Annotated in this window: 89 protein-coding genes, 2 tRNA genes and 1 riboswitch (2 of these 92 cut by a window edge); of the genes, 26 read left to right on the forward strand and 65 right to left on the reverse strand. The window is 58.7% G+C overall.

Annotated features, from left to right (window positions below; genetic code table 11):
* The 6 genes from ACP3RB_RS06265 to ACP3RB_RS06290 all read right to left on the reverse strand — a co-directional run.
* On the reverse strand, positions 1–137 hold the beginning of the coding sequence (locus ACP3RB_RS06265; RefSeq protein ID WP_070600621.1) for an N-acetylneuraminate synthase family protein. It extends 2,107 nt beyond the left edge of the window; only the first 137 of its 2,244 coding nucleotides appear in the window; it begins with the start codon at positions 135–137; its stop codon lies beyond the left edge, outside the window.
* Between the two features lie 90 nt (positions 138–227).
* Complete coding sequence (locus ACP3RB_RS06270) at positions 228–956, reverse strand: acylneuraminate cytidylyltransferase family protein (RefSeq protein ID WP_311445862.1); 729 nt, start codon at positions 954–956, stop codon at positions 228–230.
* Positions 956–2,056 carry an RNA-binding protein gene (locus ACP3RB_RS06275; protein ID WP_424826713.1) on the reverse strand — a complete coding sequence of 367 codons (1,101 nt, stop codon included), beginning with the start codon at positions 2,054–2,056 and terminating at the stop codon, positions 956–958. Before ACP3RB_RS06275 ends, ACP3RB_RS06270 begins: the two co-directional genes overlap by 1 nt.
* Positions 2,047–3,045, reverse strand: a complete 999-nt coding sequence (locus ACP3RB_RS06280; RefSeq protein WP_049327938.1) for a CgeB family protein — start codon at positions 3,043–3,045, stop codon at positions 2,047–2,049. The genes ACP3RB_RS06275 and ACP3RB_RS06280 overlap by 10 nt, the downstream gene beginning before the upstream one ends.
* Before the next feature lie 258 nt (positions 3,046–3,303).
* Complete coding sequence (locus ACP3RB_RS06285; protein WP_426698820.1) at positions 3,304–4,224, reverse strand: glycosyltransferase family 2 protein; 921 nt, start codon at positions 4,222–4,224, stop codon at positions 3,304–3,306.
* Positions 4,225–4,328: 104 nt separating this feature from the next.
* Positions 4,329–6,146 carry an ABC transporter ATP-binding protein gene (locus tag ACP3RB_RS06290; protein WP_426698821.1) on the reverse strand — a complete coding sequence of 606 codons (1,818 nt, stop codon included), beginning with the start codon at positions 6,144–6,146 and terminating at the stop codon, positions 4,329–4,331.
* Between the two features lie 309 nt (positions 6,147–6,455).
* Here ACP3RB_RS06290 and ACP3RB_RS06295 point away from each other — a divergent pair, with 309 nt between their 5' ends.
* Positions 6,456–7,586, forward strand: a complete 1,131-nt coding sequence (locus ACP3RB_RS06295) for a phosphotyrosine protein phosphatase (protein ID WP_315427765.1) — start codon at positions 6,456–6,458, stop codon at positions 7,584–7,586.
* A 136-nt stretch (positions 7,587–7,722) separates the two neighbouring features.
* Here the strand turns inward: ACP3RB_RS06295 and ACP3RB_RS06300 are convergent, their stop codons facing one another.
* The 3 genes from ACP3RB_RS06300 to ACP3RB_RS06310 all read right to left on the reverse strand — a co-directional run bounded on the left by ACP3RB_RS06300 (position 7,723) and on the right by ACP3RB_RS06310 (position 10,337).
* A complete protein-coding gene (locus ACP3RB_RS06300) occupies positions 7,723–8,703 on the reverse strand; it encodes a ribose-phosphate diphosphokinase (RefSeq protein ID WP_303966432.1) in 981 nt (326 codons plus the stop codon).
* Positions 8,704–8,723: 20 nt separating this feature from the next.
* Entirely contained in the window at positions 8,724–10,178 is a 1,455-nt protein-coding gene (gene glmU / locus ACP3RB_RS06305) for a bifunctional UDP-N-acetylglucosamine diphosphorylase/glucosamine-1-phosphate N-acetyltransferase GlmU (RefSeq protein ID WP_060823826.1), read from the reverse strand.
* Positions 10,179–10,266: 88 nt separating this feature from the next.
* Positions 10,267–10,337 (reverse strand) — tRNA-Gln (locus ACP3RB_RS06310).
* A 234-nt stretch (positions 10,338–10,571) separates the two neighbouring features.
* Here ACP3RB_RS06310 and ACP3RB_RS06315 point away from each other — a divergent pair.
* The gene (locus ACP3RB_RS06315) at positions 10,572–12,401 is read left to right on the forward strand and encodes an ABC-F family ATP-binding cassette domain-containing protein (RefSeq protein WP_426698822.1); all 1,830 of its coding nucleotides are present in this window, start codon (positions 10,572–10,574) and stop codon (positions 12,399–12,401) included.
* A gap of 68 nt (positions 12,402–12,469) precedes the next feature.
* Here ACP3RB_RS06315 and ACP3RB_RS06320 read toward each other — a convergent pair whose 3' ends face one another.
* From ACP3RB_RS06320 to rsmI, 6 genes are all read right to left on the reverse strand, one after another.
* Positions 12,470–13,477: a 4-diphosphocytidyl-2C-methyl-D-erythritol kinase gene (locus tag ACP3RB_RS06320; RefSeq protein ID WP_426698823.1), complete on the reverse strand. Its 1,008-nt coding sequence runs from the start codon at positions 13,475–13,477 to the stop codon at positions 12,470–12,472.
* Positions 13,478–13,545: 68 nt separating this feature from the next.
* A complete protein-coding gene (gene rsmA, locus ACP3RB_RS06325; protein WP_049332986.1) occupies positions 13,546–14,418 on the reverse strand; it encodes a 16S rRNA (adenine(1518)-N(6)/adenine(1519)-N(6))-dimethyltransferase RsmA in 873 nt (290 codons plus the stop codon).
* 45 nt (positions 14,419–14,463) lie between these two features.
* On the reverse strand, positions 14,464–15,285 hold the full coding sequence (locus tag ACP3RB_RS06330) for a glycosyltransferase family 25 protein (RefSeq protein WP_311452467.1): 822 nt from the start codon (positions 15,283–15,285) through the stop codon (positions 14,464–14,466).
* Between the two features lie 388 nt (positions 15,286–15,673).
* Positions 15,674–16,492 carry a glycosyltransferase family 25 protein gene (locus ACP3RB_RS06335; RefSeq protein ID WP_426698824.1) on the reverse strand — a complete coding sequence of 273 codons (819 nt, stop codon included), beginning with the start codon at positions 16,490–16,492 and terminating at the stop codon, positions 15,674–15,676.
* Between the two features lie 216 nt (positions 16,493–16,708).
* A complete protein-coding gene (locus ACP3RB_RS06340; RefSeq protein WP_426698825.1) occupies positions 16,709–17,782 on the reverse strand; it encodes a TatD family hydrolase in 1,074 nt (357 codons plus the stop codon).
* Positions 17,783–17,848: 66 nt separating this feature from the next.
* Positions 17,849–18,805, reverse strand: a complete 957-nt coding sequence (rsmI, locus tag ACP3RB_RS06345; protein ID WP_426698826.1) for a 16S rRNA (cytidine(1402)-2'-O)-methyltransferase — start codon at positions 18,803–18,805, stop codon at positions 17,849–17,851.
* A 182-nt stretch (positions 18,806–18,987) separates the two neighbouring features.
* On the opposite strand from rsmI, the gene ACP3RB_RS06350 reads away from it, so the two are divergent.
* Positions 18,988–20,634, forward strand: a complete 1,647-nt coding sequence (locus ACP3RB_RS06350) for a dolichyl-phosphate-mannose--protein mannosyltransferase (RefSeq protein ID WP_426698827.1) — start codon at positions 18,988–18,990, stop codon at positions 20,632–20,634.
* Positions 20,635–20,855: 221 nt separating this feature from the next.
* Here the strand turns inward: ACP3RB_RS06350 and ACP3RB_RS06355 are convergent, their stop codons facing one another.
* The 3 genes from ACP3RB_RS06355 to ACP3RB_RS06365 all read right to left on the reverse strand — a co-directional run bounded on the left by ACP3RB_RS06355 (position 20,856) and on the right by ACP3RB_RS06365 (position 22,996).
* Positions 20,856–22,190 carry a DUF1461 domain-containing protein gene (locus ACP3RB_RS06355; RefSeq protein WP_426698828.1) on the reverse strand — a complete coding sequence of 445 codons (1,335 nt, stop codon included), beginning with the start codon at positions 22,188–22,190 and terminating at the stop codon, positions 20,856–20,858.
* 147 nt (positions 22,191–22,337) lie between these two features.
* Entirely contained in the window at positions 22,338–22,559 is a 222-nt protein-coding gene (locus ACP3RB_RS06360; RefSeq protein WP_049362309.1) for a DUF3499 family protein, read from the reverse strand.
* A 20-nt stretch (positions 22,560–22,579) separates the two neighbouring features.
* The gene (locus ACP3RB_RS06365) at positions 22,580–22,996 is read right to left on the reverse strand and encodes a WhiB family transcriptional regulator (RefSeq protein WP_426698829.1); all 417 of its coding nucleotides are present in this window, start codon (positions 22,994–22,996) and stop codon (positions 22,580–22,582) included.
* Positions 22,997–23,655: 659 nt separating this feature from the next.
* On the opposite strand from ACP3RB_RS06365, the gene ACP3RB_RS06370 reads away from it, so the two are divergent.
* Positions 23,656–24,456 carry a TIGR03089 family protein gene (locus ACP3RB_RS06370; protein WP_426698830.1) on the forward strand — a complete coding sequence of 267 codons (801 nt, stop codon included), beginning with the start codon at positions 23,656–23,658 and terminating at the stop codon, positions 24,454–24,456.
* A 110-nt stretch (positions 24,457–24,566) separates the two neighbouring features.
* On the opposite strand, the gene ACP3RB_RS06375 is transcribed toward ACP3RB_RS06370, so the two are convergent.
* Positions 24,567–25,184: a GtrA family protein gene (locus ACP3RB_RS06375; protein ID WP_426698831.1), complete on the reverse strand. Its 618-nt coding sequence runs from the start codon at positions 25,182–25,184 to the stop codon at positions 24,567–24,569.
* A 355-nt stretch (positions 25,185–25,539) separates the two neighbouring features.
* Here ACP3RB_RS06375 and ACP3RB_RS06380 point away from each other — a divergent pair, with 355 nt between their 5' ends.
* From ACP3RB_RS06380 to ACP3RB_RS06390, 3 genes are all read left to right on the forward strand, one after another.
* Positions 25,540–26,730: a 5-(carboxyamino)imidazole ribonucleotide synthase gene (locus tag ACP3RB_RS06380; RefSeq protein WP_426698832.1), complete on the forward strand. Its 1,191-nt coding sequence runs from the start codon at positions 25,540–25,542 to the stop codon at positions 26,728–26,730.
* A 102-nt stretch (positions 26,731–26,832) separates the two neighbouring features.
* Complete coding sequence (gene purE, locus ACP3RB_RS06385; protein WP_294631619.1) at positions 26,833–27,471, forward strand: 5-(carboxyamino)imidazole ribonucleotide mutase; 639 nt, start codon at positions 26,833–26,835, stop codon at positions 27,469–27,471.
* Between the two features lie 19 nt (positions 27,472–27,490).
* A complete protein-coding gene (locus ACP3RB_RS06390; RefSeq protein WP_426698833.1) occupies positions 27,491–28,492 on the forward strand; it encodes a lipid II:glycine glycyltransferase FemX in 1,002 nt (333 codons plus the stop codon).
* A 164-nt stretch (positions 28,493–28,656) separates the two neighbouring features.
* On the opposite strand, the gene glpX is transcribed toward ACP3RB_RS06390, so the two are convergent.
* Positions 28,657–29,664, reverse strand: a complete 1,008-nt coding sequence (gene glpX / locus ACP3RB_RS06395; protein ID WP_314681268.1) for a class II fructose-bisphosphatase — start codon at positions 29,662–29,664, stop codon at positions 28,657–28,659.
* Between the two features lie 419 nt (positions 29,665–30,083).
* Here glpX and ACP3RB_RS06400 point away from each other — a divergent pair, with 419 nt between their 5' ends.
* Both ACP3RB_RS06400 and ACP3RB_RS06405 read left to right on the forward strand, forming a co-directional pair.
* Entirely contained in the window at positions 30,084–30,803 is a 720-nt protein-coding gene (locus ACP3RB_RS06400; RefSeq protein WP_426698834.1) for a carbonic anhydrase, read from the forward strand.
* Between the two features lie 224 nt (positions 30,804–31,027).
* A complete protein-coding gene (locus tag ACP3RB_RS06405; protein WP_426698835.1) occupies positions 31,028–32,434 on the forward strand; it encodes a class II fumarate hydratase in 1,407 nt (468 codons plus the stop codon).
* Between the two features lie 132 nt (positions 32,435–32,566).
* On the opposite strand, the gene ACP3RB_RS06410 is transcribed toward ACP3RB_RS06405, so the two are convergent.
* From ACP3RB_RS06410 to mca, 5 genes are all read right to left on the reverse strand, one after another.
* Positions 32,567–33,784 carry an MFS transporter gene (locus ACP3RB_RS06410; RefSeq protein ID WP_426698836.1) on the reverse strand — a complete coding sequence of 406 codons (1,218 nt, stop codon included), beginning with the start codon at positions 33,782–33,784 and terminating at the stop codon, positions 32,567–32,569.
* A gap of 470 nt (positions 33,785–34,254) precedes the next feature.
* Positions 34,255–34,761 (reverse strand): NUDIX hydrolase, encoded by a 507-nt coding sequence (locus tag ACP3RB_RS06415; RefSeq protein WP_304192017.1) that lies wholly within the window; start codon positions 34,759–34,761, stop codon positions 34,255–34,257.
* Positions 34,762–34,901: 140 nt separating this feature from the next.
* The gene (locus ACP3RB_RS06420; protein ID WP_311452478.1) at positions 34,902–35,429 is read right to left on the reverse strand and encodes a prepilin peptidase; all 528 of its coding nucleotides are present in this window, start codon (positions 35,427–35,429) and stop codon (positions 34,902–34,904) included.
* Between the two features lie 90 nt (positions 35,430–35,519).
* Positions 35,520–36,329 (reverse strand): polyprenyl diphosphate synthase, encoded by an 810-nt coding sequence (gene uppS, locus ACP3RB_RS06425; RefSeq protein ID WP_426698837.1) that lies wholly within the window; start codon positions 36,327–36,329, stop codon positions 35,520–35,522.
* A 297-nt stretch (positions 36,330–36,626) separates the two neighbouring features.
* The gene (gene mca / locus ACP3RB_RS06430; protein WP_303978850.1) at positions 36,627–37,598 is read right to left on the reverse strand and encodes a mycothiol conjugate amidase Mca; all 972 of its coding nucleotides are present in this window, start codon (positions 37,596–37,598) and stop codon (positions 36,627–36,629) included.
* A 421-nt stretch (positions 37,599–38,019) separates the two neighbouring features.
* On the opposite strand from mca, the gene greA reads away from it, so the two are divergent.
* On the forward strand, positions 38,020–38,517 hold the full coding sequence (gene greA / locus ACP3RB_RS06435; protein WP_070691477.1) for a transcription elongation factor GreA: 498 nt from the start codon (positions 38,020–38,022) through the stop codon (positions 38,515–38,517).
* 146 nt (positions 38,518–38,663) lie between these two features.
* Positions 38,664–38,999: a hypothetical protein gene (locus ACP3RB_RS06440; RefSeq protein ID WP_070687432.1), complete on the forward strand. Its 336-nt coding sequence runs from the start codon at positions 38,664–38,666 to the stop codon at positions 38,997–38,999.
* 104 nt (positions 39,000–39,103) lie between these two features.
* Here ACP3RB_RS06440 and ilvA read toward each other — a convergent pair whose 3' ends face one another.
* The 18 genes from ilvA to sdhC all read right to left on the reverse strand — a co-directional run bounded on the left by ilvA (position 39,104) and on the right by sdhC (position 62,493).
* Positions 39,104–40,357, reverse strand: coding sequence for a threonine ammonia-lyase (gene ilvA / locus ACP3RB_RS06445; RefSeq protein ID WP_426698838.1), 1,254 nt, complete (start codon positions 40,355–40,357; stop codon positions 39,104–39,106).
* Between the two features lie 233 nt (positions 40,358–40,590).
* Positions 40,591–41,868 carry an AI-2E family transporter gene (locus tag ACP3RB_RS06450; RefSeq protein ID WP_426698839.1) on the reverse strand — a complete coding sequence of 426 codons (1,278 nt, stop codon included), beginning with the start codon at positions 41,866–41,868 and terminating at the stop codon, positions 40,591–40,593.
* Between the two features lie 170 nt (positions 41,869–42,038).
* The gene (locus tag ACP3RB_RS06455) at positions 42,039–43,010 is read right to left on the reverse strand and encodes a Bax inhibitor-1/YccA family protein (RefSeq protein ID WP_426699570.1); all 972 of its coding nucleotides are present in this window, start codon (positions 43,008–43,010) and stop codon (positions 42,039–42,041) included.
* Positions 43,011–43,207: 197 nt separating this feature from the next.
* Positions 43,208–44,092, reverse strand: coding sequence for an HAD family hydrolase (locus tag ACP3RB_RS06460; protein ID WP_426698840.1), 885 nt, complete (start codon positions 44,090–44,092; stop codon positions 43,208–43,210).
* Positions 44,093–44,402: 310 nt separating this feature from the next.
* Positions 44,403–44,476 (reverse strand) — tRNA-Leu (locus ACP3RB_RS06465).
* Between the two features lie 289 nt (positions 44,477–44,765).
* Entirely contained in the window at positions 44,766–46,151 is a 1,386-nt protein-coding gene (locus ACP3RB_RS06470) for an NAD(P)/FAD-dependent oxidoreductase (RefSeq protein WP_311648510.1), read from the reverse strand.
* 438 nt (positions 46,152–46,589) lie between these two features.
* Entirely contained in the window at positions 46,590–48,230 is a 1,641-nt protein-coding gene (locus ACP3RB_RS06475) for a S8 family peptidase (RefSeq protein WP_426698841.1), read from the reverse strand.
* Positions 48,231–48,293: 63 nt separating this feature from the next.
* Positions 48,294–49,247, reverse strand: a complete 954-nt coding sequence (locus ACP3RB_RS06480; RefSeq protein ID WP_308561598.1) for an exopolyphosphatase — start codon at positions 49,245–49,247, stop codon at positions 48,294–48,296.
* 152 nt (positions 49,248–49,399) lie between these two features.
* Positions 49,400–49,999 (reverse strand): DUF501 domain-containing protein, encoded by a 600-nt coding sequence (locus ACP3RB_RS06485; RefSeq protein ID WP_049341514.1) that lies wholly within the window; start codon positions 49,997–49,999, stop codon positions 49,400–49,402.
* 120 nt (positions 50,000–50,119) lie between these two features.
* Positions 50,120–50,764, reverse strand: a complete 645-nt coding sequence (locus ACP3RB_RS06490) for a septum formation initiator family protein (protein WP_426698842.1) — start codon at positions 50,762–50,764, stop codon at positions 50,120–50,122.
* A 257-nt stretch (positions 50,765–51,021) separates the two neighbouring features.
* Positions 51,022–52,302 carry a phosphopyruvate hydratase gene (gene eno, locus ACP3RB_RS06495; protein WP_049341512.1) on the reverse strand — a complete coding sequence of 427 codons (1,281 nt, stop codon included), beginning with the start codon at positions 52,300–52,302 and terminating at the stop codon, positions 51,022–51,024.
* Positions 52,303–52,673: 371 nt separating this feature from the next.
* Positions 52,674–53,420 carry a MazG nucleotide pyrophosphohydrolase domain-containing protein gene (locus ACP3RB_RS06500; protein WP_426698843.1) on the reverse strand — a complete coding sequence of 249 codons (747 nt, stop codon included), beginning with the start codon at positions 53,418–53,420 and terminating at the stop codon, positions 52,674–52,676.
* Between the two features lie 88 nt (positions 53,421–53,508).
* A complete protein-coding gene (locus ACP3RB_RS06505; protein ID WP_426698844.1) occupies positions 53,509–57,198 on the reverse strand; it encodes an ornithinee aminotransferase in 3,690 nt (1,229 codons plus the stop codon).
* 248 nt (positions 57,199–57,446) lie between these two features.
* Positions 57,447–58,697 (reverse strand): amidohydrolase, encoded by a 1,251-nt coding sequence (locus ACP3RB_RS06510; protein ID WP_060823865.1) that lies wholly within the window; start codon positions 58,695–58,697, stop codon positions 57,447–57,449.
* 243 nt (positions 58,698–58,940) lie between these two features.
* Complete coding sequence (locus ACP3RB_RS06515) at positions 58,941–59,729, reverse strand: succinate dehydrogenase iron-sulfur subunit (RefSeq protein WP_005506828.1); 789 nt, start codon at positions 59,727–59,729, stop codon at positions 58,941–58,943.
* Between the two features lies 1 nt (position 59,730).
* Entirely contained in the window at positions 59,731–61,494 is a 1,764-nt protein-coding gene (gene sdhA, locus ACP3RB_RS06520; protein WP_426698845.1) for a succinate dehydrogenase flavoprotein subunit, read from the reverse strand.
* A gap of 51 nt (positions 61,495–61,545) precedes the next feature.
* The gene (locus tag ACP3RB_RS06525; RefSeq protein ID WP_049341505.1) at positions 61,546–62,031 is read right to left on the reverse strand and encodes a succinate dehydrogenase hydrophobic membrane anchor subunit; all 486 of its coding nucleotides are present in this window, start codon (positions 62,029–62,031) and stop codon (positions 61,546–61,548) included.
* A gap of 3 nt (positions 62,032–62,034) precedes the next feature.
* Positions 62,035–62,493, reverse strand: coding sequence for a succinate dehydrogenase, cytochrome b556 subunit (gene sdhC, locus ACP3RB_RS06530; protein ID WP_005506819.1), 459 nt, complete (start codon positions 62,491–62,493; stop codon positions 62,035–62,037).
* A gap of 348 nt (positions 62,494–62,841) precedes the next feature.
* Here sdhC and ACP3RB_RS06535 point away from each other — a divergent pair, with 348 nt between their 5' ends.
* Together ACP3RB_RS06535 and ACP3RB_RS06540 are read left to right on the forward strand one after the other, a co-directional pair.
* Positions 62,842–63,951, forward strand: coding sequence for a mannose-1-phosphate guanylyltransferase (locus tag ACP3RB_RS06535; RefSeq protein ID WP_426699571.1), 1,110 nt, complete (start codon positions 62,842–62,844; stop codon positions 63,949–63,951).
* Positions 63,952–64,293: 342 nt separating this feature from the next.
* Entirely contained in the window at positions 64,294–65,706 is a 1,413-nt protein-coding gene (locus tag ACP3RB_RS06540; protein WP_426698846.1) for a hypothetical protein, read from the forward strand.
* A 118-nt stretch (positions 65,707–65,824) separates the two neighbouring features.
* Here ACP3RB_RS06540 and ACP3RB_RS06545 read toward each other — a convergent pair whose 3' ends face one another.
* From ACP3RB_RS06545 to ACP3RB_RS06555, 3 genes are all read right to left on the reverse strand, one after another.
* Positions 65,825–66,403 carry a 2'-5' RNA ligase family protein gene (locus tag ACP3RB_RS06545; RefSeq protein ID WP_426698847.1) on the reverse strand — a complete coding sequence of 193 codons (579 nt, stop codon included), beginning with the start codon at positions 66,401–66,403 and terminating at the stop codon, positions 65,825–65,827.
* Between the two features lie 51 nt (positions 66,404–66,454).
* The gene (gene trpS / locus ACP3RB_RS06550; protein WP_060823870.1) at positions 66,455–67,519 is read right to left on the reverse strand and encodes a tryptophan--tRNA ligase; all 1,065 of its coding nucleotides are present in this window, start codon (positions 67,517–67,519) and stop codon (positions 66,455–66,457) included.
* 87 nt (positions 67,520–67,606) lie between these two features.
* Positions 67,607–68,482, reverse strand: coding sequence for an exodeoxyribonuclease III (locus ACP3RB_RS06555; RefSeq protein ID WP_005506814.1), 876 nt, complete (start codon positions 68,480–68,482; stop codon positions 67,607–67,609).
* 80 nt (positions 68,483–68,562) lie between these two features.
* On the opposite strand from ACP3RB_RS06555, the gene ACP3RB_RS06560 reads away from it, so the two are divergent.
* Positions 68,563–69,396, forward strand: coding sequence for a GntR family transcriptional regulator (locus ACP3RB_RS06560; RefSeq protein ID WP_426698848.1), 834 nt, complete (start codon positions 68,563–68,565; stop codon positions 69,394–69,396).
* Positions 69,397–69,518: 122 nt separating this feature from the next.
* On the opposite strand, the gene ACP3RB_RS06565 is transcribed toward ACP3RB_RS06560, so the two are convergent.
* From ACP3RB_RS06565 to purN, 5 genes are all read right to left on the reverse strand, one after another.
* Entirely contained in the window at positions 69,519–70,397 is an 879-nt protein-coding gene (locus tag ACP3RB_RS06565; protein ID WP_005508973.1) for a bifunctional methylenetetrahydrofolate dehydrogenase/methenyltetrahydrofolate cyclohydrolase, read from the reverse strand.
* A gap of 206 nt (positions 70,398–70,603) precedes the next feature.
* A complete protein-coding gene (gene glyA / locus ACP3RB_RS06570) occupies positions 70,604–71,878 on the reverse strand; it encodes a serine hydroxymethyltransferase (RefSeq protein ID WP_426698849.1) in 1,275 nt (424 codons plus the stop codon).
* Positions 71,879–72,154: 276 nt separating this feature from the next.
* Positions 72,155–72,736 (reverse strand): TetR/AcrR family transcriptional regulator, encoded by a 582-nt coding sequence (locus ACP3RB_RS06575; protein WP_005506809.1) that lies wholly within the window; start codon positions 72,734–72,736, stop codon positions 72,155–72,157.
* Between the two features lie 281 nt (positions 72,737–73,017).
* Positions 73,018–74,628, reverse strand: a complete 1,611-nt coding sequence (gene purH / locus ACP3RB_RS06580; protein ID WP_426698850.1) for a bifunctional phosphoribosylaminoimidazolecarboxamide formyltransferase/IMP cyclohydrolase — start codon at positions 74,626–74,628, stop codon at positions 73,018–73,020.
* Between the two features lie 211 nt (positions 74,629–74,839).
* Entirely contained in the window at positions 74,840–75,421 is a 582-nt protein-coding gene (purN, locus tag ACP3RB_RS06585; RefSeq protein WP_426699572.1) for a phosphoribosylglycinamide formyltransferase, read from the reverse strand.
* 237 nt (positions 75,422–75,658) lie between these two features.
* On the opposite strand from purN, the gene ACP3RB_RS06590 reads away from it, so the two are divergent.
* The gene (locus ACP3RB_RS06590; RefSeq protein WP_426698851.1) at positions 75,659–76,237 is read left to right on the forward strand and encodes a 4-hydroxyphenylpyruvate dioxygenase; all 579 of its coding nucleotides are present in this window, start codon (positions 75,659–75,661) and stop codon (positions 76,235–76,237) included.
* Here the strand turns inward: ACP3RB_RS06590 and ACP3RB_RS06595 are convergent.
* From ACP3RB_RS06595 to ACP3RB_RS06605, 3 genes are all read right to left on the reverse strand, one after another.
* On the reverse strand, positions 76,234–78,717 hold the full coding sequence (locus tag ACP3RB_RS06595; protein WP_426698852.1) for a cell division protein PerM: 2,484 nt from the start codon (positions 78,715–78,717) through the stop codon (positions 76,234–76,236). The two genes, ACP3RB_RS06590 and ACP3RB_RS06595, sit on opposite strands and share 4 nt — an antisense overlap.
* A 129-nt stretch (positions 78,718–78,846) precedes the next feature.
* Positions 78,847–79,281, reverse strand: a complete 435-nt coding sequence (locus ACP3RB_RS06600; protein ID WP_049341485.1) for a plasmid stabilization protein — start codon at positions 79,279–79,281, stop codon at positions 78,847–78,849.
* A gap of 10 nt (positions 79,282–79,291) precedes the next feature.
* Complete coding sequence (locus tag ACP3RB_RS06605; protein ID WP_005506796.1) at positions 79,292–79,519, reverse strand: hypothetical protein; 228 nt, start codon at positions 79,517–79,519, stop codon at positions 79,292–79,294.
* A 35-nt stretch (positions 79,520–79,554) separates the two neighbouring features.
* Positions 79,555–79,689, reverse strand: a riboswitch (SAM riboswitch).
* 254 nt (positions 79,690–79,943) lie between these two features.
* Here ACP3RB_RS06605 and ACP3RB_RS06610 point away from each other — a divergent pair.
* Both ACP3RB_RS06610 and ACP3RB_RS06615 read left to right on the forward strand, forming a co-directional pair.
* The gene (locus tag ACP3RB_RS06610; protein ID WP_426698853.1) at positions 79,944–84,128 is read left to right on the forward strand and encodes an SNF2-related protein; all 4,185 of its coding nucleotides are present in this window, start codon (positions 79,944–79,946) and stop codon (positions 84,126–84,128) included.
* Between the two features lie 176 nt (positions 84,129–84,304).
* On the forward strand, positions 84,305–85,141 hold the full coding sequence (locus tag ACP3RB_RS06615) for an aldo/keto reductase (RefSeq protein ID WP_426698854.1): 837 nt from the start codon (positions 84,305–84,307) through the stop codon (positions 85,139–85,141).
* A gap of 244 nt (positions 85,142–85,385) precedes the next feature.
* Here the strand turns inward: ACP3RB_RS06615 and ACP3RB_RS06620 are convergent, their stop codons facing one another.
* Positions 85,386–87,920 carry a helix-hairpin-helix domain-containing protein gene (locus ACP3RB_RS06620; RefSeq protein ID WP_426698855.1) on the reverse strand — a complete coding sequence of 845 codons (2,535 nt, stop codon included), beginning with the start codon at positions 87,918–87,920 and terminating at the stop codon, positions 85,386–85,388.
* A 413-nt stretch (positions 87,921–88,333) separates the two neighbouring features.
* On the opposite strand from ACP3RB_RS06620, the gene ACP3RB_RS06625 reads away from it, so the two are divergent.
* Positions 88,334–89,917 carry a dehydrogenase gene (locus ACP3RB_RS06625; RefSeq protein ID WP_426698856.1) on the forward strand — a complete coding sequence of 528 codons (1,584 nt, stop codon included), beginning with the start codon at positions 88,334–88,336 and terminating at the stop codon, positions 89,915–89,917.
* A 179-nt stretch (positions 89,918–90,096) separates the two neighbouring features.
* Here ACP3RB_RS06625 and ACP3RB_RS06630 read toward each other — a convergent pair whose 3' ends face one another.
* Together ACP3RB_RS06630 and ACP3RB_RS06635 are read right to left on the reverse strand one after the other, a co-directional pair.
* The gene (locus ACP3RB_RS06630; RefSeq protein WP_426698857.1) at positions 90,097–91,572 is read right to left on the reverse strand and encodes an amino acid permease; all 1,476 of its coding nucleotides are present in this window, start codon (positions 91,570–91,572) and stop codon (positions 90,097–90,099) included.
* Positions 91,573–92,004: 432 nt separating this feature from the next.
* Entirely contained in the window at positions 92,005–93,486 is a 1,482-nt protein-coding gene (locus ACP3RB_RS06635; RefSeq protein WP_311648799.1) for an amino acid permease, read from the reverse strand.
* Between the two features lie 653 nt (positions 93,487–94,139).
* Here ACP3RB_RS06635 and trmB point away from each other — a divergent pair.
* On the forward strand, positions 94,140–94,946 hold the full coding sequence (trmB, locus tag ACP3RB_RS06640; RefSeq protein WP_296703595.1) for a tRNA (guanosine(46)-N7)-methyltransferase TrmB: 807 nt from the start codon (positions 94,140–94,142) through the stop codon (positions 94,944–94,946).
* A 115-nt stretch (positions 94,947–95,061) separates the two neighbouring features.
* Here the strand turns inward: trmB and ACP3RB_RS06645 are convergent, their stop codons facing one another.
* The 7 genes from ACP3RB_RS06645 to dnaK all read right to left on the reverse strand — a co-directional run bounded on the left by ACP3RB_RS06645 (position 95,062) and on the right by dnaK (position 101,901).
* The gene (locus tag ACP3RB_RS06645) at positions 95,062–96,219 is read right to left on the reverse strand and encodes a hypothetical protein (RefSeq protein ID WP_424826754.1); all 1,158 of its coding nucleotides are present in this window, start codon (positions 96,217–96,219) and stop codon (positions 95,062–95,064) included.
* Positions 96,219–96,737 (reverse strand): ImmA/IrrE family metallo-endopeptidase, encoded by a 519-nt coding sequence (locus ACP3RB_RS06650; RefSeq protein ID WP_311452502.1) that lies wholly within the window; start codon positions 96,735–96,737, stop codon positions 96,219–96,221. The genes ACP3RB_RS06645 and ACP3RB_RS06650 overlap by 1 nt, the downstream gene beginning before the upstream one ends.
* A 7-nt stretch (positions 96,738–96,744) precedes the next feature.
* Positions 96,745–97,287 carry a hypothetical protein gene (locus ACP3RB_RS06655; RefSeq protein WP_311452503.1) on the reverse strand — a complete coding sequence of 181 codons (543 nt, stop codon included), beginning with the start codon at positions 97,285–97,287 and terminating at the stop codon, positions 96,745–96,747.
* A gap of 406 nt (positions 97,288–97,693) precedes the next feature.
* Positions 97,694–98,164 carry a heat shock protein transcriptional repressor HspR gene (locus tag ACP3RB_RS06660; protein ID WP_012904111.1) on the reverse strand — a complete coding sequence of 157 codons (471 nt, stop codon included), beginning with the start codon at positions 98,162–98,164 and terminating at the stop codon, positions 97,694–97,696.
* Between the two features lie 3 nt (positions 98,165–98,167).
* Positions 98,168–99,160 (reverse strand): DnaJ domain-containing protein, encoded by a 993-nt coding sequence (locus tag ACP3RB_RS06665; RefSeq protein ID WP_308561795.1) that lies wholly within the window; start codon positions 99,158–99,160, stop codon positions 98,168–98,170.
* 327 nt (positions 99,161–99,487) lie between these two features.
* Complete coding sequence (locus ACP3RB_RS06670; protein ID WP_303964379.1) at positions 99,488–100,066, reverse strand: nucleotide exchange factor GrpE; 579 nt, start codon at positions 100,064–100,066, stop codon at positions 99,488–99,490.
* A gap of 2 nt (positions 100,067–100,068) precedes the next feature.
* Positions 100,069–101,901, reverse strand: a complete 1,833-nt coding sequence (dnaK, locus tag ACP3RB_RS06675) for a molecular chaperone DnaK (protein ID WP_426698858.1) — start codon at positions 101,899–101,901, stop codon at positions 100,069–100,071.
* 734 nt (positions 101,902–102,635) lie between these two features.
* On the opposite strand from dnaK, the gene ACP3RB_RS06680 reads away from it, so the two are divergent.
* The 7 genes from ACP3RB_RS06680 to ACP3RB_RS06710 all read left to right on the forward strand — a co-directional run bounded on the left by ACP3RB_RS06680 (position 102,636) and on the right by ACP3RB_RS06710 (position 114,582).
* Complete coding sequence (locus tag ACP3RB_RS06680; RefSeq protein ID WP_426698859.1) at positions 102,636–104,843, forward strand: pentapeptide repeat-containing protein; 2,208 nt, start codon at positions 102,636–102,638, stop codon at positions 104,841–104,843.
* 219 nt (positions 104,844–105,062) lie between these two features.
* Positions 105,063–107,129: a pentapeptide repeat-containing protein gene (locus ACP3RB_RS06685; protein ID WP_426698860.1), complete on the forward strand. Its 2,067-nt coding sequence runs from the start codon at positions 105,063–105,065 to the stop codon at positions 107,127–107,129.
* A gap of 159 nt (positions 107,130–107,288) precedes the next feature.
* A complete protein-coding gene (locus ACP3RB_RS06690) occupies positions 107,289–109,019 on the forward strand; it encodes a pentapeptide repeat-containing protein (RefSeq protein ID WP_426698861.1) in 1,731 nt (576 codons plus the stop codon).
* 793 nt (positions 109,020–109,812) lie between these two features.
* Positions 109,813–111,402 (forward strand): pentapeptide repeat-containing protein, encoded by a 1,590-nt coding sequence (locus tag ACP3RB_RS06695; protein WP_426698862.1) that lies wholly within the window; start codon positions 109,813–109,815, stop codon positions 111,400–111,402.
* A 207-nt stretch (positions 111,403–111,609) separates the two neighbouring features.
* On the forward strand, positions 111,610–113,301 hold the full coding sequence (locus ACP3RB_RS06700; protein WP_426698863.1) for a pentapeptide repeat-containing protein: 1,692 nt from the start codon (positions 111,610–111,612) through the stop codon (positions 113,299–113,301).
* A gap of 136 nt (positions 113,302–113,437) precedes the next feature.
* Positions 113,438–113,917 (forward strand): low molecular weight protein-tyrosine-phosphatase, encoded by a 480-nt coding sequence (locus ACP3RB_RS06705; protein WP_426698864.1) that lies wholly within the window; start codon positions 113,438–113,440, stop codon positions 113,915–113,917.
* A complete protein-coding gene (locus ACP3RB_RS06710) occupies positions 113,914–114,582 on the forward strand; it encodes a hypothetical protein (protein WP_426698865.1) in 669 nt (222 codons plus the stop codon). Before ACP3RB_RS06705 ends, ACP3RB_RS06710 begins: the two co-directional genes overlap by 4 nt.
* A gap of 723 nt (positions 114,583–115,305) precedes the next feature.
* On the opposite strand, the gene ACP3RB_RS06715 is transcribed toward ACP3RB_RS06710, so the two are convergent.
* Positions 115,306–115,343: the final stretch of a hypothetical protein gene (locus tag ACP3RB_RS06715; RefSeq protein WP_426698866.1), read on the reverse strand. Its footprint extends 901 nt past the window's final position; 38 of the gene's 939 nt are visible here — the last part of the coding sequence; its start codon lies beyond the right edge, outside the window — the gene reads right to left on this strand; its stop codon occupies positions 115,306–115,308.

A 115,343-nucleotide genomic window follows, 5' to 3' on the forward strand; every position in this document is an offset into this window, starting at 1 on the left:
AGCGAACCGCGCAGGATACCGGACTCGTTCACCAGGAAGATGATGCGCTGGCCGTTAGCAGAAATCTTCTGCAGAGCGTTGAGAATCGGGTCTTCAGCGAAGACCACGTAGGGGGCAATATTGCGTTCAATAATCACGATTTTGACCTTTTCGTTTGAGTGTTTAGTTGAATGCCTGAGTGCCGGTCAAGCCGGGAGCGGCAGACGAGGTATTGCCGCTAGTGAAGGTTACTTGCCTTCGGCCAGGATCTGAGTGAGCTGGTGCTCTGCCACGGAGAAGTCAATCGGTGCGTCAATGTCGACGCCCTCGACCTCGTCCAGCATGAACAAGTCAATGGTACCGCCGGGGTAGCCCGCCAGGCGGTTGTGGTGGTCCATGTACACGTGGGTCTTGGTGATGTACATCGAACCGTTCTCACGGTAGCGGAAGGTTTCCTTGGTCAGCTCCTGGCGGCGCGGACGAGCCATAATCTCGAACGCCGCGGTGGGCTCACCGTCAGCGTGCCAGGTCCAGATGAACGGGCCAATCGGAATCACACCGACCATGGAGTCCTTACCGTTCTCAGCGAACTGGCGAACCGCACGAGCCAGGGTGCCGGGCAGACGCACGGGGCTGGTTGCCTGCAGCAGCATGACTGCATCGGGCTCCCAACCGTTTTCGGTGTAAAACTCGATGGCGTGCTCGATGACCGGCTCGGTTGCGGTGGTGTCTTCAGCCAGGTGTGCCGGGCGAATGAACGGCACCTCCGCACCGTACTCGCGCGCGATATCAGCCAGCTCAGCATCATCGGTGGAGACGACAACACGCAACTCGTGCTCGCCGGCTACTTCTTCCTTAGCAGCCAGTGCCTGCTCGATAGTCCATGCAACCAGCGGCTTACCCGCGATGGGGCGCAGGTTCTTACGCGGAATGCCCTTCGAGCCACCGCGCACGGGGATGACGCAGAGAATACGCATTATGCCTCCAAAGTTTCAATCATTAGTTCAGCGATACGCTGTGCCGGTTCCTTCTTCGGCTGAACCGGCGCCGGGGTCGGTTCCTGACCCCACTGGTTCATGCCGTAGCGATCCCAGAATTCCACCAGCCATGCCGGCGGTGCCGGGTGGTAAACCCACGCCGGGATTCCGCGGATTGCAGCCTCCAGAACACCGGTAGAGAAGATGGACACCACCGGGTTCGGCACCTCGTTCAGCGGGGTGCCGGAACGGTCGATGCGGATGCCTTCCTTTTCCCACAGCTGGTGGGTCAGTACTGACAGCTTATCCTTCTCGCTCGGGTGCGGGCGGTAGCTTCCGCCGAACTTCTTCAAGAAAGAGTGGGAAGCGTACGCGAAGGATGCGCGCGGCAGTTCCGCACCGTGCATCTGTCCCAGGAAGATCGGTTCCAGGTCGTTCTGCTTCTGCGCTTCAGCACCGGCAGCCTTCTGCGCGGCAAGGTAGAGCAGCTGCGAACCCACCGCGTGAGTGGTGACGTCGCGGCGACCCGATGCCCAGAACTGGGCGTCAGCTTCGCTGAAAGCCAGCAGGGTGCATCCTACCGGTAGCGGCGGTGCCTGAGGCACCAGCAGACCGTGCTGAACTACCCAGTATTCAGCGCCAATCGCGCGAGAAAACTCGTAGGCTGCCGCACCGCGTGCCAAGTAGTGGCCCAGGGAAAGAACCACGCGTACACCGGGTAGTAGCTCCTGCAGCTGGTTGCCCGTCACTTCCTGTTTGGTCCAGGCATCACGGCCGTAACGCTCGGTGGCATACTGACCGTTGAGGTACTCCGAGGCGTCCTCGGGGACCCACAGGGCCACGCCAACGTTCTCAAGATATTTGAGAGGCTCCAGCAGGGAGTTACGGCTCGTCGGGGAGAAAGAATCGAGCACAATGAGCACACGGGGTACAGCGCCGCGGGTGTAGAGCACGCCACCGACGGGGCCTTCCTGCTCAGCAGTACCTCCGCGCAAACGTCCGATAAGACTGCGTGCCTCGGTCTTAGCCCAGCGCAAGGTGTTCTGACGCTTCTGCCAGGCCGCCCAGGCATCAATATCAATGGGATAGGTCAGGCCCATAGCTGCTCCAAAATCTTTACACGCTGATCGAAAGTGTGCTCAGCCAGAGTACGCTTCTGACCGGCTTCACGGATCTGACGAGCCCACTTCGGCTCACGGAAAATACGGGTACAAATCTCGATGAGCTCATCAATGCTCTCGTAGACCAGAACCTCTTCGCCAGGAATGTAGTAGCGATCCACATCAGCACGGTCAATCACCTGCAGAGCGCCCACGCCGGGAGCCTCAAAGGTACGCATGGTGAAACCATCCTGGTTATTGTGGATGTTCAGCGTTGCCGGGGAGGACGCCATAATGCCGTACGCCTCAGAGCGGTCAATATCGCGGCCCGCGGGCACGCCGGAATCCTTGAACTGCTTAGTGCGCAGAATATCGTAGGGGTGACGCGACCAAGCACGACCGTAGGCACGGACCGGCAGGCCGGCTGCGACCAGCGCCTGCAGGGTCTCCTCACGGTTGGGGTACTTAGCGCCCACAAAGTTGATGGAGTCCTCACGCATAGGAACAACCGGGCAGTGGGTGTCGTAGGCGTTAGGCATGTCGAGCACCTCGAAGCCCTGTTCACGCAGGTGCTGCGCATCCAGCGGGCTGTAGCTTGCCAACGCGCCCAGGTGATGCAGGTCCTCTTCGGTGTAGCTCATGCGGCGCATTTCGTCGTAGAGCCAGGTGCCATAGCGAACACCGGAAGTCTCCAGCAGGTCCCACCATTCGCGGGAAAGCATATCGCCTTTAATGACCAGCACAATATCGGGGCGGAACTCGTTGAAAGCGTCAATCGCCTTACGGGTTGCCTGCGCTGCGAAGCTTTCGGGGCGGTACTTCTCGGGCAGTTCGTGGGCAAGCTTGTTGAGGATGCGCTCGGGCAGAGTACCCGGCGCATCGTAGATGTGGGTGCGCACCTCGTATCCGTGCACTTCCAAGGATGCCTGAATAGCCTTCCAGTACCCGTGGAATGCGGGCGAGAGCAATAGAAGTTTGGGCTGAGTCATATGAGGATTGAATCCTGTCGGCGTTTGTTATAAGAACCCGCAGGGCAAAACCGTGCGGTGCTATGTGTTGGAGTGAAGAGGAACGGAAAGTTTCACCTGTACCTTGAGGTAAAACATACCTACTGAAATTTTACAACGAAAGCAGGAGACGACACACTCGAGTGCACTGTGTCGCCTCCTACGTTCTATGTGAACCTTCTTATGAAGAAAGCAACAAATCTTACGGAACCATCACGGTAAATTCCGGTGGTTTCGTACCTAGTTCTCGTGGCGCTCTGCCTTCGCGATACGTTCCAGCTCAGCGGCAAGGAAACTGCGAGCATCCACGTCCTTATTGCGCAGAGCACGCACGGAGTTCACCAGGAAGTTCGCGTAGCTGGTAGCACGCAGAGCAACAGAAAGCTTCTTCTCCCAGCCCCACTTGTCAGCATAAATAAAACGAGCAGTGGTTAGCCACTGTACTCGGCGCTCAGAGGGCGAAGAACCGCCGCCCTCGTGGGTTACGGTCACCGAAGGAATCAGGTAGCGGTCCACGCCAGCATTCGAGAGGCGGTACTGGAAGTCCACCTCTTCGCTGTTCATGTAGAAACGCTCGTCCATGCCACCGATGCGGTTGAAGGTCGCGCGAGGAACAACCATGCACGCGCCCATAACCCAGTCGACCTTCGCGTCGGAGGTGCCGGTGCACGCTTCAACATCGTGGCCAACGCCGCGGTGCCACCAGTTGGTCGGCTTGAAACGAGCCAGGGGGGTGAACCATTCCCACGCCACATGCGCTGCGGTGGGGAACTTACGAGCCACCCACTGTTGCTTGCCATCGTGGCCGATGATCTGCGGGCTAGCCAGCACCTCGCCGTGACGTTCCACGGCTGCGAGCATGCGAGAGACGAAGGTGTTATCCGGCTCCAGGTCGCTGTTGAGGATGAAAACCCATTCACCGGTCGCGGCAGCAACACCGGAGTTCACAGCCTTACCGAAACCACCATTAACGGGGCGGCGAACCACGGTCACGCCCTCAACCTCGGGGAAGGGGGTGGGAGAAACATCGTCAGAGACAATAATCTCGATATCGGCGGGATCAATACCCTGCTGAGCGCGCAGAGTGTCAATAATGGCAAGAACCGGTTCCGGCTCACCGTAAAAAGGAATAACCGCAGATACGCGGGGAGTATGAGTCACAATATGTCCTTTGAGTGAGGCGCTTGAAAATCACAAGCTATAGAAGGCTAAAGATGGGGGCGACCGTACTCAACTGCTGCATACGATCACCCCCATCATTTCAATTAGTCGGGCAGCTGGCCCAGGCGAACAAGGTTCGCGAATTCTTCGTTGGCCATCTGAACTTCCTTAAAAGTTCCCTTGTTGGCGATACGGCCCTGGGAGAGGTACACCAGCTGATCAACGTTGCGCACCGTAGAAAGACGGTGAGCCACGATAATCACGGTAATCTCCTTGGAGATGCGGTTAATGGTCTGAGTGATCTTGTACTCAGTCTCGTTGTCCAGCGCGCTGGTCGCCTCATCCATAACCAGCAAGCTCGGGTTGCGGTACATCGCACGCGCAATACCCACACGCTGACGCTGACCACCGGAGAGACGGTTACCATTCTCACCAATCGAAGTGTTAATACCATCTTCCAGGGTCTCGACAACGGGCATCAGCTCCGCCAGCTTGAGGCAGTAGAGTACACGATCGTCATCAATGTACTGCTTGGGAATGCCGAAGGCGACTGCCTCACGCAGGGTGCCTTTACCCAGGTAGGGGTCCTGGGGAACATAACCGATCTTCTGGTACCAGGAAGGCAAATCAGTATGGATGTCCTTACCCTGGCTGGAAATCGTACCGCTCGTCGGGGTGAGCAGGCCAAGGATTAGGTCAACCAGGGTAGTCTTGCCCGAACCGGAACCACCCACGAAAGCAACCGAGGTACCAGCCGGCACATCCAGCTGAATGTCCTTGAGAACATCCTTATCACCATCCGGGTAACGGTAGACCAGGTTATCAATCTGAACATCCACGGGCTCAATATCCGAGTTAATGATGGTTGCCGGATCAATTTCATCCTTGAACTCAACCATCTGCAGGCGCTGCTCTTCGGGGCTCATCGAGCGGATAACCTTTGCAACTTCTTCACTAGCGAACTCGTTCGCACGAATACTGCCCAGGTTGGCAATCATACGGGTTGCATTCGGAAGAATGCGGATACATGCGGTTGCGAAAAGCATGAGGGAAGGAAGACCCTCAGCACCCTGAGTCGAGGTCACCAGAGCCAGCAGACCAGCGATACCCACGATGAAAATAACTTCAAGGGAGTACTTGGGGAAGTCAGTCAGGAACGAGAGGTTAACGTCGCTTTTAACGCTTCGTACTGCGGGCTCGCGGTACTGCTCGATAGCAGCCTTGTGCGCATTCGTAATACGAATTTCACGGAAGCCCTTGATGTCATCCAGAAGGAAGCGCAAAGCGTCTCGACCCGCACGTGCCGATACCTCACCATACTTCGCATTACCGCGGCGCAAGAAGAACTGCATGACAGCGATGGTGATGCCAAAGTATGCAAAAGCAAGCAGTGCCGGAACCGGCATGACGCAAAGAATCATGATGAGCAACACGAGGATAGACAGGAAATCGCCCACAAAGTTAATAATCGATCCCACAAAACCGCGGTATGCAAACACCACGTAGGTGCTAATCAGGTACGCGGTTTCTTCAGGCTGAGACTTCTTGTGGTTGAAGTAGCTATCCTTCATGTAATGATTGAGGATTGTCGTCGACGTCGCCAGCTGCTGGTAACCGGTAAATTTCAGGCTCCAGCGCTTAAAAATGAGCGATGCAATACCTTTAAAAACAAAGGCCAACACCAGAACAACGCCCAGATAGAACACCAGCTCAGATCGCTGAGGATTACCAAAAATATCCGAGAGAACAGCCAGGTAACCGGTAAGTTCCGCACCCATCGCAATATTCACAATGGGAAGGATGGCTGCAACACCGACCATTTCCATCAAAGACAGGAGGAACAGACCGATTAGGTTAAAGATAAGCAGCGTAAAGCTTCGTCCCGGGAAAAGCAAGCGAAGCTTAGTATAAATACTCTTCATTGGTCCTCGTTAGTGAGCGTACTCGCTGGCTCCTGAGTGAGAAGAAGACCAGCATTTCACGCCAATTCTAGCATGCGCCCTCTATACATTTTCAGTATCAAGCTTGTACTTTTGGTCATCTTTAGTCGAAAGAAGAACCTCTAATTCATAGCTAAAACATCAGACGTTGAGGGGTATTTGCCACACACAGGAAAAGGAACCATTGAAGGTGTAAGTAACTCGGTATGATAGATACTATTCATTCAACCAACCCGACACTTCCGGCTTCCCTGTTCACTGTTGGGTACGTCAATTAGAAAAGGCTTTTTGATGGGCATCTTCAACATCAAGTCCCTCAAGGACAAGTACGCGTGGGGCTCCTCCGAGGACAAAACCAACTCCGTAGAAACTGCCGAAGCGCAGCCTGCAACCGCGGCTTCTTCCTCCGCAAATATTGCCGACGGAGTCCGCTCCCTCATTAAGAACAACCCCGAACTGGCAGGCAAGAACCGCCGCGGGGTAGCAGGTCGCATCATCACCCCCGACGGTTCGCTCCGCGAAGCCATCGAAGACTACGAAGTCCGCTCCCCCGCCGCAGTAGCTTCCCAGGAAGTCACCCCCGAAGAAGAGCTCAGCGCCGACGGCACCGCTACCGTCTCTGCACAGCCCCTCACCCACACCGATATCAAGGCTACCCCCGGTGACATCCTCGACGTAGACGGCAAGCCCACCGGCCCCAGCATTATCCGCGTGGGCCAGCACAACGCGCCCACCGTTGATGCTGAAGAGCTCGCCGACCCGAAAGAAGCCAACAGCCGGAACGCAGGAAACGCGCAGCCCTCCCCCGCTACTAACACCCGCAGCGAACGCACCCCGCAGTTCAAGCTTTCCCCCAAAACCCTCAACCGTACCGGCAACACTAGCGGTGATGGCCCTTTCGAAGCCGTCTTCGTCTGCACCGGAAACATTGCCCGTAGCGCATCCGGCGAGGTGATTTCCAAGCACCTTGCCGCAGAATACGGTCTGGAAGACAAATGGATTTTCTCCAGCGCAGGCACCGGCGCCCTCGTCGGTCACGGCGTCTACGAACACGTAGCCAACGAGCTCATTGAGCGCGGGTACAACCCGGAGGGCTTCGCATCCCGCCAGCTCAACGAGCAGATTATCGAGAACGCCACCATCATTTTGGTGGCAGAGAAGGTACACGCCGACTGGATTGTGCGCGAGTGGCCCCAACACCACTCCAAGATTAAGCTGCTCAAGCAGGCTGCTCGCATTCGCGAGGATGCACGCCGCGCCGAGCCGCTTTCTTACCTCTACGCCTACGGTGCCCGTCCGCTTGATAGCGACAAGCTGGAAGACCCCTACCGCCGCGGCCCCGCAGCAGCGAAGGTTGCAGTGGAGGAGGTGGAGCAGTCCCTGCGTGTGATTCTGCCCTGGCTCGCACAGGCACACCGCTAAGCATACGACGCTAAATACAGCACTAACCCGGCTGGAACAGGCCTCTGTTCCAGCCGGGTTAGCTTTAGCCTCTATCACAAGAAAGTCCCCCACCGACCACGGTCAGCGGGGGACTTTCTACATGCTCTAAGAAAGCTTAGTGATCGAAAATCTCGGTCACAGAGCCCTCGTCGAAGACCTCACGGATAGCGCGAGCAATCAACGGAGCGATGGAGAGAATAGTCAGGTTATCGAACTGCTTCTCCTCCGGCACGGGCAGGGTGTTAGTCACGACGACCTCCACAGCACCGCACTGAGACAGACGCTCAGCAGCCGGATCGGAGAGAACCGGGTGGGTAGCTGCGATAATAACTTCCTTCGCGCCCTTGTCCATGAGGACCTTCACAGCGCCAGCAATGGTGCCGCCGGTGTCAATCATGTCGTCAATCAGCACACAGGTACGACCCTCGATGTCACCCACAACAGTCTTAGAAACAGCATGGTTGGGGACGTTAATGTCGCGGGTCTTGTGCACGAACGCCAGGGGTGCGCCGTCCAGCAAATCAGCCCAGTGCTCAGCCACGCGGACACGACCGGTATCCGGGGACACAACGGTCACGTTGGACAAGTCTTCCACGCGCTCGCGGATGTGCTTAGCCAGAACCGGAATCGCGAAAAGGTGATCCAGCGGGCCGTCGAAGAAGCCCTGAATCTGCGAAGTGTGCAGATCCACGCACATCAGGCGGTCAGCACCAGCGGTCTTGTACAGGTCCGAAATCAGACGTGCCGAGATGGGCTCGCGGCCCTTGTGCTTCTTGTCCTGACGAGCGTAGGGGTAGAAGGGAGACACCACGGTAATGGAACGAGCGGATGCACGCTTGAGCGCATCAATCATAATGATCTGCTCCATGAGCCACTCGTTGATAGGTGCCGGGTGCGACTGAATCACGAACGCGTCCGCACCGCGCACCGACTCCTCAAAGCGGACGTAGGTCTCGCCATTGGCGAAGGTATATGCGGAGGTGGGCAGCAGGTCGTGATCAAGTGCCTTCGCAATCTCCTCGGCAAGCTGGGGGTGTGCTCGACCGGAGACCACTACAAGCTTGCGCTCACCGGGGTTGGTAATCTCGCTACTCATGGTGTTGTTCTTTCCTCGAATTAGGATTCTGCCGGTTCCTGCGCACCAGCTGCCTTAGCAGCCTCAGCAGGTTCGGTACCGGCACGGTTCTTCAGGACCCAGCCCTCAATAGTGCGCTGGGAAGTCTCAGAGTAGGCGAGGGCGCCCGCAGGAACATCCTTACGGATCAGCGCGCCCGCGCCGGAGTATGCACCGTCACCCACAGTAACGGGTGCAACGTAAATACCCGCGGATCCCATGCGGGCATGCGCGCCAATAACGGAGCGGTTCTTCACCAGGCCGTTATAGTTTGCAAAAATAGAGCCAGCACCAATATTCGCGCCCTCACCGATGGTGGCATCACCAACGTAGGACAGGTGCGGGACCTTAGCGCCATCGCCAATCTGCGAGTTCTTAGCCTCACAGAAGGTGCCGAGCTTAGCGTCCTTGCCCAGGGTGGTACCGGGGCGCAGGTATGCGAAGGGGCCAACAGTTGCGCCTTCGCCAATGACAGCGCCGTGACCGTGCGCGCGGATGACGGTAGCGTCAGCCTCAACGGTCATATCAGTCAGGGTGGTGTCCGGGCCAATGGTGGCGCCGGTAGCGACGGTGGTGGAACCGTGCAGCTGCACACCGGGCAGGAGAGTCACATCGTTCTCAATGGTGACGGTGACGTCAATCCAAGTGTTCTCAGGATCAACGATGGTCACGCCGTTACGCATGTGAGCCTCAAGGATGCGGTTGTTGAGCATACGACCCAGCTGAGCCAGCTGCACGCGGTCGTTAGCGCCCTCGACCTCCCAGCGGTCGTCAATAGCCAGAGCGGAGGTGCGGTAGCCCTTAGAACGAGCAATGGACAGAACGTCAGTAATGTACTTCTCACCCTGTGCGTTGTTGGTGGTCACCTCAAGCAGTGCCTCACGCAGAACAGCGGCGTCAAAGGCGTAAATACCGGAGTTAATCTCGGTAATTTCGAGCTCTTCGGGGGAAGCGTCCTTCGCCTCAACAATGGCGGTCACTTCGCCAGCCTGGTTACGGACAATACGACCGTACGCGCCGGGCTCATCCACGTGAGTGGTTAGAACAGTAACAGAGTTCTTGTCCTCCTCGTGGAAAGCAATCAGCTCACGCAGAGTCTCAGGGCGCAGCAGAGGAACGTCACCGTAGGTCACCAAGACGGTGCCGGAAACGGGAGCCTGCGCATCCAGAGCGTTCAGACCGACCTCAACAGCGCGGCCGGTACCGGGAATCTCATCCTGGTCAACAATGGTTACTTCAGAATCAAAAGCGAGGACGTGCTCAGCAACCTTATCGCGCTGGTGGCGCACCACAACAGCAAGGCGCTCGGGGTTCAGGTCACGTGCCGCGGCAACAGCGTGCTCCACCATGGAACGACCACCAATACCGTGCATAACCTTGGGGGTAGCGGACTTCATGCGCGTACCAGCGCCTGCGGCGAGAACAATCACTGCAGAGGGTGCCAGTTCAGTATTCACTGGGAAGACTCCTTAGACGAGGTTGTAAGAGTGAGGAGTGAGCGCGGACCGCTAACTCTCTAATCAACGGTGCCGTTGAGTGCTTACGCTCCGCCACTAGGACTCGAACCTAGACAAACGGCTCCAAAGGCCGCTGTGCTGCCATTACACCATGGCGGATTATCCATACATTCACATGAGGTCTTGGTTACAGGCTCTCATTGTCATTGACCGCCATTTTGGGCACAGAACAGCGCAATGCAGGAAATGCTTTCCTCAGTTTATCAAATATCTGTGCTGAACTTAGCCGCGTGCCCCGCAATCCCCACAGCTTTTCTCACCGCCATCGAGTACCCTCTCATCAAAGCCTGGAGCGCTACTTGAAGTGAAGACTCACCCTGTACCCTAGAAGGCGTGGCACATCTACTTGGCGGCGAATCGCTGCACCTCGAATTCCCTACCCGAACCATCTTTGAAGGCATCACGGTCGGCCTGAACGAAGGCGACCGCATCGGCATTGTCGGTCGCAATGGCGACGGCAAGTCCACCCTCATGAAGATCCTGGCCGGCCGACTCGAACCGGACTCCGGCCGCGTCACCGTGCGCGGCGGCACCCGCATCGGCTACCTGGATCAGTCCGATGTTCTCGACGACGACCACACCGTCGGCTACGCGATTGTGGGCGACACCCCCGAATACGAATGGGCGTCACAGGCACGCATCCGCGATGTCATCTCCGGCCTGGTCTCTGACCTGCCCTGGGACGCACCCGTCTCTTCGCTCTCCGGCGGTCAGCGCCGACGCGTAGCGCTCGCCTCCCTGCTCGCGCAGGAGTGGGACGTGCTCATGCTCGACGAGCCCACCAACCATCTGGACGTTGAAGCCATCACCTGGCTCGCCAACCACCTGAAGTCCCGCTGGCCCAAGAACGCGGGAGGCCTCATGGTTGTTACCCACGACCGCTGGTTCCTCGACGAAATCTGTACCGACACCTGGGAAGTGCACGACCGCATCGTCGAGCCCTTCGAGGGCGGTTACGCGGCGTATATTCTGCAGCGTGTGGAACGTGACCGTCAGGCAGCCGCAGCGGAGGCGAAGCGTCAGAACCTCATGCGCAAGGAGCTCGCCTGGTTGCGCCGCGGTGCGCCCGCGCGTACCTCCAAGCCGAAGTTCCGCATTGATGCCGCCAACGCCCTCATCGCGGACGTTCCGCCGGTGCGTGACACCGTAGAGCTGAAGAAGATGGCGGTCTCCCGCCTCGGCAAGGATGTGGTGGATCTCGAAAACGTTTCCGTCGTCTACGACGACCCCTCGATGCCCGGCGGCAAGCGCCCAGTGCTGAAGAAGGTCACCTGGCGTATTGCCCCCGGCGAGCGCACCGGCATCCTGGGCGTGAACGGCGCGGGTAAGTCCACTCTGCTTTCACTCGTGACGGGCGATCTGAAGCCGACCGAGGGCCGCGTCAAGCACGGTAAGACCGTGAAGATTGCAACCCTGACCCAGCAGCTCGATGAGCTCAACGAGGTCGCTAACGACCGCGTCTCGGATGTGATTGGCCGCAAGAAGCGCAGCTACATCGCCGATGGTAAGGAGCTGTCCCCCTCGCAGATGCTGGAGCGTCTGGGCTTTATCAGCGCGCAGCTATCTACCCCGGTCAAGGACCTTTCGGGTGGCCAGAAGCGTCGCCTGCAGCTCATGCTGATTCTGCTGGATGAGCCGAACGTGCTGATTCTCGACGAGCCGTCCAACGACCTGGACACCGATATGCTCGCCGCGATGGAGGATCTGCTGGACACCTGGCCGGGTACCCTGCTGGTGGTCAGCCACGACCGTTACCTCATGGAACGTGTCACCGATCAGCAGTACGCCGTGATTGACGGTTCGTTCCGTCATCTACCCGGCGGTGTGGACGAGTATTTGGCGCTCTCTGCGGCCGGTGCTGGCGGTTCTGCCGCCGGTAGCGCGCAGGCGCGTGCCGCCTCCTCGGCGCAGGCTTCTGCTGAGCCGGATACCCCGAAGGTCTCCGGTGCTGAACTGCGTGCGGCGCAGAAAGAGTCCGGTGCGATTGAGCGCCGCCTCGCCAAGCTCGCTGCAGAGCAGGAGAAACTCTCCGAGCAGATGAGCGCGCACGACGCCTCGGATTACGCCGGTTTGGCGGCACTCGGCGAGCAGCAGCAGACGCTTCAGGATGAGATTGACGAGCTAGAAATGCGCTGGCTCGAACTCTCCGAACTGCTCGGCTAAGGCCTATTAACGTAGAGGAATGCCGGTTCTAGATTCAATCTAGAACCGGCATTCTTCATGTATTCAGCTCAATGATACAGAATCACAGTGACCGCGCTCACCGCGTGGTGGCCAGTTGCACGAAGAGAAGCAGCAAGAGCCTCCGCTCGATTCTGCGAAGAAGTCAGCAGAAGCACCGTCGGACCGGAACCGGACACCAGGGAGGCGTACACGCCCTCGCTATCGCGCAGGTTCAGGGTCTGTTCCAGCTGCGGGGCGCAGGACAGCGCGGGAGCCTGCAGGTCGTTACGTAGCAGCGGCGCCAAAGAGGCGAGCGCCGCCTCCGAACCATCGTATGAGTTCAGAGCTTCCAGAAGCTCTGCGGGTTCCACCAGCTCACCGGAGGCGGGGTACAGCCCCGAGGCGAGGCCCGCATCCAACTGCTTGAATACGCTGGGGGTTGAGAGGCCAAACTGCGCGGCAACAATCACCAGGTGCAGAGGCTCTCGAGGTGCCGCAACGTTCTGCAACTCGGTACCGGTCCCCTGCCCCAGGGCGAGGGTCTGCCCGAGCGCGGCGCGCACGCTAAAGGGAATATCGGCGCCCAGTTGCGCGGCGAGACGCTCATAATCTGCCTGGGTCAGCAGCGCACCGGTGCGGCCGGTTATGTGCAGGTAGCGGTCCGTGGCAATGAGGGCGGCAGCCGCGTCCGCTGAGCCGCCAGCCATACCACCTGCCACGGGCACAGCCTTCGCAATATGCAGGTGCAGTGCCGGGGCAGATTCAATACCGTGTTCCGCAAGAATCAGCTCGGCGGCACGGTACACGAGATTCCGCTCGTCCATCGGCATGTCGGCAGGGTCGAACTGCCCCGCCTGCATCTGCTGATCCACCAGGGAGCCGGGCACAATATCCATGCTCAGGCTCAGCCCCGGTGTCTGCCCTTCAGAGACCGTGATGGTCTCCGTTAGAGAGACCGCCGCAAAAAGCGTAGTCAACGGGTGGTAGCCGTCCGGGCGGACGTCCCCCACGGCGAGGTACAGATTGACCTTACCGGGAGCATCAACCGAAATAGCAACCTGGGAGGCGGTACTCATCAGCGCATACACCTTTCGCGCGGGAATTCGCGTGAGAACGTCAGTGAAAAATTTAGAACGAGAAGAAGCTACTCCGCTACAGGCTCAGCCGGGACAGTCAGCGAAGCCTCCGCAATACGGATAAAACCGTGAATATCCAGCTTCTCACCACGTTCCGTCGGAGCGATACCGGCAGCCACCAGAATCTGCTCCGCACGCGCACCCGAACCCGCCCAGGAACTCAACGCAGCACGCAGAGTCTTACGGCGCTGAGCGAAAGCAGCGTCCACAATCGTGAACACCAGGTCACGGTCAACGGTAGAGAGAGGCTCCTCGCGCATGCGGAAACCCACCAGGCCCGAGTTAATCTTCGGTGCAGGCCAGAACACGTTCTTGCCAATCACGCCCGCCTTATACACCTCGGCATACCAATTAGCCTTCACCGAGGGCACACCATAGATCTTCGAGCCCGGGGTCGCCGAAAGACGGTCGGCAACCTCGTCCTGAACCATCACCAGGGCGTGACGGATACTCGGGAACTGCGCAAACAGGTGCAGAAGCACCGGAACCGCCACGTTATAGGGCAGGTTCGCCACCAGAGCATCCGGAGTGCGGGGCAGCTCGGTGACCTTCAGGGCGTCCATGAGTACCACGTCAATATCGCCCGCCTTCTCGGGGCGGAACTTCTCAATCGTGTGCGGAAGCTGCTGAGCCAGCGGCGGATCAATCTCAACCGCAACCATGTCCTTCGCCGCGTCCAGAATACCCAGGGTCAGCGAACCCAGGCCCGGGCCGACCTCCAGCACCGTCTCCTCCGGTGAAATCTCTGCCGCGTTGACAATACGACGAATCGTATTGGGGTCAATCACAAAGTTCTGCCCAAGAGTCTTCGTCGGACGAATACCAAGCATCTCGGCAAGCTCGCGAATCTCAGCAGGGCCGAGCAGGGGCAGATCGTTCACAGCGTTCCTTCACATAGGTGGATGGTGGGGAGGTTACAGTTTAGGTTACCGCGAGAAACGCTGCTTTACCTCATCAAGGGTGGCTTCCAGAGCGTTCTTAGCATTTGTAATACGCTTCTTCGGCGCCAAAGCAATACGCACTCGGTCCAGGGGGCCAGTACCGTGCTGGAGGCTATTCACCTTATCCAGATGACGCTTACCGGACTCCAGGATGACGCTGCTGCCCTCCCATCCGCAGAGGCCAGGCTGCACAAAACGCACATCCACACCCCACTGCTGGTACAGCCTATAATCATCAGCCACAGTACCCGGAGCCTTACCCTCAAACTGCTTGAGTAGAAGCTCAGCACCCGAACGGGAAATCAGGTACAGACCGGTGCAAACCAGGGGCCAGGTACCGTACGGCTTACCCATACGGTACTTACCGTGCACAAAAGGAGATAGCAGAGACAGGCGGATGTATTCCACCTGCGGGTTCAGCTTGCCCGCATCGTTCGCAAAAGAATCGCAGAGGTTCACCAGCTGCACCTGCGGGTACTTCGTGATGATTGCGTTCACCACCGCCTCAGCGTCCGAAGAAATAAGAGCGTCGTCCTCGGCAATCAGCGCCCAATCGGCGTCACTCGCAATAAAGTCACGCCACATCTTCACGTGACTGAGCATGCAACCCTTCTCCGCTGGGCTCGGGTCGCGATGCAAGCGGCTACGGAAAAACTCAACATCAAATTCGTCATCAGTGACGTGATTATCACGGTTATCCACCGCAGGATAACGAACAAAATCCTTTGCGGGTGCACCCACCGAATAGAACGAGTCGAAACGGTTCGCGCCCTCCAGACCCAGAACATACTTCAGAATCTTTGCCATGTTTTTCCCTTCAACGGCTCATCCAGAAACTCTAAGCAATAGAAGATCGCAAAGGTTCAACGATGAGTTTTCAGAACATCAGGCCACCTGCACAACAGAAGGGTCCGTCGATCTTAAAAATCAGTGCGTACATGGCAGGGAGTCTGAATATTGAGCGTGTGATAAATACGCACACTGCTGTGCAGTGTAGAAAGAATTCTATCATTCACCGTGCGCCAATCTCAGATGCCCGCAGGTTAAGGCGCGATATGGCACGCGCCGTACTGGTGTACAGCAAAAACAATCCCCTCCCTACCGCAGATACACGGTAGGGAAGGGATAAAAGACAGGCAGAAGACCCACGTATTTACATTTTTATGTGATAGCAGTAGCCCAACCCGTCTCTGGGCTACCGTCCCAGACGCTGCTTCACATCCTCAAAAGTTGCCTCCAGGACATTCTTTGCGTTCGCAATACGCTTCTTCGGCGCCAGGGCGATACGCAACCGATCGAGAAAACCAGTGCCATGCTGCGTGCTCTTGAGACTTTCCAAGTGACGAACACCAGAAGTTATAAGGCTACTACCTTCCCAACCGCAGAGGCCCGGCTGCACCAAATATACATCCACACCCCATTCTCGGTAGAGAGAATAATCATCAGCAACGTTGCCGGGAACCGTCCCACTATAACGCTCTACGAGTCGTTCAGCCCCAGAACGCGAAAGAAGATACAGGGCAGCACCATACAGAGGCTTTGAACTATAGGCACTACCCATACGGTACTTGCCGTACACAAAAGGAGAAAGCAACGAAAGGCGGGGATAATCCATCTGAGGGTTCAACTTGCCGGCTTCAGAAGCGTAGATATCGCCCAGGTTAACCATCTGCACGTGAGGATACTTTTCGATAATCCTCTCCACTACAGGCTGCAAGTCAGGAGAAATAAGGATATCGTCCTCTGCCAACAAAGCCCAGTCGGCATCTGAAGCGAGGAAGTCCTTCCACATGTGATAGTGGCTCAGCATGCAGCCCTTCTCCGCGGGCTTAGGGTCGCGATGCCAGCGCTTACGGAACACCTCAACATCAAATTCTTCATCAGTGATGTGATCATCACGGTTATCCACCGCAGAATAAGGCACAAAATCCTTCGCGGGCGCGCCCACCGAATAGAACGATTCAAAACGGTTCGCGCCATCCAGGCCCAGAACATACTTCAGAATCTTTGCCACAGTATCCTCCTAAAACACCAGCCATGGGGTGCTATACATAAACTCTTGTCGGGATGTTCGCAGCACCAATTATTGAGGCACCATACGCACCTAAATACTGCAAACCAAATCATGGCATAGCTGTTTGAGTGAGTTATTTGTAGTCGCTACAGTCTAGCACGCAGCCACGCACCGCGAAACTGCCCAGAGTAACTATCCGCTACAAACTGTACGCGCCTACCACTGACCGTAAACCCGCTCCGAATTCTCACGAATACGGCGGCAGAGCGCCTCCAGCTCCTCACCGCGGTGAGCAGCCATGAACCGCACCGTGTAATTCGTCATGTAGGACGCATTCGGGCGGCCACGGAACGGATGCGGGGTCAAGAATGGCGCATCCGTCTCAGCCAGAATCAGCTCCGGACGAGCCATCGCCAACGACTCCTGAATACCCTTTGAATTCTTGAAAGTCACGGTACCGGCAAAGCTCATATACCAGCCGCGCTCATTGCAGATCTCGGCGAGCTCCGGGCCGCCCGAGTAGCAGTGGAACACGGTACGTTCCGGCGCGCCCTCTTCAACCAGGATGCGCACAACATCCTCGTGCGCATCACGGTCGTGGATCTGCAGCGCCAGGTTGTGCTTCTTCGCAATGCGGATATGCTCGCGGAAGCTGTAGTGCTGCGCCTCCTTGCCTTCTTCACCGGTGCGGAAATAGTCCAGTCCGGTCTCACCAATAGCGCGCACGCGGTCGGCGGTGGCGAGCTCGTCGAGGGTGGCGAGCGCCGCCTCCAGCTGACCGGCTGCAGCCAGCTCGGGGGCGGTATTGGGGTGAATCGCAATGGCGGCGAGGACACGCTCATCAGCCTGCGCGGCGGCGACCGCGTACAGGGAGGAGGGGATATCGCATCCGACCTGCACGATAGCGGCGATGCCGAGCTTTTCACCGGCGTCGAGTGCGTCGCGGGCGCTAATTTCTACTTCACCGTCGAGCAGGTCCATGTGGGTGTGGTTATCCACGATGGGGTACGGCAGCGGCTCGGGAGCGGGCGGGAAGACCAGATTACGGCTGCGGCCATTCTCGCCGGTGGTGGAGCGGCGGCGGGTTCCTTCTCCGCCTTCGGCGTCACTGATGCCGGTGTAGAGTTCCGCCTGATAGGGTGCGGGTACTTCACCGGGGACCGGTTCCCAGCCGTTAGGCAGGGCGGTTGCCTGAAGTGCCGCGGGGGTGGGCAGGGTGTAGTTCGCCAGGGCGGCAAGGGAGTTCAGGTACTCCTGGGTGATTTCAGGACCGGGATGGCTCTGACACATGGATAAATCCTCTGGATAAAACTGCGGGGTAAAACTGGGGGGGTAAAGATACGGGGTGGTTCTGGGTTATTCAGAACGGGCAGCCAGCGCCGCCTCGTACAGGTCACGTTTGGAGGTGCCGGTCTCGGCGGCGACCGCGGCGCAGGCGCTCTTGAGGCGCTCGCCGCCCGCTACACGGTCGAGAACCAGTTGCACGACGTCCTGCGCTTCGGGGGTTTCGGGGGCTTGTGCGCCCTCAACGATAATGACGATTTCGCCGCGGACGCGTTCAGACTCAGCCCATTCGGCAAGCTCTGCCAGGGTACCGCGTCGAACCTCTTCGTGGAGCTTGGTTAGCTCACGGCTGACCGTTCCGCGGCGCTCAGCACCAAAGGTCTGCACGAAGTCTGCCAGGGTCGCGGCGGTGCGATGCGGGGATTCGTAGAAGATCATGGTGCGCTCCTCCCCCGTCAGCGATGCGAGGCGGCGGGTGCGCTCGGAGCCCTTGCGGGCGAGGAAACCTTCGAAGGTGAATCGTCCGGTGGGCAGACCGGAAAGCGCGAGCGCGGTCAATGCCGCGGAGGGGCCGGGCACCACGGTGACGGGCAGGTCGGCTTCTGCGACGGCTGCAGCGGCAACGTAGCCGGGATCGGAAATGGTGGGCATGCCCGCATCCGAGAGCAGTAGCACGCGCTGACCGCCCTGTACCGCTTGCACGATGGTTTCGCTACGTTCGGCTTCGTTGTGGTCGTGGTTGACGATGATGCGGCCGCGGGTGCGCACGCCAAGCCCGGAGGCAAGGGTTCGTAGCTTGCGGGTGTCTTCAACGGCGATGAGGTCTGCGGTGGCGAGGGCTGAGCGCAGTCGGTCGGAGGCGTCAGCAAGGTTGCCGATGGGGGTGCCGCCGAGGATGAGCACGCCCCCTTCTTCGGAGGTGACGGCGGTGTCAGCGGTGTCAGTCTCGGGTGCCTCGACCGTTTCTGAGGGGGCTGTGGTTTCTGAGGGGTCGGCGGTTTCTTCGGTGTATTCTGCGGGTGCGGTCATGGCAGGCCTCGTGTCTGTGTCTGGTCTTCGTGTACCCACTAAGTGTAACGCCCGCGCTCCGCCCAGTGCCGGGCGAGCTTGCCGGTAAAAGCGGCTGGTGCGGGCGAGCTACGGTGCGTCATATAAGCCGTTCACGGGCTGAAATGGTGCATCGTGCGTTCTGACCCTTTAGGATTGATGGGGTGAAGATACCTAAGCTACTTTCTCCCGCATCTGCCGCTCCGGCTGGTCCGGCTGATCCGACCCGCTCTTCGTCTGAGCGTGGTCGTTACAGCCTCGATTCTCTGCTGGATGCGCTCGCTGTTGCCTATATTCGTGCCCCGCGTTGGGGCTGGTTGGCGCCCGCATTGATTGTGCTGGTTGCCGGTACTCTGCGTTTTTATAATTTGGCGCATCCGAATGCCATTGTTTTTGATGAGACGTACTACGCCAAGGACGCCTACTCGTATGTGCATTATGGCTACGAGTTGAGCTGGTCGAAGGAGGCTAATGCTTCCTTTGCTGCCGGTCACCCGTCGGGTCTGTTGACGGATTCGCCGGAGTATGTGGTGCATCCGCCGTTGGGTAAGTGGATGATTGCCGCAGGCATGGCAATCTTTGGTGATAATAATCCCTTTGGTTGGCGTGTTTCTGCTGCGGTGATTGGCACCCTGTCGGTGGCGTTGATTGCCTATGTTGGCTGGTTGCTGTTCCGTTCGATGACGGTGGCGACTATTGCGGCGCTTCTGGCTGCTGTGGATGGTCTGATGCTGGTGGAGTCTCGTTTGGCTCTGCTGGATATTTTCCAGATGTTCTGGATTCTCGCGACTTTTGTGTGTCTGGTGCTTGACCGTATTCAGGCGCGGCGCGTGTTGGCGCGCAATATTGCGGAGGCGGCACGTCAGAATAGCGGTGTGCTTCCGCCGATGCCGTGGGGCCCGAGCATGGGTCTGCGCCTGTGGCGTTTCGCCGCGGGTGTGTGCGCCGGCGCTGCGGTGGGTGTGAAGTGGAATTCGCTGTTCTTCGTTGCGGCGATGGGTCTGCTGACGGTGTTCTGGGATATTAATGCTCGCCGTATTGTGGGCCTGGACAAGTGGGGTTTGACGGCGCTGGTGCGTGACGGTCTCCCCGCGTTTGTTCAGATGATTGGTGTGGGCCTGCTGGTGTATTTGAGCACCTGGGCGGGCTGGTTCCAGTCGTCGAACGCGTATTTCCGCCGTTGGGCTGTTGAGAACCCGGGCAAGGGTGTCATGTGGCTTCCTGAGGATCTACGTTCCCTGTGGGAGTACCATGTCTCGGCGTTTAAGTTCCATTCTGGTTTGAGCAGCCCGCACACGTATTCTTCGCAGGCGTGGCAGTGGCTGGTTTTGGGCCGCCCGACCTCGTACTACTATGAGTCGCCGAAGCTGGGTTCTTCGGGTTGTACCGTGAAGTCCTGTTCCGAGGCTATTTTGAATATCGGTAACCCGGCCATTTGGTGGGCTTTTATTCCGGCGATTATTGTGGCGCTGCTGGTTCTGCTGCTGAAGCGAGATTGGCGTTTTGGCGCGCTACTGGTTGTGTTCGGCGCGGGCTATTTCCCGTGGTTTATGTACCCGAATCGCACGATGTTCTACTTCTACGCGCTGTCCTTTGAGCCGTTCCTGATCCTGCTGTTGGCGGGCGTTTTGGGTCTGGCGCTGTCGGGTGCTCGCGGTTCGGTGTTACGTGCTCGTTTGGGCGTGACGCTGGTGGCGATATACCTGGTGGGCGTGCTGGTGTTGAGCGCGTACTTTATGCCGCTGTGGACTGCTCAGGTGATTCCGTATGAGCAGTGGTATTCGCACATGTGGTTTAAGTCCTGGATTTAGACTCGAGTTTTAGGCTCGGGTTTTGAGCTCGGGATCTCGGCTGAGGTTTTAGTCCTGGGTTGATTTAGGCCTGGGTTGAGGCGCGAGCGATGCGAGCTTGGGTATAGCGAAGGGGGCTGGGTTCTACCGTGTGGTAGAGACCAGCCCCCTTTGGGTGCCCTTTCCTCGCTGGTTCATGCGGTGAAGTGGCTGATGATTTTTAGTTGTCGCCGACGCGTGTTTTAGTTGTCGCTGACGCGTGCGGAGGCGAGCTTGACGCGCAGTTCCTGGCGTTCCTGGCGGCGGCGTTCTGCCTTGAGCTTGCGGTATTTGGTGGGCCAGGTGGTCACGAGCAGGAGGGTAATCTGCGCTGCCACGAGGACCGCTACGGCGATTGCTGCGTCGATCCAGAATTGCGGCGGGTAGAGGCGGATGAGGGAGCTTCGTACGGAGAACTCCCAGTTGCCCTGCGGGAAGAATACCTGGTGGAAGGTGGTGAACAGCCATTCCCAGCCGAAGACGCCCACAACGCCGAGCACCGCGATGAGTCCCAGGGTAATCCATGCGCCGCTAAAGAGGCTGCGGCGGATGGTTCCAGGGGCGCGCTCGCGCAGGGAGATGCTGCTAAAGAGCGTCAGCAGGAAGAGCGCGGCAACGGCTACGGTGGCGATGAGCAGTACCCACTTCACGTCGTGCATGTGGTTCACTTCTGCTTCGGTGAAGGCGAGGGTGTTGTCGGTGCCGGTGGTGACGCGGGCGAGGTATTCTCGCGGCGCGAAGTTGTTGATGTAGTCCACGCCGTAGGAGCCCAGGCGCATCCTCTCAATGAGGTAGTAGCCGTAGCTGTCTTCGGGGAATCCGGGGCGGTGGTATTCGAGCCAGAGGAAGGGCGCGGAGGCTACGGCACGAATCGCAATCATGAGTACGGTCAGCGGTACGGTGAGCGCGATGAGCGTTGCGCGGAGCTTGAGGAAGCGCGGGGTGTCTTCCACGGCGTCTTCGCGGGCCGCGGCGCGTTCTGCCGCTTCGGGCGAGGCTGCCAGGGAGGACAGCGGCGCGTTGGGGTCTGCAACCGCGTGGGTGTGACCGGTGCGGGTGGTTTCGGTGCGGTACTTGCGTCCGGCGGTGGAGGCGCTTGCCGCCTCCACGGTAGCGACGGTTTCTGCTTCGGCCGCCTTTTCGGCTTCTGCTGCTGCAGCGGCTTCTGCTTCGGCGGCCTTCTGCATGGTTTCGCGGTTGAGGTCGCTGAGCGTCGGGTTTTTGGGGGTGCTCTTCGAGTCGCGGACGAGGGGCACGAAGCCGGTGGAGACGTTGGTGCGGGTGCGTACGCGGGTGCCGACGCCCTGTTCACGTAGTTTGCTGCGTGCGGGGACGACGGGTACGTTCCCGGTGGGCAGGTCGGGTTCTTCGGCGACGGTGGGTACGTCTGCTGCGATGCGTCCGAAGGCGCCGGTGTGCGGTGCCGGTTCGCTGGTTTTAGTTTCGGTGCGTCGGGCGTGGAGTAGTTCTTCGGCGCTGGTGCGGCGGATGGCCGGGCGCAGTGCGCCCCACATTCCTCGGTGTGTTTCTTTGCTCATGGATCTCGCGTTCTTTTCGAGTGAATGGTGTTTGAGTGAGTTGCGGGTATCTGTACTATCTGCCAGTTTCTCATACGCAAAGAACCTTCCGCATGAATTCGCGGAAGGTTCTTTGCATTCGGGTGTTTAAATTCTTGGGTTCGAATTCTAGGATTCGGTGGTGTCCTGAACGGGTACCTTGTAGACCACCCGCCAACCCTGCGGTGCCGTCAGTCGTGCGGCGTGATGGTCGCAGAGGTCGTAGGCGTGGGGTTCGCGGAATTCTGAGAGTGCGTCAATGAGTGCCGTGGAGTCTGCGTAGGAGTAGTGGAGAGTAACAGTCGCCTCTCGCTGGCAGGTCTGGCGGGAGCACAGTCGTGCGGTCTGCATGTAGATGGTACCTTCCTGGCTTAGCTCGCCTGCTTGCGCAGTCGGCGGCGTTCACGTTCTGACAGCCCGCCCCAGATTCCGAAGCGCTCGTCATTGTCCATTGCATATTGTAGACACTCTTCACGCACGGGGCATACACCGCATACCCTTTTGGCGTCTCGGGTGGAGCCGCCTTTTTCGGGGAAGAAGGCTTCGGGGTCGGTCTGGGCGCAGAGTGCTTCAGCTTGCCAGGCGAGTTCTCCGTCTTCACCTTCGGTTCCGTAGAGCCCTGCCGCTGCGGTCCATACGTCGGTGCAAGCAGGCATGTTTCGTTCTGCGTCTGCGAGAAAGGCGTCGGCGGCTGTTTCGAGGGATTGAGTGGGATTCATGCTACGGTGCTGAGCGCCTGATGCGCGCGCGGCCACGATGGAGCGGTCCGATGCAATGTAGGAGCCCATGGGTTTTCCTTCCGTGTTCTCATTGTGAGCTTAATGAGTCTGCGGATCCGTCGTGGACGGAATCTTAGTGTGTATGGTGTGGCATGGTTTGCTGTGGCCTCTACGGTCCCTTCCAGAGCAAACACGCTTATATATCTATTAGACGTGCGACACGCCGTTTCGTCAAACTAGACTAAAACAATATTTAGATGTATGTGTGTTAGAGACGTCATATTTAATGTAAATTTGACCTTTATATATTTTTGCGCACGCTACTTGCCCTCGCTCACACCTAAGGGCAACCTCATATTTCCCCTACTCAAGGCATAGTTTCCACCGCTTGCAAATTCCGCATCTTGACCGCAAATAATAAGGGCTCATGACGACCACCCCACCCACCCCACCTCGGGCACAGGGGAAAGAACCCAATAATTAGATAAGAAAAACTTATCTTTTTCCCTATGCGGTTTCTGAATATTTTTTCGAGGCATTGCGAAGCATTTACATTTCCAATTTATATTTATGCCATATTCCAAAATGAGGCATTAGGACTATCAAACATTTTGAGTCATTAGGTTTTTTTAAGACACTCTTAGACGCTTTTACTTTACCTCTGTATTTTTTAGCGTCGAGCGCACTCTCCCTGACCGCCCTTCCCCCGGTACGGTAGAGTGAAACCCATGGTTACTCTCTCCCCCACCGGCGCATCCGTGCCCGCAACTCTGAACCGCTTCTTCGAGAAACTCAGCATTCAGCAGACCCCCGCCCTGATCTGGTATTCGGCGGCAGGCGAGCGCATTGAGCTCTCTGGCAGGGTCCTCATGAACTGGGTAGACAAGAGCGCAAACCTGCTGGTTGAAGAGTGCGAGCTGGCGCCCAATGAAGGTTTTGACCTGCAGGCTCCGCTGCACTGGCGCACCATTGTTCTGGGTCTGGCGGCGTTGCGCGTGGGCGCGGTCCTCGATCAGGACGAGCCGCTGGTTGCCGCGGTCTGCACGGAGAAGGAGGCGGGCTACACGAATGACCCCGCATACCTTCTGGCGGTTGAGCGTGCACCACTGGCACTTTCCTATACCGGCGATCTGCAGGCACTGGCTCCCCACGCCGAGGAGGTGCTCGATTATTGTGCTCTGGTGCGTAGCTTTGGTGACCAGTACTCGGGCCTGCTTCCGAACGATTCGGCAGAAATCATTGAGGGTTTCAGCTATGCGGAAGCCTACGAGCAGGTTCTTACGCAGGCGCAGACCTATCGCACAGCGGGCTATACGCTCCCTTCGGGGCAGCGTGCACTCGCGCTGGAGTTGAGCCCCGACTACGGTTTTGACGCCTCGGAGGCGACCCTGAGTACCCTGCTGGAGGTGCTAGCTATTTTGGCTTCGGGCCATGCGGTGTTTGTGGCTGACCCGAGCGTGGCCTGGCAGGATGAGCAGCTGGCATCCTTAATGGCTTCAGAGCGCGCGGTGGAGATTCCCCGCGGCTAGTGATTTTTCCGAATTCTTTGGATTTTTAAAAAACTTATCCCCCGATACACGCCGTATCGGGGGATAAGTTTTTAGAACGAGTATCAGCTGATGACCAACTTAGGCTGGGCCTATGAGTTCTGAGAACCGGGCTTCGGGCGTGCCTCGGGTGCAGCCGCCTCAGAGGTTACCTGGTGCAATGCAGGCTCTTCGCCGTCGAGAATAGCGGCGGCTTCATCAAACATGCGGCCGAGCTCTTCATGGTCGGTGCCTTCGCCGTCTTCAACCTTCTGGCGGTGCGAACCGTACACCCAGAAGCGGTAGAGGAAGTAGCGAAGAATGGTGCCCAGAATAGTACCAATGATCGTACCGGAGATGAAGGATGCCTCGGGGGTGCGCAGGTTTAGCACGTAGGTACTGAATGCCACGCAGCTGGCCTCAACGAGAATGCCCAGCAGGTTCACCAGACCGAACTCGATGGCTTCGCGCTTCCAGTTTTCGGAGCGGGAGTCGCGGAAGGTCCACAGGCGGTTCATGAGCCAGGAGAAGATGGTTGCAACAATACTTGCAACGACCTTCGCCTTGGTGTGGGACTCCGACATGATGGTCATCATCAGCACCCACACCGTCACAGAGTTCACGATGAAGGCGGCGCCGCCCACGGTACCGAATTTGAGAACCTCAATACCGTAGCTGTCCCAGAGGGATTTCAGGCGTTCGGTGAGGGTCGGTTTCGTCTGTGCGCTCATGCGGGACCTATCTAGCGGGGTTTTATCGGGGAAAAAGGTGCCGATGCTGCGACGGTGAACGTTGGTTACGTTGTCGCTGTGTGCTGCTTCAGCCTCTTTTACAAGTTTTACAAGCTCTTATATGTTAGTACAGTCCCGGCGGGTTGTTTGTCCCTTTGAGAGTTTTTCCACGGACCTCCCAGCTAACGAGATATTCCCTTTCATTTCACGTTGACAGGGTAGAAGGCACGTTTTGATGGCTTTCACCCGCGTCAAAGCCCACATGTTGGGCTCTGCATCCCCGTTGAACTTATTCTGTGGCCTTACTGTGGTCTTGCTCCCACAGGCTCTCCGAAACCCGGTACACTTAGGTGGTGTGACTTACCCTGTGACTGGACCCGTAATCGGCGTCATCGGCGGAGGCCAGCTGGCCCGCATGATGGCTCCCGCAGCAACTAACCTTGGCCTCGACCTGCAGATTCTCGCGGAGGCGCCAACCGTCGGCGCCGTGGCAGCGGTGCGTACCGCGCCCGTCGGGGATTACAAAGACCTGGACACCCTCCGCGAGTTTGCTCGCGGCAAGGATGTCATCACTTTCGATCATGAGCATGTGCCCACCGAATTTCTGCGCACCCTCATGGCGGAGGGCGTGAATGTTCAGCCCCGCCCTGAAGCCCTGCAGTACGCTCAGGACAAGCTCCTGATGCGCGCCGCCGTTGAGCGTCTGGGTCTGCCGAACCCGCGCTGGGCTGAGGTTTCTACTCTGGACGAGCTGCTCGCCTTCGGCGATGAAATCGGCTGGCCCGTGGTGCTGAAGACCCCGCGCGGCGGCTACGACGGCAAGGGCGTGCTCGTCCTGGATTCTCCCGAGGAGGCTCGCGAGCGCAGCACCGAATGGTTCGAGCAGTTGCCTTCCCGCACCGACTTCTCCTCCCTGCTTGCCGAGGAGAAGGTGCCTTTCACTCGTGAACTTTCCGCGCTGGTTGCTCGCCGTGAAAGCGGCGAGGTGCGCCCCTGGCCGGTCGTTGAGACCATTCAGGTGAACTCCATCTGTGACGAGGTCATTGCCCCCGCGCAGAACCTGGACCCCGAGATCGCTGAGGCTGCCGCAGCCGCTGCGGTGACTATTGCCTCCGAGCTGGGCGTCACCGGTGTGATGGCGGCTGAGCTTTTTGAGGTTCCCGGCTCTCCCGCAGGCTTCTACATCAACGAGCTGGCGATGCGCCCGCACAATACCGGCCACTGGACTCAGGACGGCTCGGTGACCAGCCAGTTTGAGCAGCATCTGCGTGCTGTGCTGGATTTGCCGTTGGGTGACACCTCCGTGCTGGAGGGTGTTGCGGTGATGAAGAACTACCTGGGCGGCGAGAACGAAGACATTTTCGGCGTCTACCCGCTGGCACTTTCGGCTGAACCGCGCGCGAAGATTCACTTCTACGGCAAGGAAACCCGCCCGGGCCGCAAGATTGGTCACGTGAATATTACTGGCACGGTGGCTGAGCTTGAGGCGCTGCGCCACAGCGCTGCGAATGCCGCCTCCATTTTGCGTGACGGCCGCCCCCTGTAGCCCTATTTTTAGCCGGTGCGTGGGGTGAGCACATCATCCTGCGTATCCGACGCACCCTATTGATGGTGGTTCGCCACCGCATTCTGAAAGGATATGAGGATTATGTCTCAGTCTCCCTACGCTTCTTCCCAGCCCATTGTTGGCATTGTGATGGGTTCAGATTCGGACTGGTCGGTCATGGAGGCCGCAGCCGAGGTTCTGGACGAGTTCGGCATCCCCTACGAGGCTGATGTCGTTTCTGCGCACCGCATGCCCGAGGACATGATTGAGTACGGCAAGAAGGCTCACAGCCGCGGTATTCGCGTCATTATTGCTGGTGCCGGCGGTGCCGCTCACCTGCCCGGAATGCTCGCTTCCGTCACCGCTCTGCCCGTGATTGGTGTTCCGGTGCGCCTGAAGAACCTCGAGGGCATGGACTCGCTGCTGTCGATTGTTCAGATGCCCGCCGGCGTTCCGGTGGCTACCGTCTCCATTAACGGCGCTCGCAATGCTGGTCTGCTGGCTCTGCGTATTTTGGGTTCGGGCACTGACGCATTCGCTCAGCAGGTTCACGCTGATTTGCGTCAGTTCTCTCAGGATCTGCGTCAGAGCGCGATGGACAAGGGCGCGGCTCTGCGCACCCGTGTTGCCGAGGCGAAGGCTAAGGCAGCGGCTGAGCGCGAGGCGGAGGAGAGCTCCTCCGCACCCCGCCCCACTCCTGCTCCCGAAGCGTCCTCGGAGCCCCAGGCTTACGTTCCCTAAGCTCGGATACACTAGAAGGATGAGTAATATTCTTCAGTCCGATATTTGGGCACGTTTTCAGGAATCTAATGGTCACACCGTGATCCGTAAGAGCGGTAACGGCTGGTCGTACCTTGCGACCGTTGAGGGCGGCGCTACCGGCCGCTACCTGTACAGCCCGTACGGACCGGTTGCTTCCAGCGCTGTGGCTTTTGATGAGGCTCTCACGTCGTTGAAGGAAGAGGCTGCGAAGCTTCGTTGCCTGTTTGTGCGCATTGAGCCTACTGAATCCGCCATTTGGGGCGATCAGGATGCGGCTGCTTTCTTGGCTCGTCGCGGTGCGGTTTTGGCTCCTCGCCAGGTGCAGCCGTCGCACACGCAGATTATTGATCTTTCGGGCTCTGAGGACGAGATCCTCAAGGGCATGAAGTCCAATAACCGCAACCTGCACCGCAATATCCACAAGAAGGGTGTGACCATTGAGGTGTCGACGAATCCTGAGGATTTGTCGATTCTGTTCGCGTTCTTGGATGAGACCGCGGACCGCAACGGTTTTAACCGTCAGCGGGATGATTACCTGATGCAGGTTGCTCGCGTGCTGATGCCTGCTGGTGCGGCATCCCTGTACATTGCGAAGCTGACCGACGAGAACGGTGAGAGCACCCCGATTGCGGCGGCGTTTGTGTACGATTCGGATGACACCCGCACCTACGCGCATGCGGCGGCTTCTTTTGAGCATCGTCGCCTGTCCGCGGGTATTCCGGTGGTGACAAACTTTATCCTGGACGCTAAGCGTAAGGGTCTGAAGTACGTTGACCTCTTCGGCATTGCGCCGGAGGATCAGCCGGATCACGAGTGGGCTGGTTTCACGAAGTTCAAGAAGTCCTTCGGCGGCGAGTCGGTGGAGTACCCGGGCACTTGGGATGTTCCGGTGTCCTCGCTGGGTTACCGCGCCTACACGCTGGCGTACAAGGCTCGTCCGGCGGTTCGTGATGCTGTGTCGAAGGCGAAGGCGAAGGTTCAGTCTTTCCGCTCTCGCTAACGGGTTCGGGCGCACCGCTGCTGGGGCGCATCCTGAGAACTAAAAGCTAAATACATGAGGGAGCCGCCCTCACCGAGTTCTTCGGTGGGGGCGGCTCCCTGTGTATGTATGCGCAATGTTCGAGGAGTCTTAGTGCGGCTCCTCAGCCCTTGCGGGGGCGAAGATTACTGCTCTTCGGGGCTCTTGGTGTGCGAGAGAATCTCGCGCAGGCGGGAGAGGCGGTGCTCAGCCTCGACGGTACGAACGGTACCGGAGGAGGAACGCATAACCAGCGACTGGGTGGTTACAACGTTCTTGCTGTAGCGAACACCGCGCAGCAGCTTGCCGTCGGTGACACCGGTTGCGGCGAAGAAGCAGTTGTCGCTGGTGACCAGGTCGTTGGTGGTCAGGATGCGGTCAAGGTCGTGGCCGGCTTCCAGCGCCTTCTCACGCTCTGCGTCGTCGGTCGGTGCCAGGCGGCCCTGGATGACGCCGCCGGTTGCCTTGATTGCGCACGCCGCGACAACGCCTTCAGGGGTGCCGCCGGTGCCGAGCATCAGGTCCACGCCGGTGTTCTCGCGGCAGGCTGCGATAGCACCCGCAACGTCACCGTCGAGGATGATGCGGGTACGAGCACCTGCCTCGCGGATTTCCTGGATGAGCTTGGCGTGGCGGGGGCGGTCCAACACGCAGACGGTCAGCTCGCTGATCTTCTTGCCCTTAGCCTTAGCAACCAGGTGCAGGTTCTGCTTGACGGGCAGGCGCAGGTCCACGAATTCTGCGGCTTCGGGACCGGTGACCAGCTTCTCCATGTAGAACACTGCGGAGGGGTCGAACATGGTACCACCGTCTGCTACGGCAATCACGGAAAGGGCGTTGTCCATACCCAGAGCGGTCAGGCGGGTACCGTCGATGGGGTCCACTGCCACGTCGAGGGAGGGGCCGGAGCCGTCGCCAACGTTCTCGCCGTTGTACAGCATGGGGGCCTGGTCCTTTTCGCCTTCACCAATGACGACGGTGCCGTTGAAGCTGACGGTGGAGAGGCGGTAACGCATTGCGTCTACGGCTGCACCATCTGCGAGGTTCTTTTCGCCTGCGCCAACCCAGGGGCCTGCAGCAATTGCTGCTGCTTCAGTCGCGCGGACCAGTTCCATTGCGAGGTTGCGATCGCCGTGATTGTTGTTCGTAGTCATAGACTCACCTTCGAGATTTCTGAATACACTGTCGGCTGGCTGGTTCTTTCCAGCACGAAGTCGCCGACGCAGTAGTGCTCCTTTCAGGATAGCGCGCGGGCGCTTCGTTTTTCTTGTTCTGAACGAGTTTGCGTGCGTGTTGACTTTAAGGTGAGCAGATGCGGCAACTTGGTGAGGGCTGCGTCTCCCTTTGCATTGTTTTTGCGTCATTGGGCATCAAGATTGGGGTTGTGAAGGCGCGCCATACTAGCTATTTTTCGCATTTTTAAGGCATATTTGAGGTAGGTTCTTTTCACCGGGAAGCTTCCGGCAAGAAACTCAGCTTCAGCGCGAGCGCCTGAAGCCCCCGCATACCCGTTCGCAGATTCGTTGCCTATGGCGGCACACGTTATCTGTATCTGTCCGCTAAGGAGCATCACATGGCTGGCATTCAACCGACTCCCGCTGAGGCGTGGAAGCGCCTTCGAGACGGCAACCGTCGTTTTATTGAGGGCAGCAACGAGCACCCCAATCAGGATACGATTCGCCGTACCGACCTAGCCGCCGGCCAGTTCCCCTTTGCTTCAATCTTTGGCTGCGGTGACTCTCGCCTCGCGGCGGAGATTATTTTTGACCTGGGTCTGGGCGACGCGTTCGTGGTGCGTACCGCCGGCCACGTGCTGGAGAACGCGGCTCTCGGTTCGTTGGAGTACGCGGTCGAGGAGTTTGAGACCCCCATCGTGATGGTTCTCGGTCACGACTCCTGCGGTGCTGTGACTGCCGCTAGCAATGCTCTGGAATCCGGTGAGATGCCGCACGGCTTCATCCGTAACCTGGTGCAGCACATCCTGCCTTCGGCAATGTCTCCGAAGCTGCCGGAGAACCCGACCGTCAACGATATGGTGCGTGAGCATACTCGCCAGACCGCTATCCGCATTATTGAGCAGTCCCACATTATTTCGGATGCAGTGGTTGAGGGTAAGGTCGCAGTGATTGGTGTCTTCTACCATCTGAAGGAGGGTAAGGCGGAGCTGGTGTTCAGTTCGCAGGACCTGACTCTGCCGGAGGAGAAGAACGACGCGCAGAACCCGCCGACCCAGACGATTCCGGTGGTCGTGAAGACTCCCCCGCGCGTTGTGGTTGCTGAGAACCTGGACTAGTTTTCCTCGTCTCCGCTCGATACGAGTCTTAGGGCAAGAACCCACATACTCGCACTTAAGAACAGATTTTTCTATGGGATAACCCCGCCACGGTAGCGTGTTCGCACATCTGCCGGGGCGGGGTTTTTATGCGCCTTCTCACGCCGCAAAATTTATGAGCGTTTTTCCTCTTTTGACACCTTTTCGAGGCGACGTAAGCCACTTTGAACGCCTATGCTAGAGGTATGGCTGAAAACATTGAATACCGCATTGAACATGACACCATGGGCGAAGTTCGCGTTCCGGCTGATGCACTCTACCGTGCACAGACCCAGCGCGCAGTCGAGAACTTCCCGATTTCGGGTCAGACCCTCGAATCCGCCCATATTCGTGCGCTTGCCCTCGTGAAGAAGGCAGCCGCGACCGCCAATGAGGAACTCAAGGTGCTCGACGCTGAGCGCGCCCAGGCTATCCGCGACGCAGCGGATCTGGTAGCAACCGGTGACTACGACGCCCACTTCCCCATTGACGTCTTCCAGACCGGTTCCGGTACCTCCTCGAACATGAACGCGAACGAGGTTCTGGCAACCCTGGCAACCCGTTCCCTGGAGTCCAAGGGCATTGAGGTTCACCCCAACGACCACGTGAACGCTTCCCAGTCCTCCAACGACGTCTTCCCCACCTCCGTGCACGTTGCTGTGACCGAGGCGCTGGTGAAGGACCTGATTCCCGCTCTCGAGGTGCTCGCTGAGTCCCTGGAGCGCAAGTCCGTTGAGTTCAAGGACGTTGTGAAGTCCGGTCGTACCCACCTGATGGACGCAACCCCCATCACCCTGGGCCAGGAGTTCTCCGGCTACGCAGCAACCGTGCGTTACGGCATTGAGCGTGTGAATGCGTCCCTGCCCCGCGTGGCTGAGGTTCCGCTGGGCGGTACCGCTGTGGGTACCGGCATTAACACCCCCGACGGCTTCTCCGCTCGCGTGATTGAGCTGCTCGCTGAGGAGACCGGTCTGCCCCTGACCGAGGCTCGTAACCACTTCGAGGCTCAGGCTAACCGTGACGGCCTGATTGAGGTTTCCGGTCAGCTGCGCACCCTGGCGTACGGCCTGATGAAGATCAGCAACGACATCCGCTGGATGGGTTCGGGCCCGAACACCGGTCTGGGCGAGCTGCACATCCCCGATCTGCAGCCCGGTTCCTCGATTATGCCCGGTAAGGTCAACCCCGTGATTTGTGAGGCTACCATCATGGTTGCCGCTCAGGTTATCGGTAACGACGCGACCATTGCTCTGTCGTCCACTAACGGCGCGTTTGAGCTGAACGTGGGTATCCCGGTGATGGCTGCTAACCTGCTGCAGTCAATCCGCCTGCTCGCTAATGTTTCTCGCGTTTCGGCTGAGAAGATGATTGACGGTCTGACCGCTAACGTTGAGCGTTGCCGCTTCCTGGCTGAAGCTTCGCCGTCGACTGTGACCCCGCTGAACAAGCTGATTGGTTACGAGGCTGCTGCGAAGATTGCTAAGTACTCGGTGGCTCACAAGGTGACTGTCCGTGAGGCAGTTGTGGCTCTGGGTTATGTGGAGCGCGGCGAAGTGACTGAGGAGCAGCTGGATGCGGCTCTGGACGTCACCAAGATGCTGGGCAACTTCTAATCTCACCCGCCTGAACCTCCTCTGAGGTTCGCGGCTTAACCATAGAGGGAGGGGCGACTCGCCATGACGGCGGGTCGCCCCTCCTTCTGTGTATGTTCTCCGCCCCGTCATTAAGTGGGTAGCGGGTTCTCACTATTGTTCAACGATATTGAACACTTTGAATTGTTTATAGTGGACCAGCGTGTAGATGAGGCAGAGTACAGCCGGGATACTGACGACAAGCGCAGCGTTGAAGGAGCCGAGATGATCGAGCATCAGTGCTACCGCACCCATGGAGTACAGCGTTCCTAACCCAAATACGGCACCGTCAAGGGAGCTGGCACGCCCCAGTAGCTCATTCGGTGTAATGCAGTCGCGAAGATTGTTGGAGAAGATGAAAGCTGATGCCCATCCTACGTCCAGGATGAAGAGCAGGGCGCCGAGCACTACGGGGTTATTGCTGACGGTGACGAGCGGTATTCCGAGCAGGGATACGACGTTGGCGACCAGCAGCATTCCTCGTGTGTTCTCGAAAGAGAAGAAACGATCGATGATGAGCGCCGCGACGATACCACCGATACCGCTGCAGGCCATAATCATGCCTACCACTGAGGCTTCAAAAGTGAGCTCCTCATACAGGCGGTAAATAATGATGAGTGAATACGATGCCGTAGCTGCCGCCAAGAAGAAGGTGTAGACAAGGATAAGTCTCTGCGGGGCACCGGAGAACATGTATTGGATACCGTCAAACATGCGGTGAATAAACCCATGTTGTGCGGTTTCGCGTTGCTCAGTTTTAGTTTCCATCTCTACGGATGGCAACGTTGCGTATGAAATAGTTGCCGCTCCGAAAAGGAGCACCGGGACGATAAGACCGACCGTTGCACCCGCGACAAGAACAATAAATCCTGCCGTAGGGGGCGCAATGATTGCGGATATTCCCTCGCAAATTTCACGACGTGCGTTGTACGAAAGAAGGTTTTCTCGTCCGAGAAGCTGCGGAATATATCCCGCTTCTGAGGCAGCAGCCAGTTCGGAGAAGACACCGCTCACAAATCCTAGTGCGGCGATGGTGAACCATGACAGCGTATGCTGCTCAATCATCAACGCCAAGGTAAGGATGCTGAGGATGTTTACTGCCCCGGCAATCACGATCATAGGTTTTCGAGGCAGACTATCGGATAGGGTTGCTAGTGGATATGCCAAGGCGATATTGGGGATTTGCATGGCTACCGCCATCACGCCAGCTAACCCAATTTCGCCTGTACTAGCGAGAATCGCGATGGGTAGGGCGAAGGAATATATTCCTGTACCTACCAGAGAGCCGATAAGGGCTACGTAGATTCTCCAGGGTATTTTGTGTGTTGTCATGCTTTACTCCTTCCAGGGCGCGTCAAAATAGCGACCAAGAATTGCGATGAACACAATGAGCCTAGTTCACAGAAAAATGGCATGCCTTAAAGATTTATAGGCAGAGTAAAAGGAAAGCGACCACGCTCACCAGAACATCACGTGAACGGATTTTTTCGGGTTACTGACTAATACGGGGCCGTCACTCCCAATGTAACCCGCGTCATATATAAAGCATCTCATGCGCACCACCCATAACTCGACACACAGGCGCAACTTAAAGTAAAAAAAGACAAAAACAAAATAAAGCCACGGCAAATTTTAGGCCTCCAGCCCCTCACTCCCACAGAAAAGCAGGAAGAACCACCCAATAACATGTAACAAACTGTCGTAAAAATGCTGGGAGGGGCGACTCGCCATGACGGCGGGTTGCCCCTCCTTCTGTATCTACACGCCTCATTCGGCGGCTTTTACGGAGTCTAGTAGCCGGTCTAGAGTTCTTCCGGCGGCACCGACTCCAGCCCAAAACGGCAGTGGCCATCATAGTTCAGCGCCGCATCAATACGGTCCAGCATCCGCTCCGAAAGCAACGCACGCTCCGCCGGGTCAGACACATCCACCCAACGCACCTGCGAAGACTCCTCATCATTCACCTTCGCCTCACCAGAAACCCAGCGGCACAAAAACGTATGATCCAAGAACTGGCAGCGGTCACCATTACCGAACTGCATCGGCGGGTCAGCCTTCACCTGCGCCAACTCCAGCACCTCAATCTGCACGTTCGCCTCCTCGTGCGCCTCACGCAGGCAGGTCAGTGCGGGGCTCTCCCCCGGGTCCACAATGCCCGTAATCGGGGTCCACGCCCCGTTATCGCTACGGCGCACCAGCAGCACCTTAGAATCCTGCTCACGGTACACCACAGCCGTCGCACCGGACAGCCACAGGTAATCCGAGCCGATCCGCTCACGCAGCTTACGGATATAGGGAGGAGTAGGCATAACATCAACCTTTCAAAAGCCCCGGCAGTTCTGCCGGGGAATAGGTGCTAGAGAGAGCAAACAGCCACGAGCCGCACGGAGAATGAACCATACGAAGAACGAGCCCGCCACGTAGCCGGACGGTCGCCCCACTTCGGAATCTACCACAGAGAATACGCCGGGGCAGCCAACGCCACCAGCGCGCCCAGAAGCATAAACGGGCCGAAGGCAATGCGGGTGCTACCGCGCGCCTTCGTAAACAGCACCAGAGCCAAAGACACCAGACCACCGGCAAGGAACGTCACCAGCGACGCCCACCCCAGGTTCGCCCAGGACAGGTACCCGAGCACGCCGCCCAGAATGCCGGCAAGCTTCACATCCCCGCGGCCCAGCGCCCCGAACGACAGGATACGCAGAAGCCCGTAGCAGAACCACAGCACCAGACCGGCACCCATCACACGCCAAATATCGGCGGGGCGACCGGCAAAAAGCAAAGACACCGGCAGAGCCGTATAGGTGGCAATAGCCAGAGGAATCAGGATGCGGTGCGGCAGACGGTGCTCCCGCACGTCAATACGCCACAGCCGCAGGGCGCACCACAGAAAATACAGCAGGTAGCTGCCGAGCACCAGAGCGGCAATAACGGAGGCGCCGCCTGCGTTGTAGAGGCGGGAAAGCTCAGCGAGCATAGAACGTCCATTCTGTATTGCTGGAGGCTGTACTACCGGTAACTACTAGCCAGCGGCACCAGAGTACATAGATGCTAGAGCATCTAAGTTCTAGGAACCGAAGCGGCGGGAACGGTTCGCGTAATCCCGCAGGGCACGCAAAAAATCAACGCGCGTGAAATCCGGCCACAGGGCACGGCAAAAATAAAACTCAGAATACGCACTCTGCCAGGTCATGAAACCGGACAGGCGCTGCTCGCCCGAAGTGCGAATCAGCAGGTCCGGGTCGGGCATATCGGCGGTGTACAGGTGCGAAGAAATATCCTCCACGCTCAGCTGTTCAGCAAGCGATTCCAAGGAGGCACCCTCAGCGGCGGCCTCACGCAGAACCGAACGGACCGCGTCCACAATCTCCTGGCGACCGCCGTAGCCGACCGCAATGTTCACGCGAACGCCGGGCAGGTGCGGCGTCTGCTCAATCGCCCAGTCCAGGCGCTCGTGCAGCTGGCGAGGAATCAGGTCAATGTTGCCGATGGCGCGCACCGGGCCGCAGGCGGAATCCACCAGACGCACCAGGAACGCATCAATCACAGCGATCAGACCGGTCAGTTCCTTCTCGGGGCGCTTCAGGTTCTCAGTGGAGAGCATGTACAGGCTCACCTGCGGAATCGACAGCTCAGTACACCACGCCAGAAAATCAATAATTCGCTCCGCACCGGCGGCGTGGCCCTCACGGGTGCTCAAGCCGCGCTGAGCCGCCCAGCGGCGGTTACCGTCCACCAGCACTCCAATATGTGCCGGCAGGGATTCGGGGCTCAGCGAGCGCGCCAGAGCCTGCTCATAGACGGTAGGCTCAGTGACAGTGCCGGGGTTGCTGGCGTGGCCGTGCACAGTAATCACGGGCAGGGCGTTGGCGCTCATAGCTCATACCTCATTCGGCTGTCGTGGCAGATAATTCAGCGGGCTCATCACGAAAGAGCCCGAGCTCTTATTCTACGCCGCCGCGCCGTACCTTCGCGGCAATCGGCATCACGGATGGGCTGAGAATCGGCTCAAAATTTGTGGCGGCTGGTAGCGGCATGCGGGGTTGTATACGGGGGCTGCACACATCGCGTGCCTAAGAATGGATGATGCCCTTCACCCACGACTCATATCGTGGGTGAAGGGCATCGTTGTAACGCGGGGCGATGCGGCGCCCCACTCTAGATAATGTAGAGGCTAGATAACGTAGTAGTCGCTCAGGCCCTCATCCAGGCTAGATTCGGGCAGCTGAACCTCCGTGTGAGAGGCAGCCAGCGTGTAATCCTCCCAGGGCCAAATATCCTTCAGCTGTTCGCTGGGAACAGCGAAGAACACGCCGTTCGGGTCCACCTGCGAGGCGTGTGCCAGCAGAGCCTGATCGCGCTGCTCAAAGTGCTCGTGAACCAGGATGCGGGTCGTAGTCTCGTGGCGAGGTGCCTCCCCCGACGTTGCGCGGTGCGCGATGTTCTCAATCCAGCCGCTCAGCAGGCTCTCACCGTGCGTATCGAGCAAATGCTCGTGCAGGGCGAGGGTGCGTTCGGGGTTGAACGCGCGGTCGTAGTAGAGCTTCAGCGGGGTCCAGGGCTCGCCCTCACCCACGTACGCCTCGGGGTCGCCTGCCTTCTCGAATGCCTCCACGGCAACCTTGTGGGTCATGATGTGGTCGGGGTGCGGGTAGCCGCCAATCTCGTCATAGGTGATGATGATGTGCGGGCGGTACTCACGCACCAGACGCACAAGCGGCGCGGCGGCACGGTCCAGGGGCATGGTGCCAAAGCTACCGAAGGGCAGCGGCGGCATGGGGTCACCCTCCGGCAGACCGGAATCGAAGAAACCAATCCAGCGGTGCTCAATACCCATGATCTCGCGAGCAGCCGCCATTTCAGCGCGACGCAGACCCGGCAGGTCACGGTGCGCACGCGGACTATTAGCAATCTCCTCATTCAGGATGTCACCGCGCTCGCCGCCGGTCATTGTCGCCACCATGAAGCGGGCACCACGGGCAATATACGCCGAAGCGGTACCGGCACCCTTGGAGGACTCGTCGTCCGGGTGCGCGTGCACCGCGAGGATGCGCAGGCCGGTGTAGTCCTCATCCAGCGGTTTGAGGGAGTCCACGGGAGGGTGAGTCGGCAGGTTTGCCTTCAGCTGTTCAATGGCTTCGCTCACGGTGGTCTCCTTAGGTGATGCGCCAGGGGTGCGGATGATGTGTCTGTGAATCGCGAATGCGAGCGCTACGCGGCAGAAATTTTACGATTGTAGCTTCTCGTATGATACCCAAGGATAGCGCCCGTGTACTAGCGCAGATGACGCCATGTGACATCGTGAAACATGCCGTCATATCAGCAGATTCACGGGCAGGAAACAGGCTGATGCTGGCGGAGTGTTCAGCTACCGGCGTGCGTACAGAGGAAGATGCGTTCAGAGGGGAAGATACGACCGGCATAACAGCCGAAAATCCTCCAGTGCTCTAGAATAGGTCTGTTGATTCATTCCGTTACCGCCTCCCCGTCGCGCATGGAACGTGGCACGCGGTAGCGGGTTTATTCGTTTCGCACCGGCTAAGCCGGCGCATAAGCAAAGGACACGCATGGCTGAAAACACCGGTGCATGGCTCACTCAGGACGCCTTCGACCGCCTCACCCAGGAGCTGGAGTACCTCTCCGGCCCGTACCGCCAGGAAATTGTTGACCGCATCGCGCAGGCACGCGATGAGGGTGACCTCCGCGAGAACGGCGGCTACCACGCTGCACGTGACGAGCAGGCTAAGAACGAGGCGCGCATCAAGCAGCTCAAGCACCTGCTGGAAACCGCACAGATTGGTGAGGCGCCCGTTGATGACGGCGTGGTAAGCCACGGCATGGTCATCGAGGCTGAGGTTGCCGGCCGCACCCTGAAGTTCCTGCTCGGCTCCCGCGAAATTGAGGACACTCTGCCTGCAGGTAGCGACCTGAAGGTCTTCTCTGAGAAGTCTCCGCTGGGTGCCGCAATCATGGGCGCTAAGCAGGGTGACGAGGTTTCCTACACCGCTCCGAACGGTAAGGAACTGAGCGCCAAGATTGTCTCCGTGACCCCTTACCAGGGCTAAGCTCTGGGCGCAAAAGGTTTCAGGTGAAAACTCGGGCTACTCGTATAGTCCGGGTTTTTATGTAACCGTTATAGCCCACCTTCAAGTGCCCGCTCCCCTGGCCGTTTCGGGCGTATCCCTTGCAATATCCCCTCTTAAGGAAAACTATGGAACCTGTAGATTTTGACGATATTCCCCTCGAGATTTTTCTGGAGGATATTATGGACCTCACCCGGCTGTTTCCGGAGGATTTTCCTGCGGAATTCGCTAAAATGGCCGCACGTATCGGGGTGGAGAAACAGCACCTGTTCATTACAGACTTCATCGAAGACACCCGGGAACATGTGGTAGAGCACTATCTGGGGTATGTCTTTGATGCGCTCAACCGCAGAATGTACCAGTACGAGATTCGGGGCGGGAACAAGCTCTATCTTAAGGAAGTCCCGGTGGAGGACCTCACTGTACGCGATACGTACAGTGTGAAGGTTCTTGACCTGCTCTAGTACGGCGGCACCCGGGCAGGATGCAAGCCCCGCCCCGTTGCAGCACCGACAGGGTCACAACGGTACCGGTTGGTATAGTGCGGGGGCTGCCCACGTTCGGGTCTTTAGTAAACAATGATGGGCTTGAAGCCCTCATCCTCCAGGGCGGCAATCACCTGACGGCAATGCTCCACACCCTTGGTCTCCATATCGATCGTAATCGACACGTCACCCATGGAGAGCGAGCCACCCACGCGGGTGTGGTCCACACCGGTCACGTTCGCGTCATTCTCAGAGATGATGCGGGAGATGGTTGCCAGCTCACCCGGACGGTCAGAAAGCATCATCTTCACGGTCATGTAGCGGCCAGCCGCAGACAGACCGCGCTGAATCACCTTCAGCATCAGCATCGGGTCAATATTGCCGCCGGAGAGCACGCACACGACCGTACCCAGGTCGCCGTACTCTTCCTTCAGCTTGCCGTTCATCAGCGCCGCCACGGGCACCGAACCGGCAGGCTCCACCACAAGCTTGTTACGTTCCATCAGGAAGATCAGGGCGCGAGCGATATCGTCTTCGCTCACGGTCGCCACATCGTCCACCAGCTCCTTGATGATGGAGAAAGGCATCTGGCCGGGGCGGCCCACCGCAATACCGTCAGCGATGGTAGAAACCTTCTTCAGCGGCACCAGAGCATCCGCGGCAAGGGACAGCGGGTACGCCGCCGCGTGCTCCGCCTGAACACCGATAATCTTGATCTTCTTGCCGAGCTCCTGCTCCTTCGCGCGAATCGCCGCGGACAGGCCGGCCAGCAGACCGCCGCCGCCAACACCCACAATCACGGTGTCAACGTCCGGAACCTGCTCCAGAATCTCCAGACCGATAGTGCCCTGACCGGCAATAATATCTTCATTGTCGAAGGGGTGCACGAACACCGCGCCGGTCTCTTCGGCGTAGCGCTTCGCCTCCGCCAGAGCCTCATCCACGGTCACACCGTACAGTTCAACCTCAGCACCGTGATCACGGGTTGCAGTAATCTTCGGCAGTGCCGCACCCAGCGGCATGTAAATACGAGCCTTAATGCCCAGACGGTCAGCCGCCAGCGCCACACCCTGCGCGTGGTTACCCGCGCTCGCCGCCACGACGCCGCGCTTCTTCTCCTCCTCGGAAAGCTTCGCCATACGCACGTACGCACCGCGCACCTTGAAAGAACCGGCACGCTGCAGGTTCTCACACTTGAAGAAAACCTCGGACCCGAGGCGCTGGCTCAGCGCACGCGAATGAGCGACGGGGGTGCGTTCAATAACGCCTTCGAGCAGCTCTGCGGCACGTTCAATATCGGTGATGGTCACGGGCAGGGAGTCGAGATTTACGCTCACGAGGTTTCCATTCTGATGGTGCGTTGCCCCGCGGGCGCGGGGCGGTGATGTATTGCTCATCCCATTTTAGAGGATGGGTACAGTGAAGGGGGCTACTCGGTCGCGAGTAGCCCCCTAGCGAGACACCGCCGTAGACGGCATCGCGGCCGGCGGTATCGCCGGGACGAGTTAGCGGTGCGTTATCGAGGATGGCGGGGTGCCCTACGCCAAAACCTCCCGCTCGATGCGGGCCCCTAGTCTTTGGAGGAGTCCGAAACCTCGGGATCCCGATTCTCAGGCTCCTCAGCCTTCTGATGGCGCGGCACTCGGGAGGCCAGCTTCTTGACGCTCTCCTGCCGTTCCAGGGCCTTCTCCTCAGCCTGCTCGCGGCGAGCCACCTCGTGCGGGAAGAGGAACTCCTCATCGCGCAAGCCGGGATCGTGTTCCCAACCGCGATCCGCCAGGTAGCGCACCACCGAGTTCACCACGGCCAGCGTCGGCACCGCGAACAGCGCGCCCACGGCACCGAAAATCATGGAGCCGCCGGCCACCGAGAAAATCACGGCCAGCGGGTGCAGTGATACAGCCTTACCCATGATGAGCGGCTGCAGAATATGCGACTCCACCTGCTGCACCAGTAGCACGATGCCCAGCATAATCAGCGCCTGCACCGGCCCCAGGGCCACGAGTGCCAGAAGCACCGCCACGGCACCGGAGAACAGCGCACCAATCACCGGGATAAAGGAACCCAGGAACACCAGCACGCCCAGCGGAATCGCCAGGGGCACACCCAGGATTGCGGCACCAACACCGATACCGACAGCGTCAATAGCCGCCACCAGAATCTGAACGCGCACGTACGCGCCCAGGGACTTCCAGCCCGCACGACCCGCACCGTTGACGGCGGCACGCGCATCCTTCGGGAAGAGGCGGGTGACGAACAGCCAGATACGCTCGCCCTCCATCAGGAAGAAGACCAGGGTAAACAGGGTCAGCAGGGTACCGGTCGCAACCTCAGCCGCAGTAGAACCCACCTGAGACACACCGTGCAACACGGAGCTGGGGTTATTGGTTGCAGCACTCTCCATCTGATCCAGCAGCTGGTTCAGCTGGTCGGCACCGAACTCGTAGCCGAGGTCCTTCAGCCAACCAATCAGCTGCTGGTAGCCCTGCATCGCCTTATCCGCCATGGACACAAAACCACGCACAATCTGCTGACCGGTCAACGAAATAATACCGGCGAGCACCAGAATCATACCGATTTCGGCAATAGCCGCCGCCCCACCGGCACGAACGCCCTTCTTACGCAGAAGCATCACGGCGGGGCTCAACAGAGCCGCCAGCAGCAAAGCCACCAGAAGAGAAATAACCAGCAGGGAGACGTGCCCCAGACCCTTCCAAAGGATCCAACCGGCACCGGCAATCATAATGATGCGCCACGCCCAAGCACCGGCAACTTCCATAGCAAAAGGCACCCGGTAGCCGCGCTCCTCCTCGGCTACATGTTCTTCTGCAACAGGTGTAATTTTCACGGTGTCTCCAAATCGTTATCGGTGTTGCCCCGCGCGGGGCAGCTCGGCTACCCCAGCGGAGGCGGTACATGGTGATGGTGTTATGCTCCTCCCCTGCGCCTCGATACACCAGGGCAGTAAAGCGGCAAAGGCGGCGGCACCATCACGGTACCGCCGCCTCATCATGAGCTTTAGTCGTTGCTAAAGATGCTTGCCAGGTACATGAGAACACGCAGGATCTCAACGTACAGCCAGACCAGAGAAGCGGTCAGGCCGAATGCAAGGCGCCAGGACTCACGCTCGGGCAGGCCAGCCTCCACAGCCTCGGAGGTGGTGGTGAAGTCCAGCAGCAGCGAGTAGGTTGCCAGCGCAACAGCGAACAGGCCAACAACCAGACCCAGCGGGATACCACCGATAGAGAAGCTGTTCAGCGAGGAACCGAAGATACCCGCACCCAGGATCGAGATGAGACCGTACGCCAGGTAACCAATAGCGCCGATCATGAAAATCTTGTTGAGCTTGGGGGTTGCACGCAGCTTACCGTTCGCGAACAGAGCCAGGGTAGTACCTGCAACCGCGAGGGTTGCCAGAACAGCCTGAATTGCCACGCCGGGGTAGCGCATGTCCACAACAGCGGACAGGCCACCGAGCAGCATACCTTCCATGAGCGCGTAGGTCATGACCAGGACCGGGGAAACCTTCTTCTTGAAGGAGTTCACCAGACCCAGGACCAGACCGCCCACCATGCCCAGGAACAGCAGCACCGGCATGTACCATGCAACAGCGGCACCGACAGCGACCAGGCCCAGGTTGATGCCGGTCTTAACCATGACATCGTTCATGGTCAGACGCCCACCGGCGGGGATGGGCTCCGAGTAGGTGGGGGCTGCTACGCCGTAGTCAGCCTCACCGTATGGCTGGCCGTACTGTGCCTGCTGACCGTACTGGGGCTGGCCGTAGGTGTTCTGACCGTAGCCCTGCTGGTCATACTGCTGCTGACCGTACTGGCCGTACGATTGCTGACCGTACTGACCGTAGGTCTGCTGCTGGCCGTACTGCGCCTGCTGGTTGGCCTGCTGAGGCTGCGCGCCAAAGCGACCGAAACGAGAGTCACCCTGCGTGACGTTCTTCGCCATTGAATTCAGAAGCGGGTTTCCCGCCATCATGCTCTCCTTAAACGGGTACAAAACTAATTCTGTTAATTCTATCAGATAGATTCTGCGCCCACGGGCGCTGTTCGTTACCAGCAAGCGCTTCGAGCAACCTTGCCAGAATATTTCAGGGCGGTGTTTACCTGAGGTTCACCCAGGCCCGCACCGCCACGCACGCAAACGCTTCTGCGCGCCTCTTTGTGAAGCCTCTAGTGCGAAGCTTCCAAACGATCCAGGAGTTGCTCCAGATACTCCAGTACTGCCTGCTCCTCGTTCGAGCCAATTACCTCGTCAGCAGCATTTCGCACAACCTCCGGGGCGTTAGACATGGCAACACCCCAGCCCGCGTAGCGGAGCATCTCCATGTCGTTCTCACCGTCACCGAAGGCAAGGATACCCGCCGGATCAGCGTCCAGACGCTCGCATAGGTCTTTCAGACCGGTCGCCTTGTTGACGCCGGTACGCACCAGGTCAATGGCACCGAAGCCGCTCACCATCGGGGTGACGGTCTGCGGAAGAGCCTCACGCAGGTAGACGCTCAGCTGCTGCGTCTGCTTAGGCGGAGTCAGCAGGGGGAACTTAATGGGTGCACCCTTAAAATCCCCAATAGAGTCAACCATGACCGAGCCGGGGAAGAAGAACGCCGCGAAATCCTCCAGGGTGAGGGTTTCGGGAAGCTCCTGACCGGTGTCTTCAAAATAGCCGCGAATCATGTGCACAATCTGGTCGCAACGGTCCTTGGGCAGGTAGATACCTTCGGTGGTGCAGACCAGCAGGCCGATCTGGTCCAGCCCCTGGACTACTTCAATAATGCGCGGCACGTCCTCTTCTTCAAAAGGATGCACGGCAAGCTGACCGCTCTCATCAGCAAGGTATGCACCGTTTTCAGCAATATAGGTAAGACCTCGCCCCTCAAAGCCGCGCATATAGTCCTGCAGCTTGGCGAAGGTGTTTCCGCTCGCCACAACAAAGTGAATTCCCTGCGCCTGCAGGCGGGATAGGATGCGCGAGAAACGTTCGGTGTCGAAAGTTTTGGAGTCGGTGAGGAAGGTGCCGTCCATATCGACGGCAATGATGGAGGGTTTAGTCTGCATGCTGCGCCTTTCTGACTCTGCTACCCCATTCAGGCGGGGTGCGTCTGCGGCTGTGTCTCTCTATAGGGTCTCACGTTTTTAAGCTCAGCAAGACGGTATACGGGCGTTTTTGAGCGTGGAGCGCCACGGGTGCCATCGCCTCCTTCGAGCAGATGGGCATCCTCATGGCAACCGAACTGGTCGGGGGCATCGCCTTTTAACCCCCACAAAACCCCAGACAGGTAAACCTTCAGACACGCAAGCGGCGGCTCCTCCCCCACGGGAAGAGCCGCCGCCTATCTATACCGCGCATCTACGCGTGTCGATGCAGTGCCCCCACTGGGACTCGAACCCAGAACACAAGGATTTTAAGTCCTCTGTCTCTGCCAATTGGACTATGAGGGCGTATCCCGAACAGCCCGGGACACAAATATTTATTATTCCACGAAAACGCACTCGAATCTAAGCAGAAACACATTTCAAACAGTTCCCGGCGCCACCGCCGCAGCAAGCACCATGCAAAAGCACCGGTGGGTGGCTAAGCTAGACGGCTCGCAAGCACCCAGACGCAAAAAACCCAGGCACAAACACCCAGACGCAAAATAGGCGGTGCAGAAGACTAAGGTCTTCCACACCGCCCATTGCTTTATCTCAAGTGCGCTATCTCAGGGGCATACCCCTAAGTCAGGCTATTTTAGAGCTTTGCCTTCTGGCGTGCCGGTGCAGTACCGGTTGCTTCCTGGAATGCCAGGCGCGGGGAGCGCTGGTGGCGAATCGAGGAGGTGTCGCGACCGAAGATCTGGTTCAGTGCCCAGGTGGTCATAACGCGAACGGTACGCTCGGTGGTGGGGATTGCAGAGCCGTGGTAGCCGCGGTGCATGATCCATGCCAGCGGGCCGCCAATGGTCTTGCCCTTGAAGTTTGCAACACCCTTCCACAGGCCCAGACCTGCCACAACACCGATGGTCTCGTGGTAGTAGTCGGTCAGGGGCTCGCCGCGGCGAGCAGCCAGCAGGTTCTTAGCCAGAACAACAGCCTGGCGGGAAGCGTGCTGAGCGTTGGGAACGCAGAAGCCGCCCACGCCACCACCGGAAAGGTCCGGAACAGCTGCGTTGTCGCCAGCAGCCCAAGCACCCTCGACCACACCGTCGTCGCCGGTGACGCGCAGGTCTGCACCCACGCGAACGCGGCCACGCTCGTCGATCGGGAAGTCGGTGTTCTTCAGCATCGGGGATGCTGCCACACCTGCGGTCCAGATCAGGGTGTCGGTCTTGATCTCGCCTGCGGGGGACTTGTCAGCCATGTTGATCAGCTGCAGGTTGCCGTCGGTTGCGTCGGAGAGGGAGGTGTTCAGCAGGATCTCGATGCCACGTGCACGCAGCTCTGCAACAACCTTCTCTGCACGGTCTGCGGGAACCTCGGGCATGATGCGCGGTGCAGCCTCAACCATGACGAAGTGCAGGTCAGAAACGGAGAGACGCTCGTTGCGCTCCACAGCAACGCGTGCCATGTCCTCGAGCTCGGAGATAGTCTCAACGCCAGCGAAGCCACCACCAACGACGACGAAGGTCAGGGCACGACGACGTGCTTCAGCGTCGGACAGCAAGGATGCAACCTCGATGCGGTCCAGAACCCAGTTACGAACGGAGACTGCCTCTTCAATGGTCTTCAGACCGATAGCAACCTCTGCCAGACCCGGAATCGGGAATGCGCGGGTCACAGCGCCTGCACCGAGAACGATCTCGTCGTACTTCAGCTCGAAGGGCTCACCGTTGTCGGTGGGCTCAACAACAGCGGTGCGGTTTGCGTGGTCGATGGAGACAACGCGGCCGGGGATCAGCTCGGTGTCGCGCAGGTGCTGGCGCAGCGGCACGGTTGCGTTACGGCCTTCCATGGAACCTGCTGCAACCTCGGGGAGGAAGGGCTGGTAAGTCATGTAGGGGTTCGGCTCAACGATGGTGACGACGCCACCGGTCTCCTTGATAGCCTTCTGAATCTTCTTAGCAACGGTGAAGCCGACGTAGCCGCCACCGACGATCAGGACGCGAGGACGGTCCTGTGCCACCTTAGTGAATGCCATTTTGTTACTTCCTAGTCTTTAGGTACCGAGGTTCGGTAGCTCCGGTAGGTTGATATGTGCAACTTTCGGCTCGTTCCGAAAGCTCCCCTGACGAACAAAGCGGCTCGCTCTGGAAGTCCTTGCGCAACGCGAAGTGGCTAGCAGCACGAGCCTGTCTATCACATACCTGTTGTCTTTTATTTTACGCCTTTGTTTAGGTGATTTCGCACTTATGACCCCTTTGAGCTGACCCTAAGTTAAAAGTTTTGAAGATATGAACGGGGTTCATCTCGTGATGCGGGTTACGGTCTAAATCACTCTTTCCGTTTTTTGCGCGGTATGTTCGATATTTTCGTTTATTGGAGCGTTCTCCCATTGAAGGCCAGCCCCCGCATAACAAAGCCCGGGACTAACTCAAAAGTCAGCCCCGGGCGAACAGAAAAACGTCATCAAACAGCGTTAACGAGAGGTCCGGCGAGCGCCCCGCTGAGAACCCCGGCGAGCACCCCGCTGAGAACCCCGAGGAGAACCCGGGTGATGCGCCGCCGCACGAGCCATCCGCGCAGCCTCACCCGCACTCACATGCAACCTGTGCAAACGATGCACCGAACCCGCCGTAATAATCGTCAGCCACAACGTCAGCGCCGCCAAAATCGCCGGCGGCAACCAGCCACGGTCCTCCGGAGGACGACGCGCATCCGGCGCAGACGCCTTCACGATGCTCTCACCCTCCTCATGAACCGGCGCAGCATCACTCGGAGTCGGCTCACTCACCTGCTGCTTACGGTGCACCGCAATCCACTCAGAAATCGAACCCAATGGATTAGCCGTCACCGCAGGCGACGCCAAAGCCATCGCATCCTGCGGATTGAAAATACCGTAACCGTACAAAGGATCACGGCCCGTCGCGCCAGCATCATCAGCCGAAGCAATCAAACGCTGAGCCAACTGAGCCGCCGACTCCTTCGGATACCTCTGCTTCAACAACGCCGCAACACCCGTCACCAACGGAGCAGCAGCCGAAGAACCCGACCACAGCATGTACCCGTTACCGGGAGCTGCCGCAATCATATCCGTGCTCGGAGCAACCACAGCAATCGAAATACCCTGAGTAGACGACCCCTCAGAAACCTGCTTATTCCGGTCAATACCACCAACCGTCAACACGCCAGGAATCGTCGCCGGAGCACCAACCTGCGTCAAGCCGCTACCGCGGTTACCCGCAGCCGCAACAATCAGCACGCCCTTCTGCTCAGCGTAGGCAAACGCCTCATCCCAGCTCTGCGGCCAGCTCGTCTTATTCGAGCCAATCGACATGTTAATAATCTGAGCCCCGTGGTCGACCGCATAACGCACCGCCGCAGGGATCTGCTCATCAATGCTCTTACCGCCGGTCGTACCCATATTCAGCGAAATCGGCAGAATCTTCGCCTCGGGAGCCACACCAATCACACCGGTCGGCTTACCCGGCTGACCCGCAATCGCAGAATAGCCCTGCGTATCGTGGCCGTGACCGGCAATCAGAGAAGCGACCTCCGTGCCGTGCATCGGCTCAGCGCCCAGGCCCTTCCAGCCGTCCTCGCTACCCACGCCCGAGGCGTCATAACCGCGCAGAACATTACCCTCAAGATCCGGGTGGGTGCCGTCCACGCCCGTATCAATCACAGCAACCGTCACGCCCTTACCCGTAGCCTGCGACCACAGGGACGTAATACCGTACTCCTTCAGCCAATACTCGCGCTGACGAACATCATCGCCATTCGTGGTTGACGCGCCCTGACTCGGAGTCGCAGAAGTCTTCGGCACCGCAGTACCCGACGGAGAAGGAGTCGCCGTCACCTCCCTCTTAGGGCTCGGCGACGCAGAAGCAGAAGGGGTCGGGTCCGTCGCCCAGGCGGCAGGCGCCAGCGGGGTCCACAACGGCAGAAGAGTCAACGCGGCACTGGCGCCCAAAGCTGCACCCTTACGGATGCGACGAGTAGCGCCTCGGCCAGAACCAGCCGAGGCGCGCACACCACATACACGAGACTCACAGGCGAAAGACGGCGCAAAAGACCAGCCGGTCAGGGGCATACCTCGCCGACGCTCAGAATGGAACATTACAACTCCTCAAGCTGAGCCGCGCCGTGAACCACCATTGGTTCACGGCGCGAGCGCTCAAGCCTACAGCTGGGACAGAGCGATACCGTCCAGAATGTCGTGCTCGCTGACGGTCACCGAATCCACGGCACCATCAGTCATCTCATTCAGACGGGTCAGGATGCGGGCGTAAATCGTCGCGCCGGCACCAATCACATCCACCCGGCCGGGATGCATGTAACCGAGCTCCTCACGCTCGGTGCGGTTCAGCGAAGCCAACCAGCGGGCGGTCTTCTGAACGGTCTCCACCGAGAAGCTCTGAGCGTTAATAGCCTCAGAATCGTAGCGGTCCAGACCCAGCGCAGCGGCAGCCACAGTGGTCGCGGTACCAGCCACAGCAACCACGCGGCGCGCATCCTGCAGGGGCACCGTCTTACGCGCCACCTCGAGAGCCTCGTCAGTATCGGCCTCAACGCGAGCAATCTGCGACTCGGTCGCCGGGGCGCTGAGCATGTGACGCTCAGTCAAGCGCACACAACCAATATTGACGCTACGGGAAGCCTTCACACCCGACTCGTCACCGAGCACGAACTCAGTCGAACCGCCACCCAGGTCGAACACCAGGGTGTCGCCATCGCCGTAACCGACAGCGCGCACCGCACCGGCGAAGGACAGTGCAGCTTCCTCATCACCGCTAATGACCTCGGGCTCAATACCCAGAATCTCGCGGATACCGTCCACGAACACCTGGCGGTTACCCGCATCGCGAGTCGCACTGGTCGCCACGAAACGCACCGAATCAGCGCCGTGCTCCTTCAGCAACTGCGCGTACTCACGCGCCGCAGCGAAAGTACGGTCCAGCGCCTCCTGCGCCAGCCAACCGGTCGCGTCCACGCCCTGACCCAGACGCACAATGCGCATCTCACGCACAACGTCCTTCAGAACGGTCTTCTCAACCCCGTCCACCACCTCAGTAGTGGAATCAGCAATCAGCAGGCGAATAGAGTTCGTACCGCAGTCAATCGCACCAACGCGCACGGTGGGTTCCTTTCAGGTCTTCAATACCAATCAGTGCCAAAGGCACAGCGAGCGCCGCATGCGAAAACTTTTCGCTTTTCGGCGCTCTTTCTTCTATCTATTATGCGCCCGCACCGTCCCTTACGACGATGCGGGCGCACCAGAATCAATATTTAGGCTTCTTCACGCCACGCGGGGTCGCAGGAGCAGACCTCGGGGGTCCACCACTCGGCGATAGCGTCCAGGCCGCGGTCACCCATCGGGTTCACGCCGCGACCCACCGACAGGGTGTGGCCGATAACGGCGTGCAGGCACTTCACGCGGGTCGGCATACCGCCGGCAGAGATGCCGTCAATCTCCGGGACCTCTTCGGTGCCGCTGATCAGGCGGATGCGCTCACGCTCAGCCAGGTAGTTCTCGTGTGCGGCAGCGTACTGTGCCGCCAGGTCGGCGTCCTCAGCGAGCGAGTCGGTCATCTCGTACATCAGGCCGCCCGCCTCCAGACGGGAAGCCGCAGCGGTAATCACCGGATGCGCCAGGTAGAACACGGTCGGGAAGGGGGTGCCGTTGCTCAGGCGCGGCGCGGTAGCAGCCACGAGCGGGTTACCGCACACGCAGCGTGCCGGAATCTCAATCACGTCGCGGACCTTACGGCCCAGCTGCGCCGAGAGAACACGGATGTCCTGCTCGGTGGGGGTCAGGGTTTCAACAGTTACGCCGAAGCCGCCGGGGGTGCGTGCCTTCAGCTCTTCAATGGTGTTTTCGGTGCTCATAATCCTAAGTTTCTGGAGCGAGGGGTGGTCGCCTCGTCCGCTTATGCCGGGTGCTTGCCGGGTACTTGCCGGGTACTTGCCGGGTACTTGCCAGGGCAGGGTTCCTGCCGGTGGCTGGGGCTAGTTCTTTTCGAGAGAATCCCAGATTTTCGTGGTCCAGGCATCCTCGGGGGCGTTCTTCGCATTCGCAGAAGTACCGTCAGCCTTCGTGGAGTCCTCGGTAATACCGGTGACCACGTAGGGGGTGTCGCCGGGGTTCACATAGTAGAGGCGGCTACGTGCTTGCTGGCGAACGTAGTTGTCGTCGTTCCACCAGGTCTGCTCCGCCTTCAGCTGGGCGTTCTCCTGCTGCAGCTGGGAAATGTGCGTGTTGATTCGCTTGATTTCCCGGTCCTGCTCAAAGTAGGTGACCACCGGGTATGCGGTACCGAGCGCAATCACGCCCACCACAACAGCGGTTAGGAAGCTACGGCCGGAGAACATATGAGCCGCCACGGGGGCGTCGTATCCGCCCTCTTCACGGCCCTGCTGGGCTGCGGCGCGGCGGCGGGCACGCTCCTCACGGCGAGCCTGCGCCTGACGTTCACGCTCAGGGTGACGCTCGCTCAAACCCACGCCAAAGAAAAGAGCGCTTGCCTTCTTCAACAGGGAGGTGCGAGCTTCCTTCACGGCGCCACGCGGCACATTGGAAGAGGCAGTGCCCTGAGCGGATTCGGTGGAACTCTTAGAGTGCGACCGGGTCTGCTGGTTTGCTCGCTGGCTCATTGCTCTATCCCTCGTTCCATTCTGTACCACTAAGCGCTTCCTTCATATTCTACCGGGTTTGTTGGGGTTATCCGGCGCTATGTTGTGGCCGCTACATGCGGCATCGTATGGACTCCACCACCTCGTGCGCTGCCGCCGCAACTAGCCTCAACACCGTGACTAGCCTCAACACAGAGCAGGAGGCGGTGCCACTCCCCTACGGGGTAGCACCGCCTCCTTGACGTCTAACCGCTTACGCGGTCGGATGCTTCAGTAACTTATGCCTTGAAGCGGGGGAATGCGGACTTGCCAGCGTAAACAGCTGCATCGCCCAGCTCTTCCTCAATGCGCAGCAGCTGGTTGTACTTAGCAACGCGCTCGGAACGTGCGGGAGCACCGGTCTTAATCTGGCCAGCGTTGGTTGCAACAGCCAGGTCAGCGATGGTGACGTCCTCGGTCTCACCGGAACGGTGAGAAACCATGCAACGGTACTCGTGGCGCTGTGCCAGCTCCATTGCGTCGAGGGTCTCGGTCAGCGAACCGATCTGGTTCACCTTCACGAGCAGAGCGTTAGCTGCGCCCTCTTCGATACCGCGAGCCAGGCGCTCGGGGTTGGTCACGAACAGGTCGTCGCCAACGATCTGGACCTTGTCACCGATCTGCTCAGTCAGGGTCTTGTAGCCCTCCCAGTCGTTCTCGTCCAGCGGATCCTCGATGGAAACCAGGGGGTACTTTGCAACGAGGTCAGCGTAGTATGCGCTCATCTCAGCTGCGGACTTCTTCTGGCCCTCGAACTCGTATGCGCCGTCGTTGTAGAACTCGGAGGATGCAACGTCCAGTGCCAGTGCAACCTGCTCGCCCGGCTTGTAGCCAGCCTTCTCGATTGCCTCAACGATCAGGTCCAGTGCAGCTGCGTTGGACTCCAGGTTGGGTGCGAAGCCACCCTCGTCGCCCAGGCCGGTTGCCAGGCCGCGGTCGTGCAGCACGGACTTCAGGGAGTGGTAAACCTCAACACCTGCGCGCAGAGCGTCAGAGTAGTTGTCGAAGCCGATGGGAGCAATCATGAACTCCTGAATGTCAACGTTGGAGTCTGCGTGAGAACCGCCGTTGAGGATGTTCATCATGGGGACGGGCAGAACGTGAGCGTTCGGGCCGCCGAGGTACTTGTACAGGGGCAGGTCAGCGGACTCAGCAGCAGCCTTAGCAACAGCCAGGGAGACACCCAGGATTGCGTTTGCACCCAGCTTGCCCTTGTTGTTGGTTGCATCCAGAGCAATCATGGCTGCGTCAACAGCGCGCTGGTCGGAAGCCTCAATGCCGATGACCTCTTCAGCGATTTCTTCGATAACAGACTTCACTGCACCCAGAACGCCCTTGCCCAGGTATACGGACTTGTCGCCGTCGCGACGCTCAACAGCTTCCCACTCACCGGTGGATGCGCCCGAGGGCACAGCTGCGCGTGCGAAAGCACCGTCTTCGAGCAGAACCTCAACCTCAACGGTCGGGTTGCCACGGGAATCCAGGATCTGGCGTGCGTGAACTGCGGTAATAACAGCCATGAATTGTTCTCCTTATGAGATGTCAAGGATGTGAACGGCTCACCCGGTAGTGGACAAGTCGCGTCCCCTAAATTCTAGCAAAACTCCCACACAAACACACTAGTTGCCACCGCTTTTTTATCGCCTTATTGAAGGTCTCAATAACCCTTAGTCGCGCGCTACAAAGCGGAACAAGACCCACACTCCCCCACATTGTGAGGGTGTGGGTACCCGCCCAAAGCACAACATGAGCCCAAACGCCGGGGTATACGCCACGAGCATCCTCACGGCCATCCAACACGACCCCAAACAAACGGAAGGCGCTTTGAAACCTCTTATTCCCTCAGAGACTAGGTTTCAAAGCGCCTCACAGAAGAACTCAACCAGCGTGTCTAATAGCTCGGCTCATCATGCGTGTGCTGAGCAATATAGCGTCGAGTGTACGAACGCAGGGCGCGCTCAGCATCCAGGCCGTTACGCTGTGCGCGGCTCACCAACGCAAAGAGTAGCTCACCGAACTCCTCCTCAGTGTGCATATAGCGCAGGTCGTCCTCCATGCTCGTAGGCTCTGGCGGCAGGATAATACCCGCCTTACGTGCCTTCACAGCAGTCTTCTCAGCCATAGCGAGCGCCGGCAGATGCGGCGGAATACCGTCCAGTGCACCACGGTCGCTCTTCTCCTTCTTCTTCAGCTCATCCCACGCCGTCTGCTGCTCAGCTGCGGTGCGGGGCGCCTCCGCAGAACCCTCAGACTCAGCAGCGAACACGTCGGGGTGGCGCGAACGAAGCTTCTGCACCAGGCCCTCAACCACCTGCACAATGTCGAAGCCCTGCGGATTCGCCGCAGCAATATCGGAGTGGAACACAACCTGCAGCAGCACGTCGCCCAGTTCCTCGCGCAGCAGCGGCATATTCGGCTCGCCACCGGTTTCTACCGCCTCAACGACCTCGTAGGCTTCCTCCACGAGGTAGCGGATTAGGGAGGCGTGAGTCTGCTCAGCATCCCACGGGCAACCGCCCGGTGCGCGCAACAGCGCCATGGTTTCCACCAGGGTGCCGAAAGCCTCAGCCGCACGGGCAGCAGTGTCCTGAATGTTCTGCACCGCAGAAGCCTCAGGAGTATTAGGGGTATCAGTCATAACAATCTTCCTCATCGAAAAAATGACAAACATAGCACGCCGCGCCGACCCCCACACGGGGAGCCGGCGCGGCGCACCTTACAAGGGTTTAGAGGTTCCAGTGCGAAAGCGCGCTCGTCATATGAGCCGGGATCTTCGAACCCAGACGCGGGAACATGCGTAGCTCCTCAACGTAACGCTCAGCATCCAGCGGACGCGGGTAGGTGACAAACGCCTGCTCATTCGCATAATCGAATGCCGCCTGGACCGGCACACCCGGGGTGAAGGTCAGGCTCATAGCCAGCGGCGAGCCCTCACCTTCGCTGTACGAGTCGGTCTTCAGCGCCGGGATGTCCAGCAGGGTTTCGGGGATCAGCTCGAAGGTACGGACCTGCTCCCAGAAGCCGTTGCGGCGCACGTGGGTCAGGGCGTCGTAGTAGGAGCCGAGGGCACGCACACGGATCAGCACGGTGGTTGCGTCCTTTGCGGTGCCGTTCTCGCCGAAGAGGTGCTCGACGACCGGTGCCAGGCGCTGAGCAACCTGAGCCTCGGTCAGAACCAGGTTGCCGGATGCCAGCTGAGTCTCAGAGGGAACCAGCGGGCTCTGCACCGCCGCGGAGGGGGTGTCCGGCTCAGCCACGATGGTGGGCAGCTGGTTGAGCTCACTCAGCGCGGATGCCGAAATGCTGGAGGAGATACCTGCCGGGGTGCTCTCCGGCAGGGCAACCGGAGTGGTAGCCGCAGCGGGTGCCGCCTCTGCAGCCGGTGCTGCGGGGGTAGCCTGAGCGGTAGCCTCGGAGGCGGGTGCAACCGCGGCGGGAGCCTCAGCAATCTTGGCTGCGGGGGTCACCTCAACGGTCTTGAGCTCAGCGGCCTTCTCAGCGGGCTCTTCCTGAGCGCCGGTAGCCTTCGCCGCAGAAGCCTTCGTCTCAGATGCCTTTGCCTCGGTAGCCTTCGCGGCGGCACCAGCGGTGCCCACTGCGGCAGCTGCGGCAAGAGCACCAGCCAGGCCGGGAGCCACAGATGCGCTCTCAGCGGCAGGCTCAGCGTCTTCGAGGGCAGGTTCCTCAGCGTGCGCTTCAGCGGATGCGGCGGAGGCCTCGTGCTCCGGTAGCAGTTCAGCGTCGTCCAGGAACGCGGGCAGGGCGGGCTCTTCGGCCTGCTCTGCCGCCGGCTCTTCTGTAGCTTCTTCGACGGGCTGGGTGCGGTCCAGGGTGAAGGATTCAGCAACCACGGGGGCGGTAGCCTTCTGTTCCTCGACAGCCGGAACGTCCTCAGCGGGTGCTTCCTCAGCGTCCAGCTTCTTCTGAGCGTTGGCAACGATGGCAGCCAGGGCGGCTTCCATATCTTCGCCAGATTCAGCAGACTCCTGGGCAGAGGTCTCAGAAGTCTCAGATGCTTCGGCGGTGAGCTCTTCAGCCTGCTCAGTTTCGGACTCTACGGTAGCCGCGCCGAAGATAGGGTCATTCTCGTAGTCATGCTCGAACTCAGCTTCAACCGGCGCAAACTCCGTCTGGGCAGGCTCGTCAGATGCTTCAACAGCTTCCTTCTCCTGCACAGAAGCGGCAGAACCGGCCACAGCGGTACCGGCAGCGGCAAGACCTGCAACGGTCAGCAGACCCGAAGAGGTACCCTCTTCAGCAGTCTCAACTGCAGGCTCTTCAGCGGCTTCAACAGTAGCCTCAGCTGCAGCCTCAGCCTCGTTCGCTACCTGCTTCTTGGCCAGCTCAGCCTCAAGCTCATGCTCAATAGCTTCACGTTCAGCCTCAACCGAGTCAATGCTCTGAACAGCGGCTTCCTGGGTCTCATCCTGCAAGGTAGCCTCAGCAGCCTCAGCGGTCGCAACGGGCTTAGCCTCGACGGCGGAGCCTTCCAGCAGGAAGCTTTCGCCGGTAGTCTGACCGTCCGCAGCACCCAGGTAGGATGCGTGAACCTCCAGACCATCGCCCAGACGCGGCTTCAGAGAGACAGCCGCACGGTTCCAGGTTGCGCCTGCCTGCTGAGCCTCGGTGTACAGTGCCGCAACGGGCGCGAACCAGTCAACACCGGGCACGACAATGCCGGTTTCCACCTCACGGCCGCGGTGTAGCAGACGGTAGTGCATATCCTCATCGACCTGGCGCAGTTCCAGGCTCATGGTGCCCGAACCGCGGGTGCGCATGAGCTCCGCGAGGCCGTGGAGAGCGCGCTGCTCGGGGAGAACAGGCAGGGTTGCCGCACCCTCAACGGGCTCGCTCAGGATGATGGATTCGGCAACCAGTTCAGCTTCATCTTCGCTGAGCTTCTGCTCAGTTTCCTTCAGCTCAGCAGCGGGTTCCTCAGCGGACTGCTCACAAGCAGCAGCCTCGTGCTTCTCTGCTTCCTTCTTGTCGATGCCCTCTGCGGTCAGAGCCACGCTCTGAGAGGTGCCCTTTTCGGTCTTCTCCTCAGCCTTTGCGGCGGAGGCATCGAAAATCAGCTCTGCGGTGTTCTCTTCTTCAGCGTCAAAGTCCTCGGCCTCGAGCGGCTCAGAGACGGACGCTTCGTGCTTCTCCTCGTGCTTCTCCTCAACCGATACAGCGGAGAGCAGCTCGGTCTCGTCAGAGACCGCATTCTCTTCCTCAGTAAGTTCAGATGCCAGCAGTTCGGGCGCCTCAACGACAGCCTCAATCGGCTCTTCCTCGACAGCGGCAGCAGGCTCTACAGCTTCTTCTGCGCTTGCAGTGAGGTCAACAGTCTCTTCGGTTTCGACGTCTTCAGTAGCCTCTGCAACACCTGCAGATGCCTCAGGTGCCGATGCCTCAGATACCTCAGCGTCCTTGACAGGTTCAGTAGCCTCAGTAGACTCAAGTGCCTCAGCAGAGTCTGCTTCCTCAGCAACTGCCTCATCAGCTACAGCTTCAGCGATGGCCTCACCGGAAGCAACCTCGCCGAAGGTCTCCTCTTCGCTGTCAAGGGTGATGCCCAGGCGTGCCGCGTAGACGGCAGCCAGGTCGTCCAAACCGGCGTTCTGTGCCTCGGTGGCAGCGGCGCGGGTGTGGGCAACCTTCATGTCTTCAACGGTCAGGGAGTCCTCGGCATCCGCGGGTGCAGCCTCAGCCTCAGATACAGAATGAGCGTTCTCAGACTTTTCTTCGGCTACCTCAACTGCGGCAGGTGCAGTCGCCTCAGCTTCTTCGCCAGCTTCATCTTCAGACTTCTGGGCGCGCAGAGCACGCAGGTGCTCCTCAAACTGGGAACGTGCATCCTCTGCAGCGTCCTTCGGTTCCTCAACATCAGCCGGGGCTTCCTCAGGCTCAACAGATGCACCCTCAGCTTCAGCCTCTTCGTCATCACGCAGGAACGCGGGGGTAGCGGGCTTGGGCGCCTCAGCAACCGGGGCGGCATCTTCTTCAATGTCCTGACCCTCAGCTACCTGCTCAACCTCAACAGGCTCCTCAGATTCCTGGGGGAAAGCACCAAGCGCAGCCAGCAGGCTACGACGCTCCTGCTCCTCAATCTGTTCCTCAGTCAGCTCATCAGTATCGGAAGATTCTTCAACCTTCTCCTCACCGTGCAGGAGGGCACGCTTAAGGTCCTCAACAGCGCGGTGCTCTTCGTTCTGCTCTTCGTCGTTGTTCTGCTGGCGTGCGCTTTCAGACTTCACGAAGCGGCGCAGGGAGTCCTCCCACTGCTGCTGTTCCATGATCTTTTCGCTCAGTCGTGCGCTCTTGGGGGCGTCTTCGCCTGCCTGCTCCTTCTGGGCCTTAGCAGTTTCGGCGCTCTGTTCTTCGCGCGACTGTTCATCCAACTTCTTCTTGCCGATTCCAAAGAAGCTCATTGGGTGTCCTCCTCCGGCGTGCGCCGTGTGATGATGCGCCATCTCCTTCATCCCCCGCAGGTGTGTGGACACGGGGTCCGGAACGTGACGCAAATGTCCTCATAATCCTTTTAATTCTATCGCGTGCATAGAGTTTCACCCCGCTACTCGGTGAGAGGTAACGGGGTGAAACTTGTACAGTTTTCAAGGCTTGATGTGGCTGTGTAGTCGTACTTTCAAGCCTGGCTTATAAGCTTTCGAGAAGCTCTTTAGCGTGCCTCATCGCGGATGGGGTTCGCCGCCTTCGCGGCCTTCGCCAACTCAAAACGGACAGCGCGCAGGGCGGTTGCCGCCATGACGCGAATACCAATGCCAATCGCCTGCTCGCTCGGGGCGTAATCACCCTGATGCAGATCGTAGGTGGGGTCACCCGGGGCGCGAGTACCCAGACGGAACATGGAGCCGGGAACTTCCTGCAGCATCCACGCGAAGTCTTCGCCGCCCATGGACTGCTCGACCAGCACGATGGAGTCCTCACCCAGCTCAGCGCGGGCTGCGTTCTCCAGCATGGTGGTTTCCAGGTCGGTGTTCACAACCGGGGGCACGCCGCGGATGTGTTCCACACGCGCCTTCACGCCGAAGGGCACAGCGACCTGCTCAATCACTTCGTCCAGCAGGTTACCTGCCTGGCGCCATACCTCAACGTCCAGGCAACGCATGGTGCCCGCCAGGTAGCCCTCGGCGGGAATAGCGTTGGGCGCAACGCCGGCGCTGACCTGACCCCAGGCGACCAGCACGCCCGAACGCACGTCGGTACGGCGGGTCAGCACGGCGGGAACCTGCACAGCAATCTGGCTCATCGCGTAGATGAGGTCCTCGGTCAGGTGCGGGCGGGAGGTATGACCGCCGTGACCGCTCAGGTGAATCTTCACGGTGTCGGATGCGCTAGTAATCGCACCGATGCGGGTACCAATCTGGCCCAGGTCCACCTTCGGGTCGCAGTGCAGGGCAAAAGCACGCGGAATGTCCTTGAGCAGACCCTGCGAAATCATCTGCACTGCACCGCCGGGCAGCTGCTCCTCAGCGGGCTGGAAGAGAATGCGGACGCTACGACCCAGCGGGGTCTTCTCGTTCAGCTCGTGCAGCGCCAGCGCCACACCGAGCATGACGGTCTGGTGAATGTCGTGACCGCAGGCGTGCATCACGCCGGGCACGGTGGAGGCGTAGGGCAGGTCGGTCTGCTCAACAATGGGCAGAGCATCAATATCGGCGCGCAGAGCCACGGCGAAGGGGCCGCTTCCAATATCGACGTAGCAGCCCGTACCTTCGCAGGCGACGGGGTTCATGCCGGCTTCTCGCAGTCGATTCATGAGGCGCTCAGTGGTCGCCACCTCACGGAAGGAAAGCTCCGGGTTGGCGTGCACTTCGCGGCGGAACTGCACGAGGGTACCCATCATGCGCTCCACCCAGTCGTCAAAGACGGGGGTGGACAAATCGTAGCGAGAATTAGCGAAAACCATACACAGTAGAATAACGCCGCCCGCCGGGGTTTACCTACCTACTCCCCCTTTCTGACAGCCCTCGAGAATATCTATGACTTTATGACAGATTGTGAAGAGTTTTTGTGCGCACCGAAGCCTCCGAAAATGCGCTGCTCCATCATTAACCCTCAACCCTTTTCTGTCAAACGATTCAAGCCGCCACCCGGTGTGGGTGACGGCTTGAATCGTCAATGCTGTATCAGCTGATACCGCGTGCTCCGATTAGAGCGAGCGGCTCAGGATTGCCTGCTTCACCTCGGCGATAGCCTTGGTGATCTGGATGCCACGGGGGCAAGCCTCGGTGCAGTTGAAGGTGGTACGGCAACGCCATACGCCTTCCTTGTCGTTGAGAATCTCCAGACGCAGGTCGCCTGCATCATCGCGCGAGTCGAAAATGAAGCGGTGTGCGTTCACGATAGCGGAGGGGCCGAAGTACTGACCATCGGTCCAGAAGACCGGGCAGGACGAGGTACACGCTGCACAGAGGATGCACTTGGTGGTGTCATCGAAACGTGCACGGTCCTCAATGGTCTGCAGGCGCTCACGCTCAGGCTCGTTCGAGTCGTTGATGAAGAACGGCATGATTTCGCGGTATGCCTGGAAGAAGGGCTCCATGTCAACGATGAGGTCCTTTTCGCAGGGCAGACCCTTGATGGGCTCAACGGTAATCGGCTTGGACAGGTCAAGGTCCTTCAGCAGGGTCTTGCAAGCCAGGCGGTTACGGCCGTTGATGCGCATCGCGTCCGAACCACAGATGCCGTGTGCACAGGAGCGGCGGAAGGAGACGGAACCGTCCACTTCCCACTTGATCTTGTGCAGAGCATCCAGCACGCGGTCGGTGCGGTACATGGTCAGCGGGAATTCATCCCAGTACGCCTCGGAGGAAACTTCCGGGTTGTAGCGACGAATCTTGATGACCACATCGTAGGTGGGGATGGAGTCGGAGTCGCCGCCGGTCATACCCTCAAACAGCTTGACGGATTCCGGTTCGGGGAGTTCGTTTTCAGCCATTTTAGTACTTACGCTCCTTCGGCTCGTAACGGGTGTAGACAACGGGCTTGGTTTCGAATCGCAGGCCCTTGACACCCTCAAACTCGGATTCGGGGTCGAGGTAGACCATCGAGTGCTTCATGAAGTTGACGTCGTCACGCTTGGGGTAGTCCTCACGGTAGTGACCACCGCGGGATTCCTTACGGTGCAGTGCGCCAACGGACATGACCTTTGCCAGCTCAATCAGGAAGCCGAGCTCAACAGCCTCGAGCAGGTCGAGGTTGAAGCGCTTGCCCTTGTCCTGGATGGCGATGTTCTTGTAGCGCTCTTCCAGTTCAGCAATAGTTGCCAGTGCTGCGCGGATGGTCTCGTCGGTACGGAACACCTGCATGTCAGCTTCCATAGCCTTCTGCAGGTCTGCGCGGATAGCGCCGACCTTCTCGGTGCCCTTGCCTTCGAGGATGCCGTTGAGCATGTTGAGAACGCGATCTGCTGCGTCGTCCGGAACCGGCACGAACTCAGCGGATGCTGCGTACTCTGCAGCCTTGCGGCCTGCACGCTTACCGAACACGTTGATGTCCAGCAGGGAGTTGGTGCCCAGACGGTTTGCACCGTGGACGGACACGCAAGCAACCTCACCAGCTGCGTAGAGGCCGGGGATGGTCTCTTCGCTGTTGCGGTAGACCTCAGTCTCGTTGTTGGTGGGGATACCGCCCATTGCGTAGTGCGCGGTGGGGAACACCGGGATGGGCTGGTGGTGCGGTTCCACTGCCAGGTAGGTACGAGCGAACTCGGTGATGTCCGGCAGCTTCTCGTCAATGTGCGAGGGCTCCAGGTGGGTCAGGTCCAGCAGCACGTAGTCCTTGTGGGGACCGCAGCCGCGGCCTTCGCGCACCTCGTTTGCCATTGCACGTGCCACGATATCGCGGGGTGCGAGGTCCTTAATGGTGGGTGCGTAACGCTCCATGAAGCGCTCACCGTCAGCGTTACGGAGAATACCGCCTTCACCACGAGCACCCTCGGTAACGAGAATGCCCAGGCCAGCCAGGCCGGTCGGGTGGAACTGAACGAATTCCATGTCCTCCAGGGGAAGGCCTGCACGCAGTGCGATAGCCATGCCGTCACCGGTGAGGGTGTGTGCGTTGGAGGTGGTCTTGAAGATCTTGCCACAGCCACCGGATGCGAAAATCACGGACTTAGCCTGGAAGACGTGAACCTCGCCGGTTGCCAGGTCGTAGGAGACGACGCCGGCGGGGCGGGGCTTGCCCTCTTCGTCCTTGACCAGAATCAGGTCGAGAACGTAGAACTCGTTGTAGAACTCCACATTGTGGCGAACGCAGTTCTGGTAGAGGGTCTGCAGAATCATGTGGCCGGTACGGTCAGCTGCGTAGCATGCGCGGCGCACAGCAGCCTTACCGTGGTCACGGGTGTGACCGCCGAAGCGGCGCTGGTCAATGCGGCCTTCGGGGGTTCGGTTGAAGGGAAGACCCATCTTTTCCAGGTCGAGCACAGCGTCAATAGCTTCCTTAGCCATGATTTCTGCTGCGTCCTGGTCAACCAGGTAGTCGCCACCCTTGACGGTGTCAAAGGTGTGCCACTCCCAGTTGTCCTCTTCAACGTTAGCCAGAGCGGCGCACATGCCACCCTGTGCTGCGCCGGTGTGGGAGCGGGTGGGGTATAGCTTGGTCAGTACCGCGGTGCGAACTCGCTGGCCGGCCTCAATAGCGGCACGCATACCTGCGCCGCCGGCACCGACGATCACTACATCGTACTTATGTACCTGCATGATGTTCTTTCTGTGTTTTAGATGTTGTAGTTTGTCTCGGATACGTCGCCGTTAGCGTGCCGAGCAGAAGCTGGGAAGCAGTTCAGCCGCTGCGCCGGAGGGGCAGGGGTCGAATGCGAAGATGGTGAGGGTACCAATCAGCAGGACGAATGCGCATGCTGCGAAGAGGATAACCTTCAGCCAAACGCGCAGGCGGTCCTTCTCAGCGTAGTCGTCAATGATGACGCGGATACCGTTAGCACCGTGCAGCATAGCCAGCCAGAGCAACAGCAGATCCCAGACCTGCCAGAAGGGGTTCGCCCACTTGCCGCCCACGAAGCCGAAGTCGATAGCGTGGATGCCATCGCCGACCATCAGGTTGGAGAACAGGTGACCGAAAATCAGCACAACGAGTACGACGCCGGACAGGCGCATACCCAGCCAAGCGAACATCTCAAAGTTGTTGCGCTTGGAGGAGGAGCGGTTGTACTTCACACCGTCGATGCGGTTATCACGCAGACGGGGTACATAGGTGCGGGGCTTGAGCGGAGTAGCCATTGTTTAGTGACCTCCCATGTGCGAGAAAACGATCGGCAGGTGACGTGCGGCGAAGCCAGCAACGGTGATTGCCCAGAGGAAAAGCACAACCCAAAGAATCTTGATGTGCGTGTAGGTTGCCTTCTGGCTAATTTCGACGTTGCCGTCCTTGTTCTTCGCCTGAATGTGCTCCACGTGCGAGTTGGTTGCCTTACCCCAGAAGTCGATGAGGATAATGCGAATACCGTTGAACGCGTGGTAGACGATGGCGGCGACAAGCGCGGTCTCACCCAGACCCATGATGGGGTTCTTGTACAGGCTCAGTACACCGTTGTAGGCCTCCGGGGAGATACGCACGACGGCAGTATCTAGGATGTGTACAAGAAGGAAGAAGAAAATCGCGATACCGGTAATGCGATGAGCAACCCAGGACCACATGCCCCAGCGGCCGCGGTAGAGGGTTCCTTTAGAACCATTCAACACTGAATAACCTCCTGCTGCGACGGCGAGCATCTGGGTTCTGGTACCGCATTTTTAGGCCCCAGCTTCCAGGCACAGCTGTGTGCTCACCGACTGCTTTTTGTTCGTCTGTTACTTCCAAGATATCAGGTAAATTCACAGCTTACTGACACCCTGTTTAGGGTTTTTTTACAGGTTCTAAAAGGGAATTAGGGCATGTTTTTATTGCGATATCGCCTACTCCCCTGTGTTCATGCGGAACTTACCTTAACCTAACCTCAAACAACGCCTAAATGAGAGCCGCCTGACACTTTTTTGTTAAAACCTAAAAGAATTCGATATATGACAAATTCACCCGCTATTCTTGAAGCGATGAATACTGCACTCACTCGATTCCGCCCGCTCATTCCCGCCGGCGGTGTTGGCTCGCGTTTGTGGCCCCTGTCCCGCGCGCACGCCCCGAAATTCCTGCTCGACCTCACCTCGTCGGGCAATTCCCTGCTGCGTGACACCTACGACCGTCTCATCGACCTCAGCAACGGTTCCGTCATGGTGGTTACCGGCACTTCGCACGCCAATGCGGTTACCCAGCAGATTCCTGAACTGCGTGCCGCTGACCTGGTGCTGGAGCCCTCCCCCAAGGATTCGGCTGCAGCTATCGGCTTGGCTTGCGCTATCATCCACCGCCGCGAACCGGACGCCATCATTGGCTCCTTCGCAGCTGACCATGTGATTAGCCCCGTGGATGAATTCCACCGCGTGGTGACCGAAGCTGTCGTCACCGCGGCAACCGGCAAGATTGTCACCATCGGCATTACCCCCACCGAGCCCTCCAGCGCGTTTGGCTACATTCACGCCAGCGAGCCCCTGGGCATCGAGGGTGCACCCAACGCTCACGCCGTGGACACCTTCGTGGAGAAGCCCGATACCGCCACCGCACAGAAGTACCTGGACTCCGGTGAGTACACCTGGAACGCAGGTATGTTCGTGGCACCGGCGGCCCTGATGCTCAAGCACCTCGAGGCGAACGAACCCGAGCTGTACGCGGGCATCATGGAGATTGCTAACGCTTGGGACACCCCCGAGCGCGAGGCTGTTATGGACCGCGTCTGGGAGACCCTGCCGAAGACCGCTATCGACTACGCTGTGGCCGAGCCCGCAGCGGCAGCAGGCGACGTCGCAATGGTTCCCGGCTCCTTCAGCTGGGACGACGTTGGAGACTTCGACGCTGTGGCACGCCTGAACACCGAGAAGAGCGGCGAAGAGCTGACCATTCTCGGCGAGAAGGATAACGTCATCAACCACGGTTGCTCCGGCATCGTTGTTGCGAACACCGAGCGCAAGATTTCTATCATTGGCCTCGACGACATCGTTGTGGTGGACACCCCCGATGCTCTGCTGGTCGCTCCGCGCTCCAAGGCACAGGCTGTCAAGGATGCTGTGGGCGAGGTCAAGGCACGCGGCCTGAACAACCTCCTCTAAATTTTTGGCTCTGAGTAGATAGCCCCACACAGTTAGCCCTGAGTAGTTAGCCCCGCGCAGGTGCTTGAACCCTGCTCGAGCACAAGATACCTCTAGAAACCGGTTCTCTTCTTTCCAGAAGGGAGCCGGTTTTCTTATGCCCCGATGATTATGCTCCGATGGGTTATTTCGCGGGTGGATTCAAGGCTTTTGCCTAGTGGGGATTGAAAGGACGCTCCTTACGGTTGCACAGGGATCAGAATGCCATACTCACCCCGCGTAGAGTGCACTTCCAGAGTCTGATACAAACCGAGAACCACCCCTTATAGAGAACCATTCTCATGTTAGCCTTAGTAGATGCACATGACTCGTAAGTTTTTCCTCACCCGCGCCGGCGCACTCGGCGCAGTAGCCGCCCTCGCCCTGACCGCATGTGGCACCCAGAACGCCCAGACCACCCAGAACGCACAGACCAGCCCCAGCGCCTCCACCTCCGCGAGCGCAACCCCCGCACCCATCACCGAAGGCAAGGGCGCTGCAAGCCGCGTCGCCATCACCTACGACGGTGGCGTGCTCGTCTACGACGCCAAGGATATGAAGCTGCTCGCAGACATCCCCAAGGAAGGCTTCCTGCGCCTCTCCGACGCTGGCGATAACCGCCACCTCGTCGTTGCAGACGGCAACAGCTACACCTTCCTGGACACCGGCGTATGGTCTGTAGCGCACGGCGACCACTCGCACTACTACACCACCGCCCCGTCCCTGTCTTCCCTGTCTCTTGCGGCTGACCACACCGGTCACGTGATCAAGGACAACGGCAAGGTCGCGGCATTCGCTGACGGCACCGGCTCCTTCGCCGTGTACGACCCGGCGAAGCTGACCCAGGACAAGCGCACCGCTTCCTCCCTGGAGACCACCACCGTCACCCTGCCCAAGCCGCATCACGGCTTCGCAATCCCGCTGCCCAACAACCAGTACCTGGTAGCGGTCGGCGATTCGAAGACCCGCACCGGTGCCGCTGTTGTGGACGCACAGGGCAAGACCGTCACCGAGAGCCCCGCCTGCCCCGGCGTTCACGGTGAAGCCATCGCCAAGGACGGCGCGTTCTCGATCGGCTGCACCGACGGCGCGCTGGTCTACAAGGACGGCAAGTTCACCAAGATCACCAACCCCGAAGACCCCTACTCGCGTTCCGGTAACCAGGCTGGCGAGGCTGACTCCCAGTATGTTCTGGCGGACTACAAGACCGATAAGGACGCCAAGCTGGAGCGCCCCGAGAAGTTCTCCATCATCGACACCGTTGCGGCAACCCGCACCGTCTACTCCCTGCCTTCTGGCGTGAGCTACACCTTCCGTTCGCTGGCTCGCGGCCCCAAGGGTGAGGCGCTGCTGCTGACCACCGACGGCAAGCTGCGCGTCTTCGACCCGGCAACCGGCGCCGAGCTGGGCTCCGTACAGCTCATGGAGGCGTGGACCGAGTCTGAGACCTGGCAGGATGAGCGTCCGGCACTGTGGGTGGACGGTAAGACCGCCTACGTGACCGACCCGGCGACCAAGAAGCTCATTGCGGTATCCCTGTCGAACCCGGCAGCACCGAAGGAGCTGATGAGCGTGGAGCTTCCGAAGACCCCGAACGAGATCCTGGGTGTCTCCTCCTCGAACGCTGCACCGGTTGAGGCTGAGGCACACGGCGCTGCTTCCTCCTCGGCTTCGGCTGACGCGCACGAGTCTGGCGAGGCTCATAACCACGAGTCCGGCGAGGGCCACTCCCACTAGGACTTTCATGCTAGGACTCTCACGCTGAGATAAACCTAGCGAAAGCACAAAGAGAGATGCGACCGATAAGTTATCGGCCGCATCTCTCTTTGTGTATGCCAGGTTTATACACCAGCTACTAACGCAGCGGCAGGACCCTGATCTCTTCCCAGTCCTGCCCGTCATAGGAGTAGCAGTGCAGGTGATCCACGGTGAAGGTACGCTGCTCGGCGGGCAGAGCATCAAACACCTCACGGGCGTGATCAACCTGCTCCTGCGTGAGCCCGTGGCCCAAGGTCACGTGCGGCACATAGGGGAAGGACGCCGCACCGGCACCGAATAGCTCAACCAGCTTCTGGTGAATCTGCTCGAACTCGGTCTTGCCCGCCTCCAGGTTCAGATACTCCACCTCGGTGACCGGACGGAAGGAGTGCACCGAACCCCAGCGCGCCTCAAAACGCGGCGTGTCCAGCGCCTCGCGGAACTGGGGGGACTGCACCGCAGCCAGGAGAGACTCGGTCAGCTCCGTCAGGTACACGGTCACGTGGGTGCTGATAGGTGCCACCGCACCACCGGCTACCGCACGCTTCCACTCTTCCAGGCGCTGAACATTCTCACCGCTCACGTGCGCAATAACGCTCAGGTAGCGGTGACCGGGCTTCAGGGTCGGGGATACAGGAGCCGTCGTAGGGCTCGAAGAGTTCTCTTGTGCTGTCATCTCAATCGTGCAGGTCATGCGGCGCCTCAGCCGAACTGGCTGAACAGCGCGCTAGATTGCGGCGGCAGGCAGGAAGCCAACCTTCTTGTACACGTTCTCAATGGTGACCGTAGCGATCTCGCGGGCAGCGGATGCGCCCACAGCCAGCAGGCGGTCCAGCTCGGCGGGGTCGTCCATCAGCTCGAGGGTACGCTCACGCACCGGGGTGAGGCGCTCCACCACGATATCGGCAAGGTCAACCTTCAGGTGGCCGTACATCTTGCCCTCGTAGCGTGCCACGATCTCGTCGATGCTCTCGCCGGTCATTGCCGAGTAGATGGAGAGCAGGTTGGAGACGCCGGGCTTAGCCTCGCGGTCGTAGGCGATGACGGAGCCGTCATCGGTCACGGCGGACTTAATCTTCTTCTGGGTTGCCTTGGGGGTGTCCAGAAGCTTGATTAGGCCCTTGTCGGTGGCTGCAGACTTGGACATCTTCGACGTCGGGTCCTGCAGGTCGTAAATCTTAGCGGTTTCCTTCAGGATCACCGGCTCGGGCACCACGAAGGTCTCACCGAAACGGGAGTTGAAGCGCTGAGCCAGGTTACGGGTCAGCTCCAGGTGCTGACGCTGATCCTCGCCCACGGGCACGCCGTCCACCTGGTAGAGCAGAATGTCGGCAGCCATCAGAATCGGGTAGGTGAACAGACCCACGGAGGCGTTCTCAGCACCCTGCTTCTGAGACTTGTCCTTGAACTGGGTCATACGGGACGCCTCACCAAAGCCGGTGAAGCAGTTCAGAACCCACGCCAGCTGGGCGTGCTCGGGCACGTGCGACTGCACGAACAGCGGGGTGCGGGTCGGGTCAATGCCGGAGGCGATGTACTGCGCCGCGGTCAGGCGGGTACGCTCACGCAGCTCCTCGGGGTCCTGAGGAACGGTGATAGCGTGCATATCCGGGATGAAGAACAGGCATTCGTTATTCGGGTCGTCCTGCAACGCCACCCAGTTGTTCACAGCACCAATGTAGTTACCCAGGTGCATCGAATCAGCCGACGGCTGCGCACCCGAGTAGATACGCGCCTTCTGCTGAGAGGCGTTAGGGATGAGGGACTTATCCTGCTTCTTTTCGTCTGCCATAGTTATTTCCTGTGCAGTTCTTCCTGTGCGGTGCTGCGAACGGTGCAGCACATCTTCAAAAACTTATCTGTACGCGCAGTCCGCGTCTTACTCACCGATGCGGTAGTCAACCACGAGCGGTGCGTGATCACTGAAACGCTCATCGTAGCTTGCCGCGCGGTCCACGACCGCCTCCACGGCGCTTTCGGCGAGCGCCGGGGTCGCCATGTGGTAGTCGATACGCCAGCCTGCGTCATTATCGAACGCCTTACCGCGGTAGGACCACCAGGTGTAGGGGCCGGGCACCTGACCCGCCAGCTCACGAGCCACATCGCGGTAGCCGATATCGCCGAAGAAGCGGTCAAAGTAGGCGCGTTCCTCCGGCAGGAAGCCGGCACGCTTCTGGTTAGCCTTCCAGTTCTTAATGTCCAGCTCGGTGTGGCCAACATTCAAATCGCCCACGATGAGCACGTGATCCGAGTGCTTTGCTAGTTCAGGCATGCGCACCAGCATGCGCTCCAGGAAGCGGTACTTATCGTCCTGCTTCTGGGTGCCGACCTCGCCGGAGTGAACGTAGGCGCTGACCACGGTCAGGGTCTTGCCGTTGGGCAGAACGTAGTCCGCCTCAACCCAGCGGCCCGAATCGTCAAAGTACTCTTCGCCAATATTCGAGCGGGTCGCTACCGGCTGGTTCTCCAGGACTTCACCGGCTGAGTTCGGGGTGCGGCGGGTCGCCACCAGCACGCCGGCGCGGCCCTTCGCGGCAGCCTCCGCGTGCAGAATATGCCACTGGGATTCGTCCAGCAACTCACGCACGATAGCGTCGGGGGCGCGCACCTCCTGCAGGCAGAGAATGTCGATGTCACGGCTCGCCAGCCACGCCGCCATATCCTTCTTATAGGCGGCTCGGATACCGTTCACATTCACGCTCGCCACGCGAAGCAGACCGCTCGGGCGCGGTGCAGGGGTGTTAGAAAAATGCATAGTCTTAATTATGCCAGTTTGAGGGAAGAGAAATTTTCACTCGTGCGCGTTTTTTCTCTGGCTGAACGGTAAACTATTGGGTGATGAATTCACACTCCTCACAGACCACCGACCACGGTGCCCCCTCACCTTCTGCGGGCACCACCGCATCCGAAAATACCGCTCACAACGCTGAGAGCCGCTACGAGCTACCCCCGATTCCCGGCCCGAAGTATGAGCAGGTTATCCACTACATTGAGCAGCGCTACATTATTCCCGGCAAGCCCGGCGATAAGCTACCCACCGAACGCATGATTCAGCAGAACTTTGGGGTGAGCCGCCAGACGGTTCGTAGCGCCCTGAAGGTTCTGATTGAACGCGGCCTGCTCTACAACGTGCAGGGATCCGGCACCTACGTTGCCGAGCGCACCGACGCCACCTACATTCCGCGCGTGGGCACCTTCGTTGACGATATGCGCCGCCGCGGCTTTGAGGGCTCCACCCGCATGATTGCGACCCGCTGGATGGACGCCACCGAAGAGATCTCCACCCACCTGTCCGTGCCGGTGGGCGAGCAGGTGCTGTTCGTGCGCCGTCTGCGTCTTGCCGACCACGAAGCCATTGGCTTTGAGCGTTCCTACTTTGTGAAGGCCGCTGCAAGCAGCATCCTGGACGCTATGATGGCGGAAATGTCCGGCGCTTCGAGCTCCTTCGACCAGCTTGCCGACACCACCAACGCCATTAAGCACGCCCGCGTACGCACCAGCGCAGCGCTCTTCACCGACGCCGACGCCGAAGCGTTCAACCACCAGGTTCCCGTGGGCGAGGCGGCGTTCAAGGTCTGCGCGACCGGTTACACCGAAGAAGGTAGCCCCGTCGAGTACTCAGAGACCCTGTACCTTGCCGATGCCTACTTCTACGAGATGATTCTCTAGCACCTGCCTTTTCTCTTGTGATGACAGTGTGAAGGGCGGTGCCCCGGTAGATTGTTCTACCGGGGCACCGCCCTTTTGAGTTATCGACTCTGAAATATTTCAGCTCTGAAACGCTGCGAGCCTTATGCCGCCTGACGCTCCGCAGTCTCAACCACGTTCACCAGCAGCTCCGCGCGGGTCATCGGGCCCACACCGCCGGGGTTCGGGGAGACCCAGGACGCCTTCTGCGCAGCCTCCGGGGAGACGTCGCCGAAGAGCTTCTTCTTGCCGGTCTCCGGGTCCTCAGCACGGGAAACACCAACGTCCAGCAGGATTGCGCCGTCCTTGACCTGGTGAGCCTTCAGCACGTGCGGAACACCCACAGCGGCAACAATGACGTCAGCCTCGCGCAGCACCTCGTCCAGGTTCTCGGTACCGGTGTGCGCCAGGGTTGCAGTCGCGTTCACCTCGCGGCGAGTCAGCAGCAGACCCAGCGGGCGACCCACGGTAATGCCGCGGCCGAGCACCACAACGTTCTTACCGTTCCAGTCGATGCCGTGGCGCTTGACCAGCTCAATGACACCGTTGGGGGTGCAGGGCAGCGGGGAATCCAGCGGCTCAGAAACGTTCAGCACGAGCTTGCCGAGGTTGGTCGGGTGCAGGCCGTCAGCGTCCTTTTCGGGGGCGATGCGCTCCAGCACGCGGTTGGTGTCCAGGTGCTTGGGCAGGGGCAGCTGCACAATGTAGCTGGTGCACGCCGGGTCGTTGTTCAGCTTGTCGATCTCTGCGTCGAGCTCTTCCTGAGTGATGTCACCGGGCAGGTCCACGCGAATGGAGTTAATACCGATCTCTGCGCAGTCGCGGTGCTTAGCGCCCACGTACGAGCGGGATGCGGGGTCGTCACCGACCAGGACGGTACCCAGGCCGGGGGTAATACCCTTAGCCTTGAGCGCCTCGACGCGCTCCTTCAGCTCTTCCTTGATGGCTGCGGCGGTTGCGTTACCGTCTAGAATCTGGGGCATTGTTTTTCCTTCCATAGGTTGCGGCGGGGTTCGCCGAAACGGACGGTCTGTGTGTTGAGTTCTAGGGTGTGTGCCCAGGAGGTACCGCTCCCCCACTACGTCCCTCGACGGGTGTAGCGGGTAGGGCGGTACAAGTATCAGGGCGAAATAACCCCGCCCGCTCAGCACCCGCGGGGGATGTTGAGCGAACGGGGTCATTCATGGGTCTACCAGTTCTCGCTACCCTGGTAGAGGGGGTACTTGGCGCACAGTGCCTCAACGCGGGCACGCAACGCAGCGATGTCCGGGTTCGGCAACAGTACGGAAGCGATAATGTCGGCTACTTCGGTGAAGCCTTCAGCGTCGAAGCCGCGGGTCGCCAGCGCGGGGGTACCGATACGCAGACCGGAGGTCACCATCGGCGGACGCGGGTCGTTCGGCACGGCGTTACGGTTGACGGTAATACCGGCATCGTGCAGCAGGTCCTCTGCTTCCTTGCCGTTGAGGGCGTGGTCGCGCAGGTCAACGAGTACCAGGTGAACGTCGGTACCGCCGGAGGCAATCGCAACGCCGGCGTCCTTCACGTCCTGCTGCAGCAGACGGTTCGCCAGGATCTGCGCACCCTCAACGGTGCGCTTCTGACGGTCCTTGAACGCCTCAGATGCGGCAACCTTGAACGCGGTAGCCTTCGCAGCGATCACATGCATGAGCGGGCCGCCCTGCTGACCGGGGAACACTGCGGAGTCAATCTTCTTCTTCAGCTCCTCGGTGCAGAGGATGAAGCCGGAACGGGGACCGCCCAGAGTCTTGTGCACGGTCGAGGAAACCACATGTGCGTGCGGAACGGGGTTCGGGTGCAGACCCGCAGCCACCAGGCCCGCGAAGTGAGCCATGTCCACCCACAGGTATGCGCCGATTTCGTCAGCAATCGCACGGAACGCAGCGAAGTCCAGCTGACGGGGGTACGCGGACCAGCCGGCAATAATCAGCTTGGGGCGCTCGGCAAGAGCCAGTTCACGCACCTGCTCCATGTCAACGCGACCGGACTCGTCCACGCTGTACGCCACAACGTTGTACAGCTTGCCGGAGACGTTCAGCTTCATGCCGTGGGTCAGGTGGCCACCGTGTGCCAGGGACAGACCCATGATGGTGTCGCCGGGGTTCAGCAGCGCGTGCATAACGGCGTTGTTCGCCTGGGCACCGGAGTGGGGCTGAACGTTGGCATGCTCAGCGCCGAAGAGTTCCTTCACACGGGAAATAGCGAGGGACTCAACGATGTCAACGAATTCGCAGCCGCCGTAGTAGCGGCGGCCGGGGTAACCCTCAGCGTACTTGTTGGTCAGTACCGAGCCCTGGCTTTCGAGGACGGCACGGGGGACGAAGTTCTCGGATGCAATCATCTCGAGGGTGTTCTGCTGGCGCTTGCGCTCCAGCTCAATGGCTTCTGCAACCTCGGGATCGAGGTCGGCGATGGGCATCTCGAGGATCTTCTGCTCGGACATTACGCTCCTGGGAGTGTTTTTGCGTTATCTTCGGTCGCTCATCATCGGGGCTGCCGCGGCGTACGCCGGGCGGTCTTCAGGAGGCGGCGCGCGCCTCCAGCTGAAAACCCTGAATGAAAAAATATGAGCTACACCTCATAATACCGTAAAGCCCGCTTTCCTTCGAGAAGGAAAACGGGCTTTACAAAGCATCACAATGAAGTTTTACACCGCCACCGCAGGGCATATAAACCGCCCTTTAGGCTTATCGGCGGTATCCAAGCAGGTCTACAAACCCTACGCCTGACGCAGGATAGCGGAAGCATACTCTAGGTACGCCTCGCGAGCGCTCTCCTTCTTACCGCCAGCCACCAGCTGGGTCTGCACCACATAACCGGTCAGCACCGACAGCACCGCGGCACCGATAACGGTCAGCCACTCTTCAAGCTCCTCTTCGGTGAAGTCCAGCTCAGCGGCACCCCAGGCGCGGTAGCGTTCCAGGGACTGATCGCGCAGGTAGCTCAGCTGTTCAGACACCACGGTCGCCAGCTGCGGCATCGCCACCGCCTCGCCCCAGGTGACGAGCAGGTGACGGCGAATCTTAGGGGTGTCCAGCACCTTCAGGCACCCGAACACGTAGTCCCAGGGCTGTTCGGCGCGGATGCGGTCGAAGGGCGCCATGTCCATGCGGGCTGCCGCCAGGATAATCTCATCCTTGGAAGAGAAGTGGTTATAAATCGCTCCGGCAGACAGGCCGGTGGCCGCAATAATGTCGCTCATCGAAGCCTTCTGATAACCGTGCTTGATGAAGCATTCGCGGGCGGTCTCTACAATCTGAGAACGCCTGTTCTTTTTGTATTCTTCGCTGACTTTAGGCACATCCTAATCCTAGCGAACTTTTAGCCCATCCGTGCGCATCCCGGTCGCCGTTGACGCGCCCTCGTGCGCAAATCCGGCGCAAAATAGAGCAAAAATTCTATAAATACGACTGCCCACAATACGAATGCCCAGCGCGGGTATCCTCATGCAGATGTCTCAGCACGGATGTTTCAGGTAGAGAGCACGAAAAAGCGGGGCATCCTAGGCACGCCAGAAGGTTCGCCCAAGAATGCCCCGCTCACAGCGGGTAGCTCAGCGCAGGCTGAGCCCGCTACACATTTTTAGTGGAAGAAGTGGCGGGTACCGGTCAGGTACATGGTCACGCCAGCAGCCTTAGCCGCCTCGATAACTTCCTCGTCACGGATCGAACCGCCCGGGTGCACGACGGCACGCACACCGGCATCCAGCAGAACCTGCAGGCCGTCAGCGAAGGGGAAGAACGCATCGGATGCGGCAACCGCACCGCGGGCACGCTCGTTACCTTCACCGCCGAGAGTGTTCGCACGCTCCACCGAGAGCTTGCAGGAATCCACGCGGTTCACCTGACCCATACCGATGCCCACGGCGGCACCGTTATCGGCAAGCAGAATAGCGTTGGACTTGGGCGAACGCAGTGCACGCCACGCGAACTCGAGGTCACGCAGGGTTGCCTCGTCCGCTGCCTCACCGGCAACCAGGGTCCAGTTCTTCGGGTCGTCACCCTCAGCCTGCAGGCGGTCAGCTTCCTGGAAGAGTGCGCCACCGGAAATGGGGCGGTACTCGATAGCCTCGCGGGCAAAGTTCTCGGGCAGAACCAGCAGGCGCAGGTTCTTCTTCTCACGCAGGATCTCCAGCGCCTCAGGCTCGAAGCCGGGAGCCACAATCACCTCGGTGAAGATACCCTTGACCGTCTGAGCCATAGCGGCGGTCACCGGGCGGTTAGCAGCAATCACGCCACCGTATGCGGACAGCGGGTCGCAAGCGTGCGCCTTCGCGTGAGCGTCCGCAATCGGGTCAGCCGCGCCGGGGGTTGCCACAGCAATACCGCAGGGGTTGTTGTGCTTGATAACGGCAACAGCCGGCTCGTCAAAGTCGTAAGCGGCACGCAGAGCGGCGTCAGCATCAACGTAGTTGTTGTAGCTCATCGCCTTACCGTGCAGCTGCTCCGCCTGAGCAATACCGGGGGCAGCGGCGGGGTCAGAGTACAGGGCGGCACGCTGGTGCGGGTTCTCACCGTAACGCAGGGTCTCGCTGCGCTCGAATCCCAGGCCAGCGTACGGGGGCCAGAAGTTAGCGCCCTCATCCTGCAGGAACTGGGCTGCAGTCCAGGTAGCCACAGCGGTATCGTATGCGGCGGTGTGGGCGAATGCGCCAGCGGCAAGGCGGCGGCGCTCATCCAGGGAGAAGCCACCGTTCTTAGCGGCCTCAACGGTGCGCGCGTAGTCGGCGGGGTCCACAACAATAGCGACGGCGTCGTGGTTCTTCGCGGCAGCGCGAACCATGGAGGGGCCGCCAATGTCAATCTTCTCGATGATGGCGTCCTGATCGGCGCCGGAAGCAACGGTCTCAACGAAGGGGTACAGGTTCACAACCACCAGGTCGAACGCCTCAACGTCCAGCTCGTTGAGGGTGTCGATGTGCTCCTGCTTGCGGCGGTCAGCCAGAATACCGGCGTGGATGCGCGGGTGCAGGGTCTTCACGCGGCCTTCGAGGCACTCGGGGAAACCGGTCACTTCGGTAACCTCGGTGACGGGTACGCCTGCTGCCGCGATGGTGGATGCGGTGGAGCCGGTGGAGACCAGCGCGACGCCAGCCTCGTGCAGGCCGCGGGCGAACTCCTCCAGACCGGTCTTGTCGTAGACAGAAATGAGGGCGCGGCGCAGGGGCACGCGATCGAGCTCAATGAGAGACACAAATACTCCGATGCTTTAGACGTGCACGCCGGCTCTCGGCGGCACAGCTGGTGGATGGACGTAACCTGCCAGGATCGACAGGATATGTGTGGGGGTATTCCCCGCCGCTGTGCACCTTCCCCTCAGGGGTACTCGGGTGCCACAACGGAACGTGTGTGGGCGGCGGGGTGTGAGCTCGGCTCATTCCGCCGCGAAAATCTAGTGGGCGGAACTAGCTGTCAGATGCAGCGCTGTCAGATACAGCGCCGTGAGATTCAGCCAGGGATGCGATGGTCTGCACGAGCAGGCGGCGCTCCTGCACCTTAATGCGTTCGTGCAGGGTTTCTTCGGTGTCGTCATCCAGAACGGGCACTGCCGCCTGGGCGAGGATGGGGCCGGTGTCAACGCCCGCATCCACAAAGTGGACGGTCAGGCCGGTAATCTTCACACCGTGCGCCAGGGCATCACGCACGCCGTGCGCGCCCGGGAAAGAGGGCAGCAGAGCGGGGTGGGTGTTAATAATGCGGTTGCTGAAACGCTCGACCAGCTGCGCATCAACAATGCGCATGAAGCCGGCGAACACAATGTAATCGGGGTCGTAGGAAGCGATCTTTTCTTCCAGCGCGCGGTTCCAGGAGGGGCGGTCGGCGTAGTCGCCGGGCTGCACCAGGAAGGTGGGTACACCAGCCGCCTGGGCACGTTCAATACCCAGACAGGGCTTGTCGGCGCCCACTGCCGCAATGTCGAGGGGAAGCTCGCCCGCTGCTACAGCGTCGAGGATGGACTGAAGATTCGTTCCGGAGCCGGATACCATAACCACAATTCGCACCCGACTAGTATAACCCGTCTCACACCCTTATCCAAAGGGGTCAGAGGCTCACAACACAACTCAAGCCCAAAGGCGAGTGCAGAGAAACCCCGGCGGGAGAAATCCTCGCCAGGGTTAGCCGGGGTTCGCCGGGGTTCACCGGGCGCAAACTCAACAGGTCGCGAGCTCAATAGGCTGCATACTCAATAGGTCGCGGGCGGGCGGGGCGGTACCCTTATAGGTATGTCTACTCCCCCGCAGAACACGCCGAACAACATGCCGCAGCAGCCCACCCCGAACAACGGTGCACCGCAGAACCAGCAGGTTCCGCCGCGAGCGCCGCAGCAGGCACCGCAGAACATGATGCCGCAGCATCGAGGACCTCAGGGCAAGAAGCCGCGCAAGCCCATCGACCCCATCGAACAACAGAAAGCGAATATTCGCACCTCGCTCATGCTGATCGTTGCCGCACTGGTCATTTTTGCGGCGTCTTCCTTCGTGCTCTCCACGATGCCGCTTTTCTTGGCGCTCTTCCTCTTCGCGCTCGCCGGCATCGCCCTGAGCATTATTGCGATCGTGCGCACCGCAGTGTACCGCGGCCCCTGGTTCTTCTACATTGCCGCGGGCGTCAGCATTATCTACGGCGCCATGACCCTGCTCGGCGGCATCGGTCTTGCCTTCATGCCCGGCGCGCAGGAGTACCGTGAGTGCCGCGCCGCCGCGCTGACTCAGACCGACATGTACACCTGCGACCAGAAGTTCCAGGGCACGATGGACAAGCTCACCGGCGCGTCCAGCTCTAGCTCTTCTTCCGCGCACTAGTTCTTCGTGCGCGCGTTAGAACCATGGGACTTCGAGGAGCTGACATCCAGCGGGGGCAGCTCCACGGTAGAGGCCTCATCGGTCACCAGCGGAAGCACGCCGGTCTGGCTACGAACCTCAAAGATGCGCTTCATCGCCTGATCAGCAGAGAGAACATCCAGCTCGCGATCCACAAAGTCGCGCTCTGAATCCTTCTTCTGCTTCTTGCGTGCCGCCTTAGCCGCCTTCTTCGCCTCGCGCTTCTGCTCACGCTCATGCGCGCGGTCGCTGGCACGGTCGCTGGCACGGCTCTGAGCGGAATCCTGCGCGGCGGATTCAGCGTAGGGGGCATCAGCTGAGCCGTCCTGCACTGAGTCACCCTGTACTGCGGCAGGCTGCTCAAGACCAAAACCGAAGTACGCCATGATGCGGCTCGCGCGGCCCTTCGAACGCGGTGCCTGCTCTGCAGACTCATCGACAGCGCGCTCACGCTCCACAGGTTCAGTAGCCTCGTAGACGGGCTCCTGAACCAGCTCGCGGGTCTCCTCATCGGAGGGGTCGTGAGCGTACAGGGCCGGCTCATACGCAGGGTGTTCGTACGTAGCGTGCTCGCTGGAGGTAGGCTCGGCAACATCCTCAACCTGCGCAGAGTCAGCGTGGGCAGAGTGCAGGTAATCGACCTGCTGAATGGCCTCAATCGGCTCGTACTCCTCAGCGGGGCTCTCTTCAGCAGCAGCCTCTTCGGAGACAGCCTCCTGAGCAACGTCCACAGCAGGTTCCGCTACTACAGGCTCTTCAGGCGACACTTCGCGCTCTGCAATAATCTCGGCGAAAGCGTCTGCCGCCGCGCGCTGCGCCAGCTGCTCAGTCGCCTCCACGGGCACGGCAACCACCGGCTCCTGCGGATGCACCGGAACGTGACCGGTCGCTACCTCAGATACAACAGACTGCTCAGGCTCAGAGACATTCTTCTCAGAAACCTTCTTAGAGGTAGCCGCGCGTGCCGCCTCCTCAGCTTCACGTTCAGCAGCCTCACGCTCTGCCGCTTCCTCAGCTTCACGTGCTGCGGCTTCCTCAGCCTCACGCTCCGCACGCTCTGCACGCTCCTGCGCACGCTGCTCACGACGCTGTGCAAAACGCTCGCGGCTCTGGGCAAAACGCTCACGGGTCGAGGTAGTAAAACTCATCAGACGCTCACCCAGGTTCGGGCGCTCATCCGCAAAACGAGGCAGCTCACGGCTGCTATCCGGCACCAGGGCGCGGCTCAGCAGCATACCGAACGTCACGCCGGCACCCACCGTCAACGCGGTATGCGCCGCAAAAGTCAGCGGCTCAGCACCAACCTCCGTAAAACGACCAATACCCAGAGAGCCATACGAAATCCAACCCAGCCACAGGGCACCAAACGACGTCAGAATACCGGTCATCACACCCAGCACCACGGCAGAAATCAGCGCAGACAGCGGGCGGAACGGAACCTTCAGAGCAACCCACTCATCCAGATGATCCTCGCCCTCACGCAAGAACCACCAGCCAGCAATCGCACCGGCACCCAGCGGCACCAGCAGACCCACCAGGCCGAACGTGCCCATCGACTCGGGCACAGCACCCAGAATCGGAAGCATCGGCAAAGTACCAACATCGCTACTGGTCAAACCAACAGAGGTACCCGCACCAAAGGAGAAACCGGCACCGGTCGACCACGCAATCGCATAAATCACCAAGTTCGGCAAGAAACCCAGCTGCAACAGAGTCACCGCAGTATCACCCACAGCGCCGGCGTGCAGTTCCTGATAGGTGGCAACAATCTGCGACCAGCCCGCCAAAATACCGATACCCAAAAGCACCGCACCCAGACCAATCAGCGCCACAAAAGCAACCACCGCAGCACGCACCACAGCCCAGGCGTACGAACCCGCCCAACGCGAATACTGACTCATCTGCGAAATCTGCTCCGCAGTATCAACACCCACCATGCGCGAGAGCGAACGCGCCTCACGGTAGCCACCCCACATCAGACCAGCCACCACAATACCCAAAGGCACCAGGGCAGCATTCAACGCCTGAAGAGGCTGCGGATGCGGGCTCGCCCAACCGTACATCGCCGAACTAATCAGCGCATAGGTCACCGAACCGGACAGCACCGGAATCAAAAACTCACCCTCATACGAGGCGCGCGCCAGGCGACGACCCGAACGATAACAGAGCAGCAGCGGCAGAATACTCAAACCCAGCGGCACCAGCGTCATCGTGCCGGCAGAAGCACCAAAAGCAGCCGCAAGATCCAGGGGAACACCGTGCATCAGAAGCCACAGGTGCGCCGACATGGCGGCCACGGAGGAGAACTCCATGTCGCCAAAGCCCTTGGTCGCCCACACGGCAGACATCGCCGCAAACACTGCAACAGCAGAGAACAGGGCAGTAACAATTAGCTCAACAACACCCTGAAGCCACAGAGGCATGGGCATGGAATAACGAGAGATAGGTGAGGTGCTTTTCATCGTCCTTCAATCATGCCACGAATTAACGACGAAACCCGCCTCCGATTAACACTCGAAAGCGGGTTCTCACAACTATTCACACAGGGATTCATACAGGGACGCACGCGAGGAGGCGCATCCGGCAAAGTTTTAATCCTCAGTCCACGGGTTGGAAGCCTGAACACCCCAGGCGCGGTACACCTGCGCCTTAGAAGAAATCAGCTCCAAATCATAGGCACTCGCACTCGCCGCCATCAGACCCTCCAGGGCGGCGGTAGGCAACGGACCGGCATCATCACGACCCACGGCATGCACGCCGCGCGGCGCCTGACGGCCAGCCCACTCGAGGCTCACGCGCGCATCCACATTAATGACGTGGTCGCCAAAGCGCTCAAGAAGTTCGGTAATCCAACGATCAGTTTCCGGGTAGGGGTACAGGCCCTTCAGCTCACCAATACTCAGCACAGAAATGTACATGTGTCGGAACGAGCGGCGGCGCAGAAAAGCGACCACGGCGGGGTCTGGATCCGCCTTACGGATCTCCGCAAGAACGTCGGAGTCCAGGAGCATACCGGAGAAATTCATACCCCTAATGCTACGCTACGCGCAGACCGGCGTACTCAATAGCGGGGATGCCCTCGGGGTTGGGCAGAAGAAGGAAGTTCAGGAACTCGTCGCGCTTAGAAGAAATGCGGGAGTAATCGTCAATGCTGACTGCGGTGTATCCGCCTCGCGCGGGGACAGCTGCGGCACGCAGGCTTTCCTGGTAGGAGCGGGAGGGGTTCAGAGAGATTGCTGCTTCGGTTGCAGAGCCGTTGTACATGTGACAACCTGCGCCGTGAGTGGCGCGATCCTTTCGCGTTGCTCTTGTCTGTACCAATTACCACCGGTTATTCCGGTGGTGAATACAAACCGCTTCGTCATCCGAGCCACCCGTGAACATGGGGTTGGCGTTCGACCATAGTCGGAGCTTATCAGTCGAAACTCTTGAAGCTGGGTTTAGCTTACAGCATTTTCTCAAGTTAAGTAAAGCGTTTTTTGAAAGAGATTTAGATTATTGGCGTTTTGGCTTGTGGAAACGTTTTAAATGGCGGGAATTTTTGATACTGCGCGGAATATCTTATGTGAATACCGGTGTTTTTATGCGGTGAAAACTCCCCCACCAAAAATACGAAATACGCCCCAAACCACCGCTCAATAGTCGCCCCAGCAACCAGCTCGGCAGTCAGCCCTGCAGCCGCCAGCGCGTGACCGGCGACAAGGCGCAAGCCCGCACAATACGCGATAATGAGCTGGTGAGCGCCAACAACCCCTTCCCCGAAATTCCCGTCACCGTACCGCAGATCATTCGCCAGGCCGGGCACCGCACCTACCAGCGCGGTGTCGCCTACCAGCGCAACCGCGAAGTCATCCGCTACAGCTACGACGAAGACAACAGCACCCTCACCGGGCTCGTCAACGGAAGCACCATCATCCCCTACGAAGTGACCATTCGCTTCTTCCCCGCCGTCAGCGGCTCCGCAACCTTCACCGCCCGCTGCACCTGCCCCGTGCTCACCGATTGCAAGCACGCCGTAGCGCTCATGCTCACCGCGCTCGACCGCGCCTCCGTAGCGAAAAAGGCACTCAGCGAACACCCCGGACCGGTCGGCGTACCCGGTGCTGCAGCGAAGGGTGCGGCAGAGGCAAAGGGATCCGCAGGTTCAAAGAGCGCGGATGTTGCGGAGGCGAAGAAGGCCGCCGACCCACTCGCGGCGCTGCGCGCCTCCGGTGCACTCACCACCGCGGCGAAACTGCCCGCGCCCGATGCGGAGATTGCCGAACCCGAAAACCCGCAGGGAAGCCTTGCGCTCAACGAGCTAGGCTCTTCCCCCACTGCGCTCGACCCCACAGCGCTCGATGGCGCCACCTCTAAGATTTCTGCCTGGCGGCGCGACCTCTCCTCCGTTCTTTCCGCACGTCAGGACCTTGCGGGCATTGATTCGATGCGCGTGAGCGGTGCCCTGGATTTCTCGCTGAGCGTCTCCGGCTCCTACGCGCGCGGCCGCAATATGCCCGGAGCAACCCCCAGCATTAACCTGCTCGCCCGCCCGCTCATGGCGTCCAAAACTGGACGCTGGATCAAGGGCGGGCTCAGCTGGGAAACCTTCGCCTCCAGCGTGGGCGGACCCGTCGGGCGGCACGAAATCTACCCTGAACACGAACGATTCTTCGCCGAACTCTACTCGATTGCCCGCCCCTGGCAGAACATGTATTCCTCGCACCGCGACTGGATTTCGATTAGCGCATCTGCCTCCACTCTGCTCTGGGATGTACTCGCCCGCGCGGAGGATATTGGCCTGCCCCTGCTCGTCAACGGTCGCGAGGTGAACTACGCCGTGCTGAGCCCCGCACAGGTGCGCCTGCACGCCGCCGCCGCAGAAGATACACCCGGAGAAGGCGCCGGCCTGCAGCTTCAAGCCGCGCTCAGCTGGGAAGGACGCGAAGGCGAATTGCTGCGCCAGCTCTGGCTACCCGCCGCGCACTGCCACCCCATCGGCACCCCGCGCACCGGATTCTTTGCCCTGGGCGGGCTCGCTCAGCAGGAGTACGAGCAGGCGGCAAAGGCGGTGCACTGGAAGACCGCGCGCCCCGGCGCGCTGGATGAAGTGGGCCGCGAATCTTTCGTGCAAAAGACTGCCCCAAAGGACGCGCGGGAGGTAGCTGCCGAGCCCCCTGCCCCGACCATCAACCCGGCGCAGGGTGAACGGGTGCGCTACTCCCCCGCCGTGCCCGAACTGCCCGAGGGTGTGGAGCTGGCGCTCATCCCCCTGGTTGAGCCGCTCGATGCCGCCTCCGAATCGCTCATTAGCGCAGGAACCGTGCACATTCCCGCCGCGGAACGCGCCACGTTCCAGAAGGAATACCTGCCCGCGCTCAGTCGCTCCATTCCTTCGCTGACCCCCGATCCGGCGCTGACGCTGCCGCGCGTGAAGCCGCCGCATCTGGTGCTTGACATCAGCTTTGACGAGCAGGTACGCCATGACGCGCAGCTGAGCTGGCATTGGGAGTACCCGCTGAACCCCTTCGCGGAAGACAGCGTGGATGAGGACAGCACTGATGAGGCGAGCGCTAAGGAGGCGAGCGCCCAGAATCCTGCGACCGGCTCCGATGTGTACTCCCTGCCCGTTTTCGGCTACCCCGGTGAAGAGGGCGGTGAGGTTCGCGATGAGCGTTTTGAGGCGCGTGTACTGCGTTCGGTGCGCGCTATTCTTGCCGCTCACCCGGCGCTTTCCGGGCTGGAGGAGCGCCGCATCGAAGGCTGGGAGACCCGTGAGTTGCTCAGCGCGATTCTGCCGAAGCTTCGCCGTGTTTCCGCTGTTCAGGTGCGTTTTAACGGCATTCCGCCGCAGTTCGTGGAGGCAACCGACGCGCTCATTGAAATCACCGTGAGCGAGGGCAATTCTCGCGACTGGTTCGGCCTGGGCATTGCTGTGAAGGTCAACAACTGGACCGTGCCGTTCGCCCAAATTTTTGAGGCGCTAGATCGCGGGGCGGACCGTATTCTGCTCGGTAACGGCACCTATTTTTCGCTGCGTCGCCCCGAGTTTAAGACCTTGCGCACCCTCATCGCGGAGGCTCGCGAACTCGACGATGCGGGCGGTGAGTTGCGCATTAACCGTCATCAGGCGGGGCTGTTCTCTGAGCTGGAGTCGCTGGCGGCGAGCGTGCATACGACCGCGCGGTGGGACGCTCAGGTACGTTCGCTGCTGGAGCTGGTTGAGGGCCTGGAGGATACCGAAGAGAGCGCCGAAAAGGGCTCTGAAAAGGCTTCTGACAAGGGTGCTCAGGATTCCCCCGCGCCCCAGAAGGCTTCCCGTCGGGTGATTGCTCAGCGCCCGGTGCCCACCGGCCTGCAGGCGACCCTGCGCCCCTACCAGGTGGAGGGTTTCCAGTGGTTGTCCTTCCTGCACGAGCAGCGTCTGGGCGGTATTCTCGCCGACGATATGGGTCTGGGTAAGACTGTGCAGGCTCTCGCCCTGCTCGCCCACGCGATTGAGGAGCATCGTGCCGCCTCCGAACGTACCGCCTCCGAACATGCTGCCGGGCGCGGTGAGAGCGTCGAGCCGTTCGCGCCCTTCCTTGTGGTTGCGCCGACCTCCGTCATTACCAACTGGGCGGCGGAGACGGCACGTTTCCTGCCCGAGGCGAAGGTCGTGACCATCACCGAAACCACCGCCGGTAAAACCCCGCTGGCTGAGCGCATCGCGGGGGCGCACCTGGTGCTGACCAGCTACACGCTGCTGCGCATGGACGAGGACGCGTACACCGGCTACGCCCGCACGCTGGGCCGCATCGTTGACGAATCCACGGGCGAACTCTCCGCCCCCGAAGGCTGGGGTGCGCTCCTGCTGGACGAGGCGCAATTCGTCAAAAACACCGGCACCCGCGCCTGGTCCATCGCCCGCGCGATGCCCGCCCGCACCAAGATCGCGATGACCGGCACGCCCATTGAGAACAACCTCATGGAACTGTGGGCGCTGCTGGCGATTGTGGCGGATGGCTTGTTCCCCTCCGCCCGCGCGTTCCGTGACCTGTACGCTCGCCCGGCGGAGTCCGGTGAGGACCCGGCGCACGCCGCAGCGACGGCTGCTCGTCTGCGCCGGCGCATCCGCCCACTCATGCTGCGCCGTACCAAGGAGCTGGTGGCGGCGGAGCTTCCGGCGAAGAACGATACGCGCGTGAACCTGCCGCTGGCTGCCGGTCACCGCCGCATCTATGACACGCACCTGCAGCGTGAACGCCAGAAGGTGCTGGGTCTGCTGGAGGATATGGACAAGAACCGATTCACGATCTTCCAGTCGCTGACCCTGCTGCGCCGTCTGGCGCTTGATGCCGCGCTGATTGATCCGGAGGCCTACGCCGGGGTGTCGTCGGTCAAGCGCGACTACCTGGTTCAGCAGCTGCCCGATCTGCTCGAGAAGGGCCACCGTGTGCTGGTGTTCAGCCAGTTCACCGGCTATCTCAAGAGCATTTCAGCGCGCCTGGCGGAGGAGGGCATCGGCCACCTGTACCTGGACGGTTCGACCCGCAACCGCGCCGAGGTCATCGAGACGTTCACGAGCGGTCAGGAGCCGGTGTTCCTCATTTCGCTCAAGGCTGGCGGTTTCGGTCTGAACCTGACCGAGGCGGATCACGTGTTCATCATGGATCCGTGGTGGAACCCCGCCGCCGAGCAGCAGGCGGTGGACCGTATTCACCGCATCGGCCAGGACAAGGAGGTGCACGTCTACCGCCTGGTCGCTGAGGGCACGATTGAGGAGAAGGTCATGCAGCTCAAGGAGTCGAAGGCCGCGCTCTTCGATGCGGTGGTCGGTGAGGGCGAGTTCGCCTCCGCGGCGGTGACGGCTGAGGATGTGCGTGAGCTGTTTGCGCCGGCTGTCGAGCGATAGCCGTCCTCCAGCCTGAGCGATATGTCTGGCACCCGTCATCTTTCGTCACGTGGTTACGCCTCGGGCTAGATTCACGCCCGATTCCGCTGTGGCTCTTCTCAACGGGAGCTCTGAGGCGTAGCCTTGAAGGACTGCTTACGGAGGCGCCGCCTCCCCATAGATTCCAAAGGAGCATCATGAGCTACAACGTACCCAACGTAAAGTTCCACGACGGCCGATCCATTCCGCAGCTGGGCTACGGCGTGTGGCAGGTTGAGGATGAGGTCGCCGAGAAGGTTGTGGGCACCGCCCTGGAGATTGGCTACCGCCACATCGACACCGCCGCTATCTACGGCAACGAGGCGGGCGTGGGCCGCGCTATCGCTAACTCCAGCGTGGCTCGTGAGGATATCTTCCTCACCACTAAGCTGTGGAACTCTGACCAGGGTTACGAGAGCGCGTTTGAGGCGTTCGAGGCTTCCCTGGAGAAGCTGGGTACCGACTACGTTGACCTGTACCTGATTCACTGGGCTAAGCCGCAGCAGGGCCTGTACCTGGATTCCTGGCGTGCGCTGATTGAGCTGCAGAAGCAGGGTAAGGTCCGTTCGATTGGTGTTTCGAACTTCCCCGAGGAGCAGCTGCGCGAGATTATTGAGGAGACCGGCGTGGTTCCGGTCATCCACCAGATTGAGCTGCACCCCTACTTCTCGCAGGAGGCGTTGCGCGCCGTTCACGCCGAGTACGGTATCGCGACTGAGGCGTGGAGCCCGCTGGGCAACGGTAGCGATCTGCTGCAGAACCCCGTGCTGGCTGAGATTGCGGAGCGCCACGGCGCAACCCCCGCGCAGGTTGTGCTGGCGTGGCACCTGGCTAAGGGCACCGTGGCTATCCCGAAGTCCGTGACCCCCTCGCGTATTGAGGAGAACCTGGCGTCGGTGAACGTGAAGCTGACCGACGAGGACATCGCGGCTGTGGATGCGCTGTCCAGCCCCGAGGGTCGTATTGGCGCTGACCCGGCGAACATCGATTTCTAAGCTGGAGCGTAGAAAGCGGGAGCATAGAGTCTCGCGTTGAGGGACTCGAAGCTAGGCAGAGTAAAAGACAGAGTAAAGCCCCGACAGGCACAGATAGTGCTTGTCGGGGCTTTATTGTGCCCTCAGCTCTGACGTTCTCAGGGTCGAGTTTTTAGCGAACACTCGTTCTCTGATTCGAGTTCTCAGATCGACTGGCTTTTCTGCCGCTACCCTTAGCGAGCGCTCCGCAGCTTATCTTTCGCCGCTAGTTCTCGTCCTCCACCAGCAGGGAGAGGGAGATGCGGCGGCGCGCCGGGTCAACCTCCACCACGCGCACCTGCACGATGTCGCCGCTGCGCACAATATCGTGCGGGTTCGCCACGTAGCCGCGGCTCATCTGCGAGATGTGTACAAGGCCGTCCTGGTGCACACCAATATCCACGAACGCACCGAATGCCGCCACATTCGAGACGGTGCCCTCGAGCACCATGCCGGGGCGTACATCCTCGAAGCGCGAGACGGATTCGGAGAAGCGGGCGGTGCGGAAGCTACCGCGCGGGTCCAGGCCGGGGCGGCGCAGCTCGGTGAAGATGTCCTCGACCGTGTACACGCCGGCGGTGCCTTCCTCCGCGCTCTCCTGCTCCTGCCTGTCTTGCTCACAGCTGTCCTGCACGTAGTCGGCGGGGTTCAGCCCGGCGAGCGGGTCAGTTCCGTCCGAGGTGCCCAGGGCGCCGGCAACCCAGTGGGCGCCGTTGCGTGCCTGCGCGTCGGCAATAATGCGGCGAGCGAGCGGGTACGCTTCCGGGTGCACGGCGGAGGCGTCCAGCGGCTCCTCACCACCGCGGATGCGAATAAATCCTGCCGCCTGGCGGAAGGTTTTCGCGCCCAGTCGCGGCACGTTCAGCAGCTGCTGACGGTTCGCGAAGGGGCCATGCTCGGTGCGGTAGGCGACGATACGTTCGGCAGTTGCGGTGCCCACTCCCGCCACATGCGCGAGCAGCTGCACGGAGGCGCTGTTGAGGTTCACGCCCACGGCGTTCACGCAGTCTTCGACGGTGTCATTGAGGGCGCGGCGCAGGGCGGCGGGCGGCACGTCGTGCTGGTACTGGCCCACACCGATGGACTGCGGGTCGATTTTGACGAGCTCGGCGAGTGGGTCCTGCAGGCGGCGGGCAATGGAGACAGCGCCGCGTACAGTCACGTCGTAGTCGGGCAGCTCGGCGGCGGCGAGGGCGGAGGCGGAGTAGACGGAGGCGCCCGCCTCGGAGACGGTCACCTTCTGGGGTGCGTCTACGCCTTCCTCACGCAGGGTGCGGATCAGTTCGCTGGCGAGCTTGTCGGTTTCGCGGCTTGCGGTGCCGTTACCGATGGCGATAAGTTCCACGCCGTGCTCGCGGCAGGCGACGGCAAGCTCGCGCAGTGCTTCTGCCCACTGGTTGCGCGGGGCGTGCGGGTAGACGGTGCCCACGCGCAGCGGCTCACCGGTGCCGTCAACCACGGCGTATTTCACGCCGTGGCGTAGACCCGGATCCAGGCCAAGGGTGGTCTTGTGTCCGGCGGGTGCGGCGAGCAGAATATCGCGCAGATTGGAGGCGAACACCTCGGTGGCGTGCTGTGCGGCGGCGTCGAGTAGCTGGTGGCGGATGCGTTCGGCAAGGCGCGGGCGCAGGTGGCTGCGCCATGCGGTGCGGACGGTGGCGGCGAGCCAGCCGAGTACGCGGTCTTCGTCGTCGACGGTGTTGAGCACCTGCACGGGGATGCGTAGCGCGGCGGCGACTTCACGCTCGTATGCAGAACGGACGTTCTCGTAATTTTCGGCGGCGGCCTCAGCTTCGGCGCGGGCGGCACCGCGCCGGCGGCTGAGCGCCACGGGGGCGGGTGCCACATCCACCTTGAGGCGCACCACACCGGCGTCCTTGGCGCGGTGTAGCGCCAGCACGCGGTGCGGCGGAATGGAACGAATACGGTCCGAGAAGGCGAAATAGTCGGAGAACTTCGCGCCGGTGCTTTCCTGACCGGCAATCACGCGGGACTCAATCACGCCGCTCTCGCGCAAGCGCTTGAGGAGCTTTTCGCTCAGCACCGGGTCGGTGAGGGCGCGGTCAATCAGAATCGCGCGGGCACCGTCGAGGGCCTCTTCGGCGCTGTGAATCTGCAGGGCTTCGTCCGCCTCTGCAGCCTCAATGCCCTCATCCTCGTCGTCTTCGTCGTCTTCGGTGCCGTCGGTAATGTACGCGGCGGCGATGGCGTGCGCCTCGGCGAGGGGCACCTCCAGCAGGTCTTCAACGAGGGAATCAAGCCCGGCGGCACGCGCCATCTGGGCGCGGGTCACGCGCTCGCTGCGGTACGGGGCGTAGATGGCGTTCACGTCCGCGATAGTGGCGGCGTTCATGAGCGAGGAACGCAGCTGCAGCAGGGTGAGCGGGTCGATGAGGCCTTCGTCGGCGCGTTCGGTGAGCGCTTCGAGCACGCGGTTGCGGCGCTCTTCGAGGGCGCGGAGCTGACCCAGACGCGACTGGATGGTGCGCAGCTGGGTGTCGGTGAGTGCGCCCGTTGCTTCTTTGCGGTAGCGGGCGATGAAGGGTACGGAGTTGTCGGCGTCGAGTAGCGCCACGGCGGCGCGGATGCGGTGCGGCGCGATGCCGGTTTCTACGGCGAGCGCGTTGATGAGGTGCTCGGCGGGCGGCTCACCTGCGCCGCCGGTTTCGTGTTTTTCGCGGTGTGCGGCGCTGCTGGGCGCGGGGTCTGCAGCTCGATTCGCGCGCGGGCGGATGCTGCTCGGGAGGGGGTGTTCGCTCATCCTTCCAGTTTCGCATATTTCGCCGCGGCTCACGGGTTGGCCGGTGAGGCTGAGGATAGAGTCAGCGCGGGGCGTATTTTGCGTATCTTTGCGGGTGCGGGTGAGCGTATTTTTCCACCGCATTTTCTAGTGCAGAATGCGGCTCTTTGTGCATATTTTGCCCTGTGGGTTCGCTAAACGTTGTCATCTTTACGTAAGAAACCGTGTTAAGGGTGCACGTATTTGAATAGTGGTAAGTTTGAGCGATAAATTTAGATAAAAGAGCATATTTTTTTGAAAAAATATCTCTCATTCGTGCAGATAAGGGGTGGCATCACACCACGCAAACGCCCTTATCTGCGTGCACACGTTCAGGGTTTCGGCGGCACGGTGCGACAAGGTGCTGCCACATCCCGCAGATGAAAGAGGGACCCATGCGCGAACAAGCCGCGCTATCAAACGCTCCGGAGGGCTACTTAGATTTTCACGACGAGTACGCAGAACTTATCGCTGAACTCGCCGCGCTGGGGTTCACCCCTAGCCAGGTTCTCCGCCGCCTCAACTTTCTGTACCCGCACATCAATAAGAAGCATCTGAACTATGCGCTGAACTCCGGTATCTGGCAGTTTGGTCCGGTCACGGCAGAGGCCCCGAGCTACACGGTGCTCGCCTGCGGCCTCTGGTATGTTTTCGCGGAAGCCTACGATCTGCCCCCGGAGCCCGAGTACACGGCGCTGATTCTTGATTGCGATATTATCCACGACCTGCCGCCCGCGCTGGAGGCGCGCCACTTCAATAGCGAAGACATCGCCCATATCCTGGCGAAGATTGGTGCAACGCTCAAGTACCTTGCCGCGCACCCTTACTCCCAGCTGGACGAAGAGGCGTACGCGCAGACCCTCGAGGATATCCGGCAGCGCGGTGTAAAAGAAATAGGCACCGAGGGCGGCAGCCTGTACACCCTGCTTGCCTCGAGCATGGAGGGCGAATCGGCGTGGCCGGCACCGGTTCAGACCGCGAACGATTACCTCGGTGACGGCAACTGGGGTCTGGGCATGCTCCGCACCGGCATCTACCCGGCGGAGGCGCTCGAAAACGAGTGGTACATTGACGCCGCCGCGGTACCCGAGGATTTTGCGCCGAAGACTCTGAGCCTCTTTTTGAGTTATTGTGCCCGCTACGACCGCGAGCCGACGGCGCTGAACTACGGCTACTGGTCGACCATTCAGACTCTGATTGGTGAGGTGCCGCCCCTGGGAGCGGTGCGCGCCAAGTTCGGCTCTTGGCAGGCGACCCTGCATCGCGGACGCGCACAGATTGCCCGCGAGCTGCGCCTGTGGACCAGGAATGAAGCAAACGCAGTTGCTGCTGAAGCAAGTGTCGTTGAGGAGCTTGAGCTCCTCGATGCTGAGCTGTCTAACACAGAGCTCACCGAGGCAGAACTAGCAGAGCTGGATACCCCCGACAATTCCCCCGCGGACAACTCCCCCGCGGACGCACCCGCAGAGCCCGCGGAACCCGCAGAGCCCGCGCGTCTGAGCGCCCGCGAGCTCACCGAGCAGGGCATCGGCGTGGTGCAGACCGCCCACACCGACCTGGCGGCGTACCATCGCACCCAGTGGGAGCAGACGGTGGATGTCTTCGGCGAACGCCTCGCGCAGCTTGCCTGGAACCGCCGCCTGAGCACCTACTACTTCTTCGACGGCGCCTGCCTGGAGGACGCGGACCCGACCCCCGTGATGACGGTCTTCCGCTCCCCCACCGGCTTCCTCTGCGAGCTTGAACCCACCGCCGAGGCGCTACCCGCCTTCGACCCGGAGTTCTTGCAGGAGCACGGCTGGAGGCGCCCGGTTCCGGTGCATGCGCTGTGGAACCTGCACGCGCTCGACCCACTGGAGGCAGCTGCCGCCGTCATCGAGGCGATGCGTTCGGGTTGCGGTTGTGAACGCTGGGATTTCTACCGCACCGATGATGACAACGACCCGCTGACCGAAGAGGCTGAGATGGCTTCCGTCTAAGCATCTGTCTAAGCATCCGTCTAAGCGCGCATGCCCGCGCGCCTCTCGGGTTCATCGCGAGAGAGCAAAAGCCCGCGTCCCCGCTCCCTGAGAGGAGCAGGTGACGCGGGCTTTACGCATGCGCGGGAAACCAACTGTGGCAGCCGGTACCGATAGCCGGCGCAGATAGTAGATGCGGCTTAGCGTGCCGAGAAGATTTCGGACGCCTCCACAATCGCAATCTGCGCGGTGCGGGTCGAAATCGCCTCGTGGCGGCGTGCATCCGCGCGGCGCTTGAAGAACCAGCCGATACCGAGAATCGCGAACCAGACGGGCATCGCGAGCAGACCCCTGAGGGTTTCTTCATCCATGGTCAGCACACCGATGGTGAAGGCGAAGAATACCAGCGACAGCCAGGCGGAGAAACGGCCGCCGGGCAGGCGGAACTTCGACTTCTCGTGACGTGACGGGAACTTCTTGCGGTACATCAGGTAGCTGATCATGATCATCGCCCACGCGAAAATCACGAGTACCGCAGCCACGGTGGTGACCAGGTTGAACGCGCTAGAAATCGAGTCACCCGCGTAGAGCAGCACGATGGAGGACAGCATCATCACGGCCGAGAGGAACAGCGCGTTACGCGGCACACCGTTCTTAGAAATCTTGCCCAGGAACTGCGGGGCGCTGCGCTCGCGCGCCAGACCGAATGCCATGCGCGAGGTGGAGAAGATACCGGAGTTCGCCGAGGAGGTTGCGCTGGTAATCACCACGAAGTTGATGATGTGCGCGGCGATACCCAGGCCCGCCAGGGTGAACATGGCGACGAAGGGGCTCTTATCGGGGCTGACGAGGCGCCAGGGGGTAACCATCAGGATGGTGACGAGCGCACCCACGTAGAAGACCATAATACGTACCGGCACGGCGTTGATTGCCCTGGGCAGGGTCTTTTCGGGGTCCTTGGTTTCTGCCGCCGTGGTACCGACGAGCTCTGAGCCCATGAACGCGAAGACGGCAATCTGGAACGCGCCGAGGAAGCCAATCAGGTGGTTGGGGAACATGCCGCCGTCATTCCAGAGGTTTGCGACGGATGCCTGCGCGCCACTGGGTGAGGTGAAGCCGATAGCGACCATGGCGCCACCAACAATAATCAGGGCAACGATGGCGACAATCTTAATCATGGAGAACCAGAATTCGATTTCGCCGAAGTTCTTCACGGACACCAGGTTCAGGGTCAGCAGAACGGTGATGACGGCGAGCGCCGGAATCCATGCCTGCAGGTCGGGCCACCACAGACGCAGGTAGCCAACAATTGCGATGATATCCGCGACGGCGGTAACCACCCACATGAACCAGTAGGACCAGCCGAGGAAAAACCCAGCCATGGGGCCGACCAGGTCGGTGGTGAAGTCGGAGAAGGACTTGTACCTCAGGTTGGAGAGCAGGATCTCACCCATAGCTCGCAGCACCAGGAAGATGAAGGCGCCGATGAGCATGTACACGAAGATAACGGAGGGCCCTGCCAGGGAGATGGCGCGGCCGGAGCCCATGAACAGGCCCGTACCGATGGCACCGCCAATGGCAATGAGCTGGATGTGGCGGTTGCTTAGACCGCGGTGTAGTCGCTCTCCCTGCTCGGGAGCTTTAGGATTCAGGCTGACGTTGTTCTGTTCAGTCACGACGTCCTCTTTTCAGCGGTTGTACCCCGTACCGCATGTACCCCTTACTTATAATGAGAATCATTAAAATTCAGGGGGTATAGCTAGTGCATGAATATGCGGCCGTTGCTTTGCGGGGTGTCCCCGAATTTCGGGGCGCGGCTGGGGCTCCATGCCAGTTACCGCGCGGTACTCGGAAGTGTCACGCTATCGACTAACGCGAAGTTTTTCTGGGAGCTCTCGCAGCTACTTGGATAGTTATTCTACAGGTGTTCAGGATGCAAAAACAGGTTTTGACACGAAAAAAGTGACTTATCTCTATTATTGAAATCACATCAAGAGATGCAGAAATGCCGCCTAGCACCCGACCAAGGGGCGCAAGAAAGCCCCGCTTCCGCATCCAAAAGAATGCAGAAACGGGGCTTACCAACAGCGCCGCAGAAAGAACAGAAACTACTTCTGACCAGCCTCTTCGGCAGGCTTCTCGGTTGCCACCACGCGTGCACGCTTGGCAGCGTGACGGCGAGTTAGAATCTCGTAGCCAATGGCCAGGGCAATGAACCAGACGGGGGTCAGAGCCAGACCGACCGCGGTATCCGGGTACAGGCTCAGGGCGTAAACCATCACGGCGAAGAAGAGCAGGCCAAACCAGCTCATGCCGACACCCCAGGGCATCTTGTATTGGGATGCCTCGTGGCGCTCCGGGAACTTCTTGCGGTACACCAGGTACGCAATCAGGATCATGCTCCAGGTGAAGATACCCATCATCGACGCCACCGAGGTCACCACGGTGAACGCCTCCATAATACCGCTACCGGCATACAGCATGACCAGACTGAACAGCAGCATCACGGTGGTCAGGTACAGGGCATTGGCGGGCACACCGTTCTTGGTGAGCTTACCCAGCGCGGAGGGCGCGGCACCGTCGTGCGCCAGACCGTAGACCATGCGGGAGGTCGAGAAAATACCGGAGTTCGCCGAGGACGCCGCGGAGGTCAGCACCACAAAGTTCACCAGCGACGCAGCAATACCAATACCAGCCAGGGAGAACATGCCCACAAAGGGGCTCATGGACTTATCCAGCTTGTCCCAGGGGGTGACGGCGAGGATGGTCAGTAGCGGCATAGCGTAGAAGAGGCCAATGCGGAAGGGCACCGCGTTAATTGCCTTGGGCAGGGTGCGTTCGGGGTGCTCGGTTTCCGCAACGGCGGCACCGACCAGCTCAGCGCCCACGAAAGCGAAAAGCGCAATCTGGAAGGCGCCCAGGAAGCCGGTCAGACCCTGAGTGAAGATGCCGCTACCGGAGGGGCCGGGGTGCTCCCAGAGGTTCGTTACGGAGGCGACAGTACCGTCGGGCGAGGTGAAGCTAAAGGCGACCATGAGCGCACCCACCACAATGAGCAGCACAATGGCAACGATTTTAATGACGGCGAACCAGAACTCGATTTCGCCGAAGTTCTTCACCGAGGGCAGGTTCAGCAGTAGCAGAGCCACGATAACGGTCAGCGCCGGAATGAACTTGGGCACGTCAGGTAGCCAGTACTGCACGTAGCCGGTGATTGCGATGACGTCCGCAATGCCGGTGACCACCCAGAAGAACCAGTACGACCAACCGACAAAGAACCCGGCGCGCAGGCCAAGGATGTCGGTAATGAAGTCGGTGAAGGACTTGTACTTGGGGTTGGAGAGCAGAATCTCGCCCATGGCGCGTAGCACGAAGTAGATGACGCTACCGATAATTGCGTAGACGAAGACGATGGAGGGGCCGGTCAGCGCAATGGTCTTCGCCGAGCCGAGGAAGAGGCCGGTGCCGATAGCGCCGCCAATAGCGATGAGCTGGATATGCCGGAAGCTTAGTCCGCGCTGGAGCTTGGAGTGCTCTGCTTCGGAGTCTAGGCCGGTGACGGAGTTCTGCTGCGGTAGCTGCTGTGTCACGTATTTCTCTTTCCTGCGGCGGTTCACCTAAGTATGGTTTGGGAGGTTCCGAGTGGTTGGTATTCGTGCATATTTCTTGGTGGCAAGAAGGAGGGGAGCCTCGCGTTTCCCCAGCTTGCGCGGTGCGCTTGAGCTTGTGGACTCCGATTTCGCGGGGCTTCCGACTTCTTGCATCACCGATAAAGAATTATGCAGAGAATGCATAATTTCAAATTTTACCCCTTAATACCCACATGAGCGCAATGAATCCAACAGGGGCAGATTTTTGAGACGGGGCACACCTATGGAATGTCATGATGTTTCGCTCAAAGCGCGCTCCGCCCCACCCAGGACGGCCAGCAGCTCGCAAACAACATCGTGCTGCTCGGCGCTGGTCTGGCACTGCTGGGCTCCAAGAAGTAAGCCCCACACGCTAACTCACTCAAACAACCTCACGAGGTGCGGCGGGAACTATATTCGTTTCCGCCGCACTTTTGTATGCGCGCTGACCTTCTAAGCGCGCCGGATTTCTACGCCCGCCAGATTTCTATACCCGCCGGACGCGCACCGCACCCGCCCCACGCCCGGTTAGTCGCCCGGCTAGTTCAGCGTCACGCCAGCCCCGCACACCGCGAAACCGCACGGTGTAGCGGCGCTACGCTATTCTTTTAGGTATGTCTACTGAGAACACGCAGCCTAGCCAGGCACCCGAATCCACCGAAGAAAAGGCCAAGAAGCCGGTTCCCGAGGAATTCTTCCGCCAGCCCTACTCCTTCGTCCGCCGCGGCGACCGCCTCACCGCGCGCCGCCAGAAGGCGTGGGACACCTACTCCCCCACCCACGTGCTGGACATTCCGCGCCTGCGCACCGACACCTCCGTCGCACCCGAGGCGACCTTCGACCCGGTCAAGATTTACGGCCGCGAGGCGTACCAGGTCGTCGAGATCGGTTCCGGCTTGGGTGAGGCGATTGTGCACCGCGCAGCTGAGGTGCCCGAGGCGAACTTCCTCGCCGTTGAGGTGTACACCCCCGGCATCGCGGACCTGCTGCTGAAGATGGGCAACGCCGGCGTGGAGAACGTGCGTGTGGCTCAGGCGAACGCACCCGAGCTGCTCGACAACATGCTTGAGGAGAACTCCGTGGACGAGCTGTGGGTGTTCTTCCCGGATCCTTGGCATAAGTCCCGCCACCACAAGCGCCGCCTGGTGTCCCCGGCGTTCGCCGATAAGGTTGCGCGCGTGCTCAAGCCCGGCGGTATTTGGCGTCTGGCGACTGACTGGGAGGAGTACGCCCTGGTCATGCGCGAGGTTCTGGAGGCGCACCCGGACTTTGAGAACGTTCACCCCGGCGCCGGTGCGACTGAGGAGGACCCGCTGGGTGGTTGGGCTCCGCGTTGGGAGGGTCGTACCCTTACCAGCTTTGAGCGTAAGGCTCAGGAGGCGGGCCGCCGCGCGCACGATCTGACTTACCGCCGCAAGTAAGCCGCAAGTAAGCGGAGCAGCGCCAGTTACCGCTGGTCAGCGCGAATACACGTTAAGCAGGTGAGGCTCCCCGGTCATTCGGGGAGCCTCACCTCCTAAATTTATTTTTCTAGATTCATTCTATAATTCTGGGCATACCTTTTTTCGTGTTTTTATGAGAAGAGTCATTATCTAAATATGAAGCTAGGTTCAACAGCATCATATATTTCTTCTTATCCCTATCAGACAATTGATTAACCTGTTGCTCCACAGTTTTCTTCAGAGCCTCTAGAGTTTGCTGCCTCGTCTCAGACCTATTTGATTTTTCGCTTTCTCTACCACCCATAACAGACTGCTTTGACTTAAATTTATCATACATACGTATACAAGATTCCTTCTCATATTTTGTAAATTCCTGTAAAATTTTCGCCTGATCTGCAAGATTAAATATTTGGTAATTTCTTAAAATTTTATTCTTCATATTTTTCCCTTTGCTCCTTACAGGCAAGAAGAACAGAGGAAACTTATCCGGTCCTGCACCTTTAAATGAACACCCTTTCAGCTCATAGAGCCCAAGAAAGAGAATACTTCTTCCCTGATCTTTAGAAACATCTAAAATAGCTTTCGCTAAATTAGGAGACACGACAAAGTAATTGGGGCGAGAATATTCTGAAATCCTAAACCCCAGGTCGACATCACGCCCAATAAAATCTATAAGATACTCTTTCTCTATATCAGGCAAATAATTTTTATGTTTAGCGAAAATATCTTGAATTACTTCATCCTTAGACGGATCTTGCTCCCAATTGCCAATAGCAATCTGACTATCTGTTTTGCCAGGATTTTTTGCCATTAAATTCCACATAAAATCCCAATCCTTCCCTTCGTTATACAACAAGAAAGAATACCCATGCAAACCTAATTTTTTATCCGCAACTTCATACTTGGATTCCATTACATCAATAAACTGATTTACATATTTTTTTACTGCTACACAATCCAAATTCCCCTCTCCATTTAGAGGAACAACCCTAAAATAAACAAGTTCGTCACCGCGAACTCGCCATAAATGCCATCCATTATTCTCAGAATCCCCATCATTTGAATCCTGATTCCTTAATTCCAAATCAAATTTTGACATAAACTTAGAAATACCAAGAGCCCCATAAGGATTCTTAATTTTTAAAGCAGTAGAATCATCAACGTCTACTCCACACACAAGCACGGCCCGTGGTATATCTACCACAGGCCGCTTCTTGGCACAGGAATAACTTTTAGTAAAATTAGTAGACATTAGTGCAGAAGCCCCAAAGAACGAGCACGAACTTCAGCTGCTGCAATAGAAACACCAAAATCCTTAGCAACACTACCAAGATTCTTGTTTCTTATATCAAAAAATTTCTTAAACTCCCTCTCCGGCATCAAAAAAGATGCCGCAAAAACATTTGCCTCATATTCTTTTTGACCACCTTCGGCATAACTCTTCCTATAGTATTGGGTCTCAGGATTTTCTGATTTATCCTGAAGATAATGCATGAAATAATGTCCCAGCTCATGGGCAATCGTAAACCTCTGACGTTCCTCAGTATCCATTGCTGAAACATATATTTCAAATGTTCCATCATTTTTATCTATTCTCATAGAATTACCGTTTACACCTATGTAACCTCGCTCAAATACAGTGCCACCTAATTTATTAGCAACATCTACAACATCAATTTTTACACCATCATTAGAGTCTATATCATTCATGAACATATCATACATAAGTTCAGCCATAAATTTGGCATGCTCAAGATTTTTATTCATCATAAACCACCTACCTCACAAGACTAAAAGATATAATTACCGGAGCCAATGAAATAATACTAGCCACAACAAGAACTTGAAGAATCTTAACATTTTTGAACTTGCTTTTAGCAGTATCCCCAAGGATGGAAATTTGACTACTCAGTTGTTTCAACTGCTCTTCATAATCCAAAATTTCCAATTCAGGAAGCCATTCATTTTTCTTATATGAACCATAGAAAAATACGTTGCGCTTTCCATCTTCTCCCTTGTGTTGCTTTGTATAAGGCTGCAATGCGCCAAAAAACCCAAAAGCGAAAGATGCTAATGTCACTACTGTAAATATAATATTAAAAGTTATAGTACAACAGTTCCAGGCGTTCTGTTTAGATAAAAATGATGATATATATGCTCCATATGCAGCAACAACGACACCTTGGACAGTCAGCAACATCTGAATTTTAGAGTCACCATGCTTAATCCATTCCGTGAAATGCTGGATGATTTGCCACCTCTGTTCGTAGCCCAGCCCTGTCTCTCGCTCGACGTCGCAGCTGTCAATCGACTCTGCCATTTCTCTACCTCCTTCTGATGATGCTAGCGGTTATGTGGAAGACCTCAGAGAACATCTTCCTTGCCCAGAAGCGCTACCGCCAAAATGCTCATTTTCCTTGAACAAGTTGTCTAAAGCTACTTCCGTGTAATCACTACTCTACCGTTTATCTAGACCCTATGCCCCCGTTTTCGTTGCCGTTGCGAATAATGAAGCATTATCTCACCCCACCTGAGTTATGAAATTTAAGCAGGTGAGGCTCCCCGGTCATTCGGGGAGCCTCACCTTTTTGTATGTGAATCCAGGTGCATGCGGGCGGAGGTCTACCCTACCTCGCTCGCGCAACGCTAAGACGCACAAGCCTATATGAGCGGCTGACTAGCGCAGATGAGCTGATGAACCGAGCCGTTTATCCTAGCCTAACAGGTTAGCGCGACTTGCGGTAGAGCACCACCGCCGAAGAACGCTGACGAGGCGCCGGGCGGGTACCGCGGGCAATATGCACCACATCACCACTGGTACCGGCAGCGAACACGCGCTCCGACATGCCCATCTTCACCTTCGCGTCCTCAACCTGACGCTGCAACTCCGCAATCTGCTCCTGCTGCTCCTCCACGAGGGACTGCAGCTCAATAATGCGGCGAATGCCCTCCAGGGAGACGCCCTCCTGCGAGAGCTGCTGAATCTGCTGCAGACGGTTCACGTCACGCTGCGAATAGCGGCGCGCCTTACCGGGCGCACGCGAAGGCTGGACCAGGCCGATACGGTCGTACTGGCGCAGGGTCTGCGGGTGCATGCCCGCCAGCTCAGCCGCCACAGAAATCACGAAAACCGGGCGGTCCACGCTGTGCAGCGGCTCGCTACGACGGGACTTAGATGATGATTCTCGAGATGCCATGGTTTACTTCGCTTTCTTCAACAGATCCTTACGCGGGTTCTCCTGCGGTGCCAGTTTTACGAACTTATCGAATGCTTCCTGCGCCTCTGCGCTCAGCTTGGTGGGCAGTACGATTTCGGGGATGACCAGCAGGTCGCCGTCGCCGCCCTTAGCCTTGAAGCCGCGGCCCTTAGCGCGCAGTCGGCGGCCGACCTGGCCGGGTGCCAGGCGCAGCTTCACGGTGGATGCGTCGGGCAGGGGCACCTCGATCACTGCGCCGTCGACAGCCTCGGCGAGGGTGACGGGTGCGCGCATAATCAGGTTGTTTCCCTCGCGCGAGTACACGGAGTCATCGGAGACGCGCACGGTGACCTTCAGGTCGCCGCCGCGCAGGCCCTTTCCGCGCAGGCGGACCTTCTGACCGTCCTTAATGCCTGCAGGGATGCGTGCCTCGGTGTGGGAGCCGTCCGGCAGGAACACGGTCACGGTTGCGCCGGTGTATGCCTGGGCGAGGCTGATGCGGGTGCTGGTGGTGCTTTCTTCGGGGGCTGCGTGCTGTGCGCCGCCGAAACCGCCGCCGCCCATGCCGCCGAAGTCGGCGCTGGTGAAGCCTGCGGAGCGTCGGGAACCGCCGGCGCTACCTCCGAAGAGGCCGCCGAGCAGGTCGTCAATGTTGATGCCTGCGCCGCCGTTGCTGAAGCCGCCGAATGCGTCCGCGCCGGGGTAGCCAGTGTAGCTACCACCACCGAAACCGCCACCGCCGAAGCCGCCCATGCCAGATGCGCCGTAGCGGCGGATCTGGTCGTACTCTTCGCGCTGCTTCTTGTCGGAGAGCACGTCGTATGCTTCCGAGATTTCCTTGAACTTCTTCTCTGCTGCGGCGTCGCCGGGGTTCAGGTCCGGGTGGTACTTGCGGGAGAGCTTGCGGTACGCCTTCTTGATGTCGCTTTCGCTTGCGTCTTCGCTGACACCCAGTGCCTTATAGAAGTCGTCGGTTAGCCAGTTTTCACTTGCCATGTTGTGTTTCTCCTTCTGCGGTGATGCGCCGCCCTCCTCGGTTACGGGACGGCTTGCAGGGGCACCGCGTGCTTGTCTTAATTCTCTATATAAAAGTTTAGTCTACTTGACTCAATTTTGAAAGGGCTGAGCCCAAAAAATAGCGCCCCTACAAGCCTTTTAACCGCCGCCACAGCTCGCCAAAACTCGCGCCAACACCGGGCACAGCAGCCAGGAAAAACAGGCGCACCAGATTAGCAGTCGGGCAAACAACAGGGCGGGCACTCCCCCACCAGGGAGAGCACCCGCCCATCGTTAGTTATGCAGCCAATGCCTTAGCCGACCACCTTACGGTGCGACAGCCACAGCCACCTGAGCGGTACGAACCACACGGTCGTTCACGCGGTAGCCGTAACGCAGAACCATGGAGACATGATCCTCAGCCACCTCGTCGGTGGGCTGCTGCAGTACAGCTTCGTGGATGTTCGGGTCGAAGGCGTCGCCTACTTCACCGAAACGCTCCACACCCTGCTTGCCGAGCAGCTCTTCGAGCTTGGTAGCGATGGAGGCGAAGGGGCCTTCCTGCAGGTCGCCGTGCTTGCGTGCGGCGTCGATATCGTCGAGCACCGGCAGCAGCGCGGTCACCAGTTCACTGGTTACGAAGCCTCGCAGCTGCTCCTTTTCGCGAGCGGTGCGGTTCTTGAAGTTAGTGAACTCTGCCTGCAGGCGAAGCAGGGAGTCCAGGCGCTCCGCGGCGAGTGCCGCATCCGCAGATTCTGCCTCGACAGCGTCCTGGAGCTCAGCCTCGACGGCTTCCGCAGCTTCCTCGGGGCTTTCGACCGATTCAGCTTCGGGGTGGCCTTCCGCTGCGGGGGCGTTGAATGCCTCCTCCAGCGGGTCGGGGGTGATGTTTTCCTGCTCAGCCATGATTACTTCTTCTCGTCTTCGTCGATAACCTCGGCGTCGACAACGTCCTCGTCAGCGGCGGGCTTGGACTCGGACGCGTCAGCCTGTGCTGCTGCGTAGAGTGCCTCGCCCAGCTTGGATCGGGATGCCTGCAGCTTCTCGAATGCGGACTTCACTGCTGCGTCGTCGTCGCCCTCGAGTGCCTTCTTCAGCTCGTCGACATCGCCCTGGACCTCGGTCTTGACGTCCTCGGGCAGCTTGTCGCCGTTCTCCTTCAGGAGCTTCTCAGTGGTGTATGCGACGGACTCGGCTTCGTTGCGGGTGTCAGCAGCCTCGCGGCGTGCCTTGTCCTGCTCTGCGTGTGCTTCTGCGTCCTTGACCATGCGGTCGATGTCGTCCTTGGAGAGGGAGGTGCCGCCGGTGATGGTCATGGACTGCTCAACGCCGGTGCCCTTGTCCTTTGCGGAGACGTGGACGATGCCGTTTGCGTCGATGTCGAAGGTGACCTCAATCTGGGGCACGCCACGGGGTGCGGGGGCGATGCCGGTCAGCTCGAAGGTACCCAGGTTCTTGTTGTCGCGAGTGAACTCACGCTCACCCTGGAAGACCTGAATGGTCACGGAGGGCTGGTTGTCCTCTGCGGTGGTGAAGGTCTCGGAACGCTTGGTCGGGATTGCGGTGTTGCGCTCGATCAGCTTGGTCATCACGCCGCCCTTGGTCTCGATACCGAGGGAGAGGGGGGTGACGTCGATCAGCAGAACGTCCTTACGGTCGCCCTTCAGAACGCCTGCCTGCAGTGCTGCACCCATTGCCACGACCTCGTCGGGGTTCACGCCCTTGTTGGGCTCGCGACCGGTGAGCTCCTTGACGAGCTCAGCAACAGCGGGCATACGGGTGGAGCCACCAACCAGGATGACCTCAGAAATCTCGGAGATGGACACGCCAGCTTCCTTGATTACGTCGAGCACGGGCTTCTTGGTGCGCTCGAGCAGGTCGCGGGTCAGTTCCTCGAACTTTGCGCGGGTCAGCTTCTCATCCAGGTGGATGGGGCCCTCGGGGGTCACGGACAGGTACTGCAGGGAGATGTTGGTGCTAGAAGCGCTGGACAGCTCCTTCTTAGCCTGCTCAGCTGCCTCCTGCAGACGCTGCAGAGCAATCTTGTCCTTGGACAGGTCAGCGCCGGTCTTTGCCTTCACCTGTGCGAGCAGCCACTCGACGACGCGGTGGTCCCAGTCGTCGCCACCGAGGCGGTTGTCACCGCTGGTTGCGCGAACCTGAATGGTGGAGAAGCCGTCGTCGTCCTTGCCAACTTCCAGCAGGGAGACGTCGAAGGTACCGCCACCGAGGTCGAAGACCAGGATGAGTTCGTCTTCCTTACCCTTGTCCAGGCCGTATGCCAGTGCTGCGGCGGTGGGCTCGTTGACGATGCGCAGGACGTTCAGGCCTGCAATCTCGCCGGCTTCCTTGGTTGCCTGACGCTCAGCGTCGTTGAAGTATGCCGGGACGGTGATGACAGCGTCGGTGACGGTGTCATTCAGGAATGCCTCTGCGTCGCCCTTCAGCTTCATGAGGATACGAGCGGAGATTTCCTGCGGGGTGTACTTCTTGCCGTCAATCTCGGTGGTCCAGTCGGTGCCCATGTGGCGCTTGACGGAGGAGATGGTGCGGTCGACGTTGGTCACTGCCTGACGCTTTGCGACGCTACCGACCAGAACCTCGCCGTCCTTGGAGAATGCGACGACGGAGGGGGTGGTGCGGGTGCCCTCTGCGTTAGCGATGACGACCGGGTCGCCACCTTCCAGTGCTGCTACGACCGAGTTGGTGGTACCGAGGTCAATACCTACTGCACGTGCCATATGTTTATTCACTCCTTGTGATCAGTGCCCCGCTTCTTCTAATGCGAGGCGGGTTAGTTTGAAAGTTTTGGAGGCGGTTGGTGCTGCGCGTGCCGCTCCGTGTGGAGTGGTCTGCGCGGCTCCTTGAGCCTCATGTACTCAAGTATGCACCCTCTCGGAGGGTCTGTCAATAGAGTTGAGCGAACTTTACTCAACTTTTTTGTGCGGAGAGGCGTGAGGGGCAGGTTTTTTGGAGCTCTGGAGGAGTATTTTGCGGGGGATTTTGGAGCGGCGGCGAGGCGTGGATGGGCGGTTTTGCCGTGGAATTCCGGGGTTTTTGGGCGGTTCGAGGGTGCGGCGCGGCGATTCAGTGCACGGCGGACGCTGACAGGCTGACCGGGCAAAAAAATTTTTAAAAATCTTTAAAAAAGGGGTGGAAAATCGAAAAATTGGGGTGTGTGAGCGGTCTGAAGGCGGTGCAGGGGCACCTTATATAGGGTGTGCGGGGCGATTTTTAAGCGCGATTTTTAGATCTGGAGGCTAGGCCTCTAGCAGCGTTGCTAGGGGTGCAGTGAGACATCAGAGGTTCATTCCTCTTATATAGGGGGACTGTTTGCAAGCTCCATCGCTCACTTTATGGAGACATCTCCGCTTGTCCGACCCGTAATTCTTCAACCTTCACCTGTGGCTTGAGGCTGCTCGCCTGCCGTATGCTGGTTACGACCATATCCTCTCAAAGTAGACAGGAGACTTTCATGTCAGAGCAAGACAACTCACCGGAGACAAACACAAATTCTCCCAAACCACCATCAACTCCAGGAAAAAGATTTTCATTATCTAAAATTATAGATAATATCATATTATTTGCATTTGGAATCGTTTTTATCACTTCTCTATTCTCAAAAGATAAAAATGCTGAAAATAAAGCACTGCCCACAGAAAACACAGAAGAAAACAAAGAAGCCTATAAGGAAGCCGAGCAACAACAAAAAAATAAAGAGAAAAGAACTGAAAGCACCTCTTCAAACCCAGAACGCATGAGTAAATCGAGGGGACTACCATCTAATGCAAATAGGAAAATAAAGAAGAAAATGCATAAAAAAATCTTTAATTACATATATAAAGCAATTAAAGCAATTCCCCTGAGGTTGTACATAAAAGTACTTGCACCGTTTGTGGTCTTCTTTGTGTTTTTTATAATCACGGAACACCGGACCAACCTATTAAACGGAATATCTTCAGCATTTAAATACTTATATTCAGAAAATATACCGCTGGGAATTTCAATATCCGCAGCAATCATAGTTACACTCTCCCTCATCTTTGGAAAACTTCTTGTCACACAATTACAAAAACGTATTTCTAGTTTAACTAATAAGTATTTTATTTCCACCCTGGCAGTACTTGCACTTCTTGGCGGAGCGACTGCTCTAATAATACCGAGCTATACAAATTTGTTTAGGGAGCCCGGATATACCAGTGCACAGCAAGATAGTGCCAAAGAAACTCCAGAAAAAGTACAGGAAACTCCCGCTTCTACACCCTCGCCTACCGGTAATAAGTCTGCAGAAGTAGAACAAAAATCAACTTCCGATTTAAGGCTTCATTTCCTATATATCACAGGTGGTATTATTGCTATTCTTGGCCTAATTGAAACAAATCGAAAAAATAGTCAGGATCATATTCGTCAGGTTCATGCAGCTCGCCGCGACCGTTACATCGAAGCGGTGGATAAATTATCTAGTAAGCAGGCACCTGTTCGCTTAGGTGGGGTATACGCTCTAGTTGGCCTTATCGATGAGTGGTTGGACGACGAAAATATTGATGAAGAAACACGAATTAAAGAGGGACAAATTATCGTCAACAATCTCTGTTCCTATATTCGTTCTCCGTTTACTCTTGCCGCAAAAGCAAAAGACTTTGAAAGCAACATGCCGCCTAATAGCTACAACAAAAAAACTTATACCGAAGATTATATGAAATTTCATGAGGAGAAAGATGTGCGCCGAACTATTTTGACGGAGATTGTTAATCGCATCAAAACAAGCGGTGCATCTCATGAATTAAAAAAATACAGTCAGGAATCAGAAGCAAGTTCTCAAAAATGGAAAACATTCACCTTCGATTTCAGTAAAGCGCCTATATTTTATGAGTTAGAAACTTCGACCTATGAGACTCTTAAACTCGAAGGTGTCGTTTTTTATATAAGACCAGACTTTACAGGCACAATCTTTAATAGTTCAGTGAGTTTCCAATCATGTCGGTTCACAAGGGGAGCATGTTTCCGCCTAACCCGTTTTATGGGGATTACGGATTTTAGCTTTACTCATTTTGAAGAGGAAGCAGATTTTTCCATGTCACAATTTTCAATATACGCTATTTTTAGTTCATCATACTTCAGAACAGCTTCAGACTTTTCTGCCGCAAAATTTAATGGATACGTAAGTTTCATAGGTGCGAGATTCAAAGCAAAAGCAGATTTCAGTGCAGCAACATTTAAACATACAGCGTCCTTCGTTCATGCCCGTTTCAAGAAAGCAAGATTTATGATGACAAAATTTGAATCAGACGTTAATTTCGAGTCAGCATATTTCAAAAAAAATACAACCTTCTATTTATCCACAATTATTGGCAATGCGAATTTCCAAGAGGTACATTTTAGAAAATCACTCACCATATTTCAAGCAGAATTCAGAGGAAATATAGATTTTAGTAATGCGGTTTTTGATAATAAAGCACCATATTTTTCTATAGGTTTAAATACTCCAAAAGTCTGCACCTTTTTTTCTTATCTCGTGGATCCCAAAAATTACATATTTACGGTTTCTCCTCAAAGCCGCTTCTCAATTGCGACTGAAAAAATCACTGTAGCCGACGGCCGGACTTTCACTATCCCTGTGGAGTGTATGCTTTTTGATCCAGGCCCCTTGCCTGCTCAACAGCCTATAGAGCCCGCTGGCTAGAAATCAGGTTTTAGGTCTTACCCTATGCTTCAGCGGAATTTTTATGTACCCGCTACGAGCGTATCAGCCTAACAAAACATACAAAAACTTGCGTAAAGAAGCCCTGCCTGCACTTCTCGTGCAGGCGGGGCTTCTTCTTTAACCAGCGCGAGCGCAAAGGGCGGCGCCCTCCCCTATGCTGGATATAAGCCAGCACCGGAGCAGGAAGGGCACACCACCATGAACCTCAACAAACTCTTCACCGCGCTGCGGCAACGCAAAAACACCCCGGCACGCACCCAGCAGGCCGGGCGGCACGAACGCTACACGCACGCTCTCGAACAATTCCTCGACGGGCACCAGCCCTCCGTACGCCTCGGCGGGGTGTACACGCTCGCAAACCTCGCAGACGAATGGCTCACCGACGATTCTCTTCCCGAACAGGTACGCCGCGAAGAAGCCCAGACCATTATTGACGCGCTGACCGGGTGCATCCGCACGCCCTACCCCCTCGCACAGAAACGCCAGGTCCTAGAATCAGGCGGGGCCCCCGAAGGGTACGAAGGCAACTTCGCGCGCGATCAGGTGGCGCTACGCGAAGAGCAGTTGGTGCGCCGCACAGTCTTCACGGAGTTCAGCCGCCGCTTCGCCGCGGTCACCGAGCGCAACGAAAAAGGTAACGGGGAAAGCCAGCATACGGTGCCGTCGCTATCGCCGACATGGTCTGATTTGCGCTTCGACTTTGGCGGCGCACCCATCTTCTACCCGCTACAGCAGCTGCACTTTCAGAACGCCGATTTCGCCTCCGCGACCTTCTACGGCCCGGCAGATTTCTCCGGCGCAACCTTCCACGGTGAAACCAGCTTTTCAGCAGCACAGTTCACGGCTGACGCGTCCTTCCAGGGAACGAACTTCAATGACTGGGTGGGTTTCAGCGCCGCGCACTTCGCGGACGCGGCAGAGTTCAGCGGGGCACGCTTTGCGGACACGGCAAGCTTCGCAACCGTAACCTTCACCGGCGAGGCCGACTTCTCAGACGCGGTCTTCTCAGCTACGGCTGACTTCGCGGTAACCTCCTTCGAGTCCGACGCCGACTTCTCACGCTTGAACACCGCAGGCATAGCCAGCTTCGCGGCGGTCACCTTCGGCGGAGAGGCAATATTCACCGCCTCCACGTTCCACGATGAAGCGCACTTCGCCGCGTCGGTCTTCAACCGCCCGGCGGTGTTCTCCAAGTCGCTGTTCGGCGGGGCCGCGCGCTTTGCCGGTGTAGTCACCAAGCAGTCCGCAATGTTCAGCAACGTACGCTTTGCGAGCGCGGCGGACTTTAGCGGGGCGTCCTTCACGCAGTACGAGGATTTTGGTGGGGCGCGGTTCGACGGCGATGTCACGTTCAGCCGGTCGTCTTTTATTGCGCTGCCGAGAACGAGCTATGAGATGGACTTCCCGCAGTACGCGAACTTCGGTAACGCGGCCTTCGCGCAGGATGCCGACTTTAGCAAGGCGACGTTCACGGCGTGTGTTGGCTTCGGTGGGGTGACGTTCGCGCGGGCGGTGAGCTTCAACGGGGCGAGATTTGAGGGCGCCTACTTCGCAGATGCGACGTTCAGTCAGGACGCAGACTTTACCTGCTCGACGTTCAACCATAGTGCGAGCTTCGCGAATGCAACCTTCAACGCTAATGCGGAGTTCCACGAGGCTTCTTTTGGAGGGCACGCGGACTTCTGCGATGTTGCGTTTGCGGCGGATGTGAGGTTTAGCGGCGCGGCCTTTGGCGAGAACGCAGGGTTCTGCAAGGCGTCGTTCGGCGGTAATGCGAGCTTCTTTAGGACGGACTTTGCGGGGACTGCTGAGTTCCGTGAGGCTGTCTTTGAGGGGTATGCCGGGTTCAGTACGGCGGCTTTCAGCGCTGATGCCAACTTCAGCGGGGTTGCGTTTGAGCAACTCGCTTGGTTCGCTGATGCGACCTTCGAGGCAGGTGCGAAGTTCGCTGGGGCGTCCTTTATGGGTGTTGCAGATTTCTGCGATGTGTCTTTCGTGAAGACCCCGCCGGGCTTCGTGGCTGAGGACGCTGACTCGGGTGAGATGTGCCGGGCTCGGTTCGCTGCGCTGTCTGCTGGTTCGGAGGCTACCGGTCAGGAGGCGCATAACTTCACGGTATACGAGGGCAACCAGCCCATTCTGCTGGGCACAGCAATGCTCCTTAACAGAACGTTCGTTCTGCCTCTCGGTGCTGTGCTGTACGACCCAGGCTCCTGGGACGAAGAACAGCAGGAGTACACCCGCGTTAGTGAGCCTGCACAGTAAAACCTAGCCCTCCCCTACCGTCGGGGAAGCTCCCACAAACCCCGCCCGTGCATCCAGCACTGGCGGGGTTCTTGCTTTTGACCAGCAACCACCCAAGCCCAGTAGCTTTACCTTATGCTGAATATGACCCGCCCCTTTCAACGATGACAGGAGAACCACATGCATCTCACACCCAGCACCGCGTGGGTTTGGCTGATAGCTTGCGCAGTCGTCATTCTGTTTTTCCCGCTCGCCGCGCAGTTCGGCAACCTCAAGCGGAAGCTGTCTAGCTTCCGCACCTGGGTTTGGGCTATCGCGCTCTTGGGCATTGTCACGGCGGGTTTTATGCCTTTCGCCCTTGATCCTGACATCGCCAATTTTGAGGTTCAGCCGTTCATTTTCTTCATCACCGGCACCCTGCTGGGTGTTCTCTTTCTTGGGGAGTTCCACCGCATGAACGCCCAGAAAAAGCTGGAACACCCCCAGCGAGTACACGCCGAGCGCCGTACCCGTTACAGCAAGGCAGTTGAGCAGCTGGCGTATCCGAACCCGGCAGTCCGTGCGAGCGCCCTCAGCGCTCTTGCGGGTCTGGTTGATGAGTGGCTTGCTGACGAGCAGCTCAGCGTTGAGGCGCGGCAGAAGGAGGGGCAGGTCATCGTCAATGCCCTCTGCGCTTATGTTCGTTCGCCGTTCTCGCGGGCGTTCAAGGCAGAAGCTTTTGAATCCGATACGCCGCCGGCTAACTATGCGGGTGATTTCGCTACGGATCTGGCGGCTTTTCGTGGTGAGCAGGATGTTCGCCGCAGCGTCTTCGTTGAGATGAGCAAGCGGAGCAGCGCCCTTGCTGAAAATAAGAAGGGCGAGGTGGCTGTTGTCCCCGGAGCATGGAGCGGCTTTGAGTTCGATTTCAGCCGGGCGGTCGTCTTCTACCCTCTCGACGGTCTGACTATTGAGAACGCCAATTTCTCTGCGGCGAGGTTCTGCAACGGTTCAGATTTCAGCGGGGCAGCTTTTGTAGGAACCGTGGATTTCAGCCACGCAACTTTTGAATCTAACGCGGGGTTCGGTGACGCTACCTTTGCTGACGAGGTGAACTTCAGCCACGCAACTTTTGAATCTAACGCGGGGTTCGGTGACGCTACCTTTGCTGACGAGGTGAACTTCAGCCACGCGACCTTCACTCAGAACGCTGACTTTGGCGGAGCGTCCTTCATGCAGAGCGCGCATTTCGACGGGGTGAAGTTCATGCAGAAGGCGCATTTTAGCGGGGCGAACTTCGCTCAGGATGCGAACTTCACTGGGGCGGCTTTCATCCAGAACGCTAGTTTTGGCGGGGTAAATTTTGCCCGGAACGCAGACTTCAGTTGGGCTGTGTTCGCCCAAAACGCGCACTTCATCGGGGCCACTTTCGGTCAGATTGCAGACTTCAGTGGGGTTACTTTTACCCAAAATGCTCGCTTCAGTGAGACGGCTTTCGCGCAGGTCGCACGCTTCAAATGGGCGACTTTCACGCAAACCGCTGACTTTAGTGAGGCAGCTTTTGCCCAAGGCGCAGATTTCAGTGAGGCTACTTTTGAGGCTGACGCGGAGTTCTATGGCGCGTCTTTTGGACAGACTGCTGATTTCTGCGATGTGTCTTTCGTGAAGAGCCCGCCGTTATTTGTAGCTGAGGATGCTGACTCAGGCGAGATGTGCCGGGCTCGATTCGCTGCACTATCTGCTGGTTCGGAGTCTGCCGGTCAGGAGGCGCATAACTTCGCGGTGTATGAGGGTAGCCAGCTTATTCCGCTGGGTACAGCAGAGCTGAACGGTGTAGGGTACCGTATCCCGGTCGGGGTGGTGCTCTTCGATCCGGCGTCTTGGGATGAACACCGGAAAGAATACACGCGTCTGAGTGAGCCCGCGCAGTAAGGTCCAGAGGCCCCGCCGCGTTGAATGTGTGGTGGGGCCTTCGTGCACGTAGTGGACACCGCCGAGTAGCTACGTTGAAAAATAAAACGGCACGAAAAACCCCGCTGAGCTTGTAGGCTCTAGCGGGGTTTTTCGAATTTTATCTACCCGGATTCGTTTATCGCTTTCCAGTGGTATTACGCCATGCCTGAGATAAATAAAACTTAAACTGGGTAGCAAAAATCCGCGGAATGTTTGTCATCTGCTAAAATCAGCAGTGACAACGCAATTCCGCGTTGTCTCCAATTAATAAATTAATTAGAGAGGAGGTGAACTCCTATGGAGAAGGATCACTTCTGGCTCCTCGTTGAACGAGGAAGCTATGTGGCAACCCTATTCCTTGGCCTGGTAGAGACTCTCAAGTTTGCGTCTATCTGTCTCTTCTAGACCACTCTTTGTGGGGCTACTGGTGATGTTGCAACATCGCTGGTAGCTCCACTTTTATTTTATGGTCATTATGTATAAGGACATGCCGTGTACATATGACCGTATACCTAATAATGTAGCGTAATTCTTAAGACATAACAACACGACAGCACTAATTACATCACTATTGCATCCACCGCAGGGAAAAATATCGCCTATTCTGAGGATTCTCATACTCACCTCGTCTACTGCAGATAGCAGAAGCATCGTCTATGTATCTCATGCAGGTGAAGCCCCCCCCCGTTGATGACCGGGCGTAGCTTATGACAGGCAGCTTTACCCTATGCTGGAAGGTGAATGTTCCTATCAGAAAGGACAGGGGAATCTCGTGCCCAGCAATAATGCATCATCCATTCCAGAAAGCCAGGTACTCCCGAGAGCTCAGGAGAATCCCTGGTATATCCAGCACTTTATTAAGCTCCTTATTGGCTTCGGCTTGGGCGGCGGCGCGGTTGCAATTCTTCTGCCTTGGATGCTGTGGTTGCTCTGCGGCATGAGCTCGGGCAGTTCAGATCAGCTACGCCTGCATCTGCTGTACATCACTGGCGGCATTATTGCGGTTCTGACTCTTCTGCAGACTAACTGGAAGAACCAGGGTGACCGTCTCAAAATTGATGCCGACATCAAGAAGAATGAACAGGACGCGGAGAAGAACGAGCGCGATCATATCCGCCAGGTTCATACAGAGCGTCGTAGCCGCTATACCAAGGCTGTCGAGCAGCTAGCTGATGAGAAAGCAACTGTCCGTCTGGGTGGTATCTACACTCTTGTGGGCCTCGTAGATGAGTGGCTTGCTGATGACGCCCTCAATCCTGAAGAACGGCAGAAGGAGGGTCAGGTTATTATCAATAACCTCTGTTCCTATATTCGTTCGCCCTTCCCTCTTGCACGAAAGGCAGAGATGTTTGAGGGCGATTCAGAGCCTGATAACTATGAAGGAGATTTCTCCAAAGATCAGGCGGCATTTCACGAAGAGCAGGATGTACGCCGCACTATCTTCGTTGAAATGAGCAAGCGCAGTAGTACCTTCACTAGGGATGAGATTCGCACGGTAATCGACACTTTCCCAGGAATGTGGAGTGAATTCGAGTTTGATTTCAGTCGAGCACCTATTTTCTACCCTCTCAACGCCGTCACGATTGAGAAAGGTAATTTCTCGGGCGCAAGGTTCTACACTGATGCGAATTTCGTCGAGGCAACCTTCACCAGCAACGCGGACTTCAGAGCGGCGACCTTCGCCCAAACCGCGAACTTCAACTGGGCAACCTTCACCCAAACCGCGAACTTCAACTGGGCGACCTTCACCCAAACCGCAGACTTCAGTGAGGCAACCTTCGCCCAAACCGCAAACTTCATTAGGGCGACCTTCACCCAAAACGCAGACATCAGTGGGGCGACCTTCACCCAAACCGCGAACTTCAACTGGGCGATCTTCACCCAAAACGCATACTTCAGTGGGGCGACCTTCACCCAAACCGCAAACTTCATTAGGGCGACCTTCACCCAAACCGCAAACTTCAGCTGGGCGACCTTCACCCAAAACGCAGACTTCAGCGAGGCGACCTTCACCCAAAACGCGCGCTTCATTAGGGCGACCTTCACCCAAAACGCGCATTTCAGGGGAGCGACCTTTGAAAAATATTCACCACTTTTTGTTACTACCGGCGATAAGTCAGGTAAGACATACAGAGCACGATTTGCTGTACTGTCGGACACTCAAGGAGAACACGAATTCACAGTTCGTGTGGGTAGTAAGCTTATTGAGCATGGAAAGGCTACGCTTCGTGGTAAACCGTTTATTATCCCGGTTGGCACGGTACTCTTCGACTGGGATAATGAGATACAGGGCTACATTACTAGTGAGCCTGCAGAGCCGCTAGATAACTCCAGCGCTGGAGAAGAAAACATAACCGAATAGCATTCACCTTTACAAGGCCCCGCCGGCCCCACGTCGGCGGGGCCTTTTTACACCCGTAGCAAGTGTGCCTCCGCGGACACATCCGCCTATCACAGTGCTGCCCCGAGCGGGGGCTTCGTTTATATCTGACAGCAACCCATGTCAGACAGTTTTGCACTATGCTGAAAGGTGACCGTTCCTCTCAAAGTAGATAGGAGAACTAGACACATGCATTTAGATTCGATGGGGGCCTGGTGGCTACTTGGCATATGCGCAGTTTTAGTTGTCATCTTCTTACTCGTTGCACATTTCACACAGCTAAAGACAAAAATACCCCGGTTCTACAGCTGGATTGGGTCAATCGCCATCTTCGGCGGAGCATTAGCTTTTCTCTTGCCCATCGCGCTCAATTCCGGTTTCGGAAAGGACGATGACGGTCCAGTTCTTCGGCAGCTCATCCTCTACACCACCGGTGGTCTTCTAGGTGTCATTACTCTTGGTGAAACTCACCGAAAGAATAACCAGGAAAAAGAGAAAAACGAAAACGATCATACCCGTCAGGTGTATGCGGAACGCCGAAGCCGCTACGCCAAGGCTGTAGAGCAACTATCAAACGAGAAAGCAGCTGTCCGACTGGGCGGTATCTATACACTTGTGGGCTTGGCCGATGAATGGCTTGCGGACGATAGCCTCACTAAAGATAAACAGAACGAAGAAGGACAGGTTATTATCAATAACCTCTGCTCTTACATTCGTTCGCCCTTCCCGCTGGCGGCAAAAATTGAAGAATACGAAGCCCACCAAGAACTAGAAGATCTCCAGAAAACAGAATCCGAGATATTCAGCGAAGGAGAGTCTTCACGACTCCAGGTCCTACTTAAGCGTTTCGAAGATTCTGGTGAATACGAAGAACCTATAGACATCACCGCAGACTATGCAAAGTTCCACGAAGAACAGGACATACGCCGCGCTATCTTCGTCGAGATGAGCAAGCGCAGTAGCACCTTCACCAAGAATGATAAGGGTGAAATAATCGAAACCGTTCCAGGAATCTGGAGTGACTTTGATTTCGATTTCAGCCGAGCTCCCATTTTCTATCCTCTCAGTAGCCTCACGATTGAGAAAGGTAATTTTTCTTCTGCCAAGTTCTACAGCAACGCGGACTTCAGCAGGGCGGCTTTCGCCCAAAACGCGGACTTCAGCAGGGCGGCTTTCGCCCAAAACGCGAACTTCAGCAGGGCGGCTTTCGCCCAAAACGCGAACTTCAGCTGGGCGACCTTCACCCAAGACGCGAACTTCAGCTGGGCGACCTTCACCCAAAACGCGAACTTCAGCTGGGCGAGATTCAACAAAATCATGCTCTTCGTCAAGGCAACCTTCAACAACGAAGCACACTTCGGCGAAGCGACCTTCAAGAAAATCGCTGGCTTCGGCGAGACGATTTTCAACAACGAAGCACACTTCAGCAAGGCATTCTTTAACAAGGGAGCATACTTCGGCGAAGCGACCTTCAATCACGAATCGCACTTCGGCGAAACGATTTTCAACGACATCGCGCACTTCGTCAAGGCAACCTTCACCGGAAACGTAGACTTCGGGGGCGCGGAGTTCTCCGAAAAGGCAGACTTCTGGAGCGTAGAGTTCAGTGGAGACGCAAACTTCAAGGACTCATATTTCGAAAAGTATGCACCCATATTCGCATATGACTCCGGCTACTCCGGCTCTGCCCGATTCTCTAACCGGATCAATTGGGCGGACAGCAACTTCTCTGTTCGTTCCGGAAGTCAGCCCATTAACCCTGGTGATGCAACGCTCGACGGTAAAACCTTCAGAATCCCCCTCGGGACGGTAGTTTTCAGCCCGGATTCATGGGATGAAGAAATCAAGGAATACACCCACCTAAGCGACCCGGCAAAGTAAAACCCGCCCTTACCTCCATCGCCGGGAAATCGCGTCCTGAGTAGCCCACCAACACAGCCCCGCCTGTATCCTCCGATGCAGCGGGGCTGTGCCACACCCTGCACCCCACCGATACACTAGAACCATGTACCGAATCATGACTGTCTGCACCGGCAACATCTGCCGCTCCCCCGTCGGCGAATACCTCATCCGCCAGCACGCCCAAGAAGCCGGCGTGCCCGTCACCGTCACCTCCAGCGGCATCAGCAACGAAGAAGAAGGCAACCGCATCGACCCGCGCGCCGCCGCACAACTCACCGCCCGCGGTATCGACTCGTCCGCGCACCGCGCCAGCGTCTTCACCGTCGAGGATTTCGACCGCAACGACCTCATCCTCGCCATGGACGCACCTCACTACCTGCGCCTCAAAGCCCTCGCCCGCAACGACGACGACAAAGCCAAGATCCGCATGATGCGCAGCTTCGACCCGAAGGTCACCACCACCCACCTGGACCAGCTCGGCATCTACGACCCCTGGTACGGTAGCGAACGCGACTTCGTATACACCACCGGCCTCATTGACGCCGCCGCACGTGGCCTCGTCAACCACCTCAAGCAGGAAGGCGACGCGCAGTGAGCCAGCGTATCCTCCTGAACCAGAACCGCCGCGTCACCGGCACCGCCGAAATCCTGGAGCTCTGCAAAGACATGCTGCGCCTGGAGCACGGCATCGGCAACGACTTTGACATGGACACCGCCGAATTCGCCGAATTCCGTGAGCAGTTCCTCGCCGACTTCGCGCAGATCCCGCTGATTATCGGCATTGACGGCCGTAGCGGCACCGGCAAAACCAGCCTCGCCGCGCAGCTTGAGCGGGAGCTCACCGCCGCCGGGCACAGCGTGCACGTGCTGCACCTGGACGATTTCTACCCCGGCTGGGACGGTCTCTTCGACGGCGTGGAGGCGTGGGATGCACTCTCCGTGCAGCTCACCGAAGGCATTGCCGGAACCTACACCCCCTGGGATTGGGAGGCGGGCGCCCCCGGTGAGGAGCGCACCGTCGACCCGGCGGCTACGCAGGTCATCATCTGTGAGGGTGTCGGCGCGATTGCGGGCGCCTGCGAGGTCCGTATCCTCGCCACCGCCCCGGACAAGGTGCGTTACGAACGCGCCATGGCTCGTGACGGTGACACGTTCCGCCCGCACTGGGAACGCTGGGCGGCACAGGAGGAGGCGCTACTCGCCGAAATCCCGGAGGACTACGAGACCGTGGACTTCATCTACGACAGCGCGGCGCAGTAACAGCCGCCTACAAGACAGTAGGGCCCGATGCTTCGTGTATCTCGAAGCATTGGGCCCTACGGCTATTTAGAGGCAGTTTTATTCAGGCGCTGTTTTATTCAGGCATGGGAGCCGGGCTAGCGGATTCCATGCGGTCTTTATCCCAGTAGGTTGAGGTATTGCTCGGCGCGTGCGTGGAGGCAGTGCCGTCTTTGCCGTTACCCGGGTTGTTGTTAGAAAGCACAGCAAGGATTACGAGCAAGACGCAAGCTATGAGCAGCAGGATGCATAGCAAATATTTGTAATAGTGATTGCGCATCTGAGGTGCTCCCTCCGGTCGTATCGCGTGGTATGACCAACGTAGATTATGCAGTTGAACCTAGCAATGCTTCTCAAGAATATTTCTCAAATATTTCTTCAGCGCCCCCGCAGCTTATAGCGGTGAGAGGTTTCACCCTCACAGGGAACGAAGGGCGCACAGCAACAGGCCCTGCTCATCGAAATCCAGCAAGACTACGCGGCTATGGCCTTCATCTACAACAACCTAGCCTGTTGATATTAGACACGTTCTCCAGAGTCTCGCAAAATATTATTTCACCCTAGAAAATCTAAGTAAAAGAATATTTTCGCACTCAACCACACAACCAGCCATAATAAAAATTTTATTACCCCGTTTTCTAATTAAATATTTAAAGATCTACCCAAAACAAAGAGAATTACTCACTATTTTCAACATGCATCATTTTAAGATATGCAAAAAATGTTTTTCAACCTCCTCTTCA

This window comes from Rothia mucilaginosa (genome assembly GCF_049990865.1).
GTDB classification, from domain to species: Bacteria; Actinomycetota; Actinomycetes; order Actinomycetales; family Micrococcaceae; genus Rothia; species Rothia mucilaginosa_I.

Excerpts from the sequence above, each read along its gene's own strand:
- ACP3RB_RS06360 (WP_049362309.1), bottom strand. The coding sequence starts at position 22,559 with ATGCAGACCGCACGACTGTGCTCCCGCCAGACCTGCCAGCGAGAGGCG.
- ACP3RB_RS06690 (WP_426698861.1), top strand. The coding sequence starts at position 107,289 with ATGCATCTCACACCCAGCACCGCGTGGGTTTGGCTGATAGCTTGCGCA.
- ACP3RB_RS06665 (WP_308561795.1), bottom strand. The coding sequence starts at position 99,160 with ATGGCAAGTGAAAACTGGCTAACCGACGACTTCTATAAGGCACTGGGT.
- sdhA (WP_426698845.1), bottom strand. The coding sequence starts at position 61,494 with ATGCAGGTACATAAGTACGATGTAGTGATCGTCGGTGCCGGCGGCGCA.
- ACP3RB_RS06645 (WP_424826754.1), bottom strand. The coding sequence starts at position 96,219 with ATGTCTACTAATTTTACTAAAAGTTATTCCTGTGCCAAGAAGCGGCCT.
- ACP3RB_RS06615 (WP_426698854.1), top strand. The coding sequence starts at position 84,305 with ATGAGCTACAACGTACCCAACGTAAAGTTCCACGACGGCCGATCCATT.
- ACP3RB_RS06535 (WP_426699571.1), top strand. The coding sequence starts at position 62,842 with ATGAATACTGCACTCACTCGATTCCGCCCGCTCATTCCCGCCGGCGGT.
- ACP3RB_RS06605 (WP_005506796.1), bottom strand. The coding sequence starts at position 79,519 with ATGTACAACGGCTCTGCAACCGAAGCAGCAATCTCTCTGAACCCCTCC.
- glyA (WP_426698849.1), bottom strand. The coding sequence starts at position 71,878 with ATGTCCGAGCAGAAGATCCTCGAGATGCCCATCGCCGACCTCGATCCC.
- ACP3RB_RS06595 (WP_426698852.1), bottom strand. The coding sequence starts at position 78,717 with ATGAAAAGCACCTCACCTATCTCTCGTTATTCCATGCCCATGCCTCTG.
- ACP3RB_RS06340 (WP_426698825.1), bottom strand. The coding sequence starts at position 17,782 with ATGTGTCAGAGCCATCCCGGTCCTGAAATCACCCAGGAGTACCTGAAC.
- ACP3RB_RS06680 (WP_426698859.1), top strand. The coding sequence starts at position 102,636 with ATGTCAGAGCAAGACAACTCACCGGAGACAAACACAAATTCTCCCAAA.
- ACP3RB_RS06625 (WP_426698856.1), top strand. The coding sequence starts at position 88,334 with ATGCGCGAACAAGCCGCGCTATCAAACGCTCCGGAGGGCTACTTAGAT.
- ACP3RB_RS06415 (WP_304192017.1), bottom strand. The coding sequence starts at position 34,761 with ATGCCTACTCCTCCCTATATCCGTAAGCTGCGTGAGCGGATCGGCTCG.
- ACP3RB_RS06600 (WP_049341485.1), bottom strand. The coding sequence starts at position 79,281 with ATGAATTTCTCCGGTATGCTCCTGGACTCCGACGTTCTTGCGGAGATC.
- ACP3RB_RS06470 (WP_311648510.1), bottom strand. The coding sequence starts at position 46,151 with ATGGCATTCACTAAGGTGGCACAGGACCGTCCTCGCGTCCTGATCGTC.
- ACP3RB_RS06515 (WP_005506828.1), bottom strand. The coding sequence starts at position 59,729 with ATGGCTGAAAACGAACTCCCCGAACCGGAATCCGTCAAGCTGTTTGAG.
- ACP3RB_RS06440 (WP_070687432.1), top strand. The coding sequence starts at position 38,664 with ATGGAACCTGTAGATTTTGACGATATTCCCCTCGAGATTTTTCTGGAG.
- ACP3RB_RS06590 (WP_426698851.1), top strand. The coding sequence starts at position 75,659 with ATGTCTACTCCCCCGCAGAACACGCCGAACAACATGCCGCAGCAGCCC.
- ACP3RB_RS06420 (WP_311452478.1), bottom strand. The coding sequence starts at position 35,429 with ATGCTCGCTGAGCTTTCCCGCCTCTACAACGCAGGCGGCGCCTCCGTT.
- ACP3RB_RS06540 (WP_426698846.1), top strand. The coding sequence starts at position 64,294 with ATGACTCGTAAGTTTTTCCTCACCCGCGCCGGCGCACTCGGCGCAGTA.
- ACP3RB_RS06660 (WP_012904111.1), bottom strand. The coding sequence starts at position 98,164 with ATGGCATCTCGAGAATCATCATCTAAGTCCCGTCGTAGCGAGCCGCTG.
- purE (WP_294631619.1), top strand. The coding sequence starts at position 26,833 with ATGTCTCAGTCTCCCTACGCTTCTTCCCAGCCCATTGTTGGCATTGTG.
- ACP3RB_RS06400 (WP_426698834.1), top strand. The coding sequence starts at position 30,084 with ATGGCTGGCATTCAACCGACTCCCGCTGAGGCGTGGAAGCGCCTTCGA.
- ACP3RB_RS06365 (WP_426698829.1), bottom strand. The coding sequence starts at position 22,996 with ATGGGCTCCTACATTGCATCGGACCGCTCCATCGTGGCCGCGCGCGCA.
- ACP3RB_RS06300 (WP_303966432.1), bottom strand. The coding sequence starts at position 8,703 with ATGAGTAGCGAGATTACCAACCCCGGTGAGCGCAAGCTTGTAGTGGTC.
- ACP3RB_RS06320 (WP_426698823.1), bottom strand. The coding sequence starts at position 13,477 with ATGAGTACCGCCTCCCAGGTTGCTATTTCGGTTGATGCTCCCGGTAAG.
- ACP3RB_RS06655 (WP_311452503.1), bottom strand. The coding sequence starts at position 97,287 with ATGGCAGAGTCGATTGACAGCTGCGACGTCGAGCGAGAGACAGGGCTG.
- ACP3RB_RS06500 (WP_426698843.1), bottom strand. The coding sequence starts at position 53,420 with ATGACTGATACCCCTAATACTCCTGAGGCTTCTGCGGTGCAGAACATT.
- ACP3RB_RS06455 (WP_426699570.1), bottom strand. The coding sequence starts at position 43,010 with ATGGCGGGAAACCCGCTTCTGAATTCAATGGCGAAGAACGTCACGCAG.
- uppS (WP_426698837.1), bottom strand. The coding sequence starts at position 36,329 with ATGAGCGCCAACGCCCTGCCCGTGATTACTGTGCACGGCCACGCCAGC.
- ACP3RB_RS06330 (WP_311452467.1), bottom strand. The coding sequence starts at position 15,285 with ATGGCAAAGATTCTGAAGTATGTTCTGGGTCTGGAGGGCGCGAACCGT.
- dnaK (WP_426698858.1), bottom strand. The coding sequence starts at position 101,901 with ATGGCACGTGCAGTAGGTATTGACCTCGGTACCACCAACTCGGTCGTA.
- ACP3RB_RS06280 (WP_049327938.1), bottom strand. The coding sequence starts at position 3,045 with ATGACTCAGCCCAAACTTCTATTGCTCTCGCCCGCATTCCACGGGTAC.
- ACP3RB_RS06685 (WP_426698860.1), top strand. The coding sequence starts at position 105,063 with ATGAACCTCAACAAACTCTTCACCGCGCTGCGGCAACGCAAAAACACC.
- ACP3RB_RS06650 (WP_311452502.1), bottom strand. The coding sequence starts at position 96,737 with ATGATGAATAAAAATCTTGAGCATGCCAAATTTATGGCTGAACTTATG.
- ACP3RB_RS06290 (WP_426698821.1), bottom strand. The coding sequence starts at position 6,146 with ATGAAGAGTATTTATACTAAGCTTCGCTTGCTTTTCCCGGGACGAAGC.
- ACP3RB_RS06410 (WP_426698836.1), bottom strand. The coding sequence starts at position 33,784 with ATGACAACACACAAAATACCCTGGAGAATCTACGTAGCCCTTATCGGC.
- ACP3RB_RS06390 (WP_426698833.1), top strand. The coding sequence starts at position 27,491 with ATGAGTAATATTCTTCAGTCCGATATTTGGGCACGTTTTCAGGAATCT.
- ACP3RB_RS06700 (WP_426698863.1), top strand. The coding sequence starts at position 111,610 with ATGCATTTAGATTCGATGGGGGCCTGGTGGCTACTTGGCATATGCGCA.
- ACP3RB_RS06270 (WP_311445862.1), bottom strand. The coding sequence starts at position 956 with ATGCGTATTCTCTGCGTCATCCCCGTGCGCGGTGGCTCGAAGGGCATT.
- ACP3RB_RS06565 (WP_005508973.1), bottom strand. The coding sequence starts at position 70,397 with ATGCCCCAGATTCTAGACGGTAACGCAACCGCCGCAGCCATCAAGGAA.
- ACP3RB_RS06620 (WP_426698855.1), bottom strand. The coding sequence starts at position 87,920 with ATGAGCGAACACCCCCTCCCGAGCAGCATCCGCCCGCGCGCGAATCGA.
- ACP3RB_RS06555 (WP_005506814.1), bottom strand. The coding sequence starts at position 68,482 with ATGCATTTTTCTAACACCCCTGCACCGCGCCCGAGCGGTCTGCTTCGC.
- ACP3RB_RS06505 (WP_426698844.1), bottom strand. The coding sequence starts at position 57,198 with ATGAGCTTCTTTGGAATCGGCAAGAAGAAGTTGGATGAACAGTCGCGC.
- eno (WP_049341512.1), bottom strand. The coding sequence starts at position 52,302 with ATGGCTGTTATTACCGCAGTTCACGCACGCCAGATCCTGGATTCCCGT.
- rsmI (WP_426698826.1), bottom strand. The coding sequence starts at position 18,805 with ATGACCGCACCCGCAGAATACACCGAAGAAACCGCCGACCCCTCAGAA.
- ACP3RB_RS06355 (WP_426698828.1), bottom strand. The coding sequence starts at position 22,190 with ATGAGCAAAGAAACACACCGAGGAATGTGGGGCGCACTGCGCCCGGCC.
- ACP3RB_RS06670 (WP_303964379.1), bottom strand. The coding sequence starts at position 100,066 with ATGGCTGAGCAGGAAAACATCACCCCCGACCCGCTGGAGGAGGCATTC.
- purN (WP_426699572.1), bottom strand. The coding sequence starts at position 75,421 with ATGGTATCCGGCTCCGGAACGAATCTTCAGTCCATCCTCGACGCTGTA.
- trmB (WP_296703595.1), top strand. The coding sequence starts at position 94,140 with ATGTCTACTGAGAACACGCAGCCTAGCCAGGCACCCGAATCCACCGAA.
- ACP3RB_RS06510 (WP_060823865.1), bottom strand. The coding sequence starts at position 58,697 with ATGGTTTTCGCTAATTCTCGCTACGATTTGTCCACCCCCGTCTTTGAC.
- ACP3RB_RS06475 (WP_426698841.1), bottom strand. The coding sequence starts at position 48,230 with ATGTTCCATTCTGAGCGTCGGCGAGGTATGCCCCTGACCGGCTGGTCT.
- ACP3RB_RS06375 (WP_426698831.1), bottom strand. The coding sequence starts at position 25,184 with ATGAGCGCACAGACGAAACCGACCCTCACCGAACGCCTGAAATCCCTC.
- ACP3RB_RS06545 (WP_426698847.1), bottom strand. The coding sequence starts at position 66,403 with ATGACAGCACAAGAGAACTCTTCGAGCCCTACGACGGCTCCTGTATCC.
- ACP3RB_RS06295 (WP_315427765.1), top strand. The coding sequence starts at position 6,456 with ATGGGCATCTTCAACATCAAGTCCCTCAAGGACAAGTACGCGTGGGGC.
- ACP3RB_RS06485 (WP_049341514.1), bottom strand. The coding sequence starts at position 49,999 with ATGAGCACCGAAAACACCATTGAAGAGCTGAAGGCACGCACCCCCGGC.
- glpX (WP_314681268.1), bottom strand. The coding sequence starts at position 29,664 with ATGACTACGAACAACAATCACGGCGATCGCAACCTCGCAATGGAACTG.
- trpS (WP_060823870.1), bottom strand. The coding sequence starts at position 67,519 with ATGGCAGACGAAAAGAAGCAGGATAAGTCCCTCATCCCTAACGCCTCT.
- ACP3RB_RS06460 (WP_426698840.1), bottom strand. The coding sequence starts at position 44,092 with ATGCAGACTAAACCCTCCATCATTGCCGTCGATATGGACGGCACCTTC.
- ACP3RB_RS06490 (WP_426698842.1), bottom strand. The coding sequence starts at position 50,764 with ATGAGCCAGCGAGCAAACCAGCAGACCCGGTCGCACTCTAAGAGTTCC.
- ACP3RB_RS06275 (WP_424826713.1), bottom strand. The coding sequence starts at position 2,056 with ATGGGCCTGACCTATCCCATTGATATTGATGCCTGGGCGGCCTGGCAG.
- greA (WP_070691477.1), top strand. The coding sequence starts at position 38,020 with ATGGCTGAAAACACCGGTGCATGGCTCACTCAGGACGCCTTCGACCGC.
- ACP3RB_RS06370 (WP_426698830.1), top strand. The coding sequence starts at position 23,656 with ATGGTTACTCTCTCCCCCACCGGCGCATCCGTGCCCGCAACTCTGAAC.
- ACP3RB_RS06405 (WP_426698835.1), top strand. The coding sequence starts at position 31,028 with ATGGCTGAAAACATTGAATACCGCATTGAACATGACACCATGGGCGAA.
- ACP3RB_RS06705 (WP_426698864.1), top strand. The coding sequence starts at position 113,438 with ATGACTGTCTGCACCGGCAACATCTGCCGCTCCCCCGTCGGCGAATAC.
- ACP3RB_RS06525 (WP_049341505.1), bottom strand. The coding sequence starts at position 62,031 with ATGGCTACTCCGCTCAAGCCCCGCACCTATGTACCCCGTCTGCGTGAT.